The sequence below is a fragment of the Sporanaerobacter sp. genome (assembly GCF_047830725.1).
Classification (GTDB): domain Bacteria; phylum Bacillota; class Clostridia; order Tissierellales; family Sporanaerobacteraceae; genus Sporanaerobacter.
The window spans coordinates 865070-980412 of record NZ_CP181252.1 but is presented as its reverse complement, the minus strand read 5'-3'; the positions used below and the strand labels follow the sequence as shown (position 1 = coordinate 980412).

The window sequence follows — 115343 nt, the reverse complement described above, 5'->3', positions numbered from 1 at the left end:
AAATAACATTGGTATAAAAATAGGGATAAAACCTATTGCAAATGCTGCAATAGCTATATATATATTTAGTTTGAAAATTGAATAGGTTCCTAGAACAAATAGAGATATATATTGAAAACCATTTAAAATGTTTATAAAATAATCTTGTTCAATTAAATTTGTATCATTATTTATAATTGAAATATAGTCGGCACTGTTTTGAGCATTGAAAGAAGCTATATCTTTAGAAAGTATATTATCAAATATATCTTTTTTTAGTGAAGACATAGAGTTTTTAATGAACAATCCTCTAAAAATTCTAACTAAATATGAAACTATAGCTTCAGAGGTCATAAGACCTATTCCAATATATAGAACTTTTTTAAATCCCAATCCATTTCCAGTGACGCTTAAATCTACAATATTTCCAAGAACAAAAGCAAAACTTATTTCTATTATAGAAAAAAGTACTGCAACTAATAAGTTTAGAAATAAAAGACTTTTTGATTTGAAAAGATATTTTTTCATATCGATTCCCCCTCAAAAAAATTATAAACCAAAATCTTTTTCAATAAACCTGATCATTTCTCTCAAAGTATCTTTGTTTAGAGAAAAATAGGTTTTGTTTTCTCGTCTATCCACATTTATGAGATTGGCACAAATAAGATTATTTGAATGATAGTTTATAGTAGCAGAAGTAATACCTAGATTATCAGCTATTTCTTGACCATATTTTTCTCCTTCAGAAAGTAACTTTAAGAATTGATATCTACTTTGATCTCCTAAGTTTTTAAGAACAAGAATATTTCTATCTAAGGCATTATCTCTATATTTATTGAAAAGAACTTTATCAATACTTTTTCCCAATACAATATAACTTTCTTTTTTACTTTGTATAACAGTTTGAGATATACTATATTCATTAAATAGGGATGGAACAAGATATATAGTTTTTATTGTATCTGTATCCACATATTTATATATAGGAATTTCCATGTCAATCCCCTTTTCATCTATTTCTTTTTCAAGATAACAGGAAAACTCATCTATTTCTTTTTGATACTTTTGGAAAATAAGTTCAAAATTAGCTTTGTAATTTTCAATTAAACTTATAAAATCTTCTTTATAAATATCAATATTTTTTATATAGTATAGTACATTCCATTTGTCTTCATTGGAAAAATCCTGCTTATTTAAAAAATTTATAAATTTATTTTCATCTTCTATTAATTCATCTATTTTTTTAGGGTCTTTTACTTCTTTCCAAGGCTCTCCAAAGCATTCCATTTGGAAAATCAATTCTTTTTTTATTTCTTTTTCTTCTAGGGTTTTCATATATTTCATATAGCTATCTATGCTTTTGCATTGCCACATTTTATGTAAGGACACAAAGGGGCTAAAAAGTGAAGGATTTGGTTTAAAAAAACATTTATACTTTTCGATATTGGGTTCTATTGCTTGCCTTACATCTTCTATTTTGTTTTTGAATTTTTTGTCTTCTACCATATAATATTTTTCTAGTTCTTTTAGGTAATAATCATAATTAAGAGTAATAAATAAACTTGAAAATAAATCATAGACTTTTCCTACATCTTTGTTTAAATAAACTTCCACAACACCACTCCTTTCATATTCATCTAAATACATACTAGATATTCATCTAATATTAATGTAAAAAAATAAACTTGTTATCTTAATGTTATCTAAACTAATTTTAGATAAACATCTAATATCATTATATACTATCATTTTAAAAATGCAAATGTATTTTGCATAGGACATGTTATTTTTTTAATATGATGAATTAGCATGAGGAGGGATAGGATGAACAAAGACACTTTTAAAATCGCTTCTATCTATATAGGAACAGTCATAGGTGCAGGATTTGCATCAGGGAGAGAAATAATAGACTTTTTTGCAGTATATGGAGTTAAGGGTATTTTGGGAATGATAATAAGTGGTTTTTTATTTTCTTTTATAGGAGCATTTATTCTTTCAAAGGTATATGAGCACAATATAAATAGTTCTGGTGAAATGATAAATTTTGTATTTGGGGACAAATTAGGTTTTGTTGTAGAAACTATAATATTATTTTCATTGTTCATTGGATTTTGTATAATGCTAGCAGGAAGTGGGGCTATATTTGAAGAACAATTTGGAATATCTAAAAATATAGGTATAAGCACAATGGCTATTTTGTGTTTTATAATTTTTTTATCAGGTATAAAGGGATTTTCTATTATCAATTCTATATTGGTACCTATATTAATTTTAGGAATTGTTTTTTTAGGTTCTAATGTTATACTGAAAGAAGGACTTATGTTTAGCAATTTTGAAGGATTAGATGTAACAAATAAAGGCAATTTTATTACATCTTCATTTTTATATGTGTCTTTTAATAGTTTGCTTTTAATAGTGGTACTATCATCGCTTTTGCCTATAATTCCAAATAAAAATGTAGCTGTAAGCTCAGGAATTCTAGGAGGAATTGTTTTGGGAATATTGGGTTGTAACATTTTGATACCATTGTTAATTCTCTATACACAAATATATGATTTTGCCATACCAATGCTTAAAATTTGTGAATATGAAAGTAGCAAATATGTACATATATTTAGTTTTGTATTATGGATTGCTATGTTTACTACTGCTATTGCCAATGGATATAGTTTTATAGAAAATGTTACAAAGAAAAAGGATAAAAAATTTATTTCATTTTTATTTTGTCTCATAAGTATACCTCTGGCTAATTTAGGTTTTTCAGAGCTTGTAACTACTATGTATCCTATTTTTGGGTATATGGGTGGGGTAATATTAATTTTCATATTGTATAGCTTTCACTGAATAAATAGTATTCATAGGAGATGAGATAATGCCTTATATAGAGGTTATGAATAAGAAAATGTACTATCAAGAACATGGACAAGGAGAAACTGTAGTATTTTTAAATGGTTTAATGATGAGTACTGCCAATTGGTCTCCATTTATAAAGGTTCTTTCAAGTGAATATAGAATTATTTTGTTAGATTTTTTAGATCAGGGACGATCAGCTGAAATTTATAGTCAATATACACAAGAAATGCATGTAGATGTACTGAAAGAATTTTTGGAAAAGCTTAATTGCGATAAGGTACATATTTTTGGTGTTTCTTATGGGGGAGAAGTTGCTCAATTATTTACTTTAAAGTATGGGGAAATGGTTAAATCCCTTATATTATCTAATACTACAAGTTATACAGATAAATATATGCAAGAAATTGAAAGGTCTTGGGATTATGCTGCTTCAACTAAGGATGCATCAATATTTTTTAGTGTTGTAATGCCGAGAATTTATTCTGCTAAATTTTATGAAGAAAACTATGAGTGGTTGAAAAAAAATAGAGAAAGTTTTGAAAAGCTATTTGATGAAGAATGGTATGAGAGATTTAGAAGAGCAGTTAAAAGTTCTCATGATTTAAATATTACCGATAGAATTCATGAAATAAAAGTGCCTACATTAATTATAAGTGGTGAATTGGATACTATTACTCCTTTAAAGTATCAAGAAGTGATTTATAATGAAATTTCAAATTCTAAATGGGTGGTCATAAAGGATGCAGGCCATGCTTTAATGTATGAAAAACCCTATGAATTTATTTCAGTGATTATGGGATTTATAAAAATCATAGGGTTTGATATAAAAACAATTTAAATTAGCGGAATATATTTTGTATCCTCATTTTTTTCATCTTTTAAGTTTAGAATAGATCTATCTATTATATCTATGCCTTTTTTTATTTGTTCTTTAGATACAGAACCAAAGCTAAGTCGAATATAATTAGTACAATCACTTTTTTCAGCTATAAAAAATATTTTTCCGGGTACTATTATTACATTGTTTTTCATACATTCATTGTATAGTTCAATACTATCTATACTTTCTGGCAATTTTAACCAAAGACTTAATCCACCTCTTGGTTCTACAAATGATATACCATGAGAGTTTAATTTTTTTATTTTATCTAACAACAATTCATATTTTTCACTGTAATCTAATTTTATCTTTTTTATATGTTCTTTCCAGTAGCCTTTTCTTAAATACAAGTCAAAGGCTCTTTGAATAAAACCAGAAGAAGTAATATCTGTAGTGTGTTTTGCCTTAACAATATCTTTTAAAAGCTTTTTAGGAGCAGTTAGAAAACCTATGCGAAGACCGGGCATGAGTATTTTTGAAAAACTTTTTATATATATTACTTGATCATATTTGTCAATTGATTTAAGAGGTAATCTATTGCCTTCATAGCTTAAATCTGACAAAAAATCATCCTCTATAATATATAAATTGTTTTCATAAGCCAAATCTATAAGTTCTAATTTTTTTTCCTCACTATATGAATAAGTAGTAGGACTTTGATAGCAAGGCATAGTATATAAAAATTTAGGATGATAAGTTTTTATACTTTTTTTCAACTCTTCTAGGTTTATGCCATCTTTTTCCATAGTAATAGCTATAATATTAGCTCCTCTGGATTTAAAAGCTGCTACAGCTCCTGAATAAGTGGGGTTTTCAAGGAGCACATAATCCCCTGGTTGAATCAAAGTTTTAGCAATCAAATCTATTCCTTGCTGTCCACCAGATATTATCTGAATTTGAGAAGAATTTACATCTATAGAATAGTTTTCACATAAAAAATGGCTTATAGATTCTCTCAATGGAGCATATCCATTTATTTCAGGATATACGAAGGCATTTCCCTTATCTCTATCTAGCACTTCTATAAGTACGTTTTTGAAATCTTCTACAGGAAATAGTTCTGGGGTAGGTGATACACTGGCAAAGTTTATGCTATCTTCAGTCATAGAAAGAATACCACTTGTCATAAGCTCCATATTTTCATCTTCGAAATAGCCAAAATTCAAGTCTTCAGTATTTCCTTTCACATAAGTTCCGCTGCCTTTTTTTGAATATACATATCCCTCTTGTTCTAAAAGTTTATAAGCACTGACAATAGTTACATTATTGACATCTAATTTTTTTGCTAAACTCCTTATTGAAGGGAGCTTTTCTCCCTTTTGGATACTTTCATTTTCTATTAGGACTTTTAGTTCATTGTATAGTTGTATATATAATGGTGTATTTATGTCTCTATTTAAATGTAGTATTATATTATTGTTCATACTATGTCCTCCAAGTATTCATATTTAAAATGTATCGATACATTTATTATATCATATAACAAAAAATATGCAAACTAATACATGTTTTTAAAAGGAATTTTAGAAAAGATGAAGAATTAAATAAATGAGGAGGCTAGAAAAAATGGAGAATAAGGGCTTTAAAATATTCATACTAGTATTTACACTTTTGATAGTTGCATTTTTTTCTTCTAAGTACAAAGATAAAATTATGCCTAGAGAGACTATGAAAACTTTAGAAATTGTCCAACAAATTCCTACTTCTGAAGGCGAAAAAGTAAGAGTTTATGATGATGTCATTGTTAAATACAAGGATGATTTTATTAGTACATTAAATATTGACGGTACTAGCAAATGGGAAAAAAAATTAAATTTTGAAAGACCTTTGGTTTTTCCAGGAGAAAAAGCTATATATTTTTGTCAAGGAACTACTGGGGAATTATATTTTTTAGATTTTGATGGAAATAGTACAAAAAAAGTAGAATTAGGTATTGATGTTGAAAAGATCATAGAAAAAGAAGGTATTTTATATGCAATATGTAAAGATAAAGATAAAGAAGTTTTAAAATTAATAGATAATGGTGGAAATATATTGGCAACTATTACTTCAGGAGAAAAGATACTTAATTTTGATTTTAACATGGATAAATCAAAGGTAGTCATATCATCATTGATAGCTCGTGATGGAAATATTCAGTCAAATTTATCTTTTTACAATATAAAGGGAGATATATTGTCAAATGTAGGGTTTAATGATGAAATAGTTACTTTTCTTAAATTTATAGATAAAGATATTGTTGTGGCCATGACGGATAAGGCCATTTACAAAATAAACAGTCAAACAGTAGTCTGGAATCAAAATATAGAAGCTCTAAAGGATATATATGTAGATAATAGTGAAAAAGAGAAGGTATATGCTCTTGTAGGGAAGAGCCTAAAAATTTTTGATAGCAATGGGGAAATTCAAGAAGATATAGTTTTAGATGGTGAGTATAAAAAAATGTACTCATATAATGGGATTCTTATATTGGTAGGAGATAAAAATGTACTAGGATTTAAAAAAGGTAAGGAAATTTTGAATTATGCCATTGAAGAAGGAGAGAAAGTGATTATAGATAATTCAAAAATACTACTTATTACAGATGGAAAAACTTATTTGATGAAGACAATCGAAAAACAATAGAAAATGGTGGAGAATATGAATTGGATAGATTTTTTAATTGTACTTATGTTGGTGGATAATATTGTAAAAGGCGTTAGTCGAGGTCTAGTAAAATCTATATTTGGATTGATAAAAATTTTGCTGTCAATTTATTTTACAAAAATGTATTACGATATTGTATATGGATACATACTTAATACTGAGGTAGTGTACAATGGATTTAAAGCTGTAATTTTAGGAATTCTTAAAGCTGTATTTTATAGAAAAATTAAGAATGATGTAAATTTTTTGCCCCGAATACTAGCTAGTGGAATAATAAATGTTTTAATTAATATTTTTTCTATTTTGATTACTTATTTTGTATTTAGATGGCTTTTAGGACTTTTAGAAGAACTATTGTCATTTTTGTTTAAAGCACCGATATTGAAACAATTAAATGGAATAGGGGGATTTTTGTTTGGAGCAATAAAGGGAATACTCGTAATATATATAGTGATTGCACTTTTTTCACCTATTAAAATTATATTCCCTCAAGGTTTTATTTCAAAGGCAATGGAGAATTCATTGCTATTTACTTATTTTAACAATGCTAGTTTAAAATTCAACTTATTTAAAATAGAAAATTTTATTTAAAGGAATATTTGTAAGAAGTGAGGAAGGTGAAAATTAAATAAAAATAAGTCCCGCTATTAGCGGGACTTATTCGATTATTATTTCAACTACTTCTCCATCTTCTCCTTTAATATCGACAAGTTTTCCTTCTGCTCCGTTTTTTATTGCTTCGTATATGTCTTTAAAATCTGATTCGTCAAGTCCGGTTTCTTTTAGCTCGGGTGAAAATTTATAAGCTAGTTTCATTCCTAAGTTTACGAAAGAAATAGGTAAAGTTATGTTTACATCAGAATCTTCATCTGGATCATGGACTTTTATTTTTAGCCATTTTGCATTGCTTTTATTTGTACTTTGAGTTGTTTCTGTTTCTAGAGCATTTAGAAGATTTACTCCTTCTTCTATAGTGATTTTGCCTTCTTCAACCATTTTAAGAATTTGCATTTTTTCTTCTCTAAAATCATTTTTCATAGAATCCCCCCTAGTTAACTTTTATAGAGCCATTTGAAGTTGAGGCTATAAATTTGAAATGTGGTTCTTCTTCTTTGTACTCAATGCTATGAGCTATTATCTTTCTAGTTCCCAATTTGTTTTGCTGATTTACTTTGTATACAAGATTTGGTATTTCTAAATTTATATTTCCAAGGGATGTTTCAAAGTCAAAATAAAGTATATTGTTGAATTCATTGAAATGAGTATTTATTGAAGCATTGGAAGTGGTAAGTTCCAATTTTTCCATATCTTTTGCAGAAAATTCATCACATATTATTTTCCCATTAGATGTCACTAATTTTATATTTTTTCCTATTGGATTTTTAACCTCAATACTTGCATTAGAAGTAATTCCTTCTATAGAATGGGATTCGACATCTCTTAAGTATATTCTGCCGTTTTTAGTGTATACAAATATTTTTTCGCTTTTTATTTTATCTAAACTCACACTGGAGTTTGTGCTATTTGCCATTATTATAGGAGAATTTATATTTTCTAGTGAGATTCTGCCATTTTTAGTTACTAGTTTTACATTTTCTCCATTTAGACCACTTACAGCTATAGAGGCATTTGTAGTATCACAAATTAAATTGTCTACATTTATATCTTCTATTTCAATTTTGTCATTAGATGTATTTAAAATGATTTTTTCGTATTCTCTATTAGGGACTAAAACTTCTAATTTTATTCCTATGTTGTTTGTATATGCTGGTTTAAATACTATATTGTTATCTTCCTCGTAGAAGTCATAGAAAGTATCATTTTTATCCATTGTTCCTTTTTTGTAACTAGAAGCTACTTTGACTAAAATGCTTTCTTTATCCCAAGGTTTTAATGAAATATTTCCATTTATACTCTTTATGTCAATATTAGGTTTTTCTATGTGAGAGATGTCTTTTTCTAGAGTGGTATTTATAGTTTCATAGTTTCCTAAAAAATTAATGGATGGACTTTTTTCTTTTATTCCACCAAATAAATTAGATATTTTGTTGCTTACATCGTTTCCAAATTGTTCTATTTTTTTGCCTTGTTCTTTAATTACTTTTCCCATTTTATCTATATCTACTTTTTTATCATCTGTTTTATCATCTTTAGAAACAAAGTCTTCGTCGTCATTGTCATCTAGAGCTTCTAATAGTTTTAGAGCTTCTTGGCTTGAAATTTTTCCTTCTTCAAGCATAGTTAAAATCATCATTCTTTCTTCTTTCAATTTTAAACCCTCCTATTCTTCACCTTTTAAAAGATTTATAGCTTCTTCGGAAGTGATTTCTCCATTGCTAAGCCTTTCCAAAATCTCTTTTTTGTTTATACTTGGGACATTGTATTTAGGGCTGTATCCTAATGCTTCAATGACACTTTCTAGTTTGTTTCTCACCGTAGGATAGGATATTCCAAGTTCTTTTTCTATTTCTTTTATATTTCCTCTGTTTTTTATAAATACTTCTACAAAGTTTTTTTGTTCGTCTGAAAGTTTGCAAAATTTACACAATGAAAAATGCCCTTCTATACTAGTTCCACAGCTATTGCAACTCAATTTAGTTACTTCCATTTCATTTCCACATATAGGACATTTTCCTATTACTTCATTGTTCATTATATCACCTACCTAATTATTTATATAAAATTTAGAACTTTCTATTCTTTATGTATAATATTAGCCTAGAAAAAAATAAAAGTCAATAGTATTCTTAAAATATTTAATTTAAAAATTAAATATTTTAATATACAAGTTAAAAATATTAAAAAATACTCTTGTTGGATTTTAGTATGCAACTATAGATATAATATATAAAAGAAAAAATAATTATAGATTATATCTATAGTTTGATTTAAAATGACAAATAACTAGTATAATATATTTAGTTTAACAATTAGGGAGGAATTGAAATGAAAAAAGAAGTAGATGCTAGAGGACAAGCTTGTCCAAGACCAGTTATCATGACTAAAAAGGCTCTTGATGAGATAAGCGAGGGTATTGTGACTACTATTGTAGATAATGAAGTGGCTAAAGAAAATGTTTCAAAATTAGCTAAAAGTTTAGGATATGAGTATAGTGTAGACAAAAATGGTGAAAATGAGTATTATATTCATATAAATAAGGGACAAGTAATGGAAGAAACAAATGTGTGCGTGCCAGATACTTTTAAGGATATGACTATTGCTTTTAGTTCTAACACTATGGGTGGTGGCTCTGAAGAATTGGGTAAGATTCTTATGAAGAGTTTCATATATACACTTACAGAGTCTACACCATATCCTTCTACTTTGGTGTTTTATAATGGAGGAGTTCATTTGACTTGTGAAGGTTCTCCAGTATTGGATGATTTAAAGAAATTGGAAGAGGAAGGAATAGAAATACTTTCTTGTGGTACTTGTCTTGATTTCTATAAAATAAAAGATAAATTGAGTGTAGGGAGCGTAACCAATATGTATAGTATTTTGGAGAAATTAAAAAATCCTACAAAGACTGTGATTATAGGATAGGAGTATGTTATAATGGAATATAAGGAATATGGAGTTGTGACTTTTGAATCTACTCATCATGCTATAAGAGGAGAAAAGATATTGGAAAATGCTAATCTAAAATTTAAGACTATACCTACACCTAGAGAGATAACTTCTAGCTGTGGGCTTTCCATACGTTTTGATTTAGATGATATAGATAAAGTAAAAAGCACTATATTAGAAAATGAATTGGCTATAAAAGGTTTATATAGAATGTCTAAAATAGATTCAAAAAATCATATAGAAAAGATTAATTGATAGGAGAGAATGGTATGCAAGGGGTTTTGCAATTTTTACAAGATGTATTTATAAAAGAAAATAAAGAGTTGAATGTATTGGGGAAGATAGCCAAAATAGCAATTATATTCTTACTTGCAAGATTAGGAATTCGAATAGTAAATGCTATAATCAATAATTCCTTGGAAAAAAGAAAAAAATTTAAGTTTGAAATTGATGAAAAGAAAGCAAATACCCTTGCAACCATATTAAAAAATGTCAATAAATATGTATTTTATTTTATAGCATTGGTGCCTTCTTTAGAACTATTTGGGATAAAAGCTACTTCTATATTAGCTACGGCTGGTATAGGAGGATTAGCTATAGGAATTGGAGCTCAAGGGATTGTGAAGGATGTATTGACTGGGTTTTTTATTTTATTTGAAGATCAATTCTCTATAGGGGACTATGTAAAGATAGGTGAATATGAGGGAATTGTAGAAGAAATGGGACTTAGAGTTACAAAAATTCGAGGTTTTTCTGGAGAGCTTTATATAATTCCTAACAATAAGATAGATGTAGTTATAAACAGGGTGAGAGGCTCTATGAGAGCTTTAGTTGAAGTGAGTATTTCTTATGAAGAAGATATAGATAAAGCTCTAAAGGTATTGGAAGATATTTCATTAGATCTAAAAAATACTGAAAAGGCTATATTGGAAGGGCCTACAGTACTTGGAGTATCAAAACTTGGAGAATATGATATAGTATTGACAGTTGTTGCAAAAACTGAACCTATGGAGCAGTGGAGAATAGAAAGAACAATTAGGAAAAAGGTTGTAGAAGCTTTTCGTGAGGAAAATATAGATATACCTTATCCTAAAAGAATAGTTTTGAATGAAAATAGCTAAGGGAGAGATAAGCATGGCTATAAAATACAATATAGGGGATATAGTAGCTTTGAAAAAAGTTCATCCATGTGGAGAAAATAAATGGGAAATATTGAGAACAGGGGTGGATTTTAAACTTAAGTGTACAGGTTGTGGAAGGCAAATATGGATTCCACGAATTGATTTTGAAAAAAGAGTTAGAAAAATATTGGTAGATGGGAAATGGGAAAGTGTCAATAAAGGATAAATATAATTTAATATACATTAGACAAATCTAATAAAAAATAGTAAAATAGTCATAAGGTCTAGTCATAACCTTTAAGGAAAACGTTTTAAAAAAAATAGGGGGTGCTTTTTATGAGTTTAAATTATGCAAAACGTATGGACAATATTAAAGCCTCTGAAATTCGTGAATTGTTGAAACTTACTGAAAAGCCAGAGGTGATTTCTTTTGCTGGAGGGCTTCCAGCTCCAGAGTTATTTCCAGTAGATGAAATGAAGAAAATATCTGTGGAAGTATTAGAAGAAGAAGGAACTAAGGCATTACAATATGGACCAACAGAAGGCTATAAGCCACTTAGAGAACAAATCACTAAGAGAATGGCAAAAGTTGGAGTAGAAGCAAAAGTAGACAATATATTAGTTATCAGTGGTTCTCAACAAGGTTTAGATTTTTCTGGGAAAATATTTTTAAATCCAGGTGACATAGTATTGTGTGAAAGTCCTAGTTACTTAGGAGCAATAAATGCATTTAGAGCTTATGAACCTAAATTTATCGAAGTTCCTACAGATGAACATGGAATGATCATGGAAGATTTAGAAGAAATACTTAAAAACAACGACAACGTTAAATTTGTATATGTAATACCAGATTTCCAAAACCCATCAGGAAGAACTTGGTCGGAAGATAGAAGAAAGAAAATTGTGGAATTGGCAAATCAATATAATATAGCTATAATAGAAGATAATCCTTATGGAGAGCTTAGATATGAAGGTGAATTTTTACCTGCAATTAAGCATTATGATACAGAAGGAAGAGTTATATTCTTGGGTACTTTTTCTAAAATATTCTGTCCAGGATTGAGACTAGGATGGGTGTGTGCAGAAGAAACAGTGCTTAATAAATATATTCTTGCAAAGCAAGGTGCAGATTTACAAGCAAGTACTATATCACAAATGCAGGTTGCAAGATTTATGGAAGAATATGATATAGAAGCTCATATTGAAAAACTTAGAAAACTTTATAAAAAGAGAAAAGATTTAATGATAAATACTATGAAAGAAGAATTTCCAGCTGAAGTTAAATTTACAAATCCAGAAGGTGGACTTTTCACTTGGGTTATACTTCCTGAGCATATAAATGCAAGAGAATTAGCTGTAAAGGCTCTTGAAGAAAATGTAGCGTTTGTACCTGGAGGATCTTTCTTCCCAAATGGTGGCAATGAAAATACCTTTAGATTAAATTATTCAAATATGAGTGAAGAAAAAATAGTAGAAGGAATAAAGAGACTTGCAAAAGCTATAAAAAATATGATGTAAATTTTTAAATCCCCTATAAAATTTTATAGGGGATTTTTGAATTGTCCTTGAAAAATAGCTTAAGTAGTGATATAATTCATAAAGTATGTTTATCCTTGCTCTAAAAAATAGAGCCGTTAGTCCATAAGGAGGTGAAAATATGAGAAAATATGAAGCAGTGTTTATTTTTGTACCAGAACTTGAAGAAGAAAAGAGAAATGCTCTCCTTGACAGATTGAAAGGAATAATTGAAGCAGATGGTACTATAACAAATGTTGATGAGTGGGGGAATAGAAAACTTGCATATGAAATCAATGATTACACTGAAGGTTATTATGTAATTCTAAACTTCGAATCAACACCAGAAGCTGTTAAGGAAATGGACAGAATATCTAAAATCTCAGACAGTATTATGAGACATATGATTATCAGAGAAGATGAATAAAGCAAAGGGCGGTGTTATGTGTGAATAATGTTATCTTGATTGGTAGACTTACTAGAGACCCGGAGCTTAGGTTTCTTCCTGTAAATGGAACCCCTGTATCTACTTTTAGTATTGCTGTAGATAAACAATTGCCTAAAGAAAAAAAACAAGAAATGGAAGCAAAAGGACAACCAACAGCAGATTTTATAAATATCGTTGTTTGGGGGAAACAAGCTGAAAATTGTGCAAATTATTTGGCTAAGGGAAGGCTTGTAGCCATTCAAGGGAGACTTCAGTCAAGGTCTTACGAGGCAAAAGATGGTACTAGAAGGTATGTGACAGAAGTAGTTGCAGAAAGGGTTCAATTTTTAGAATGGGGAGACAACAAAAATTCTGATTTTAATGATGACAATTCTGATTTTCCTGGCATTGAAGGCTTTCACAATGTAGATGATGATGATATTCCATTCTAGAAGGAGGGAAAGTAGATGGTACAAAAAAGATATAAATCAAGAAAAAGAGTTTGTAGTTTTTGTGCAGACAAAGCTGAAGATATAGATTACAAAGATATAAATAAACTTAAAAAATATATCACAGAAAGAGGCAAAATATTGCCAAGAAGAATTACAGGAAACTGTGCAAAACACCAAAGACAACTTACAAGAGCTATAAAGAGAGCAAGACAAATAGCATTGTTGCCATATAGTGCAGACTAAAAAAGAGAGGAATTTCCTCAATGTCATTAAGTTAAGAAATTTAACCAAGATTTTAGAAGCAGAGTATGTTTAAATACATACTCTGTTCTTTTTTATTATACATATTTAAAAAAGGGTATATAATAATATTATAGAGAGGGGGAGATATAATGGATAAAAAAATGACCACAGAATTTGTTACTAGAACTGCTATCCTTTTAGCCGTAGCTTTAGTTCTACAGATGACTTTAAGAGGGGTAGGACAGCCACTGGTAGGACCATTGATTAATTTTGTACTTATCATGAGTGTATATTTGGTAAGCGTAGGTTCTGGAATTATAGTAGGATGTTTGACACCACTTTTAGCTTTTGCTTTTGGGATAACACCATTTTTTCCAATAGTTCCTTTTATAATGGTTGGGAATGTACTCTATGTAGCTTTCTTTAACTTTTTTAGAAATAAAATTAAAAAAGCTGGAGATATTTATGCAATAATATTTGCTAGTTTTATAAAATATGTATTTTTGACTGTTTCAGCTAGATATATTGTGGTACTATTTGCAAAAGTGCCTCCAAAGATAATAGCAGCTTTTTCACTTCCACAACTTTATACTGCACTGGTTGGAGGGGCTTTGGCGATTATAGTGAAAAGATTTCTTCCAAAATCTATGTTTCTTCACTCCTAACACCTTCTTTTGAAGGTGTTTTTTGGTTTGACATACTATTCAATAGCTTGTATTATTTTAATAAGACTTATTTTTAAAAGGGTTTTTTAGTTTTTTGGAGAAATAATATAGAGGGTGAGGAAATATGAGAGATGGAAAAGATATAGATATCATGAAAAATGTAAAAGTAGTGGAATGGCTCAAATGTGAATTGCTTTCTTCTGTTGCCAGTCTTTTTCAATTGTTGCAAAGTGGAATAAAAAATGCTAAGGACGATATGTTGGATTTAATATCTAATATTATATTGCTTGCCTATTTGTTGGGTAAACGATTGGGACTTAGCTATGAAAGTATTGACTTAAAGGTAGAAGATAAAATAAAGTTAGGACTAATAGAAGAACATCAAGTAGAAAAATGGTATGGGGATTTAAGTGAGCTACATGAATATTATAATACAAATAGAAGATAGGAGTGAAAAGCTTGAATTTTAAAAATGAAAAGACAAAGGCTTTCTTGGAATCGCTTTTGATGATTCTATTAGGTACAATATATATACTAATAGGTATAAACTTTGTCCCTGTAATAAGTATAGTTTTTCCAGCTTTTTTTATAATATTAGGAGTTAGACATGGAATAGAATACAATATAGTCAGTATTTTGATATCTACTCTTGTTGTAGGGTTGGTTGTAGATAAATATACTGCGTTTTTTATATTTATTGCTTTTGTGCCTTTAAGTGTTGTAATCAATTATGTAATAAAAAAGAGGGGGAAATCTCAAGAACTGATTTTATATTCAACCATTACCTCTCTTGCATCTTATGTTATAGCTATAGTGCTAGTTAAGAAACTTTTTAATATAAGTTTTATAGATCAAATTGAAAAATCTTTTTCTTTGGTTTTAAAAACTCAATTAGATATGTTAAAAGAAACAGGACTTTCTAATTATGAAGTATATCAGACCAAGAATATTCTAGAAAGTGCTTATGAGTATATGGTTTTAATCATACCTTCTGCTGTGATGATTTTTTCATTGCTGACAGCATATTTGAATTCAATATTATCAATATTTATTTTGAGAAAGTTGGGATATGGTATAGTATTTGTACCTAGATTTTCTTATTTTAAATTGCCAAACAATTTTATTTTAGGAATTGTAGTTATTTATCTTGGAGTATTTTTGTTAAAACAGTTGAAAGTTTTTTATTATGAAACAATATTTATCAATGTAAGTGCTTTGATATCTTTTGCTTTTTTCTTACAGGGTTTAGCTGTTTTGATTTTCTTGATAAATAAAAGTAGATTAAAGCAAGTTGGTAAAGTGATTTTTATAGTACTTTTGATATTTAGTTTTCCTTTAAGTGCAATTATTTCTATGGTTGGTTTTTTAGATATCATATTTAATTTCAGGGGAATTAAAAAGGAAATATAAATCCTTTGGGAGGATAAAAATGAAAGAAAATAAATATTCTAGATTAGTTGCACCAAATGATAAAATATATCTGTGGATAATAGCTATATTTGTAATTGTATTATTTTTTTATAATACAATAATAGGTTTTGTTGGTGTACTTGTATTGATATATCTCATTTATTATTATTGGAAAAATATTCATGCAAAAAAACAGGAGTGGACTAGATATATTGAAGGTCTAGCAGAAGAATTTGATTCTGTGACTAAAGAAGCTATTTTCAATATGCCTATACCTTTAACTATGATAGGTAAGAATGGAAATATTAGATGGTATAATACAAGGTTTTTAAGCATGATGGAAGAGAAAGATATTTTAGACAAGAACATAGCCGATCTTGTACCAGGAATGAAGGTAGAGGAAATATTTAAAGGAAATACTGGGCTTGTTGAAATAAATTTCAAAGAAAATTATTTCAAAATCTATTACAATATAGTTGATTCTAAAAAGACTATAAATTCAAATGATACAATTGCTATGCTTTATTGGATTGATAATACTAGTTTTTCTTTATTAAAAGAAAGGTACAATGATGAAAAACTTATAGTTTGTGTGGCTCAAGTGGATAACTATGATGAAGTGAAGGCAAATACTGATGAGGTAAATAGACCTATTGTATTTGCAGAAATAGATAAGAGAATTAACTCTTACGTTTCAAGTATGAATGGATTTGTGAGAAAATATGAAAATGATAAATATATGATAATTTTTGAAAATGCTCATTTAGAGCATTTGGAAGACAAAAAATTTGATATTTTAGATAAAATACGTGAAATAGATTTAGGAAATAAAATTCCTATTACTTTGAGTATGGGAGTAGGTGTAAATGGGAAAAATCCTAATCAGACTTATGAATATGCAAAAGCTGCTATAGATATTGCATTAGGCAGAGGAGGAGATCAAGCAGTTGTTAAAAAAATTGATAAATTGAGTTTTTATGGTGGCAAGACTAAAGCTGTTGAAAAGAGAAACAAGGTTAAATCTAGAGTTATATCTCATGCTTTAAGGCAACTTATAGACCAATCTGAAGTTGTATTTATAATGGGACATCAAAATGCTGATATGGATTCTTTTGGTGCAAGTGTTGGAATATTAAGGGCTGTTAAAAATAGAAACAAAAAAGGATATATAGTACTTAAAGATTCTAATCCATCTATAAAAAATATTTATGATAGAATGAAAAAAGAGCAAGCAGAAATTTTGGATTCAATTTTGACTCCTGAGGAGGCTATGAATAAAGCCAATAAATTTGATTTACTTGTTGTTGTTGACAATCATAAGCCAAGTTTTATGGAAGCTCCAGAATTGCTAAAGGCAATAGATAAAGTGGTTCTTATAGATCACCATAGAAGAGGAGCAGAATTTATAGAAGATCCAGTTCTTACTTATTTGGAACCATATGCATCATCAACTTGCGAATTGGTTACAGAAATACTATACTATATGTCAGATAAGATGGAACTTACAAATTTTGAAGCGGATGCCCTTCTTGCAGGTATAAGTGTGGATACGAAAAATTTCACTTTTCAAACAGGAGTACGTACCTTTGAAGCAGCTTCTTTTTTGAAAAGAGCTGGAGCAGATACTACTTCTGTGAGACAACTTTTTAGAGATGACTACAAAACTTTTTTGTTAAAGGCAGAAGTAGTTAAAAATGCAAAAGTTGTATATGACAAAATAGCTGTATCAAGACTTTCAAAGGAAACACAGGATTCTGTTCTTATTGCAGCTCAAGCTGCCAATGAGCTTCTAAATATAAATGGAGTTTCAGCTTCTTTTGTGTTGGCTTTAACTAACGGGAAAATTCATATAAGTGGTAGATCTTTAGGCGATATTTCTGTTCAATTGATATTGGAAAAATTGGGTGGAGGAGGACATTTAACTAGTGCTGGTGTACAGCTTGAGAATATGAGTATTGATGAAGCTGAAGAAATGCTTAAAAAAGCTATAGATGAATATTTAAAGGAAGGTGAGGATAAATGAAAGTGATATTGTTAGATGATGTAAAAGGATTAGGGAAAAAGGGTGATTTAGTCAATGCTAAAGATGGATATGCTAGAAATTTTTTGTTTCCAAAGAACCTTGCTATAGAGGCTACAGAAGGAAATTTGAAAGTGCTTAAAGAAAAGAAGAAATCAGAAGCTATTAAGAAGGAAGAAGAATACAAAAAGGCTTTAGAACTTAAGAAAAAATTGGATGAAAGTACTGTTGAAATCAAAGGAAAGGCTGGAGATGGAGGAAGATTATTTGGTTCTATAACTTCAAAAGATATAGCAGAAGCTCTCCAAAAACAATATAAAGTTAAGATTGACAAGAGAAAAATTGTTCTTGACGAAAATATAAAAACTATTGGGACAACTATTGTGGATGTAAAAATTTATCCAGAGGTAGTGGCTAAACTCAGAGTGAAAGTAGTAGAAGAAAACTAGAGAGGTGATTGAGATAGATATTCAAACTTTAGGGAGAATACCTCCCCATAGTCTTGAAGCGGAGCAGTCTGTGTTGGGAGCTATGATTATTGACAAAGAAGCTATAAACACAGCTGTTGAAACTATTAGACCGGAAGATTTTTATAAGGAAGCAAATAAGGAAATTTATGAGACTATTTTGGAATTATACAATAGAAATGAGCCAGTAGACCTTATTACTTTGTCTGAAGAATTGAAAAAAAGGGGAACTTTAGAAAATGTGGGGGGAATTAATTATTTAACAAGCCTTTCAGGAAGTGTTGCTACTACAGCCAATGTAAAATATTATTGCGATATAGTAGAAGAAAAATCTATTTTAAGAAGACTCATAAAATCTTGTGATGAAATAATAACTAAAAGTTTTGAAGATGCCGAAGAAGTTAATAGTATTATTGAAAGGGCAGAAAAAAGTATATTTGATATAACTCAAGGAAGAAACAATGAAGGGTTTTCACCAATAAAGGAAGTTTTATTAGATAGTTTTTCTAGAATTGAAGAAATGTCTATGAATGAAGGCGGACTTACGGGTCTTACTACGGGTTTTTTAGATATTGATGAAAAACTTTCAGGGCTTCAAAAATCAGATTTGATACTATTGGCAGCAAGACCATCTATGGGAAAGACAGCTTTGGGATTAAATATTGCATTGAATAGTGCAATAAAGGGGAACGGTCATGTTGCAATATTTAGTCTTGAGATGTCAAAAGAACAATTGGTTCAGAGGATGCTCAGCAGTGTTTCTCATGTAAATTTGCAGAAGATAATTAGTGGAAGACTTGATGAAGATGAATGGGTAAAAATAGTTCAAGCTATGGGTCCTCTTTCAAGTACAAATATATTTATTGATGATACTCCAGGTATTTCTATTATGGAAATGAAGGCAAAGTGTAGAAAGTTAAAGATAGAAAAAGGTTTAGATTTAGTGGTTGTAGATTATTTGCAACTTATGCAATCTGATTCACCAAGTGAAAGTAGACAGCAGGAAATATCCTCAATTTCGAGGGGATTGAAAGCTTTGGCAAAGGAAATGGAATGTCCTGTATTAGCTCTTTCTCAACTTTCTCGTGCTCCAGAATTGAGATCTGATCACAGACCAATTCTTTCTGACTTGAGGGAGTCTGGAGCTATAGAACAAGATGCAGATATAGTAATGTTTTTATATAGAGATGAATACTACAATGAAGATACGGATAAAAAGAATATAGGAGAAGTAATCATTGCAAAACACAGAAATGGTCCTACTGGTACGGTAGAATTGTTGTGGATGGGACAATTCACTAAGTTTGTCAATTTAGAAAAATATAGAGAGTAATTTAAAACTTATGCAAATTGGGTATTTATAATATGGCAAAAAAAAACGGGAGGGATTGTCATGGATAATAAAAAGGTTTTACCAGTAAGTGAATCAGTTAAGTGGATAGGCATACTTGATCCAGGTTTGATAACTTTTGATGTAGTCATGGAGACGAAATATGGCACTACTTATAATTCTTATTTTATAGATGCAGAAAAAAAGGCAATAGTAGAGACAGCAAAAGAAAATTTTAAAGATGAATATATTGAAAAAATAAAAAGTGTAGCAAATCCTGATGAAATAGAATATATCATTGTAGACCATACTGAACCAGATCATGTGGGGAGTTTGAGACATTTACTTAAAATAGCAACTAATGCAACAGTTGTAGGAAGTAAATCAGCTATAAATTTTTTAAAACATATGATAGATGAAGAATTTGAATATATGATAGTTAATGATGGAGATACTTTGGATTTAGGAAATAAAACATTGAAATTTATTTCTGCACCTTTTCTACATTGGCCAGATAGTATGTATACTTATCTTGAAGAGGAGAAAATATTATTTACTTGTGATTCTTTTGGATGTCATTTTTGTGATGAAAGAATGTATGATGATCTTGTAGACAATTTTGATGATGCTTTTGACTATTATTTTCAAGTTATATTAGAGCCTTTTAGTGGCTATATGATAAAAGCTATTGAAAAAATTAGTCAACTTGATATAAACACTATATGTCCAGGACATGGGCCAATACTTAGATCCAATTGGAAAAAGTATGTAGATCGTTCTTTGAATTTGGCTAAAAAGGCAGATGATAGACCAACTAAACATAGTGTATTTATTCCTTATGTATCTGCTTATGGCAATACAAGAAAGATTGCAGAGAAAATTGCTGAAGGAATAAAATTGGCCGGGGATATTGATGTGGAAGTAATGGATGTGGAAATGGCAGATTTAGGAGAAGTGGCAGAAAAAATAGAGAAGAGTACAGGTATAATCATTGGTTCTACTACTATAAATCAAAACATACTTCTCCCAATATATTCATTATTTGCTGTAATCAATCCCATAACTAATAGAGGAAAACTTTCAGGGGCTTTTGGTTCCTATGGTTGGAGTGGAGAAGGAGTAAAGATAATACAAGACAATTTGAAAAATCTTAAATTGAAATTGTATGATGAAGAAGGATTAAAGGTAAATTTTGTACCTTATGATAAAGCTTTTGAAAGAGCCATAGAATATGGCAGAGGATTTGGCGAAAAATTGTTGGGAAAGAGTAAATAAATGCTTCGAGGTTTTTCCTCGAAGTATTGTTTCTATAAAGGTGGGGTATGTGTATGGAGCTAGAAAGGGGCATTAAAGGAAATAGAGTCACAATATTGCCACTTAGGCTAGAAGATGTATATCTCATGATGAATTGGGGGAAACATGAAAATCCCCTTTTAGAAGACTATAATTTTCCATATGTTGATGAAGAAGAAATTGTAGAATGGTATGAATCAAAGACCTTTGGGAAAAGTAAAAAGTACTTTTCTGTATATAATGAATATGGAAAACTCATTGGATATTTGGGAATAAAACATATAAAAAGGTTAAAAAGAGAAGCTACATTGGGCATAGTGTTTGACCCGAATTATGTAAATAAAGGTTATGGAACTGAAGCAATAAAAGCTTTTTTAAAATATTTTTTTAATGTTTTAAATATGAAAGTTTTATATTTAGAAGTAGCTAGTTTCAACAAAAGAGCTATAAGGTGCTATGAAAAATGTGGATTTGAAAATATAGCTAAATATTTACACAGATACCCCGATCAATCTATAGATGAAAATGATCCTTATTTTGTTGAAGAAAAAGATTCTTTTGTTTTTAAACATGGAAGGATATATAATTATATTTACAAGATGAAAATAGATAAGGAAAAATTCACTAAAATGGAGGCAGAAATTGAAAAATGAGATATTGAATATAAAATTAGGACAATTATTATCTAGCCTTTCTCTAGCATTAGATATAGCAGAAAATAGATATTTTGGCCATTCTAGAAGGACAGCTTATATTGCATATACTATTGCGAAAGAGATGAATTTTAGTGAAGAAGAAATTGTAAATACCTATTATGCATCTCTTATACACGATATTGGAATGGCAGGACAAATGTCTAGATATAGTGTAATAGAAATTCATTTTGATGATGTTTTGAAAAAAGATCATTGTAGTCTAGGAGGAAAAGTGGTTAGTAAACTGCCGCTATCTTCAGATATTATAGACTATATACTATATCATCATGAAGAATGGGATGGAAGTGGAGTATATGGGTTAAGTGGCGATGATATACCATTGCCAGCTCAAATTATTCACTTGGCAGATTTTTTTGAGTTGTTTTTTTTGAGAAGACATGAAGAAATGGAACAAAAAATAGAATTGGAATTAGTTAAAGAATGGATAAATACTTATAAAAATAAAATGTTTAATGAAGAGATATGTGTTGCTTTTCTCTCTATTATAGAAAAGGATAAAGTTTTGGTTTGATTTAAAATTTGAAAATATTAGAGAAGCATTGAATATTATTGAGCCAGATAAAAATACTACTGTAGATATTTATGATTTGAAAAGAATTTCTCAGGCCTTTTCAATACTCATTGACAGTAAAAGCCCTTTTACATATGAACATTCACAAGGAATTGCAAAAATAACCAATAAATTTTCCACTTATTTAGGATATAATCCATTGATGGTCGAAAAATTAGAGATAGCTGCCAATCTTCATGATATAGGTAAACTTAATGTTCCAAATAGTATTCTTGAAAAGCCAGGAAAACTTTCAGAAGAAGAATTTCAAATCATCAAAGCTCATCCATATTATACAAAGTTGATACTTAAACAAGTTGAGGGAATTGAAGATATTGCTGAATGGGCTGGCAATCATCATGAAAAATTAAATGGGAAAGGGTATCCTGAAAAACTAGACTATAGGAGTATAACTAAAGAAGATCAAGTGATTGTACTTGCTGATATATATCAAGCATTGACTGAAGATAGGCCCTATAGAAAGGGTATGAAGCCTAAAAGTGCCATAGATATAATGATGGGTATGGCAAAAAAGAATTATATAGACTATAATCTATTGCTAGAGTTCAAACAAATAGTTGTTTAGAAAATTTAAGTTTTATAAAGGCAGGTGAAAACTATGAGCTTTGTATTGGAAACTACAGAGATTGATTTAGGTGATACTCCTATTGAAAATATATTTATAAATGATTTCATGCCTATGGCAGATGGTACTTATGTAAAAGTTTATCTTCTTGGGTTTAAATTTGCCCATGATAAAGATTCAAATATTGAGGTAAATAATGAAACTATTGCCAGACATTTAAACATTCCTCTATCTGATGTATTACATGCATGGGATTTTTGGGAAGACAAAGGAATAATAGAAAAAATTCCAAAAGAAGATGGAGATGAATATGATTATGAAGTCAAATTTTTAAGTCTTAAACAGCTATGCATAAATAACAATTATAAAAAAATTTCTCTTGTCATGCACGAGGAAGCAGCATCCAAAGGCTATGTCTGCTCAGAGGAAGATCTCATAGAAGCCAATAGAATTGCAACTATAAATAAAATGTTCAATTCAATTGATTACACTATGAGAAGACAATTAGTTCCAAATGAGAAGAAAAAAGTTCTTGAATGGATGAATAATTACAATATGGACCCTGATATGATAGTTAAAGCATTTTTTTATGCAGTAGAGAAAAAGGGCATAAGAAGGATAAATTATGTAGAAGGAATAATTAGAAATTGGTATGATTCTGGAATAACCAATGTGGAAGCATTGCAACAAGAAATGAAGAAAAATGATGAAAAGTATTATAGATATATGAGAATAATGGAATACCTAGGTTATGGAAAGAAATCTCCTACAGAAAGTCAAATGAAAGTTATAGATAAATGGTTTGAAGAGTATGGCTTTTCCTTAGACATAGTTCTTAAAGCTTGTGAGAATAGCAACAAAACTTCCAATCCAAGTATCAACTATATAGATGGAATATTGTCTTCTTGGTATACTAAAGACATAAAAAATGTAGAAGAAATTGAAGAAAAAGATAAAAAACCTGAAAGAGTTTATCCTAATGAAAAAAGAGAATATACCAAAGTTACAAGTAATCCAGTGAAAACTAGATTTCACAATTTTGAGCAGAGATCGTCAAAATATACTTCTGATGAATTGGAGGAAATTGCAAGAAAAAAAAGAGAAAAATACTACTTTAAGGCTAAAGGAGAATAGCTATGAATAAGGAAGTTTTAAAGTCAATATTAAGTGAATATGAAAAAAGAAGAGACAAGGCCCTTTATGATCAAAAAATGAGACAAGAAGAGGTCTATTTAAAAGTGCCTGAAATAAAGGAAATAGATATGGAAATATCTAAAACTGGAATTCTTATTTCCAAAGCTATTTTGGAAAATCCTGAAAGCTATGAAAAAAAGGTAGAAGAAATAAAAAAGAGAATGGAGAAGTTGAAAATGAAAAAGGCTATTCTCTTGACAGAAAATAATATACCTATGGAATATTTAAATGTAAACTATGAATGTAATAGATGCAAAGATACAGGTTATCTTGAAAATGGAGAAAAATGTAGTTGCTTAAAGCAAGCCCTAGTAAATAGAGCTTATAAAATGTCTAATATTGAGAGTATACTTAAAAAAGAAAACTTTAGGACTTTTGATATAAGTATTTTTCCTGATGTACCCTTTGAGGATGAAAAGTTAACACCTAGGGAAAATATGAAATATATTTCTGACATTTCCGTAGGTTTTATAAACAATTTTGATGAGAAAAATGGGGAAAATTTGCTATTTTATGGTTCAACAGGTCTTGGCAAAACTTTTTTATGCAATTGTATTGCAGAAGCTCTACTAGAAAACAATAAAATAGTTGTGTATCAGACGGCTTTTACTATATTAGAGATAATAGAAGATCATAGGTTTAGGAGAAATACTAAGGAATTTGATGATATGGATTATGAATTGTTGTTTAAAACAGATCTTCTCATTGTAGATGATTTGGGAACAGAAGTTGCCAATACTTTTACCAATGCAGAAATATTTAATATAATAAATACTAGACTTATAGAAGGTAAAAAAACTATTATTTCAACAAATCTTACTCCAAAAGAAATATCTGATATATATACAGATAGGGTATTTTCGAGAATACTTGAAAAGTTCATACCGCTTAAATTTTATGGACCTGATTTGAGATGGGAAAGGGGAAAATAATATGGATTCAGAAGAAAGAAGAAAAGAAGTATTTAATGTACTTAAAAGTTCTAAAGAGCCAGTTAAGGGAACAGAGTTAGCTAAAAAAATGGGAGTTAGTAGACAAGTAATAGTTCAGGACATAGCTATATTGAGGGCAAGTGGCTTAGATATTGTAGCAACACCTCAGGGATATATTATATTTGGCAATGAAGAAGAAAGAAAAGTAGTAAGGACTATAGTATGTAAACATTCAGGGTACAGTGAAATTGAAGATGAATTATATACTATTGTAGATGCAGGAGGTAAAGTGTTGGATGTAATTGTCGAACACCCTTTGTACGGAGAAATAAAAAGTCCACTCATGATTAGTTCAAGGCTTGATGTGGATGAATTTGTGAAAAATTTAAAGGCCACTAAAGCAGAGCCCTTATCTTCCCTAACTGATGGAGTTCACATACATTCCATAGAAATAGAGGATGAAAAAATTTTTGAAAAAATAATAGAAGAATTAAAAAATAAAAAATACTTGATTAGTGAATGATAAAGTGGTATATTTATGTACATACAGGTGACAAGACAACTGTAAATACATTCAAGGAGTGCTTAAAATGGAAACTAAAGAGATGAAGGGAAGCAATGTTAAAGAATATTTCATAAAAGTTTTCAATGGAATGGCCTTAGGTCTATTTTCTTCTTTAATTATCGGACTTATTATTAAACAAATAGGAACTCTTTTTAAAATTCAAGTTATAGTTGAATTTGGTCAATTTGCTCAATATATGATGGGACCAGCTATAGGAGCTGGTGTTGCTTATAGTTTAGGAGCATCTCCATTGGGTATTTTTGCATCCATAGTGACAGGAGCTATTGGTGCAGGAACTATATATTTTGATGGTGGAAATACGATGATTAAAATTGGTGAGCCAGTAGGAGCTTTTGTTGCTTCTCTACTTGGTGCAGAATTCTCTAAACTTGTGCAAGGAAAGACAAAAGTAGACATAGTATTGGTTCCACTTGGAACAATAATAGTAGGCGGTTTAGTAGGACATTATATTGCACCTGCAGTTAGTGGACTTATGGCACTTATAGGGAATATGATAAATTTGGCTACAGAATTAAAACCAATACCTATGGGAATACTAGTATCTGTTCTTATGGGAATTGCACTTACACTTCCTATAAGTAGTGCTGCAATAGCTATATCATTAGGACTTAGTGGACTAGCTGCAGGAGCTAGTACTGTAGGATGTGCTGCTCACATGATAGGTTTTGCTGTAGCTTCTTATAGAGACAATGGCTTTGGTGGATTTATAGCTCAAGGGATAGGTACTTCTATGTTACAGATTCCTAATACCATTAGAAATCCAAAGATTTGGATTCCAGCAGTAGCTACTTCAGCAATACTTGGACCTATTTCTACTACTATATTTAAAATGGAAGGAAATCCTGTTGGGGCAGGTATGGGAACTAGCGGACTGGTTGGACAGTTTGCAACTATAGATACTATGGGTTCTAGTCCAAGAGTATTTATATATATTTTATTGTTGCATTTTATATTACCTGGAATTATTTCTTTTATCATTTCTGAATGGATGAGGAAAAAAGGATATATAAAAGAAGGAGACATGAAAATATAGTACTTGAATTTTAAAGTTTTTTATGGTATAATATCTTTTAAATTTTAATAGTTTTTGCATTGATGGGAAATAGTAAATAAATTTAGCCTCTTAAGAGAGCCAATGGTTGGTGAGAATTGGTGAGGAGATTTATTGAATCCATCCCAGAGCAAATTGCTGTTGAGTGAGCTTTTTAGCTAACTAGGGTGGCAACGCGGGATACAAACTCTCGTCCCTATATATTGGGATTGAGAGTTTTTTATTTTTAAAAATATGAATAGGAGGGTTGAAAATGTTAGATATCAAAAAGATAAGGAACAATCCTGATTGGGTAAAAGAGCAAATTGGCAAAAGAAGTGGAGAATATGATATTGATAAGGTTCTCGAACTAGATGAAAAGAGAAGGAACCTGCTTGTACAGGTTGAAGAGATGAAAGCAAAGCAAAATCAAGTATCTAAAGACATTCCTAAAATGAAAAAAGAGGGAAAGGATACCTCTGATTTAGTTTTGGAAATGAGAAATTTATCTGACAAAATAAAAGATATGGATGCAGAAGTAAAGGAAATAGATAAGGAACTTAGGGATGCTATTTTGAGAATTCCAAACATACCAAATGAAAAAGTAATTGTAGGTAAAAGTGATGAAGAAAATGTAGAATTGAGAAAATGGGGTGAACCTACTTCTTTTTCTTTTGAACCTAAGGCACATTGGGATTTGGGTGTAGATTTAGGTATATTTGACTTTGAAAGAGCTGCAAAAATTACAGGAGCAAGATTTAGCATATTTAAAAACAAAGGAGCTTTACTTGAAAGGGCACTTATAAACTTTATGCTAGATTTACACACCATAGATCAAGATTATGTAGAAATCGCACCACCTTTTATGGTGAACAGAGACAGTATGACAGGAACTGGGCAATTACCTAAATTTGAAGAAGATGCCTTTTCTATACCAAGCAAAGACTATTTTTTAGTGCCTACAGCAGAAGTGCCAGTGACAAATCTTCATAGAGATGAAATACTTGAAGAAGAAATGCTTCCTATATTTTATACAGCCTATACACCATGCTTTAGACAAGAAGCAGGTTCTGCTGGCAGGGATACAAGAGGGCTTATAAGAAATCATCAATTTGACAAAGTAGAACTAGTTAAATTTGTTAAACCTGAGAATTCTTATGATGAACTTGAAAAGTTGACAAGTGATGCTGAAGAAGTTTTAAAAAGATTAGGAATTCCTTATAGAGTAGTCATGCTATGTACAGGAGATTTAGGTTTTTCGTCTGCTATGACTTATGATATTGAAGTTTGGATGCCAAGCTACAATAGATATGTAGAAATTTCTTCTTGCAGCAATTTTGAAGATTTTCAAGCTAGAAGGGCCAATATTAGATATAGAAGAAAGGACAATGGGAAACTTGAATATGTTCATACATTAAATGGTTCTGGGTTGGCAGTTGGAAGAACTTGTGCAGCATTAGTTGAAAATTATCAACAGGAAGATGGCTCTATACTTATTCCAGATGCACTTAAACCTTATATGAAAGGATTAGAAAAAATAAGTAAATAGATTTGATGAATATGAGTTAGGTATAATATTTATTATTCCTGACTCATAATAAGTTTTTGAAGGGTTTTTTTTAGTTTTGGAGAATAGTCATATTTATCAGGGGGGTAGATATTTTGGGAAAAAGAAAATTTGTTTTTATTTTATTTCTATTAGCCATTTCTTTGGCTTTATCTAGTTGTGGGATTGGTACTACTAAAAATCATCCTACATTGCTTACAGAAGATTACAATGGGCTTAAAATAGATAGTTTAAATAAATACACAATAGAAGTAGAATTAAATACTGAAGAAAAAACTTATTCAGGAAAGCAGTGGATTAATTATGTAAATAATACTGGAGTAGAATTATCAGAAATATTTATTCATTTGTACCCAAATGCTTTTAAAACAAAAGCAACAGCTCCATTTTTTGCTGAGTCTATTAAAATGACTTATCCAGATGGCTTTAAGCCTGGATTTATTGATATAGAAAATTTAAAAGTAGATAAAAGAAAAGTGGATTATGACATAGGCAGTGAGGGAGATACTGTTTTACATATAGAACTAAAATCTCCCCTAAAGCCAGGGGAAAAAACAGAGATATATTTAGAATATGAAGTACAGCTTCCGCCAGCTCAAGACAGATTTGGGTATGGGGAAAATACATTTAATTTAGGAAATTGGTATCCTATAGTATGCGTATATGATGAAGATGGCTGGAATACAGATCCATATTATATATTGGGGGACCCTTTTTATAGTGATACTAGTAATTATAAAGTGAGAATTATAGCTCCTAAAGATATTATAATTGCATCAAGTGGGAATATATTGAAAGAGAAAGTTAAGGCAGATAAGAAAATTTGGGATATTGAAGGGAAACTTATAAGGGACTTTGCTTGGGTGGCTAGTGATAAATTCAAAGTTTTAGAAGGAGAAGTGGAGGGTACTCAAATAAAAGCCTATTTTTTAGAAGACTATCCAAGTACAAATGAATTTGCATACAATACCATAGAAAATTCAATCAAAACTTTTAATAGAATATTTGGTAAATATCCGTATGGACAGTATAGTGTAGTAGCTACCAATTTTTCTGGAGGTATGGAATATCCAGGGATAGTGTTTATAGGTAAACAATTCTATAATAATTATTCGAGGAATGATTTGGAAAATGTAATAGTGCATGAAACAGCTCATCAATGGTGGTATGGCGTTGTAGGTAATGATGAAATAGATGAAGCTTGGCTAGATGAATCTTTGGCTACTTATTCTGAAACTGTATATATAAGTGAAATATATGGAGAAGAAATGGCTGAAAATTTTTATGAACAAACTGTAGAGGATGCTTATACTTATGGAAAAGAGTTATATGATTTTGATGAAGTCATGTTAAAACCTTTGAGTAAATTCCAAAGTTGGGCAGACTACGGATCTTTAGTTTATTCAAAAGGGGCTATGTTTTTAAATGAAATAAAAGATGATTTTGGAAAAGAAATTTTGTATGATATATTAAATAAGTATTATCATGAATATAGATTTTTAAATGCAAAATCAGCGGATTTCATAAGAGTTTGTGAGGAAGTTACAAATACAAGTTTTGAGGATAAAGCAAAAGAATGGTTTTATGGGAATAAATAAAGTGGAGGATTTTCCTCCACTTTATCGATTACTATTTTTTACAACCCCAATTACAGCTACTAAATAGGATAATTAGTAGAAGGAAGAAGAATAGCAAACTTGTATCATCATAGCAACCCCAACGATTTGTATCTGCCATAACAAAACCTCCTTATTAAGCTTTTAATTTTGCCTAATACATTATATAAATCTTGATTTAAATTTGTTACAAAAAAGTGTGTTTTTTCGGCATATGTTTCCTTACGATGTTAAAATTGCCAATGCCAATAAAGAACGGGTAGAAGGATATCTTGAGTTGACTTTTTGCTGGAAATCATTTAAAATATATAGTTGTCTAATATGTGCATCCGTAGCTCAGTAGGATAGAGCAGCGCCCTCCTAAGGCGTGTGTCGGGGGTTCGATTCCTCTCGGGTGCACCATTTTTTAAATTTGGTGAATGTTATGGATGAAGTATATATGAGCATTGCATTAGAAGAAGCATATAAAGCTTATAGCACCTTGGAAGTACCGGTAGGTGCTATTGTTGTTCATGATGGGAAAGTTATAGCAACAGGATACAATATGAGAGAGGCCCTAAAAGATCCTACTGCCCATGCTGAAATGATTGCCATAAAAAAGGCCAGTGAATATTTAGGTGGTTGGAGACTTATAAACTGTACTATGTATGTGACCATAGAGCCTTGTCCCATGTGTGTAGGAGCAATACTTAATTCTAGGATAGAAAGATTAGTTATAGGTGCAAGGGACTATAAAATGGGATGCTGTGGTACAGTAGTGGATTTAGTCAATCAGCCAAGCTTCAACCATAGTGTAGATGTGACTTTTGGTGTATTGGAAGATGAATGTTCAAGTATTATGAAAAAATTTTTTAAGAATTTAAGACAAAAATAAATTTTGGAGAGATGTCCGAGAGGTTGAAGGTGGTGGTCTCGAAAACCATTGCACAGTTTATGCTGTGCCGAGGGTTCGAATCCCTCTCTCTCCGCCAAATAAAGTCTAGCATATGCTAGACTTTTTATATTGTTGCGGTACACAAATTTTATTTTCTATTGATAAATTTAATATTCTTTAAATAATTATAAAATTTATTTATAATTATTTATTTCATATTAGCTATAATGTATAATCAATGCATTAAAATTTAAAAGTAAAGAAGGGAGTAAGATATGAACCAAAAATTTAAATCATTATCTTTATTAGTCGCAGTATTGATACTTACAATGGTTTTCTTATCTGCTTGTTCAAAACAAGATACTAAATCAGAAGTAACAGAACAAACAGAAGAAATATTAGAAACAATTACTACTGAAAAGTTAAAAGAAAAATTAAATGACGATTCATGGATAATAGTTGATACCCGTATTAATGATGCCTATAATGGTTGGAAGTTAGATGGAGTAAAGCGTGGAGGGCACATAGCTGGAGCAGTTGATTTTTCAGCTAATTGGCTGAAGGTAAAAGTTGAAGATAAAGAAAAAATTTTAGATGAAGCTCTAAAAACTAAAAATATTACTGCTGACAAAAACATAGTACTATATGATGCAAATGGAAAAGATGCACTAGAAGTAAAAGATTATTTAAGCAAAAAGGGATATAAAAGCTTATATGTCTATGATGTAAGACAATGGGCTGAGGATGAAAGCTTACCTATGGAACAATATAAAAACTATCATATGATAGTACCTGCTAGTATAGTTAAAGATATTGTTGATGGTAAAAAACCTGAAACATTTGAAGATGCAACAAACATAAAAATAGTAGAAGCGAGCTGGGGAGAAGAAAAAACTTCTTATGCTAATGGTCACATTCCTACAAGTGTTCATATAAATACAGATACGATAGAACCACCACCAGAATGGATGTTAGCAAGTGATGCAGAATTGACTCAATTTGCTTTAGATTACGGTTTTACTAAAGATGATACAATAATAGTTACTGGAGAAGCTCCAATGGCTTCATATCGTGTAGCAATGGTATTAAGATATATGGGTGTTAAAGATGTAAGAGTATTAAATGGTGGTTTAAATGCTTGGAAGGCAGCTGGATATGAAGTTGAAACTGTTAGCAACAAACCTGTTCCAGGGACTGATTTTGGGGCAAAGATACCTGCTAATCCAGACTTAATTGATACAATACAAGAAGTAAAAATTGGATTAAGCAAACCTGATGAATTTACTTTAGTAGATAATCGTACATGGGAAGAGCATATAGGTGAAAGTTCAGGATATAGTTATCATGATAAGAAAGGTCGTATACCTGGCTCTGTCTTTGGCTATGCTGGAATTGGAGATTCAAATTCATTACAATATTATCGCAATATAGATGATACTATGCGTAATGCAGATGAGATACAAAAATTATGGGAAAGTTGTGGCATCGATACAAATAAGCATCTATCATTTATGTGTGGTAGTGGATGGCGTGCTGCAGAAATATTAACATATGCTAACGTCATGGGATATGATAATGTTTCTGTTTATAGTGATGGATGGATTGGTTGGAGTAACAATCCAGATAATCCTATTGAGACTGGAGATCCTAGGAAATAAGGTATGCTATGAAAAACAAAATAATAAAATCTATCTATATATTTATTGCCTTTATTCAAGTGGTTTTAATAACAGCTGTTTTTATAATAGACAACTTAACTAGTAAAAAAGCTGGTGTAAATCATCATATTTACTATAGAAGACATCAATTTGAGCAAAATATATATTCTATTAATAACTTATTGTGGCAAAACATTTTAGCAGTTGTATTGGGGATAATTTTTCTTATTTTTTTAATATTTGCTATAAAGTATAGGAAAAGTTTGTTTGTAAAAATTCAGTTATCTATAACAGTAGTGCTTAGTTTTTTGCTTAGTGGTATTATTAGCAGCCAATTTTTTATAGATAAGTTGGCATATCCATATTTTATTATGGTTTTTCAACTAATTTTAATTATACAAATTTTGTTTATAATAGTTATGGGGTTTGTTAAAATATATTAGGTATAGTAAAAAAGTGTGTATTCTTTAAAATGATATACACACTTTTTTAGTTTCTTAAAGTTTTGTTTTAGTTTCTTATAGATAAAATTTATATATAAAAATGTACTATAAAGTATTTCAATTTAAATATGTGTTTTAACTATGATATAATTTCCATGGTTTGTTAGAGATATGCTTTTAAAAAATAAAAAATAGGAGGGTATATTAGATGAAAATGAAAAGATTTAGTTTAGTATTAGTTGTATTAACAGTTTTTGCATTATTATTAACTGGTTGTACTAAAAATGAAGATAAAAAAGAGGGAAGTGCTGAATTTAATTATCGTACAGCTGAAGAAGTAAAGGCAAATATTGAAAACAATGATGATATCATATTGCTAGATATTCAACCTAAAGATGCTTGGAATGAACACCATATTCAAGGTGCAATACCAACACATGCTTACCCAGTTGAAACAGAAGAAGACAAAGCAAAATTTGATGGAGTTATGTCAGATTTAGAATCTTCAGAAGCTCCAATTATTATAGTATGTCCAGGTGGTAAAAAAGGAGCAGAAAGAACTTATAAATATTTATTAGAAAAAGGTATTAAAGAAGATCGTCTATTTATATTAGAAAATGGTCAAAACGGATGGCCTTATGATGAGTTATTAGAAAAATAATTGCCTTTAAAGAAAGGTTGCTGATGTTTTGAAAAATATAAAAAAGTCTACTTGGGTAAAAATAGGTGTTATAGTGGGATTGATTTGTGTATATCTATTTGTTACTCCAGTTAGAACTAGCATTGAGAAAATAGTATCTCTATTTGGCAAATTGGATGTAGAGGCAATAAAGGAGTATATATTATCTTTTGGTATATGGGCACCTATAATATCATTTCTACTGATGGTATTTCAATCAGTAGCAGCACCACTTCCAGCTTTTCTCATAACGTTTGCTAATGCTTCACTATTTGGATGGGTAAAAGGTGCACTCCTATCTTGGTCAAGTGCTATGGCTGGAGCAACATTATGCTTTTATATAGCAAGGATATATGGTAGAAATACAGCAGAAAAGCTAACTAGTAAATTTGCTTTAGAAGAAATAGATAAGTTTTTTGATAAATATGGTGATTATGCTATTTTAATAGCAAGATTGCTACCCTTTATATCTTTTGACATAGTTAGCTATGCGGCAGGTCTTACAGCTATGGGATTTTGGTCGTTTTTTTGGGCTACAGGATTAGGACAACTACCAGCAACATTGGTTTATTCCTATGTTGGCGGAATGCTTACAGGAGGAACAAAGAAATTTGTATTTGGGCTATTGATTTTATTTTCTTTAAGTATATTGATATACTTGATGAAGAGAATTTGGAATGATCGAAATTCTAAAAAAATAGCTAATAATGCCGAGAAGATAGAAAAGAATTGATCTAACTATCATGATAAAGGGATTGTTTCAGAATATGAAGCAATCCTTTTATACAACTAAAGGGTGAAGATATGGTGAAGATAGATATAAATAATAAAAATTTACAAAAGATCCAAGAAGAAAAAAATAAATGTATAAACTGCAAGCTATGTATGAAAGGTTGTCCAATGCTTAGTGAATTTTGTAATTCACCAAAGGATTTATTAGAACATTTATTGTCAGAGAAAAAAGCAGACCATAAGTTGCCTTATTCTTGTTTGCTATGTGGATATTGTACAGCTGTTTGTCCAAAAGGTGTTGATTTAAAGGAAATCTTTTTTAACTTAAGAGAGAATATAGTATCTAAAACAAAGGGAAAGCTTCCTAGGGATTTAGGCTATACCTCAGTTAAATTTCATCAGATAAATAGCTTTTCAAGATTTTTTCGTACAGATATAATAGGTCTTGGGAAAGACTCAGATATTATATATTTCCCAGGTTGTAGCATTATGGCCTATAGCCCGGAAATTGTATTTAAAGCTTATAAATATCTTAGAGAGCTGATACCAGGTATTGGTATATACTTAAATTGTTGTGGAAATCCAACTTTTTCTATGGGTTATGTAGAAGAGTTTAACCAATATTACGATATTCTTAGGGAAGAATTCAAGAAAAATGGTATTAAAAGAGTGGTGACTACATGTCAAAATTGTTTTATCACTATAAAAGAAAATAGCAAGGACATTCAAGTAATTCCTATATGGGAAATAATTTCTAAAAGGGGTGTTCCTAAAAAGGTAAAAGGCAAAGGTAAAGACGTTGATATAGTGTTTTCCATACATGATCCTTGCCCTACCAGACATGAGATTAAAACACACGATGCAATAAGAGATATATTAGATCAAATAGGTATTAATTATACTGAAATGAAATTTAATAGAGAAAACACCCTTTGTTGTGGTTCGGGAGGAATGGCTTCTTTAACCAATAATAAAATAGCAACAGCCCAAAAGATGAGGAGGGCTAATGAAACTAAGGAAGAGTATATAGTTACTTATTGTGAAGAATGTGTAGGGTCTATGAAAAAAAGTGGTAAAAGTTCTGTTCACATATTGGATTTGTTGTTTAATGAAGATATATACAATACTTTCAATCAAGTAGAAATAAATACTGCTAAAAAATGGATTAATAGATATAAAGGAAAAAAGATGTTTAATAATCAGAAATAATAGCAGGAAGGATAAATATATGGAAAAGTCTAAAAAAGACATATTTAAATACATAGCTGTCCTATGTATAGTAGTTGGGTTAGCTATTGTTATAAACAAACATAATATATTAAAGAAATATGGTCCTAATGAAATAAAAGATTATATACAATCCTTTGGCGTATGGGCACCTTTAATTTATATTGGTATATTATCAATATTACCTTTATTGTTGTTTCCTGACTCAGTATTAGTAATAGCAGGAGGAATGATATTTGGATTATTTAAAGGTATTATTTTAACATCAATTGGTTCTTTAATTGGAGCAACTATTGCATTTTATTTAGCTAGAGCATTAGGTCAACAGGCTATTAAAAAGATAATTAAAAAAGATTTAGTGATATTTAAAGATAATTCGAAAATGAATGGGTTCTTTTTAATACTTATGCTAAGACTAATTCCATTGTTTCCATTTAAAGTTGTTAGCTATAGTGCAGGACTTTCTGATGTTAAATATAAGGATTTTTGTATGGCAACTATTATAGGCTCTTTACCTGGTATTTTAGTATACACAAATTTAGGTGATAAAACTACAGTATTTGGATCTAAGGATTTTTATATGGCAATAGGGCTATTAGTTGTTTTATTTGTTATTTCTTTTATATTGAAGAAAATACTTAAATCTAAAAAGGAGAATTATGATGAATAAAATATTATTTAAAAAGACCTTAATTCTTTTATTAATGATTGTATTAACTTTAAATTTAGTTGGTTGTAATTCAAAAACAAAAAATGATGAAGATGTATTAAAAAAAGATTGGGATGAAATTTTAGAATCTGCTAGAGGGACTACTGTCAATTTTTATGGTTGGGGTGGTAGCCAGCAGATTAATGCTTGGATTGATGGATACCTTTCTGATAAACTTAAAGAAGAATATGATATTACTATTAACAGAGTAGGCATGGATATAGATGAAATATTAAACAATTTATTAAACGAGAAACAATTAAATGTTCTAGATGGAAATATAGATGTAGTTTGGATAAATGGAGAAAACTTTTTTACTGCTAAGCAAAATGATTTGTTATTTGGGCCTTTTACTGACAAGCTACCGAATTTTAACAAGTATATAGACAAGGATTCAGTTGAAGTTAAATATGATTTTGGTTATCCTGTAGAAGGATATGAGTCACCTTATGGAAAGGCTCAATTTGTATTGGTATATGATAGTGATAAGGTAGATAAAGTTCCTAGAGACCATAAAGAATTGCTAGAATGGGCTAAAAATAATCCTGGGAAATTTACTTATCCAGCATTACCTGATTTTACAGGAAGTGTTTTTGTTAGAAATATTATATGTGATATTGTAGGTTATGAACAGTTTATGGACATGAAAGCAGATGAAGAAACTGTAAGAAAAGCTATTGAGCCAGCTATAGAATATTTGAAAGAACTAAAGCCTTATTTATGGAAAGAAGGAAAGACTTATCCTGCAGAATCGGCATTATTAGACAATATGTATTCTGATGGGGAAGTACTTATGACTATGACATATAACCCCAATTCCCCATCAGGAAAAATAGTTACGGGGGAGTATCCAGAATCAACAAGAACCTTTGTGTTTGATAAAGGGACTATAGGAAACACACATTTCTTAGCGATTGTTTATGATATTCTAAAAGTACCCCAAATTCTAATTGAAAATTCCTCTAGAAGAAATATATAATAACCCTATGATAATTCATAGGGAGGCTAGGGGATGATAAGTTTAATGGATAAACAAAAAATAATAATAGATGGATTTTTAGGAGGAAAATCTCAATGGGCAATCCACAGAGAGACTGGAATTGATAGAAAAACAATTAGAAAATATATCAGAGAATATGAAGAAAAAAGAGCTATGCTATTGGAGGGAGAAGGAGATAAAATAATTTTAACTGAAGAAATTGTAGAACCACCAAAATACGATGCGAGTAATAGAACTAAAGTTAAATTAACAAATGAAATAATGGATAAAATAGATTTTTATCTAGAGGAAAATGAAAAGAAGATACAAGAAGGAAAAAGCAAACAGCAAAAGAAAAGAATAGATATTCATGAATGCCTTAAAGAAGAAGGCTATGATATAAGTTATTCAACCGTATGCAACTATATAAAAAACAAATTGAATAAGAAAAAGGAAGCATATATAAGGCAAGAATATGATCCAGGAGATGTAAGTGAGTTTGACTGGGGATATGTTAAACTAGAAATAGGTGGAAAATCTAAAGTAATACAGATGGCTGTAATGACAACAGCAAGAGGAAACTACAGATTTGCATATCTCTATCAAAATCAAAAAATGGAAAGCTTTCTAGATTCTCATGTTAGATTTTTTAACCATGTAGGAGGGGTTCATAAGGAAATAGTATATGACAATATGAAAGTTGCAGTAGCAAGATTTGTAAGTAAAACAGAAAAGGAACCTACAGAAGATCTTTTAAAATTATCTATGTATTATGGTTTTAAATATAGATTTTGTAATGCCAGACGTGGAAATGAAAAAGGCCATGTAGAAAGATCTGTAGAATACGTAAGGAGGAAAGTATTTAGCAAAAAGGATTCATTTGAAACATTAGAAGATGCTAATAAATATTTAGAAGAAGAACTTAGAAAATTAAATTCTAAACCACAAAAGTACAATGAAAATAAAAGTGCAAAGGAATTTTTAGAAGAGGAATTACCTCACTTAATAAAACTTGTACCATCATATGATATTTCGAGAGTAGTAGAGTTAAGGGTAAATAAGTATTCTGTAATAAACATAGAGGAAAACAAATATTCAGTTCCGGATTCTTTGGTTGGAAAATTTGTAACAGCAAAGATTTATCCAAACAATATACTAGTATATCACGAAAACAAATTAGTAACTGAACATATAAGGAGTTTTGGTGCCAATACATGGAATATAAAAATAGAACACTATTTAAATACATTAAAAAAGAAGCCTGGAGCAATTCATAGAAGCACAGCCATGCGACAAATGAATTCCAAGCTTCAAGATATATACACTAAATATTATACCGAAAATCCAAGAGATTTCATAGACCTAATTGAATTAATTTCAAAAGAGGGCTTAGAAAAAATAGAAGAATCAATAAAAGAATTGGAAAAGATAAATCCTTTAAATATAGATACAGAAAAAATAAAGCTTTTATGTAATAGACAAAAAGAAACCATAGATGAAAACAAATATAAAAACACAGAAATAGAAGAGCATTCAAAGTTAATCCTTAATCATTATGGAGATTTACTAAAAAATTCATCAGGAGATTTTGATAAGGAGGCTTTGATAATATGAAAAAAGATATAGTTAAAACTCATATAAAAACCATAGCAAAGGAGTTGAAATTACCATATATAACTAGAAATATAGAGGATGAAATAAAGGAAGCAAATATAAAGAATTTAACATATGAAGCTTTTCTTTTATCCTTATTAGAAAATGAATATGACTTAAGAAAAGCAAATGGAATAAAAAGTAGAATTAGGCAAGCAAGATTTCCATATAAAAAGTATATAGAAGACCTAAGCCTAGAGGATTTACCTCAAGATGCAAGAGATAAGATAAAAGTATTTTCATCATTAGATTTTATAGAAACAGGACAAAATATAATACTTGCAGGAAACCCTGGTACAGGAAAAACACATATAGCTATAGGCCTTGGAATTAAAGCCTGTAACAAAGGATATAAGGTTCTTTTTACCACAATACCTTTGCTGGTAAATGAACTAAAAGAATCTAGATCTGAAAAAACGCTAAGGGCTTTTGAAAAGAAATTTGAAAAATATGACCTTATTATAGCAGATGAATTAGGATATATTTCTTTCGATAAAGAAGCCTCTGAACTCCTATTCACTTACCTATCCTTAAGGGCAGGTAGAAAATCTACAATAATAACTACAAATTTATCTTTTGAAAGGTGGGATGAAATATTTAAAGATCCAGTAATGACAGCGGCAATGATAGACAGGCTTACCCATAAATCATATATTGTAAATATGAATGGTAATTCTTATAGATTAAAAGAGACACAGCTTTGGTTAGAAAAGCAATAATTTTTTTACCTTAACTAGAGGAATTTTGGATTAAAATATAGGGGAATATTCACTTGACAAATACAGCGATTCCATTTAATTCACAGAACAAAGCTGGAGCTATGGCTGTAATAGACTATATTTTAAATGTTGAAGTTCAAGCTTCAAAATATGAACCAGAAAACTGGGGAGATCTACCAGTTCTAGATAATAGCAAATTGAGCCCAGAGGAAAAAGAGATTTTAGCTTCAGTGAATTTAGGAATAGCAACTCTTCCTCAAGATATTTTACTTGAGAAAAGAATACCAGAGATGCCAGCGGATTTAGTACCTATAATAGAAAAAATTTGGATGGAGACTATACCAGGTGAGAGTGATTAGTATTGAAATATAAAATGAAACCTTATATTTTACTGTTACCAATAATGATAGTTATACTAGGAATATTTGCTTCAGGGCTAATAATGGCATTTATTCAAAGCTTAGGACATTTTGAAGCTGTAGGACTTCATGAGTATACTCTTAGATATTACAAGGAAGTACTTAATAGCAAAGATTTTTTATCATCTTTAGGTTTTAGTCTTTATACTTCCTTGGTATCATCCATTATAGCTATAGTTTTAGGAGTATTATTGTCCTATTCTATATTTAAAACTAAGAATAATAACAGATTAGTAGAATCTATATATAAATTGCCAATCATTGTACCACATATAGTCGCAGTGCTTCTTGTGTACAATATTCTAGCACAAAGTGGAATACTCTCTAGAATGTTATATTCAATAGGTTTAATAAAAGAACCAACTCAATTTCCATCCCTTCTTCATGAGAGGAATGGCTTGGGAATAATAATAGCCTATGCATGGAAGGAAATACCTTTTGTAGCTATGGTCACTTATACCATTTTGAGCAATTTAAGTCATAACCTTTCTGAAGTAGCCCTAAATCTTGGGGCTACTAAAAGACAGGTGTTTTTTCATGTTATTCTTCCAATAATAATGCCAACTATATTTTCGTCATTTATTATTATTTTTGCGTTTTCATTTGGTGCATATGAAGTTCCTTTTCTTTTAGGTCCCACATATCCAAAAGCTTTACCTGTTAAAGCATTTATAGAATATAATAATCCTGATTTAACAAATAGACCATATGCTATGGTTATAAATATGATATTAACTTTTGTATCAATATTTTTAGTTTGGATTTATCAGAAAACCTTTGAATTAATTTCAAAATATAAAGGATGATATTATGAGTAATAATAAGAATTTATTATATAGAATTATAACTTGTGTTTTTTTAATATTTTTGGTATTACCTCTTATAGTCATATTAATCTGGAGTTTTACAAAAAAATGGCCTTGGCCATATTTACTACCAAAGGAATATGGTCTTAGAGGATGGAAGTATTTCTTTAATCCTAATAGTAAATCGCTAAAAACGCTTTTATACAGTGTTTGGCTTTCTACTGTTGTGACCATTATTACATTGATAATAAGCATTCCAGCAGGGAAGGCATTGGGAGTTTATGATTTCAAAGGTAAGAAATTAATTGAAATATTGATATTTGCACCTGTAATGGTGCCTACAGTTGCAGTTGCTATGGGAATACACCTTTCTTTTTTAAAGATGGGTATTGCAAATACTTTTTTTGGAGTTGTACTGATTCATCTCGTATTCCTTGTATTCCATATGGTGTTAAGATACTCTCAAGTGTTTTTGAAATAATAGGAGAAACTATGGAAATGCAAGCTAAGGTATTGGGAGCTAGTCCATTTCAAACCTTTAGATATATAACACTTCCACTAATAGCACCGGGAATAATTTCTGCAAGTAGTATGATTTTTATTGTATCTTTTAGTCAATATTTTCTTACCTTTTTAATTGGTGGTGGAAGAGTAGTGACTTTTTCTATGATGATGTTCCCATTTATTCAAAGTGGAGATAGGATGATGGGCTCAGTTTTTAGTATTGTATTTATCTTGACTACTCTTATATGTTTGATGATAATGGAAAAAGCTATAAGGCATTATTACAAAAATGGCAATTTCTTTTATAGTTAAAGGAGAATTAATATGATTGAATTACAAAATATATCTAAGAGTTTTAATGGCAAAAAAGTGTTGGCTGATATCAATCTTGAAGTTTTTAAAGGAGAATTAATATCACTATTAGGTCCATCAGGTTGTGGTAAGACTACTACTTTAAAGATTATTGCTGGATTGTTAAAACCAGATACAGGAGATATATTATTTAATGGGAAATCAGTATTGACGGTTCCAGTAGAGAAAAGGGGAGCAGTAATAGTATTTCAAGACTATTTTTTATTTCCACATTTAAATGTAGAAGAAAATGTAGGCTTTGGTCTAAAAATGGCAAAGGTAGATAAAGAAATAAGAAAGAAACAAGTAAAGAAGATGTTAGAGCTAGTTCAATTAGAAGAATGTAATAAAAAAATGCCCCATGAACTTTCAGGGGGACAAAAGCAGAGGGTTGCACTAGCTAGAGCGTTGGCAATTGAGCCTAAGGTACTTCTTCTTGATGAACCATTCTCTAATCTAGATGTGAGACTTAGAGAAGATATGCGAGATTTTATACTTGCTATACAAAAGCAACTTAATATTACTACAATATTGGTTACTCATGATAAAGAAGAAGCATTAATGACTTCAGACAAAATGGCGATTATGTTAGATGGAGAAATAAAGCAATTTGGAACTCCATTAGAATTATATCAAAGGCCTTGCTCTAAGAAAGTGGCTAATTTTTTAGGAGAAAAAAATTATATTGATGGTAGCATTATAGATGGATATTTTGTTAGTGGAATTTGTAAATTTAAAACAAATCTTAATAATAATAAAGGAATTAGTTTAATGATTAGACCTGAAGATATAAAGTTATATTCTCCAGGTGAAACTGATATTAAGGGTATAATAAAAGTAAAAAAATATGCGGGAGATAGGATATATTACACTGTAAAAGTACAAGATTTAGAAATTAAATTAATAGCTGATCCTAATATGAATTTTCAAATAGGTGATGAAGTTTCTATTTCAATAGATTATGAAAAAGGAATATTTTTTTAGAGGTAGGAGGTATAAAAATGTTAGACACACATGGAAGAAAGTATGTGGATCCATTAATAAAAGGTGTTGCAAATATTTTCATAAGACTACATTTTACTGCAAATACTATTACTAAAATAGCTTTTTTGGTAGGAATATTCTCGGGTATATTAGCCTATTTTGAAAAAGAAATTTTCGCTGTTATTGTACTATGGATATCAGGACTTTTAGATGCGGTAGATGGTGAAGTTGCTAGATATCAGAAAACTACAACAGCCTGGGGAACATTAATGGATATTACCTTTGATAGAATAGTAGAGTTGTCAGTTATAATAGCTCTGGGATTAAGGTTTCCAGATTCAAGGATGGAATTGTTGTTTTTATCTTCAACAATAATAATTTCAATGACTGTGTTCTTAACTGTAGGTGCATTGTCTGAGAAAAAGGGAATGAAATCTTTTTATTATCAAGCAGGGGTCATGGAGAGAACAGAAGGATTTATATTATTTTCTTTAATGATATTATTTAATAAGTACTTAAGCATCATTACTTTTATATATGCATCATTAGTGCTATTTACTGCTTTTCAAAGACTATTTGAAGCGAAAAAACTTCTAGATAAATGAGAAAAATTTATTCAGACAATTTAGCTGAGTAAAAGGGTGATTTAGAAGACTAGTCAATGAATTAACAAAAAAACTGATATTTAGGAGCTGAGAAAAATATAAAAAAATACATAATAGCTATTTTGTGAGATTAGTTTCATGAGGAAATTGAAAGATGCTAGAAAAACTTCGTTAATTTTTAGATAATTCAGAAAATTCCTTGACATTTGGACAGAAAACTATTATATTGAGACTTAACAATATATATAGGGGGAGGCTTAAGGATGAGTGGTGAACATGTAAAAAGTATTAATCGAAGTTTGGGAGAACGAGAAAGCTTTAAAAGTAGTTTTGGGCTTTTGGCAGCAGCAATAGGTTCGGCAGTAGGATTGGGTAATATATGGAGATTTCCTTATATTACAGGGAAGTACGGCGGGGGTGCATTTATTTTAGTTTATCTAATTTGTGTAGCAGCAATAGGTATCCCAATAATGTTGGCTGAATTTTTAGTTGGAAGACAAAGCAAAAAAGATGCTATAAATTCTTTTAAAGAATTGGCTCCAGGTTCTAAATGGTATATTAGTGGTGTATTGGGTGTATTGTCTGCATTTATGATTCTTGCATTTTATGGAGTTATAGCTGGATGGACATTGGAGTATATTGTAAAATCTTTTGGCAATCAGTTTGCAGGTGCTGGAGCGGAAGAAATTGGGAAAATGTTTTCTTCTTTTGTTTCCAGTCCTATTCGACCTATCATATGGCAAATCATTTTTATGGCTATAACTGGTATAGTGGTGGCTACGGGAGTAGAAAAAGGAATAGAAAAATATTCTAAGCTATTGGTTCCTCTATTGTTAGTCATAGTTATTATATTGGATATAAGAGCAATTACTCTTCCAGGAGGGAAAGCTGGACTTGACTTTTTATTTAAACCTGACTTTTCAAAAATTACAGGAGAAGCTATACTTGCTGCTTTAGGGCATTCATTTTTTTCTTTAAGTTTAGGAATGGGTATTATGATCACATATGGTTCATATATTAGCAAAGGAGAAAAAATTGGTAAAATAAGCTTAAATGTTGCTATAGCTGATACTTTAATTGCATTGCTTGCAGGTGTAGCAATATTTCCAGTAGTTTTTGCATTTGGAATAGCACCAAATAGTGGACCTGGATTAGTATTTATGACATTGCCAAATGTGTTTGGTCAAATGCCAGGAGGATATATTTTCTCAATATTATTTTTCTTGTTGCTAGGGTTAGCAGCACTTACAAGTACCATATCTTTGTTAGAAGTTGTTGTATCTTATGCAATAGAGAAATTTAATATGGATAGAAAGAAAGCTGTAGCTATTTGTACACTGCTTATAACTATATTGGGAGTATTTGCCTCTCTCTCTAACGGGCCATTGTCAGGGGAAGTATTCTTCGGCAAAAACTTCTTTGACTTTTTAGATTATTTAACAGCTAATTATTTCTTGACTATTGCAGCGTTCATAACTAGTTTGTTTGTAGGATGGAAATTAGATAAGAACATCATTAAAAATCAATTGACCAATGAAGGTAGCATAAATGCAGGATATATGGGAATTTTCTATTTTATATTAAAATTTATTGCACCTATTGCTATAATTATAGTATTTTTAGCTGGAATAGGATTGATATAAGGCCTTAAATTAGGCCTTATATTTTTTCTTGAACTTATGTATAAATAAAGTCATCACATAATCTAAAGCTAAAAAGACAGGTTGAAGTAATATAAATATCTGCATTAGAGGCATTTGTATATTTGTAGGAGTAGAAATAAAGAGCCCATATATTTTATATGAGATAAATAATGCTAAATTAAAATATAGAAGCTTTAAAATTATTTCAAAGGGAATTTTGCCCATTTTTTCTATATAGTTTTTTATGATTCCATAGGGGCCAAAAAAGAGGATATAAGACAGAGTTATTTCTCGGAAACCTACAAGTAAAAGGGATAATACTAAAGTAGAAATATATATGTATATACCATACTTAGTCCCTATAAGAAGTATTCCTATTGGTATCATAAGAGAAGCAAAAAAGAGCATGGCTAATTTGTTATAGGCAAGAACAGTCCCTAAATATATAAAAATGACCCCTAAAGCAGTCAATATTCCTCCGTATGCAACAGCTTTGCTCTTGTTTAGCAACATGGAATAAAATCGCCTCCCATAGATTCACATAGACAATCTAAACAATATAGGGTTGTGCAAATTTGGCAGAGATCATGATCTTTATCTTTTCCATAAGGTTCTCTATAATTGTCATTTCTTCTATTTAGTGAATTGAAAGCTTGATTATATTCCCTATTTCCAGGGTCCATAGAATGAGCCTTTTGAAAACAATCATAAGCTCCATCATACCAACCTTTTCTTTGGTTTATGATTCCCATTAAGAAGAACCACTCTGCCGATCTATTATTTATTGAATTTAATTTTCTTTCAGCTTCAGAAAAATTGCCTTGCTGAATATCAATTCTTACATTGTATAGAAGTTCTTCTTCAGAAAGATATTTTCCATTATTTTTCATGAGATATTCATAGGCTTCATTTATTTCTCTCATTTTTTCTTCTGCCAAATTTCTAAGAGGGTTATCTATATATTTATCTGGGTGATATTCACTGGCGAGTTTTCTATAAGCTTTTTTTATTTCTTCTTGAGATGCATTTCTATTTACACCAAGTACTTCATAAGGATCTTTCATTTGGTAGATTCCTCCTTTTTAAATACAAAATCCATTTTTTCTAGCAATCCGTAGTTGAATATATTGTATAGAATTTCATCATTTTTTTCTATAGGCAGTGAATTTAATATTTCTGAACATTCTCTTGCATAAGAAGTTAAAATAAAGTTTATTCTACTTTTAACAGATTCCCTAAATTCATTATAAGGCAAATTGTCTTTATTTAAAACTGCATTTATACCATTAAATTTATTGTGATTTAAATCTTTTTCTAAATCATCAAAGGCATCCATTATATAAATCCATTTTCCTAAATTATATCCTAAATAGTATAGATTTTCTTGATATTTTTCATCATTATAGTAATCAAGTATGCTATGAGCCGTAAGTTCTCCAAAGGGATGACTGAGTTCATCTAAATTTTCTACATTTCCTGATTTTTCTAAAGAATATAGTTTTTCTAGTTTTTTCACTATATGATCTTTTGTTTTAATATATTGTGTGGGAATTTTTTTTAAATATCCTTTTAATAAGATTGAAAAAATTTTACTCTTAAAAGAATTGTCATCATCTATATCATCTAGTAGTTTATGATAAGCCAGTATTACATTTATAAATGATGCATATTCTAATGGAGAATTGTTGACAATAAAATTTCTTTTTTTAAATGGATGAAGAATACAATTGCTATGTATATATTCATTTTTATGGCTATCAAGTGCATCTAAAAATATGGCTAAAAAGGTCATGTCATAGTTTATTGTAATTCTTGGCATATTTCCAAAGTTATATTTTATAGCTCTACATAATCCACAATAATACGCTTTTACTTTTTCATAATCTTTAATTTTTAGTTCCATTTTACATGGTATTACATATCCAAACATTTTTTTCTCCATAATGATATTTTAAATTTAATATATCATAAAGGTATTGTTCTTTCAATGAAATTGAATTTTATCTGGTATAAACTGTTTGACTAGACTACATAAGAATAATATAATAAATGTTGACAATCCGTTGTAGTACCTACTATAGTGAATGATTAATACTACCAATAATGGAGGGATAAAATGGAACTTTTTAAAGAAACCTTAAAAGCTATAGCACCACCAGATGAAAAGGCAAAAAAAATTGCCAGTGAAAGATTGGATAATTTAGCAAAACCTATAGGCAGTCTTGGAATATTGGAAGATATAGTTATAAAGATGGCTGGCATTACAGGAAAGCCTCACAATAGTATTGAAAAAAGAAATATAGTCATTATGTGTGCAGACAATGGAGTAGTAGAAGAAGGAGTAAGTGCTCCTCCACAAGTATTTACAAAAATTCTTACTGAAAATTTGACAAAGGGGCTTACAGGAGTATCTGTTCTTTCTAAATTTGCAAATTCAGATGTGACGATAGTAGATATTGGAGTTAATGGAGAATTTAATAATCCCAAAATACTTAACAAAAAAATTAATTACGGCACTAAGAATATGACAAAAGGCCCTAGTATGACCCGTGAAGAAGCTATAAAAGCTATAGAAGTGGGAATAGAAGTTGCGGATAGGCTCTATAGTGAAGGAGTAGACATTCTTGGTACAGGAGAAATGGGTATAGGGAATACTACTACTAGCAGTGCAGTATTGAGTGTTTTTTCAGGTCTTGAGCCAGAGATTACTTGTGGAAAGGGAGCAGGGCTTACAGAAGAGCAATATGAAAACAAGATAAATTGCGTAAAAAAGGCTATTGAGATAAATAAACCAAATAGAGAAGATCCAATTGATGTTATATCAAAAGTAGGAGGATTTGATATAGCTGGGATGTGTGGTTGCTTTCTTTCAGCAGCGAAAAATAGAAAACCAATAGTTATAGATGGTTTTATTTCTTCAGCAGCAGCTCTTTGTGCTGTGAGATTGAATCCATTAGTTAAAGAATACGTATTCCCATCGCATCTTTCAAAAGAACCAGGAGCTATTTATATGGCAAAGGAAATAGGAGTTAAGCCTATGCTTGATTTAGAAATGAGACTTGGTGAAGGTTCAGGATGTCCTCTCGCTTTTCAAGTGATAGATTCAGCACTATATGTGATGGACCATATGGCTACATTTGATGAAGCTACTCTTGATGGGGATAAACTAATAGATATCAGGTGATGAAATGATTGTTTTAGTGACAGGTGGAGCAAGAAGTGGGAAAAGTTTTTTTGCTGAAAAAATATATGAAGGGAAAAAGGATGTAGTATATATTGCTACATCTAAAATAACCGATGGAGAAATGGAGGACAGAATAGAACTCCATAGAAAATCTAGACCAAGTATTTGGAGAACTTTTGAAGGAAACTATGATTTAGATAGTGCATTGGGAGAGGAAAAACATTATTTATTAGATTGTATAACGGTTCTTACGTCAAATATTATGTACGATATGACAAAAGGTGAAGAGAGAATATCCATAGAACTTCAGAAAACCGTAGAAGATGCTATTTACAATGAATTGAAAAAACTTATAGATAAAATAAATAAAAGAGGAAATAGTCTTGTCATGGTGACTAATGAAGTTGGTGATTCCTTAGTTCCAGAAAATCATATAGGTAGAGTATTTAGAGATATTCAAGGAAGAGTAAATCAGAGAATAGCTCAACTTTCTGACGAAGTATATTTGGTATGTTGCGGTATACCGGTGAAGATAAAATGATAAAAGGACTCATACTTTCTATTCAATTTCTTTCAAGAATACCTATAAATATACCTATAGATTTTAATGAGAAAAACTTATCCAAGAGCACGTTTTTTTTCCCATTCACTGGAATGATTATTGGAGGGCTGGCCGGACTTATATATTATCTATCTTCTTATGTAAATACTGATATAGCATCTTTTTTAGCTATAACATCCATTGTAATATTTACAGGAGGTCTCCATCTAGATGGATTGGGAGATACCTTTGACGGTTTTTTTTCTGCTAGAGACAAAGATAGAATACTTGAGATAATGAAAGACAGTAGAGCTGGTACATATGGTGTAGTAGCTATAGTATTAGATATACTTTTAAAATACATACTTTTATCCAATATAAGTGAAAATGTTCCTCTCATACTTGCTCTTTCTTGTGGGAATGGAAGACTTATAGCAGCTATTCTTATGTCTTTTACCAAGATAGCTAGACCTGGTGGGATAGGAGATATGTTTGCTAGAAGTAAACCTAAAAAATATGCCTTGACGGGAGCAATAATATATAGTTTAGTTATTTTTTTCATAAATCCACTGTATCTGATACCTTTGAGTTTTTCATTGTTTGGAGCTTTTTTGATAACTTTGAAGACCTACAAAACTATTGGAGGTTTTACAGGAGATGTATATGGAGCTAGTATAGAAATTACAGAAATAATTTCATTGCTAGCTTTTATGGGGACGACGCTATGGATATAATATTTATTCGTCATGGAGAAACAAAAGAGAATAAAAGGGGTGTATATGGAAGTTTTGATACTACATTGTCTCAAATAGGGATAGAACAGATACTCAAGGCAAAAGAACTGGTACAAGATATTTCTTTTGAAAGGGTATATATAAGTCCATTAAAAAGAACAATGGAAACTGCTGAATTGCTAGGGCTAAAAGGTGATTTTGATAGAAGGATACAGGAAATAAATTTTGGCATATTTGAAGGAAAAACCTATGAGGAAATAAAAAGAGATTATCCTGAAGAAACCTATACTTGGACAAATGACTATATATATTATAGAATACCAAATGGGGAAAGCTTGATGGATCTTTACAGCAGGACAGCAAATTTTTTAGAAGATATTGTGTCAAAAGATAAAAATGCATTAGTTATAACTCATGAAGGAGTTATAAGATGTGCTCTATGTTGGGTATTTGACAATGTAGAATATTTTTATAGATTTAAATTAGATAATGGCAGTCTTACAACCATATCTATTTGGGAAGGCTATAAATATATAAAGAATGTGAATAAATAGAACTTATGTAAAACTGGAACAATCCAGTTTTACATAAGTTTTTTGTTTACACTGTATTAGTGGTATAATATTATTAATTAAATAGCAAATCAGTTTATTTGAAAGGAGTTTTATTATGGAGGATGTAAGAGTTAGATTTGCACCAAGTCCTACAGGATATTTGCATATAGGAGGTGCAAGAACAGCTCTATTCAATTATTATTTTGCAAAGAAAAATAATGGCAAATTTATTTTGAGAATAGAAGATACAGATACAGAGAGGCTTAAGGAAGATTCAGTATCTCAAATAATATCTAGTATGAAATGGCTCGGTATGGATTGGGATGAAGGACCAGAAGTTGGAGGAGATTATGGGCCATATTTTCAATCGGAGAGAAGAGAACTGTATACTAAAGAGATAATGAGGCTTGTAGAAGAAGGAAAAGCATACTATTGCTTTTGTACTGAAGAAGATATTCAAAAAGAGAGAGAAGAACAAAAAAAGAAAAAACTTCCATTCAGATATTCAGGAAAATGTAGCCATCTTTCAAAGGAAGAAGTAGAGAAAAACTTAAAAGAAGGAAAGCCTTATGTCATAAGGATAAAGATTCCAAAGGAAGGAACCACTGAAGTAGAAGATTTAATTAGAGGAAAGGTTTCAGTTGACAATACTCAATTAGATGACTATATAATCATGAAATCAAATGGAATGCCTACATACAATCTCGCTTGTGTAGTAGATGATCATATGATGAAGATAAATTATGTCATAAGGGCAGAAGAACATTTATCCAACACTCCAAAACAAATTCATATATATAGAGCTTTAGGATATGAAATACCACAGTTTGCTCATATTTCTATGATCCTTGCCCCAGATAGAAGTAAATTAAGTAAAAGGCATGGGGCTACAAGTGTAGAGGAGTTTAGAGAAAGAGGATATCTAAAAGAAGCAATAGTCAATTATTTAACTCTATTGGGCTGGTCTCCTGGGGAAGATGAAGAAATATTTTCTGTAGAGGATACACTGGCAAAATTTTCTCTTGACAAAGTTTCAAAAACTGCGGCTATATATGATGTAGATAAGCTTACTTGGATGAACGGCCAATATTTAAGAGAACTGGATTTAGATTATATTGTGAGAGAATCTATTCCCTATTTTATAGAAAGAGGACTAATAGAAGAAGCTGAAATAGAAGAAAAATATGACTATATAAAGAGAGTAGTCGAAGCAGTTAGGGAAAAGGTAAAATTGCTTCCTGAAATAGCAGAAGCTAGTACTTATTTTTTCAAGGATATAGAAGAATATGATGAAAAAGGCGTAAAAAAGAGATTTAAAAAAGAAGGAGTAGTAGAACTTCTAAAAAAAGGCAAGGAGACTCTTGAAAATGCTCCAGCTTTTGATGTGGAAACAGTGGAAAAAGAGTATAGAGATTTAATTGACAGACTTGGAATAAAGGGTGGAGATATTATACACCCTACTAGACTTGCATTGTCAGGTAAAACTGTAGGGCCTGGGCTATTTGATATCATCTCTATATTGGGGAGGAAAGAATGTATAAAAAGAATAGATAAGGCAATAGAATATATAGAGAATATGAATGAATAAAACTCCCTTAAGGGAGTTTTATTCATTTGAAATATTTTCATCCTTGTTATTTGCATAAAGTCTAATGATTCGACTATCATTATAGGCAGTTTTAATAATTAATGTATTCACATCAATTTGAAGTTTATCAACTTTTTCATTTAGTGAATCCAATTTGTCATTTACAACTTCTCGATTGTCATATAATCCCCTTATTTTGTCTACTAGAGTGGTTTCCATGCTGACGATAGCTTTTCGATTTTCCTTTATTTCATTTTCCAATCCTTTTTGTCTGTTTTCTAAACTTTCTTGTCTAGTCTCAAGTCTTTCTTGTCTAGTCTCAAGTCTTTCTTGCCTAGCTTCAAGTCTCTCTTGTCCAGCTTTCAAGTCTTTTATGTCACTTTGCATATTTTCCAAAAGGTGTAATATTTTTTCTTCATTGTTCATACAAAACACCCCTTATAAAATTTCTATCAAATAAATTATATACTATTGGAAAAATAAAAGAAACAGTATTTTACAAAAAATCATGGTTGATATATTTTAAAATAAGTTGTATAATATACTTTGTCGGATGTCGATCCGGGATTGTGTAATGGTAGCACATGTGACTCTGGATCACATTGTCTAGGTTCGAGTCCTAGTCCCGGAGCCATTAAAAATATATATGGCCCCATGGTCAAGCGGTTAAGACGCTGCCCTCTCACGGCAGAATCAGGAGTTCGATTCTCCTTGGGGCTACCACAAAAAAACACCTAAATAGGTGTTTTTAATTTTGCATCAAAAATATACTAAAACAGTATAATTTTGTTCAGAGACAATAGAAAGACTTCTCAAATATTATTGGGAAATCAAAATAGGAATGAAAAATGAAAGTGAATAAGTAAAAGAAAATGCTTAAAAAGTAAATATATGAAGAAAACGTGAGAAAAAATAAGAAATATTTAAATAAATTTGGCTATTGTGAATTATTGCATAAAATCACGCTTTATCAATACTTGAATATATAAAATGTAGATGATAAAGTATAAATAGAAGGTCAAGGAAAGTCAAAGTCAAATAAATAATAAATATTAGGAGGCGATATTATGTTTGGCTTGACACCTTACAGAAAAGGAAGAAGAGATTTAGATGTGATAAGAGACCCTTGGGATTTTGACAAAATGTTTGATTCTATGCTAGAAAGTTTTTATTCAGACTCAGGTTTTCCAAAGTATTTCCCAATGGACAACAGTGGAATTAGAGTAGACATATCAGAGAATGATAAAGAGTATATATTGGAAGCAGAACTTCCAGGAGTAAGCAAAGAAGATATAAAATTAGAACTTAAAGATGATGTTTTGACAATTTCAGCAGAAAAGAAAGAAGAAGTAGAAGAGAAAAAGGAAAACTACATTAGAAGAGAAAGACGTTTTGGCAGTATGTCTAGAAGTTTTTATGTAGATGATGTAGATGCAGATAATGTAAAAGCAAAATTTGAAGATGGAATTCTTATTGTGAAATTGCCTAAAGTTGAGCCTAGTTCACCTAAAAACAATCAAATCCCAATTGAATAAAAAGATAGAAGGTAGGAACTTCCTACCTTCTATCTTTTTATTTACAACTATGTTAAATATTTTTCATATTTTTTCAATTCTTAAGTTATATTTGTTATAATAGAATAAGAAGTATAGTATATAGATAGGGGGAAAGTATATGAAAAAGCTTTTAACAGGCAATGAAGCTATTGCAAGAGGTGCCTATGAAGCAGGATGTCTAGTAGCTTGTGCTTATCCAGGGACTCCTAGTACTGAAATATTAGAAAACGTTTCCACATACAAAGAAATTTATTCAGAATGGTCTACAAATGAAAAAGTAGCATTGGAAGTTGCAAGTGGTGCTTCAATAGCTGGAGCGAGAGCAATGGTGACTATGAAACATGTAGGATTGAATGTGGCTGCAGATCCACTATTTACAATGGCTTATGAAGGGGTAAATGGAGGTCTTGTTGTAGTGACGGCAGATGAACCAGGAATGCATAGTTCTCAAAATGAACAAGACAATAGATTGTATGCTCCTCATGCAAAAGTGGCTATGTTAGAGCCATCTGATAGTCAAGAATGTAAAGATTTCATGAAATATGCTTTTGAAATAAGTGAAACTTTTGATACACCAGTATTGTTGAGAGTGACTACTAGAGTATGTCATAGCAAGGGTTTAGTCGAACTTGGCGAAAGGCAAGAAGTAGGGGTTAAAGAATATGTAAAAGATATAAAGAAATATATTATGGTACCTGCAAACTCTAAAGTAAAACATATGGAGATAGAAACAGAAAGACTTCCAAGATTGCGACAGTATTCAAACAATACTCCTCTAAATAGAATTGAATGGGGAGATAAAAAAATTGGAATTATAACAAGTGGAATTTCTTATTTACATGCAAAAGAGGTATTTGGAGACAATGCTTCATATTTAAAGATAGGTTTTACTTATCCACTTCCAGAGGAAATGATAGTTAAATTTGCAAAAGCTGTAGATAAAGTATATGTGATAGAAGAAAATGAACCATATATTGAAAATACTGTGAAAGCACTTGGAATAGAATGTATAGGAAAAGATTTCATTCCAATATGTTGGGAATTGAGCCCAGATATTATTAGAAAGGCATTAGTTAAAGAAGAAAAAAGAGAAACTTATCATGCAGATGTACAAGTTCCTTCTAGGCCACCTGCTCTTTGTGCTGGATGTCCTCATAGAGGAATATTCTATGCTGTAAGCAAACTTAAAGACATAGTAGTTACAAGTGATATAGGCTGCTATACTCTTGGCATGGCACCACCACTAAATGTTGGAGATACAGTTATCTGTATGGGTGCAGGAATAAGTGCAGGATTGGGATTTGAGAAGGCCTTTAAGATAGCAGGAAGAGATAAAAAGGTATTTGGATTTGTTGGAGACTCAACTTTCTTCCATTCAGGAATGACTGGCCTTGTAAATGCAGTTTATAACAAGACAAATATGGTAATGGTCATACTTGATAATAGAATTACAGCTATGACTGGACATCAAGAAAATCCAGGAACAGGAAAGACTTTGATGGGAGAGGCTACTCAAATAGTCGATATTGAATCTATAGTTAAAGCTGTGGGCATAAAAGATGAAAACATAAGAGTAGTAGATCCTTACAATTTGGAGCAAACAAATGCTGCTGTAAAAGATGCTTATGAAGCTACAGAACCTTTTGTCATCATTACAAAACAACCTTGTGCACTTATCAAGGAAGTTCAAAGAAGAAGAAAAGATATGTATTGTGAAGTAAATCAGGAAAAATGTAGAAAGTGTAAGACTTGTCTAAAAATTGGTTGTCCAGCTATATCTGTGAAGGACAATGTAGTAAGTATAGACAAATCCCTTTGCAATGGATGTACTATTTGTAAGCAAGTTTGTCCATTTGATGCTATAGAAAGGGTAGGTGAATAATATGGTTAAGAACTTATTGTTGGTAGGAGTTGGTGGACAAGGAACTATATTGGTATCGAAAATTCTTTCTCAAGGCCTAATAGCTGAAGGTTATGATGTAAAAATGTCAGAAATTCATGGAATGGCTCAAAGAGGAGGAAGTGTAACTACTCAAATAAGATTTGGCGAAAAAGTATATTCACCATCTATTGGAGAAGGTGAAGCAGATGTTATGATAGCCTTTGAAAAGATAGAAGCAGCAAGATATTTAAATCAACTGAAAAAAGGTGGGAAACTTATAGTTAATGATGTAGAAATGTATCCACTGCCAGTACTTGCTGGAAAAGAAAAATATCCAGATGGCGTCATAGAAGCATTGGAAAAAGAAGTTGAAAATATAAAGGTTATAAATGCAAGAAAAGTAGCAGAAGATTTAGGAGAAGTAAAAGCTCAAAACATTGTAATGTTGGGTTGCCTTGTAAAGGCGTTAGAACTTGAAAATATAGATTGGATAAAACTTATCAAAGAGAATTTACCTGAAAGAGTTCATGAAGTAAATATTGAAGCATTTAAAAGTGGAATGCAGCTTTAGTTAGAAAACACCCTCGAAAGAGGGTGTTTTTTTAAAAAAATAAGAAATTGCAATTTAGTTTGATAATTAAAGATTTATTGCAATAATATATGTTTTATTTCAAAGAATAAGATTAAATGGTATAAAAACCTTTATAAAGGCTAATTAATACATAAAATGTAATTTTACAACAAATATATTAAGAGTATAATCAAGTAGTCATGGGGTGATAAAAATGGAAGATATCATAAATAAAATAATTGATATTGATAAAGAAGCTATAGAAATTAGAAATAAAACTGAAGAGATAAAAAGGGAAAATGAAAAGCAACTCAAGCAAGCAATGAATGATATAGAAACAGAGATAATAGAAAAAGCTAAAAAAGATGGCAAGGAAATATATAATAAATTGGCAATGAAAGGAGAAGAAGAGGCTAAAAAAATTACAGATAGGGGAGAGGCTGTATATAGAAGGATTGAAAAAATTTATGAAGATGAAAAAGAGAAAATAGAAGATGAGCTTTTTATACAAATATTTGATATTAAGAAGTAAGGGGTTGAAAGCATGGGAAATGAAAGAAGATTTGCAGCAATAAATACTAAAATAAGAGTGCTAAATGGGAATCTTCTTACAGATGAAGATTTTATAAATCTGTTTAAATGTAAATCCATAGAAGAATTGGCTTCTTACTTAAGAGAAAATACAAACTATGAAGTGATTTTAAAGGAAGTAAATATAAATAATATTCATAGAAGAGAATTGGAACAGTTGATAAAAGCATATGTTTTATTTCAATATGAAAAATTGCTCCATTATTTTAATGGGGAGTATAAAAAATTATTTAGATCAATTTTTATGCGATATGAAATAGAAGACTTGAAACTTTATCTTAGAGTGCTTTCTAAAGGTGAAGATATTGAAAAATTAGTAAATCACACTGTATATCCTGCCAAATTTAGAGTTTTAAATTATGAAAAGTTATCTAGTTCAAAGGATATTGAAGAGTTTGTGGAAAATTTAAGTGGGACCATATATTATGAAATATTAAAACCTTATTTAAGAAAAGAAGACAGAAGACTTTTGTTTTATATGGAGATGAATTTAGATAGATTTTATTTTCAAACTATAAAGAAGCAAGGATTAAAACTGGATAAATTGGATTCAAAAATTTTTGAAGATTTTCTTGGTAAAAATATTGATTTGCTTAATTTAGAATGGATATATAGGGGAATTAAATACTATAAATTGCTTCCAGAAGAACTAATAAATTATACTATTGAAGGTGGCTATAAATACAATTTTAAAGATATAAGAGAATTTTGCTATTTAGAAGAAGATAAGTTTATAGAAAAAGTACTTAATTCAAAATATAATTTTTTGTTTGATACTCAGCAAGATGTAGACTTATTTATGGAGAGAAGAATTGAAAGATACATCTATTTTCAGTTTATAGAACTCTATAGAAAGGGGAAAATGGATATTACAGTTGCTATGGCTTATATTCATCTATTAGAGTATGAGATGAGGGATTTATATTCAACCATAGAAGCTATAAGATATGGGCTCGATTTAAATGAGGGAAAAAAATATCTTGTAAGGAAAATTGAAGGAAGTGATGTCTAATGGCAGTGGAAAAGATGTCTATGATGAGTATTGTAGGGGATATAGATGAAGTTGACAATGTAGTGAAGGATTTGATCTTGTCGGGGAAAGTGAGTCTTGTCAATGCTCTAAAACAAATAGAAGAAAATAGCTTTATGTTCAATGTAGATGATAGGAATGTAGAAAAAGTTATAGAACTAAATTCTATTACGACTTTTGAAAACAAAAAATATTGTAAAGATTGTATGGATAAGATAGAAGAATTTAAGGATATATATGGAGGAAATATAAAATTAAACCCACTTTGCTTGAATGAAAAATATGATTTAGATGAAGCTATTGAATCTATAAATATAGTATATGATAAATTGATGAAGCCTTATAGGGAAATAAATTCTCTAAAACAAGAATTAAATCAGATAGATGAATTTTATAGGAATTTTGTGTATATAAAAGATGTAGATGTAAATATAGATGACTTAAGAAGACTTGAATATTTTAAGTATGTCTTTGGAGTCCTTTCTAAAGAAGATAGAATTAAACTTAGGAAAAATTATGAAAATATATTGGCAATAGTATTTCATACAGGAAGTAGTGAAAATGGAGAAGTTTATTTAATTATATATCCTGATAGTGTAAAAGAGGAAACTGAAAGGATTTTAAAATCTTTAAATTTCAAAGAAATATATGTTCCTGAATATTTTTCTGGTACACCAGAAGAAATATTAAAAAATATTGAAGCAAAGAGAAGAGAAATTGCAAAGAAAATCAGTGAACTAGAAGAATCTTTAAATAAATTAAAAGATGCTTATTTAGAAGAAGTTGAAGATTTTTTGGCAAAATTTTATATGAGTGAAAAAATAGATGAAGCAAAAGAACAAATGGCTTGTTCTAACCATTTTTTCTATCTTTCTGCTTGGGTTCCAGAGGTAAATAGGGCTGAAATAGAGAATATTTTATCTAAGTATGAGGGATTGCTTGTTGTTTTTAATGATGAAAATGAAATGTTAAATAGAAAAATTCCAACGAAATTGAAAAACAACAAAATATTTAAGCCATTTGAGACTTTGGTGAGAATGTATGGAATACCATCTTACAACGAATTAGATCCAACTCCATTTTTAAGTATTACTTATATGTTTTTATTTGGGGCTATGTTTGGAGATTTAGGGCAAGGGATGATTTTATTTATTGGTGGCCTTTTGCTTTTAAGAAAGCAAGAAAATAAAGTATTTGGGCAGATACTTACTAGGCTTGGCCTGAGTTCAATGATTTTTGGAGTATTTTATGGTGCATTTTTTGGATTTGAAGATGTAATTCCTGCTCTTTTAATCAGACCCTTTGAAAATATAAATACAATTTTGATAAGTGCAGTAGTCATAGGAGTATTTCTAATATTTATAAGTTATATATATAGTATTTTAAATAGCATAAAGAGAAAAGATTTAAAAGAAGGATTGTTTGGTAAAAATGGAGTCGCAGGTTTTGGATTTTATATATTGCTGCTGTTGCTTTTAGGAGGAAAACTTTTGGGGAAAACTATTATTCCTATGGGAATTGGAGAAATATTTGCTGTGATATTTATAGCTCTTATGATTTTTAAAGAACCTCTTTCTAATCTTCTTTTAAAGAAAAGGCCTCTTTATGAAGAAGATGTTTCAAGCTATTATATTGAAAGCAGCTTTTCTATATTGGAAACACTTTTAAGTATGCTTAGTGGTACAGTTTCTTTTATAAGAGTTGGAGCTTTTGCTCTCACTCACGTAGGGTTATTTATAGCTTTTCAGACTATAGGTAAAATGATAGGTACACAACTAGGAAATGTAATAGTTTTACTTATAGGAAATATAATCATAATTGGTCTTGAAGGGCTAATAGTTTTTATTCAAGGATTGCGACTTGAATATTATGAATTGTTTAGTAGGTATTATGAAGGAGAAGGTATTGAATTTAAACCAATAAAATTTTAATGAGGAGGTAAAAAAATGAATTTTATAATGGTATCAACTATAATTTTAGTTTTAATGACTATTGGAACAGGAGTATATTTTCTATATAAAGGTAGGGAAACAAATAAGAAAAAGCTTAAAAAAGTACTAAAGTTTAATTTATATGCTTTTATACCATTGCTTGTGTCAGCTATTATTTTGCTAGTTCCAAATTTTTCACAGGCAGAAACAGCTAGTGTTCAATCAGCTTCAGGATTGGGATTTATAGCAGCTGCTCTTTCAACGGGATTGGCAACTATTGGAGCAGGATATGCAGTAGGTGTAGTAGGCTCATCAGCATTGGGAGCAGTATCAGAAGAACCTCAAATATTAGGTAAAACTCTTATATTTGTTGGATTGGCTGAAGGTATTGCAATATATGGTCTTATAGTTTCAATACTTATATTGGGGAGATTGTAAGCATGAAGTCTTTTTTGATAAGTGATAATAAGGACACTCTAGTAGGGATGAGATTAGCTGGAATAAATGGAGTTTTAGCAAAGGAAAGAGAAGATATATTGGCAGAATTAGAAAAAGCAATGAAAAATGAAGCTATAGGAATAATACTTTTAACAGAAAATGTATTTGATGAAGTGAGAGAAGAAGTGTTTAAGATAAAATTAAGAGAAAATATTCCGCTTATAGTGACTATTCCAGATAGACATGGCATGAGAGAAAAGGACTTTATCACTAAATATATAAGAGAATCTATAGGTATTAAAATTTGAGGTGATGAATTTTGATTACAGTAGAAGATAAGTTAAATATATTTTATAAAATAGTTTTAGAAAAAGAAAAAGAGAATTTTTCTAAGACTTTAAGCCAGCTACAAGAAAAAAACAAAATCATTTTAGATGAGTACAGGGAAAAAACTTTATCTAAAAGAGATGAAATCATTAAAAAAGAAACCAAAAATGGTGAAATGATAAAAAATGAGAAGATATCACAAGCTCTAATAGAAGAAAGAAATAAAATCCTTAAGAAAAAAGAAGAATTGCTTAAAGAACTACTTTTGAGCATAGAAGAAAAGGGCAAAGAGTTTTCTAAATCAAAAGAATATGAAAAGTATTTTCTTGAAGAATTGGGAAAAACTTTTTGCGAAATGAGTGAAAAAGATATAATTTTGTATTTAAAACAAGAGGATAGTCAAAAATATAGACAATCAATTTTAGCTTTAGCTAATAGATTTGAAAAAGAAATTGTGTTTGAAGAAGCTGATAAAGATATAATTGGCGGTTTCTTGATTTCTGATAAGGATAGGACTTATTTAATAGACCAAAGCTTTAAAGCAAAGATAGAGGAAAATAAATATTTAATTGGGCAAAAATTGTATGAGAAATTGGAAAAAGCAGGTGATATCCTTGACTGATATAATGGGAAAGGTAAGTATGATAAATGGTCCTGTCATATTGGGGGAAGAAATGTCAGGATTTAAGATGAGAGAAATGGTTTTAGTTGGGGAAAAAAAACTTATAGGTGAAGTGATTTCAATAGAAGAAGATAAAGGTATAATACAGGTTTATGAAGAAACTGAGGGACTAAAAAAAGGAGAAAATATCTATTCTACAGGAAAGCCTTTGAGCTTGAAATTAGGTCCTGGAATTCTTCAAAATATATTTGATGGAATAGAAAGACCACTAAAGAAGATGAATGAAGAATTTGGGAATTTTATACCAGAAGGAGTAGGCCTTATTTCTCTTGATGAGGAAAAATTGTGGCCCACAAATATTTTAGTTGATATAGGAGATTTTGTGAAAGAAGGAGAAGTTTTTGCTACAGTAGAAGAAACATCTCTTATTACTCACAAATTAATGGTTCCCATTGGAATTAGCGGAAAAATTGTAGAAGTTAAAAAAAGTGGAACTTATTCAATAGAAGAAGAATTGGCAGTGGTTGAAGATAAAAATGGCAGAAGATATCCACTTCGAATGTATCAAGAATGGCCTGTTAGAACCCCTAGACCAGTAAAGGAAAGACTCCCTATAGATAGATTGCTTGTCACTGGTCAAAGAGTATTGGATATATTTTTTCCTATAGCTAAAGGTGGAACTGCTGCTATTCCAGGAGGATTTGGTACAGGAAAGACTATGACTCAACATCAATTGGCAAAATGGTCTGATGCAGATATCATAGTTTATATTGGATGTGGAGAAAGAGGAAATGAGATGACAGAAGTTCTTGAGGATTTTCCTAAACTTATAGATCCTAAAAGCAATAAACCTATTATGGAAAGAACTGTACTTATAGCAAATACTTCAAATATGCCTGTAGCTGCAAGGGAAGCTAGTATTTATACAGGTATAACTATAGCTGAATATTTTAGGGATATGGGCTATCATGTAGCTATAATGGCTGATTCCACATCTAGATGGGCTGAAGCATTGAGAGAAATATCAGGGAGACTTGAGGAGATGCCAGCAGAAGAAGGCTATCCTGCTTATCTTCCTACAAGACTTGCTGAATTTTATGAAAGAGCAGGTTATGTGACTACATTGGATGGGAAAGAGGGTTCTGTAACTATTATAGGGGCAGTATCTCCAGCAGGAGGAGATTTTTCAGAGCCAGTTACGGAAAACACTAAAAGATTTGTAAATGTATTTTTAGCTCTTGATAGAGAGTTGGCTTATTCAAGGCACTATCCTGCTATAAATTGGCTTACAAGTTATAGTGGATATGTAGAAATGCTTAGGGATTTTTATGAAAGGGAATTAGAAGAAGATGTAATTGCTTTGCGTGGTAAGATGTTGAAATTATTGTATGAAGAAGATAAATTGAAAGATTTAGTTTTGCTTGTAGGAGAAGATGTACTTCCAGATGAACAAAGACTTATACTTGAAATTGCCAAAGTAATAAAGATTGGATTTTTACAACAAAATGCTTTTCACAAAGAGGACACTTTTGTTCCGCTAAAAAAGCAATTTGAGATGCTAAAAACCATATTTAAACTTTATGAAAGAGGTTTTATATGTATTAAAAAAGGTATTCCTATTTCTCAAGTCAAGGAAAATGAACTCTTTGAAGATGTCATAAAGATGAAATATACTATTCCAAATGACAATTTAGAGGGTATAAAAGTTTTAAATGAAAAGATAGATAATTATTATGATGTATTAGAGGAAAAATACTCTAAATAGAGAGGTAGATATATATGAGAAAAGAGTATTTACAGCTAGATAAAATAGAGGGAGCAATAGTTGAGCTTTCAAACATTCATGATGCTCGTTATGGGGAAATAGTAGAAGTAGAAGATGAAAGAGGAGATAAGAAATTAGGAAGAGTTATAAAAATTGAAAATGAAAGAGTTATAATTCAAGTTTTTGGTTCTACTGTAGGGATGTCTACTCATGGCACTAAGGTTCGTTTTCAAGGGAAACCTTTTGAAATACCTTTGTCTAAAGATATTTTAGGTAGAACTTTTAATGGAGTTGGAAAGCCTATTGATGGTGGAGGAGAAATATATTCAAAGGAGACTTTCAACATAAATGGGAGGCCAATAAATCCTGTAGCAAGGGAATATCCAAGAGATTATATACAAACAGGGATTTCGTCTATAGATGGTCTTATAACATTGATACGAGGACAAAAATTGCCTATATTTTCAGCAAGTGGGCTTCCACACAATGAATTGGCAGCACAAATTGTAAGATATGCAAAAATAAAATCTAAAGATGGGGAAAAGACAAATTTTTGTATAGTATTTGCTGCTATGGGTGTTAAACATGATGAGGCTCATTTTTTTAGAGATACATTTGAAAAATCTCATGTTTTAGATAGAGTTGTCATGTATGTAAACTATGCGGATGATCCCATAATGGAAAGAATTATTTCACCTAGATGTGCACTGACTGCTGCTGAATATTTAGCATTTGAAAAAAACATGCATGTATTAGTCATAATGACGGATATTACAAGCTATGGAGAAGCTTTAAGGGAAATTTCATCTTTAAGAGAAGAAGTTCCAAGTAGAAGGGGATATCCTGGATATCTATATTCAGATTTGGCTAGTTTATATGAAAGAGCTGGGATGTTAAAAAACAAAGAAGGATCTATAACTCTCATACCAATTCTTACTATGCCAAATGATGATATTACTCATCCTATACCAGATTTGACAGGATATATAACAGAAGGGCAAATAGTTCTTTCAAGAGAATTGTATCAAAAAAATATTTATCCACCTATAAATGTACTACCTTCACTTTCAAGACTTATGAAAGATGGAATAGGAGAAGGATTTACAAGAAAAGATCATCCAGATGTGGCAAATCAACTTTTTTCATCTTATTCAAAAGTTCAAGAAGTAAGGGCTCTTGCACAAATAATAGGAGAAGATGACTTGTCAGATAATGACAAAAAATACCTAGAGTTTGGAAGGCAATTTGAAGAAGTATTTATAACTCAAGGATTTAATGAAAATAGAGATATATTAGATACTTTAAATTTAGGATGGGAAATCCTTAAAATACTTCCTAAAGAAGAATTGGATAGATTAGATTCGAAATTGATAGAAGAGTATCTAGGGAAATAGGTGATTTTATGGCTGTATATAAAATGACTCCAACAAAAGCTAATTTGATGAAAGCTAAAAGTTCTCTTGAATTTTCTAAAAAAGGGTATGATCTTTTGGACAAAAAGAGGACTGTTCTTATAAGAGAAATGATGGCTTTAATTGATGAAGCTAATAAAATAGAAGAAGAAATAAATGAAGGTTTCAAAGAGGCATATGAAAAACTTAAATATGCTAATATAACTATGGGCTCAGAAAACATTGAAGAAATAGCTATGTCATTGGGGAAAGAAGAGGAATTTGAGATTTTATTTAAAAGTGTTATGGGGGTTGAAATACCTTATATAAAATATGAAGAGAGGCCATTTTCTGCGGAGTATGGATTTTTTAGAACAAATCCAACATTTGATATGGCAGTACTAAATTTTATAAAAATAAGATATTTAGTTTATAAATTGGCGGAAATAGAAAACTCTATTTATAAATTAGCTATGGAAATAAAAAAGACTCAAAAAAGAGCCAATGCTTTGGAGAAAATTCAAATTCCTAAATATACAAGAGAGATAAAATCCATACAAGAAGTATTGGAAGAAAAAGAACGGGAAGATTTCTTTAGACTAAAAAGAGTAAAGGGCAAAAAATAAGGCTAGCAAATTGTAGCCTTATTTTTGTTAATTTTTTTGTATTTAGAATATTAAGATAATTTAATAAATATATAAAGGTAAAAATTTTCTTTTGTCGAATTAATATATATTATTGTATTTAGAGGTGATTGCATGGACACGAGTATTTTTGTAGATTTTAAAGAAAAGATAATAGAAAATGTTTCAAAAGTAATAGTAGGGAAAAGTGATGTCATTGAACTTTTGATAGTCTCTTTTATATCGGGAGGTCATGTACTATTGGAAGATATTCCTGGAGTGGGAAAGACCATGCTTGTCAAGTCTTTTTCAAGGACATTGGGATTACCTTTCAAGAGAATTCAATTTACTCCAGATTTGCTTCCATCAGATCTTACAGGGATAAATTTTTACAATCAAAAGATAAATGAATTTGAATACAGAGAAGGTCCATTGTTTGCAAATATAGTATTGGCGGATGAGATAAACAGAGCAACTCCAAGAACTCAGTCAAGTTTGCTAGAGGCCATGGAGGAAAAGCAAATAACAGTAGATGGCGAAACTAGAAGATTAAATATTCCTTTTATGGTATTGGCTACTCAAAATCCAGTAGAATCTTATGGAACTTTTCCACTTCCAGAAGCTCAATTGGACAGATTTTTTATGAGAATAAATATGGGATATCCTACTAGAGAAGAAGAAAAGAAGATTATACATAAAAATACTTCCTTTAATATTGTAGATAGTCTTTCCAAAGTAATTCAAGAAGAAGAGCTAGAATATGTTTTAGAAAATTATAGCAAAGTAACTATTTCAGAAGATGTCTTAAATTATATCATGGATATAGTAGAGGCTACTAGAAATGATATAAAAATTCAGCTTGGTGTAAGCCCAAGGGGAACAATAGCACTATACAAAGCTTGTCAATCCTATGCAGCAATAAATGGTAGGGACTATATAATTCCAGAAGATATAAAGAAAATGGCACCTCACGTATTCAATCATAGAATACTTGTAAAAGGCATAAGTAAAATGGAAGATGGAGAAAAAGTGATAAAGGATATACTTGAAAAGATAAATGTTCCTACAGAGGAGATTTAGCTATGATCTGGTTTTATATTATATTGGTAGTCTTGACTTTTTCATTAAATAAATTAACTATAAAATATGGATTTAACAAAATTAATTATAAAAGAGAAATATCCAAGAAAAATGTAGAAATAGATGAAGAGTTTTATATAACTACAATATTAGAAAATAACAAGAGACTTCCAGTTACGTTTTTACAAGTAAATGAAAGGTTTCCCGATAGTTTCCACTTTAAATTTAAGACCAATTCTACAGAAACACCTGGATATGTAGTTCATACAGTAGACTTTTTTCTTATGCCTTATCAAAGAGTAAAAAAGACTTATACCATGCTATCAAAACAGCGTGGTGTATATATGTTTAGAAATGTCTCTTTATCTTTAGGGGATTTTATAGGTTTTGAAAGTATAGACAAAGAAATTGAATATCTGCAGGAATTGGTTGTCCTTCCAAAACCTCTTTATTTGGAGGACTCTTTGGTTCCCTATGGGAACTATATGGGAGATGTTTCTGTTAGAAGATGGATAATTGATGACCCATTGATGACTCTAGGAATTAGGGAATACACTGGAAGAGAACCTCAAAAACATATTCACTGGAATTCATCCATTAGATATGGAAAACTCATGGTTAAAAATTTTGATTTTACTACAGATAATAGTTTAGTGTTTATTTTAAATATAGAATCGCATAAACCTTTCTGGTCTTTTATAGATAAAGAAAGCATAGAAGAGTGCATATCACTATCTAGAGGGATACTTGAAGAAATCGAAGAGGCAAAAATACCTTATGGATTTACTACAAATTCTCAAATATATGGTTTTTATAATGGAGAAAATATAACATATCCAGGAGTAGGCTCAAGCCATTTGGAATATTTGTTGGAAATGCTAGGTAGGGTTTCTTACAGCATAACAGTACCCTTAGAAGAACTCATTGAAAATATCATGAATAGAAGTGAAAAGTACACTACTTATGTAATTGTTACCCCGAGAGTATTTAAATCATATATAGAGCCAATAGAAAACTTCAGTAGACAAGTAAATAGTTTGATTTTAATTTCTTTAGAAGAAGAAAATTTAGATTGTTTAAGTGAATCTATTATCAAATATGTGAGGAGAAAATAGATGGTAGGATTTAAAATTTTAGAAATCATGATGAATTTTTCCTTTGTATTTGCCATAACTACATACTTTTTGCCTTATAGTACTCTTGTAGGAAATTCTAATGGCCTTTTTAACTATATGCTTATATATATATGGACTGTATTTGTAACTTATATAGGATGCAAGTTAAAAGAACAGAAGAAATTCTATTTTTCAGTCATTCTTCTTATGTTGCCAATTCTTATATTTTATAAAAATGCCAATTTCACAATGCTTACATCTATTGCCATGGGTTTTTATCTATATAAATATAAAGATTTATCTTCATCTTCTTCTGTAAAATTAAGTTTTAAGAAAGGAATTGGAATTTTCACTGCCGTAATTGCATTATCTTTGGTGACAATGACTTATTCTTTTATAAATAGAGTATCAGGTTTTTTCATGATTATATATTTTATGACTGGAGTCATACTGATTAGAAGTTTAAGATATTTAGAGCATAACAAGGATATGGAAAAAATAAATGGACAAAACATAAAATATTCAGTTTTTATAGTAGCATTTTCCCTTATATTGAGTACAGAGAAAGTTTTAAATGCAATATTACATGGTTTGAAAGTCACATATGATTTTTTAATAGATATGATATTTAAATTGTTTTATTGGGTTTTTATTGGTGCAGGATATATAGCTATGTTCTTGATAAAGATATTTCAAAAGTTTTTAAGGAATGGCAAATTTGAAATGCAAGAACAAAAACCTCCTGAGGAAACCTTAGAAGAGTTTATGAAAACAAATCAAGGTGAAATTTCTCCTGTATTTTTAGCAATAATAGACTGGGTATTCAAAATACTATTTATGGCTTTGATATTGTATATAATATGGAGAGTATTTAAAAGGAATATGTCTAAAAATATTATAGAAGAAGAATATATAGAGGAAAAGGAATATATTGGAGAAAAGAAGAAAAACAAGAAGAGAATTAGGATATTTAGACCTAAAAATGAAAAAGAAGCCATAAGGTATTATTATAGAAAATTTTTAAACAAATGCTTAAAAGATGATATAGCTATAGAAAGTCATGATACTACTATGGAAATAAACAAAAAAGCTGAAGCCCATTATGCTCATGAATCCCTTGAAAGTTTGAGAAACACTTATATAGACGTGAGATATGGAGAAGTAGAAGTAAACAAAGATATAGTAAAAGAATTTAAAGAAAACTACAAGAAAATATGAAAAGCACCGCTTTGCGGTGCTTTATTTATGTTCTTCCAACAAATTGTGTTTGATTGTCCACAAAGGCTTGGACAAATCCACAAAATATTCATGAGGACTTTCTAAACGAGTAACTTCTTCCCACAAAGTATTTATTTGTTCATTGCAATAATTTTTTATTTCATTTATATTTGGGCTTGTATATACAGGTTCTCCTTTGTCAAATATCTGAACTAATAGTTTTCTTGCATAAAAGTTTGTAACTGTTTTTTTCTTCCATGTGTACAGAGGATGAAATATTTCATAGGGTTTGGAATTGTCAATTTCTTCATCGTGTAGAGTAACTACATCGGCAATGGCTTTGCCAGTTTTTTTGTCATACAATCTTTGAACTTGTTTGAATCCTGGCACAGTTATTTTTTCTACATTTTCACTTACTTTTATTTTTGGTACAATTTGACCATTTTCTTCAATGGCGGCCAATTTATATACTCCACCAAATACTGGTTCGGATTTAGCTGTGATGAGCCTTTCACCTACTCCAAAGGAGTCTATTTTTGCTCCTTGGTTTAGTAAATCCCTTATGACATATTCATCAAGAGCATTGCTGGCTACAATGGAACAATCCTCAAAGCCTGCTTCATCTAGCATTTTTCTAGCTTCTTTTGACAGATAAGCTATATCTCCGCTATCTATACGAACTCCCTTTGGTCTAAATCCTTTTGGAATGAGCTCTTCATTGAAAGCCTTTATGGCATTTGGAATTCCTGATTTTAATACATTGTATGTGTCTACTAACAATACACAATTGTCAGGATAAAGTCTTGCATAAGCTTTAAAAGCATCTAGTTCAGAAGGAAATACTTGAATCCAACTATGTGCCATAGTTCCCAAGGCCGGTACATCAAAATCTCTATCTACAATAGTACAAGCTGTACCTACGCAACCTCCGATATAAGCTGCTCTGGCTCCCAAAATAGCACCTTCATATCCTTGAGCTCTACGAGAACCAAATTCCATTACAGCTCTTCCATTGGCGGCTCTAACTATTCTATTAGATTTTGTTGCAATAAGACTTTGGTGATTAATAGTCAATAGCACCATGGTTTCTATTATTTGTGCTTGAATAATTGGCCCTCTCACTGTAACTATAGGTTCTTGAGGGAAAATAGGAGTTCCTTCAGGAATAGCCCATACATCACATTCAAACTTAAAATTTTTCAAATACTCAAGGAAATCTTCACTAAATATGTTTTTGCTTCTAAAGTACTCAATATCATCTTCATCAAATCTTAAGTTTTTTAAGTATTCAATTAGTTGTTCTACTCCAGCCATTATTGCAAAACCGCCATCATCTGGGATGTCTCTGAAAAACATGTCAAAATAAGCAATCCTGTCTTTCATTCCACATTCAAGGTAACCGTTTGCCATAGTGAATTCATAGAAATCAGCTAGCATGGACAAGTTTTTTTTATCTTTCCAATCAATATTGGTCATTGCTAATTCTCCTTTTATAATTATAATGTTACATTCATTATATTTCTAATTGTGAAAAATTTCAATACAATTGATATATATAAACAGGTGACCCCAATATTGTCTTATTGAAGCCACCTGTTATTTAGAATAGAACCTATAGAAATTATCCCAACCATTTGAAAAACCAAAAGCTATACTTTCCAAACTTCTTATCAACTCTCCCTTTTACAATTTATTTTTAGTCTACAACCATTTGAAAATGCACATAATGCTTAAAACTTAAATACTACCAACTATACCAACTACATAAACAAATTCTGGATTTGAATGAACAAACAATGGTTGGTATAAATCTACTAGTTCTATTTACTTTAATTATATACTATGCTAAAGTAAATGTAAAGACTTTTTTCGAAATTTTTCAAATATTTTTAAATTTTATTTTTAAAATAAAAGAGAATAGCTAAATAGCTATTCTCTACGATAAAATCAATTGGAGGAAAGTAGTTTTTCTCCTTTTGGTGTTATAACCATGGTATTGAGTGAAGAACTGCTACAGTTGAAGCTACAAAACTTACAATTTCCACTACAATGGCTTGGTTTTTCTTCTTCAAGATAACCCATTCTTTTTAATTGTTCTAAAGCATTTCCTACCATGTCTTCACTTACGTTTAATTTGTCAGCTAAAGATTTTTTAGAAAATATAGGCTGACGTTTTATTTCTCTTAATGTTTCAACCAACATAATATCAGCTCCTTTTTAGCTAAATCCCAATAGTGTTCCTATTTGGTAAACAAGAACTGCTCCTATCCATCCCACTAGAAAAGTATATAGGGCAGCAAAGAGAGCCCACTTGCTTGAATTGGTTTCTTTTCTTATAGTAGCTATAGTAGCTGCACAAGGTGTGTACAATAAGGTCATGACCATAAATGAAATAGCGGACAGAGGAGTAAAAGCATTTTGTACTGCGGATATAAGAGCTGCTCCTTCTCCTACACCTGTATATACCATGCCTAGAGTAGCTATGACAGCTTCTTTGGCCGCTAATCCTGCAAACAATCCTACAGCTGCTTGCCAAGTTCCAAATCCAGCGGGTTTAAATATAGGCGCTATAAAAAGACCTATTTGTCCTAATATACTATTTTTGCTATAAGGTTCAACTCCAAGAGGTAGAACTGCTAGAATCCAAAGTATTGTCACTACAGCAAATATAGTAGTTCCAGCTCTTTTTAGAAATCCTGATACATTGTCCCACATATTTCTTAATACATTTCTAAAAGAAGGCAATCTATAAGGGGGAAGTTCCATGATAAAATAGGATGTTTCACCTTTAAATAGAGTTTTGCTAAAAATTTTGCCCATCAACAATGCCACAAGAATTCCCAAAAAATAAAGCAAAAACAAAACTAGTCCACCTTTGTCAGGGAAAAAGGCAGCAATAAATACTAAATAAACGGGAATTCTAGCACCACAAGACATAAAAGGATTTATGAGAGTGGCAATCATCCTATCTTTTTTACTGTCTAAAGTTCTTGTAGCCATGATCCCAGGTACATTGCAGCCAAAACCTACTATCATGGAAATAAAAGTTTTACCTTGAAGGCCCAGTGCTCTCATGATATTGTCCATTACATAAGCAGCTCTAGCCATATATCCACTATCTTCCAATATACCCATAAGCATATATAAGACTACTATCAATGGTATGAATTCTAAAACGGCTCCAACTCCGCCTATAATTCCTTCTGAAACAAAAGAAACAAGCCACTTAGGAGAATTGGTTTTAACAAGGGAGTTTTTTATGATTTCGCCCAAAGCACCCATGGCCTCAGACATAAGTCCTCCAAGCAAATCTTCTCCCACAGCAAAAGTTAATTGAAATACTAATAGCATAATCAATGCGAAAATAGGAATACCTAGCCATTTATTTGTAACTATTTTATCTATCTTATCCGTTTTGGTTTCTACATCTTCTTTAGGCCTTTTCACAGCTTTTTTAACTACATTGTTGACAAATTCATATCTTTTATCTACAATTTTCAACTCATAATCATCTATATTATCTTTTATTCTATCAATAGTATCTTTAAATTCAGTAGAGGAATTTAAAGATTCATCATTACTTAATAGCTCATATATATATTTATCTCCTTCTAAAAGTTTTATAGCAATCCATTGGGAAGGATATTCAAAATTTTTGTTATTTAAAAGTCTTTCTAAATTTTTTATTTCTCTGTCAATATCTTCTCCATAGCTTATTTTAACATTAGGTTTTATATCTTTATCAATCAATTCAATGGACATTTTAATCAATTCATCAATACCTTTTCTTTTAGATGCAATGGTTGGAACAATAGGCACACCTAGTTCTTTTGAAAGAGCTTCAATATCGAAATTGATATTTCTTTCTTGTGCTTCATCTATCATATTTAATGCCACAACTACTTTAGCTTTCATTTCCAATAGTTGAGTAGTTAAATACAAATTTCTTTCAATATTTGTTGCATCCACTACATTTATGACCACATCTGGATTTCCTTTAAGAATAAAATCCCTTGCAACTATTTCATCTTCTGAAAAAGCTCCAAGGCTATAAGTTCCAGGTAAATCTACTACATTGTATGTTTTCCCGTTAAATTTAAATTTTCCTTCTTTTTTTTCCACAGTAACACCGGGCCAATTGCCTACATGCTGATTTGAGCCTGTAAGAGCATTAAAGACCGTGGTTTTACCACTATTTGGATTACCTACCAAAGCTAAAGTATTCACAAAAGTCCCTCCTTAAATCAAATAGCAATCATTATTTTTTCCGCCAATCCACGACCTACAGCAATTTTATTTCCAAATAAGGAAACTATTACAGGTCCAGTATCATTTTTTACAACTTTAACTTCAGTTCCTGTATTTAAGCCCATTTCATATAGGCGTTTAGTGGCACAATTTCCTGCAACAATTTCTTTTATTACGCCTCTGTCGCCAGGTTTTAAATGAGTTAAAGCTTTAGTTTTCATGTCCATTCCTCCCCTATGTTGCAAGATATATTAGAAATATTCAAATATATCGAAACTGATAATCATTATCAATATCATGATAGTATATTATGACACAAAAAGCAATAGCTTTGGTGAAAAACTTTTTATACATTTAGAACAAGGTAAATAGATACTAGTTTGTAATTGGTTTGTAACTGCTTTGTAACCAAGTATTACTAATATGATGATATTATATATTCAAGAGGACAGGGAAAAATATTTAAGGAGTGGTGAATATGAATAAAAAAATTACAACATTATTTTTAACAGGTGTATTGGCTGTTTCTTCTTTGAGCATTGTCTATGCAGCACCAAAGAAAGCAGGTCAAGGAAAGGGGCTTGTTCTTTCTAAAGGACAATATGTTATAGAACAAAAACAAGCGGATGTAAATGGAGATAAAATAAAAGACACTGTATTTTTAATAGGAGAAAAAGATAAAAAAGAAGACATATACAATAAAAATATAATGGTTAAAGTAGTAGATGGAAAGAAAAATCAAGTAAAGGATATAAAATTTAAAGATTTTGGTGGATATGAAGGTGAATTGTTTTTAGGAGATTTTACAGGAGATAAGGTTTCAGATATAATGGTTACTGCATCAACAGGAGGTAGTGGTGGTATAGTAAATACTAGAATAGCAACTATAAAAGATAACAAGGTTAAAGAAATATTTAAAGAAGAAGATAATCAAGGTTTGAATTTTACTGGGAAATTTGTTGATGGATTTAAAGCAGAACTTAAAGATCCTAAAAACAACAAGGAAATAATTTTAGATGTAAGTGCTTTTAAAGATATGTATGTAGAAGGAAAAATATATGATAAAGATGGAAAACTTCTAGAAAAAGTTGAACCATGGACAGATCCATTTTCTATGATTGATGCTGTAGATATGGATGGAGATGGAGTATATGAGTTGAAGGGATATCAAAAAATATCTGGTTCATGTCATGCAAATACTATATCAAGAATAAACACAATTTGGAAATATGAAAATGAAAAGTGGAATATAAAAGAAGCTGATTATTCAACTTTCTTAAAATAAGAATAAACCCCTTTACGAAAAATTGTCTATCATTTAGATAGACAATTTTTTATTTATTATAAAATTTTTTTATAACAAATATTATTAGTACTATTGTCAATATAGCAAAGAATACAGGCATCCATATAAGAATAGCATTTATTATAACAAATTTCATAGATAAAATCCCCCCTTTGTCCATTATATCCTAACAACTAGATGAATTTAAAGTTATCTTTACAAAAATAAGAACAAGTGTTATTATAAATATAACCCACCAGTAGGGGGTGGGGTACATTGGAGGTGAAATTAGATTGGGGAAAATAGTTCTTCGTATAGATGGAATGAGCTGTGCTGCTTGTTCTCAAAGGGTAGAAAGGGCTTTAAAGAAAGTGGAAGGTGTTGTGAATGCCAGTGTAAATTTGACTACCAACAAGGCAACAGTTTTTACTGCATCTGATGATTTAAGAGCAGAAGAACTCATAAAAGCTGTAGAAAAAGCGGGATATCATGCAGAAGTGGAAGTAAATAGAAATCCTTACAAGGAAAAAGAAATAAGAGAAAAAGAGATAAAAACTTTAAAGACTCTTTTTATTTTTTCAGCTATTTTAAGTATTCCACTATTTTCAGCTATGTTTTTTCATATGGCAGGAGTTCATACTATACTTTCCAATGGTTATTTTCAATTGGTTTTAGCTACAATAGTGCAGTTCACAGCTGGCCTTAAATTTTACAAAGGAGCTTTCAACTCTATAAGAGGTGGAGGAGCCAATATGGATGTGCTTGTTGCTATGGGTACTAGTGCGGCCTATTTCTATAGTGTATATAATTTGCTTTCAGGAGTAGAAGAATATTATTTTGAATCTTCCGCTATGATCATTACATTGATACTTCTAGGGAAAACTTTTGAGGCAGTGGCTAAAGGGAAAACCTCTGAAGCCATAAAGAAATTGATGAAATTGCAACCAAAAGTAGCAAGAGTACTAAAGGATGGCGTAGAAGTTGATATTCCTATAGAAGATGTAGAAGTTGGAGATATTGTTGTAGTAAGACCTGGTGAAAAAATTCCTGTAGATGGAATAATAGTTGAAGGAAGTTCTTCTATAGATGAATCAATGCTTACAGGAGAAAGTATTCCAGTAGATAAAGGTGTAGGAGATGAAGTTATAGGTGCTACTATAAATAAATATGGTACATTTAAATTTGAAGCTAAAAAAGTAGGAAATGATACAGCTCTTGCTCAAATAATAAAACTAGTAGAAGATGCTCAAGGTTCTAAAGCTCCAGTCCAAAGACTTGCAGACAGGATTTCAAGTATATTTGTACCAACGGTACTTTTTATAGCATTGGGGACATTTCTTATATGGTATTTTGTCAGAGGAGATTTTAGTCATGCTCTCCTAAGTGCCGTGGCGGTATTAGTTATAGCGTGTCCATGTGCATTGGGATTAGCTACACCTACAGCTATTATGGTGGGGACAGGAAAGGGAGCAGAAAAGGGAATTCTCATAAAAGGGGGAGAATATCTAGAAAGAACTCAAGAATTAGATACTATAGTTTTCGATAAAACTGGCACTTTGACTAAAGGAGAACCAGAAGTTACAGATATAATCTCTTTTGGTGAAAATAAAGAAGACATTCTTAAATTGGCAGCTATTTCTGAGAAAAATTCTGAGCACCCTTTAGGTCAAGCAATAGTTAATAGAGCTAAAGAAAAAAATTTGATATTAAAAGAAGCAGAGAATTTTCTTGCTATACCAGGAAAGGGAATTCATGCAATCATAGAAGGGAAAGATATATATTTAGGAAACAAAAAACTTATGGAGGAAAACTCTATAAATATAGCTATTCAAGAAAATGAACTTCTAAGACTAGAAGATGAAGGCAAAACTGCAATGCTATTAGCTGTAGATGGAAAGATAGAGGGAATCATAGCTGTGGCAGATAAATTAAAGGATAATTCAAAAAAGGCAATTAGTGAGCTAAAGGATATGGGACTGTCTATATATATGATTACTGGAGACAATGAAAGAACAGCAAGAGCTATAGCAAGTGAAGTTGGAATTGAAAATGTATTTGCAGAAGTTCTCCCTGAAAACAAGGCAGAGGTAGTAGAAAGTATAAAAAGTACAGGAAAGAAAGTTGGAATGGTTGGAGATGGCATAAATGATGCACCAGCTCTTGTGGCAGCTGACATAGGATTTGCCATAGGAACAGGAACTGATGTGGCTATAGAAGCTGCGGATATAACTCTTATGAGTGGAGATTTAATGGGCATAGTTACAGCTATAAAATTAAGTAAAAGAACTATGAGAACTATAAAGCAAAATTTGTTTTGGGCTTTCTTTTACAATTCTATAGGTATTCCTTTTGCGGCTCTAGGATTTTTAAATCCTATGATAGCAGGAGCTGCTATGGCCTTTAGCTCTGTATCTGTAGTTAGCAACTCTTTAAGACTTAAAAATTTCAAAGAATAAAATGAAAGGAAGGATTGATAGTATGAAAAAAACTATAATGATTGAAGGAATGTCATGCAATCACTGTACAAAAGCAGTAGAAAATGCATTGAAAGGATTAAATGAAGTTTCAAAAGTAGAAGTAAGTTTAGAAGAGAAAAAAGCTGTGGTTGAAGGTGAAAAATTGATTGATGATAAATTAAGAGAGGCAATAGAAGAAGAAGGTTACAAAGTGGTAGAAATAAAATAGAAGTGGTGATTTTTTATGATGAATGAAGAAAAGAAAAAGGCCATGATACTTTTAAAAACTGCTAGAGGACAGATAGATGGCATAATTAAAATGATAGAAGATGATAGATACTGTGTAGATATTTCTACACAAATATTGTCTGTCATAGGTATACTTCAAAAGGCTAATTTAAATATATTAGATCAACACCTTAAACACTGTGTGAGAACTGCTATACTTGAAGGCGAAACTCAAGGAGACGAAAAAATTGACGAGATAATTAATATAATAGATAAATATATAAAATAAGAGCAAAATAAATAGGAAGGGTATTTATAAATACTTTTCCTATTTTTTCATATAGGTATTGATTTTTGTTCAAAAAGAATTTATAATATTATTGAAGGTCAAAGAAAGTCAAAGTTTAATTTGAGTTAAAGTTGGAGTTTAACTTAAAGTTAATATAAAGTATTATTAAGTATCACTCCAGTATAAAGGAGGATGTGAAAATGGAGTATAAAGATTATTATGAAATATTGGGTGTTGATAAAAATGCAACTCAGGATGAGATCAAAAGTGCATATAGAAAACTTGCAAAGAAATATCATCCAGATTTAAATAGTGGAAATGAAAGTGCACAGGAAAAGTTTAAGGAAATAAATGAAGCTTATGAAGTTCTTGGGGATGAGGAAAAGAGAAAAAAATATGATGCTTTTGGGAATAGTTACAATTTTAGAAATGGACAAAATTTTGATCCTTCCCAGTTTGGCTTTGATGATTTTGGGAAAGGATTTACCTATACCTATACTACCAGTGGAGATTTTGGAGGATTTAGTGACTTCTTCAATATGTTTTTTGGTGGAGGAGATTTTGAGAATCAATCATTTAAAGGTAATGGCTTTGATATAGGAGATCTCTTTGGCAGAGGAAGAAAAAGGGAAACTTATGAAAAGCCATCTAGAAAGATTGAAAGTGAAATAAATATTACATTGGATGAAGCTTACAATGGAACTACAAAAGAAGTGTCAATTAGAACAGGGAATGAAATAAAAAGAGTATCTGTGAAAATTCCAAAAGGAATTCTTCCTGGGAAAAAAATAAAAATCAAGGGAAGTAGTATAGGAATTGCAGGAGATTTATATATAAAGGTAAATATACTAGATAATCCTAAATATAAACTAGAGGGACTAAATTTATTTACAAAGGTAAAATTGCTTCCTTGGGAAGCAGTCTTTGGAACTGAGGTTTTGGTTGAGACACCTTCAGGTAAAATAAAAGTAAAAGTGCCTAAAGGCATAGAAGGTGGCCAAAAGATAAGAGTACCTAGAAAAGGATATAGAGATATGAAAGGAAATGAAGGGGATTTGTATATAGAAATAGTTATAGTCAATCCTCCTCATTTGAGTAGAGAAGAGAAAAAACTTTATGAAAAATTAAAGGATATTTCAAAATACAATCCTAGAGAATAGGGGGGAAAAATATGAATATTGAAAAGTTTACTCAAAAAAGTCAAGAAGCTATACAAAGATCTCAAGAATTAGCTATAAAATATGAAAATCCACAAGTAGATGATTTACATTTGTTTTTAGCTCTCATGGAGGATGATGAAGGACTTATTCCAAAACTCATAAACTTGATGGGAGAAAAGAGTGAATTAGTTAGAAATGATGTGGAAAGGGAAGTAGAAAGGCTTCCTAAACAATTGGGAGGAGGTTCTCTTTACAATAGCAGAACATATACAAAGATACTTTTAAAAGCTGAAGATGAAGCTAAAAAAATGAATGATGAATATATAGGAGTTGAACATTTATTTATAGCATTGTTAAAAGAAAGGGGAATATCTTCTGAAAGAATACTACAAAAACATAATATAAATCTTGAAAGATTTATGGATGTTTTAAGAAAGGTGAGAGGAAATCAAAATATAAATTCTGACAATCCAGAAGGCACCTACAATGTACTAAAAAAATATGGACGAGATTTAGTGGATGAGGCAAGAAGTGGAAAGCTTGATCCAGTTATAGGAAGAGATGAGGAGATACGAAATGTCATAAGAATTCTTTCTAGAAGAACTAAAAACAATCCAGTTCTTATAGGAGAACCAGGAGTTGGTAAAACAGCTATAGTAGAAGGTCTTGCTCAGAGAATAGTTAATGGAGATGTTCCAGAAGGACTAAAGGATAAGACAATATTTTCACTAGATATGGGAGCATTGATAGCCGGAGCAAAGTTTAGAGGTGAATTTGAAGAAAGACTTAAAGCAGTTTTAAAGGAAATAGAGAAATCCGATGGACGTATAATCATGTTTATAGATGAAATTCACAATATAGTAGGAGCAGGAAAGGCAGAAGGAGCTATGGATGCTTCAAATCTATTGAAGCCAATGCTTGCAAGAGGAGAGCTTCACTGTATAGGAGCTACTACATTGGATGAGTATAGACAGTATATTGAGAAAGATCCAGCACTAGAGAGAAGATTTCAAAAAGTATTAGTTAGCGAACCAGATGTAGAAGATACTATTGCTATACTCAGGGGATTAAAGGAAAAATATGAAATTCATCATGGTATTCGTATTTCAGATAGTGCTGTTATAGCTTGTGCTACTCTTTCAGATAGATATATAAGCGATAGATTTTTGCCAGATAAAGCTATAGATTTAATGGATGAAGCTTCTGCTATGATGAGGACAGAAATAGATAGTATGCCTGTAGAACTAGATGAAATAAGGCGAAAAATCATGCAACTTGAAATTGAAAGGGAAGCCCTAAAGAAAGAAACTGATGAAGCATCTGCAAAAAGACTTGAAAAGTTAGAAAAAGAATTGTCAGAATTAAGAGAAAGATATGAGCTAAAAAAGGCTAAATGGGAAGAGGAAAAGAAGAATATAAGAAGAGTAAAAGAAATAAAAGAAGAGATAGATTTTACTAAACATGAAATAGAAGAAGCAGAAAGAAGATATGATTTGGAAAAATTGTCACAGCTTAAATATGGAAAGCTTCCAGAACTCATGAAAAAACTAGAAGAAGCAAAGGCTCTAAATGAAGGCCAAGACAGAATGCTCAAGGAAGAAGTCACAGAAGAAGAAATAGCTGAAGTAGTATCAAAATGGACAGGTATACCAGTGACTAAGCTTGTAGAAAGTGAAAGGGAAAAACTTCTTCATTTAGATGAAATACTTCACAAGAGAGTTATAGGTCAAGATGAAGCGGTTCAAAGTGTAGTGGATGCAGTCATCAGAGCAAGGGCTGGACTTAAATCTCTAAATAGACCTGTTGGTTCTTTTATATTTCTAGGACCTACAGGAGTTGGGAAAACTGAATTGGCTAAAACTTTGACAGAAGCCTTATTTGATGATGAAAGAAATATGATACGAATAGATATGTCTGAATATATGGAGAAATTTTCAGTATCTAGACTTATTGGAGCACCACCAGGATATGTAGGATATGATGAAGGAGGACAGCTTACAGAAGCTGTAAGAAGAAAGCCTTATTCTGTAATATTATTTGATGAAATAGAAAAGGCTCATCCAGATGTATTTAATATTTTACTTCAAGTACTAGATGATGGAAGACTTACAGATAACCAGGGAAGAACTGTAGATTTTAAAAACACAGTTATTATTATGACATCTAACTTAGGATCTTCTTATCTACTAGATGGTGTAGAAGAAGATGGCACTATAAGCGAAGCTGCAAGAGAAAGAGTCATGGAAGAAATGAGAAGAACTTTTAAGCCAGAATTTTTGAATCGTATAGATGAAATAGTCATGTTTAAACCACTTAAGAAAGAAGAGGTATTCCGCATTATAGATTTACAAATTGAGGATATCAAATCCAAACTTGAAGATAGGGAAATATCTATAGTTCTTACAGATAAAGCTAAAGAATTTGTTTTAGACAGAGCTTATTCAATTCAATATGGAGCAAGACCAGTAAAGAGATTCCTTCAAAGAGAGATAGAAACTCAACTTGGGAAGCTACTCATAAGTGGAAAAGTTAAAGACAAAGACAATGTAGTGATAGATGTAGAAAATGGAAGTTTAAGTTTCAAAGTGGAATAAAGACAAAATAAAAGTCCCTAGTTTTTAAAACTAGGGACTTTTATTTACAATTTTCCTGATTGCAATATAGATATGAGGAGCCAAAATCCTGCTACTGCAGCTCCCAAATATCCAGTTATGCCTATGATAGATATGCCATGAATTTTGGGCCCTATATTGGCATTTAAAACTATTGAAGAGCTAACAACTAGTCCTACTACTACCATACCAAATATCAATCTATTGACCATTTTGTTTAACTCATTTATGCTTTCTTCTGTTTTTTTAAATTCCAATTGGAGCTTTATTTTTCCATTTAATGCTTGATTGATTAAATCTAGCAATTTGACAGATAATTTCATATTTGCTCTAATTGATATATATAGTTTTTCTAGTACATCCATTATATTTAAATTTTTAATAGTTTCATTGGCAAGACGATTTTTCATATATGGCAGAGCCACATCCATAATATTTATTTCTGTATCCAATTTAGCTATGACACCTTGAATAGTCAATAGACCTTTTAGCAACAAGGTTATATCTTTGGGCATGTGTATATTGTTGTTTTTGCATACTTTAAATACTTCTTCCATTATTTGAGGTATGTCAAAGTCATATAGAGATTCTTCGATGTACTGATCATACATTATTTCAATATCTCTATACAATTGCCTATCATTTACATCTCCTCTTTTTTGCCCAATTTTTAAAACTGCTCTAGTCATTTGATTTACATCTCTATCGACTACTGCTTCTAGCAATTCATTGAACTTTTTTCTCATATTGTTGTCTAGTTGCCCCATAAGTCCAAAATCAATATAGGCAATTTTATTTTCATGAATAAGAATATTTCCAGGATGAGGATCCGCATGGAAAAAGCCATCTTCAAATATTTGTTTAAAATAATTGTAAATTAGTTTAGTAGCTATGTCTTTTAAATCATAACCTTCTTCTTGCAAAGTAGTCATATTGTCAATTTTTATTCCATCTATATAGTCCATTACAATTACTTTATCAGTACAATATTTGCTGTATACTTTTGGGCACAATATGAAATTTATATTTTCATTGTTTTCACAAAACTTTTCAATATTTTTCATTTCATTTTCGAAATCTAATTCTTTTTCAGTGGCATTTGAAAGTTCTTCCACTACTTCTCTAGCATCCATGGCACTTCCAGTAGGAGTAAGGTTGATAAATGGAGCTAGTTTTTTAAGTATAGCTATATCTGCCATCATCTTTTCTTCTACAAGTGGTCTTTGAACTTTGACTACAACTTTTTCTCCGGTTTTTAGCATAGCAAAATGAACTTGGGCTAATGAAGCAGAGGCTATAGGTTCTTCTTCAAAATATAAAAAGATTTCTTCTAGTGGTTTTCCCAATTCATTTTCTACAACATTTTTTACAATATTGTATTCTTCAGGTTTTACATCGTCTTGCAATTTTTGAAGTTCCAAAATATATTCATTGGGAAAGATATCCGGTCTTGTAGAGAGTATTTGACCAATTTTGATGAAAGTAGGTCCCAATTCTTCCAAAGTAAGACGAAATTCTCTTGGGTCACTTACACCTTTTTTGAGTCCATGCTTTATGGACACAGAAGCTATTTCTTTAAATCTTTTTTTAGTATAATTTGTATCCATATTGTTTAAAAAATACCTTGATATTGTATATCAAGGTATTTTTCCTCCTATGCTAATTATTTTTTTTCTAAATTATCAATTCTAGTTTTTAATTCATCAATATCAGCTTTTGTAGGTAAGTTTAATTCTTGCAAAACACTCTTTAGAGTTTCAGCATCTACATTTTGAGATTTTTTTTCAGATTCTTGAGATTTTACTACTCTTTTTAGTTCTTCATTTAACTCTTTCCCTTGATTTACAGTTAGTTCTCCTTTTTTAACTAGAGTATCAATCATTTCATTAGCTTTTTCATAAGTAAGAGCCATACTACCTATTCCTGCCAATAGCAAAGTTTTTAAATTTATATCCATTGTTTTCCCCCCAATTTCAATTAGAATTTAATTTAATCATAGCATACAATACAGTTTCGTCAACATTTTAAGTAAGAATATCTAAAAGCAAACCTTTTATACTGTCTAGTTTCTTTAAGATTTTTAGTCTGTTTCCTTCTATATCTAGAAAATCTTTAGTTAGTTCGTCTAGTTCACTATCTACTTGTTTCACTATAGAATATACCCTGTGGCGACCTCTTCTATCCAAAGAATTTTCTTTATAGAATACATGAGAATTGTTAACGGAAACATTTAAAAATTCTTTTACAAGTTTTTTGTATTCAACTAAATCTTCAATAAATAGTCTATCTTGAATTTTTGTAGTTTGAGTTTCTATTTTGTCAAATAGAATTTTTAATTCTTCTCTTATTTGTTCTTGCTGAATATTTTCTAATTTTTCTTTAAATGTAGTATTTACAACATTTTTATTGTTGTTTTCTATTTTTTCTACTCTAGAGATATTATTGTTCGTATTTATAGAATCTATTCTAACCAAAGAGATCACTCTCCTTCATTTTCTATTATATATTATCGGCAGGAAATTAGAAATAAAAAGTGCAATATTTAAAGAAAATTTACTATTGGACGATAAAAGTAATAGAAAAAAGATAAGGATGGTATATATGAATTCAATAGGAATTGTAGGAAAAGAAAAATTAATAGATGCTTATTGCTTAAAGCCTACATTATTTTTTGATGTAGAAGGAAAATTGATAGAATGCCAAGGGAAAAATGTAAAAATAGAGTCTCAAGTTGGAGGTAAAGTAGTTAACTATACATTGAAGTTAAAGGAAGAATTAAAAGAGGAAATTGGCGAAGATGTAAAAATAGACAAAGAAAATATAGTATCCTTAAAGATTGAAGAAAAAAAAGAAGTAGAAGAAAAGGAGATTAGGAAGACTGAAGATTTTCTTGTCAAATTAGGGATAGAGCCTACAGCTGAAAATATAGAAATATGTCAAATTCTTTTGGAAAATGGTCTTCCCATTACATTGGACAATATCAAATCTTTTCAAATGAGCAAGGAATATTTAAATGAAATAATAGAGAAATTGGACTATGACTCTATTACAAAACTTATGAAAAAAGATATAGATTTAGGGGAAGCTACACTGCAAAAGGTGTATGAGTCCATAGATGAAATTGAACTTATGGATGAATTTTCTATTGTTAAATTTTTAGGATTAAAAAGAGATTTAAGCTATGAAGAGGCAGAAAAAATTTCTGTAGAAATTTACGGAAGAAAAATGGGAAAAGATATTTATGATAGTATCATAGCTCTTCATAGAGAAAAAATTGAAATAAACAAAGAAAATATAGAAAAGGTAAGAGAAATTGTCCAAAAACTTCATGATTTGAAAAATGTAGAAGATACAACTTTTATAAAAACTGTAAAAAATCATCTAACTGTCAATATAGAAAATTTGTACAAGATGAAGTATTCCTATGATTCATCAAAACTGAAAGAAAATTTAGTATCGGGTATATATGATGAATATTCAATAAAGGCAGAAACTACTCGTGAAGACATACTTTATATACTTGAAAATTTAGAACTTAAGGCTTCAGAAGAAAATATATCCTTGGTGGAAAAATTCATACTAAATGATATGGATATAAACAAGAAAAATATTTCAGAAATACTTAATATGAAAGAGGCTTTATCCCAGTTGAGAAGCCTTTTAGATGAAGAGAGTATTGCTAAACTTCTATCTCATGATATAGACCCATTGAAAGAAGATATAAGAGAAATTGTGGATATTCTAAAAAAAGACGATTTATCTCAAAGAATAGATAAAAAAGACGAAAAAGTAGCTAAAATACTTGAAAAGATAGATTCATTGGGAAAAGTAAGAGATGAAGACTTGATATATCTTTTGAAAAAGAAAGAAGATTTTAAAATTGAGAAATTAAAAGACATATCCACAGAAACAATCAACAAAAACAGTGGAAATCCCAACAAAATTGTGGATAAAATCATAAGAATATCAAATGTTATCAACAGTTTGGGCGAATTAAATCAAAACACCATAGCATTGGCTTCAAAAAAGTATTCAAGTATTAGTTTGAATAGCTTATACGAAAGTGAAATACAATTAAATAAAAACTATATTCCAGTAGAGCCTGTAGAAAAATCAATGGAAAGTTTCATAAGACAAGAATATATGAAGGCAAGAGAAAACTTATCTATAAATATAATCAAGGAAAGTATATCAGATGGGGTAGAAGTAGAATATATGCCACTTACAGAACTTAATGAATATATAGATAAAAAGCTAAATAAGCATGAAGAAATCGAAAAGACATTGAAAGAAATAAAAGCATTGAGGGGAAAAGAATATGACTTGATTTCTTTGGCAATGAAAAATGGTATGGATATGTCTTTAAGACAATTAACAGAACTCAACTATTTTAGGGAAAACAGAATGGGATTGGGAAATGGTATTGAAAAACTCAAGAGTGAAAGAGAGCATATAAACAATGAAGAACTGAGACAAGCCATAAGTCAAGTTGAAGAAAAGGCAAAGGAAGTTTCTAGAGATATTAAAAATGGAGATGCAAAGATAAAAGGTGAATATAAAGAATTCATAAGGGGTCTAGAAAATTTAGCAAACTCCTTTGAATCAGGTGAAGACAGAGAAAAAAGAGAGAAGTACAGGGAAATTGAGGAAAGCTTGAAACTTCAAAAAGCCTTATCTAAAGAAGATTTAATTTTACAGTTTCCAATACTTATGGATGATAGCTTTGAGAATTTGCAAGTCATCATTCCAAATTTAAATAGAGGAATAAATAAAGAAAATATGAATTTTATCTTAAACTTAAATACTTCTAATCTAGGGAATGTGAAATTTAATTTAGAAGTAAAAGGAAAGGATATATTGGTTAAATTTATAGCTCATGAAGAAGGCACTTCTAAGCTTTTAGAAAATAAGTCTATACTGGAGGAAGCTTTTGATAGTATTGGATACAATTTAAAAGAACTTTCTTTCAAAGTGGAAGAAATAAATAAAAATGATAAATTGCTTAAAACTGTGGATACAGCAATATAGGAGAAAAATATGAAATTGAGGATTGTTCCTAAAAATCAAATAAAAAAAGCCTATGAAGTGAAGGGTGAAGAAAATAAAATAGATATAAAAGATGAAATGAATTTAGACAATATAGATAAAATTCCAGAAGAGTTGTTTTTAATCATAAGTAAAACAATAAAATTTATTGAAAAGATAAATGAGGAGGGTAAAAATGAGGATAAATAACAATATACCAGCATTAAACACTCATAGAATATTAAATATGAACACAAATTCTATTGAAAAGGCATTAGAAAGGCTATCATCAGGAAAGAGAATCAACAGGGCCTCAGATGATGCAGCAGGGATGGCCATAAGTGAAAAGATGAGGGCACAAGTGCAAGGTCTAAGACAGGCAAGTAGGAACTCTCTAGATGGAATAAGCCTTATTCAAACAGCAGAAGGAGCATTAAATGAAGTACATGCCATGCTTCAAAGAATGAGGGAACTTTGCGTACAAGGAGCCAATGGTGTGTATAAAGAGGAGGACCTAGAAACTATAGGAGCTGAAATAGTACAATTGACAGAGCAAATAGACAAAATAGCTAATGATACAGAATTTAATGGAATACCACTTTTGAAGGGAGACTTATTAGATGGTAGTCAAAAAGTGGCGAATACTGAAACTTCAAATAGGTGCAAACGAAGGACAAAAGGTGACAATTGATATGAAAGAAATAAATGCTACAGCGGCAGGATTGGAGATTGTTGGTGATGAAAATAGGGGAAATTGGTTGAAACTAGCGGTAGTGATGATAATATTAGTTTCAATTATCAAAAGATTTGACTCAAACAAAGTTCAATAATGCAATAGGAACATATAATAATGCCATAGAAAAAGTTTCTGAAATGCGTTCCAAACTTGGTGCGTATCAAAATCGATTAGAGCATACTATAAAGAACACAGACAATACTGCTGAAAACTTGACAGCGTCCATGTCTAGAATAGAAGATGCAGATATGGCTATAGAAATGAGTGAATTTACTAGACTGAATATATTGCAACAGGCAGGAACCGCTATGCTTGCTCAAGCAAATCAACTTCCTCAGGGAGTATTGCAATTACTTAGATAATGGAGATGGTAAATATGCTAGATAAAAAAAATATAGAAAAGAGAATATCCTCTGCCAATGATATAGAATTGGTTGCGATACTCTATGAAGCTCTTATTGACAATTTCAATGACAGCATACTTTCTATAGATGAAAAAAAATATGATGAACTAAAGGACATAAATAAAAATTCAAGAGATATTTTGGCAGAACTTCTTGCAACTCTTGAAGGAAATTCAGAAATAGCTATAAATTTAAGACAAATATACATTTATGTAAATAAGCTTATTACAGAAGGCGAAAATAGAAAAGATAAAAATTCCTTTGAAATGGCAACAAAGATAATTCGTCCTCTCTATGAAGGATTTAGTGAAATAGGAAAAAATATAGAACCAAAGGTAGTTACAGGACTTACTTATGGCAAATCAAATCTTGATGAGTATCAGATGAAGGGAAACAAAACTTTTAAAGGATAACATAAAAGCTATGGAGTATATTCCATAGCTTTTTCACGCAAATATGTAAGCCGTGCACCTGGCGTTGGCATTGTCATTCCAAGCGTTACCTAAACAGTTAACTCAGATTAGGCTTCCCCACGGCACACGAAAGTGTTCACTTACCGCTGCTTCCTCCCGGACCTGACGGGGTTCATGAATTTCCGTTGCGTAGGACCCAATCGTCACCGCCACTTATTTAGGGCAGACCTTACAATGACAAGCCGAAACCAGGAATTCAACCCTGCTACAGCGGCTTGCAGGTTACAGGGCACCGCTACCTCCCCATCTAGCACGGCAAAATTTCCTATGGCGGAGAGGGTGGGATTCGAACCCACGAGACGAGGAATCGTCTACACGATTTCCAGTCGTGCGCCTTCGGCCAGACTCAGCCACCTCTCCAAAACAGTATAAATATAAAATTTCTATTCACACTACAGATTTATATTATACAGAAATTTTTGTAGTATGTCAATACAAAATGAAAAACCAAGATTTTCACGAAAAAATAATTATGAGTATATTTGACAAGATATATTTGGTATAATATATTTAACTAGATAGGAAAGGTGGAAAAATAATGTATCAGGCCTTATATAGGCGTTTCCGTCCAAAGACATTTGATCAGGTACTAGGACAGGAACATATCACTACAACTTTAAAAAATCAAATAATTAATCAAAATATTGGCCATGCTTATATTTTTTCCGGTACAAGGGGAACAGGAAAAACTTCTACAGCTAAAATATTTGCAAGAGCTGTAAATTGTATCAATTCTATTGATGGAAATCCATGCAATACTTGTGAAATCTGTAGTGGAATTCTTGATGAAAGTATCATGGATGTTATAGAAATGGATGCGGCGAGTAACAATAGTGTTGAGGATATAAGGGAACTTAGGGAAAAAGTAAAGTATCCACCATCAAAAGCAAAGTATAAAGTATATATTATAGATGAGGTTCATATGCTTTCAGATAGTGCATTTAATGCCCTTTTAAAGACATTGGAAGAACCTCCCAAACATTTAATATTTATATTAGCTACTACTGAAGTAGAAAAACTTCCTCAGACAATTCTTTCACGTTGTCAAAGATTTGACTTTAAAAGAATTACAACAAAGGATATAGTTAAGAATTTAAATAATATATGTGATGAAATAGGAGTTGAAGTTGAGGAAAGTGTATTAAATCTTATTGCAAGAAATTCTGATGGAGCCATGAGAGATGCTTTAAGCTTACTTGATCAGTGTATTTCCTTTGGAGAAGGAATTCTTACTTATGAGGATGCACTGAAAACACTTGGAATAGCAAATGAAGATTTATTGTTTAACTTAGTAGATAGTATTGAAGAAAAGAATTTGGAAAAGGCTCTTCACATAGTAGATGACATTATTCAAAATGGGAAAGATATAAATCAGTTTATAAAGGATTTAATATATCATTTCAGAAATCTCATGATAGCTAAAACTTCAACAGATCCATTGGATATAATAGATTTAGAAAAGGAAACAGTGGCAAGGTATAAAGATCAGTCAGAAAATATATCTTTACAATTTATATTGAAGGCCCTTCAAATTTTAAATGAAGGACAAAATCAATCTAAATGGTCTAGTCAACCTAGAATTATACTTGAAATGGTGGTTGTAAAGCTTATAGAATTGAGAGATGAGTTGACATTAGAACAGAGAATAGAAAGATTGGAAAAGATTATTGAAAGTGGGAATATTAAAATTTCTCAAAAAAAAGAGTCTATAGAAAAGGTTAAAAGTGAAACACCTAGCAGAAAAGAAGTGTCTGTTCAAAATGAAAAAAAAGAAGTAGAAGAGGAAAAACCGATTATTGATGATGGAAAAGAGCTGAATATAGCTGATATAAAAAGAGAATGGGAAAATGTACTAAAAGTTATAAAGAAAAAGAGAATTTCTACTCAAGCTCTTTTGCTAGAAGGAAGTCCAATGGATTATAAAAACAATATTTTGACTATAGGATTTAAAGAAGGTTATGGACTTCATAGAGAGGCTCTAGGGAAAAAGGACAATAAAGAATTTGTAGAAAAATCTATTTCTAATTATTTTAACAAAAATATAAGAGTTGAATTTGTCATGGCAGAGGAAGATGAAGAAGAAAAAGAAAAAAATGAAGAGCAGGAACTTATAGATTCTGCAATAAAATTTTTTGGAAAAGATTTAGTTAAAATAAAAAAATAACAGGAGGTATTAGAATATGGCTAAAGGTGGATTTCCAGGAATGGGTAATATGGGTGGTATGATGAAACAAGTGCAAAAGATGCAGAAACAAATGCAGGAACTTCAAGAACAATTAGAAGAAAAAGAAGTAGAAGCTAGTGCTGGTGGTGGGGCTGTAGTGGCTGTTGCCAATGGGAAAAAGCAGATAGTTTCTATTACTATAGATAAAGATGTAGTGGATCCAGATGATGTGGAAATGCTACAAGATTTAGTATTGGCAGCTGTCAATGAAGCTTTGAGAAATGCAGAAAATTATGTTTCAGAAGAGATGGCAAAAATAACTGGAGGAATGAATATTCCAGGTCTTTTCTAGGAAGGATTGATTTAAATGGATTATTATGCATTACCTATAGCAAATTTAATAGAAGAACTTTCAAAGCTTCCAGGTGTAGGAAGAAAGACAGCACAGAGACTAGCTTTTTATATTTTGGAAATGGAGCCATTGGAAGCAGAAAAGCTTGCCTATTCAATTACAAGTGCTAAAGAAAAGATAAAGTATTGTAGTATTTGCTGCAATTTGACCGATGAAGATCCTTGCTATATTTGTAGAAACAAGAAAAGAGATACTTCAACTATATGTGTAGTACAAGGTCCTAAGGATGTAGTGGCTATGGAGAAAACCAAAGAATACACAGGACTTTATCATGTTCTTCATGGAGCTATATCTCCAATGGACAATATAGGTCCAGATCAAATAAGGATAAAAGAACTCTTAAAGAGAATTCAGAATGGAGAAGTAAAAGAAGTCATACTTGCTACAAATCCTACAGTAGAAGGAGAAGCAACAGCTATGTATATTTCAAAGTTATTAAAACCTATGGGTATCAAGACTACAAGAATTGCTCATGGAATTCCTGTAGGTGGAGATTTGGAATATTATGATGAAGTGACTCTTTCAAAAGCTATGGAAAATAGAAGAGAGATATAATAAAACTACAAAGATGTCTACATCAAATAAACTCCTATCATTTTGCAAATTATCGATAGGAAGAAAATAAAGTTCTTGCAGGAAACATGGTTTATTAGGGATAAGAAATCTCGGGTAAGCCATGTTTTTTATTAGAGATTTGCAGGGGATAGAGTAAAGGATACAAGGTTCAAGGGTAGTGGAGTCAATGGAGTATTTTGTTGAGAGCATAAATCATATGGTATTTTTTAAATCTTTGTTTTCGGTTGTTGTAGGATTATTGGCAGTTGGCATATTATTCTTTAGTCAAAGACAGGCGAAATAAATACGTTCTTTAGTTTGTTAAGACGTATCAGTAGAATTAAGTTGAATAACGGGCCAGCAAAGCTAGCCCCTACGATATTCTGATATCAATGGGTAGGGGCGACCTTTGGTCGCCCGATTAATGACATATTATCTATAAAACGTATATTAAGAGATACTATATACATTTGCAGGAGGTGATAGTTTGGCAAAGCATGATTTTGGAATAATAGATTTTTTTGAAGAAAATAAGTGGTATAGTGAATATGAACCTGAAAAATACAATTGTATTTCAGTTGATGATGATTTATTAGAAGAGATGATTATAAAATATAATGAAGAACTAATGGCAATTAAGACATACTTTCAGGTTACAACTCAGCCAGGAAATGGATTGGATTGTTGCGGAGTAACTCTCATCCCGCCAGAATCTCTTAAACAATTTAGAGATATTATCATAAAGGCAAACAGCTATTATCAATCGGAGGAACTTCAATTGCTTATTGAAAAGGTATCGAGTGCGATTAGTGAAAATAAATACTTAATTCACTATGGAATATAGTGTTTTATATATAAGCATATGAATATGCAGGGGTGCTTTTATGTGGTCAAGAGAGAGTATTAAAGCTTATGCAAGAGATTTTTTAAGGAAACACTATTGGAAGGCTTTTCTGGTATGTTTCATTGTATCTCTAACAGGTAGAACTAGTACCAGCAATCAATTGGAAGTAGCTGATAAGTATAGTCAATATCCAATGCTCGATGATATAGTGAATAAAGTGGGAGTTGAATTCAAAAATCCTGTACTTAATTTTTACAATTAGAAAATAGAGTAAAATATTTAGCATTTCTTTAAAATTTAGCTTTCGGTTCCGAGTAAAATCTTTTTCTGGATTATTAACAAACATCCATGAGTATTCATTCATTTGGTTTAACACAGTATCTAAATTTTTCTTTAGAGATTTCATAAAATACATAAAAAAGAACAGAGCATGTATTTAAACATACTCTGCTTCTAAAATCTTGGTTAAATTTCTTAACTTAATGACATTTCAGAGTTCCTGTGGTTTTTTAATGCGTTAAATTTAGTCTACAGGGTATTCATCTACTAACTCTCCTAGTGCAAAAAATCTTTTTCCTGTCTTAGAAGAGTGATAACAAGTCATAAGTGAGATTATGGGTTTGCTTCTCTCATTGGCTTTATTATCTGACAGCATATCCATAGCAGTATCAGGTACAACTGTGGTGTCATAAATTTCATATTCATAAATCATCTTTCCATCGGAAACATATACTTTATTACCTATTTCTATATTCATGAGATTTCCAAATAGCAAATTCTTATTTTTCATATAATGTCCTGCTAAGGTATAATTCCCATGTCCAAAGGATTGTTCAGCTTTCATGGTGGCAGCACCAGCCATTAGATTGGACTGAGATAGTCCTTTCATTATAGGAAGATTTATGTTTAAATCTGGGATATATAATGTTCCAATGACAAAGTCACTATTTAAATTTCGAGGTTCCTTTAGTATGGATTTTATGTCTATATCTTTAACTGATGAAAAATCAAATTTTACTTCTAAATTAGTATTTTCATTATTTTCTTTTAGGATTTCTGGACTAATATTAGCCTCCAATATAGAATTGCTATAGTATTTAATGATTTGGTCTTTGATAAAAGGACTCAATAGAAAGACTGTTCCAATTAAAATTAACAATATGGATATTATTTTTTTCATATTTATAAATCACCTCCAGCTTTTCACCAAGTATATTGGTTTAAGCCTATTCCATTGATTTTAGTATATGATTTTATGATATAATATTCAATATACATTCACCTTAAAACCATCTTTTCTTTAGAGGGGGTTTAAATTTGAAATCCAAGGGTTTTAATGCATATAGCAAGTACATGATATTGAAACATGCCTTAAAAGAAAACAATGTTTCCAAGACATGCGAGATGTTTGGAATTTCAAGGACAACCTTTTACAATTGGCATAGGGCTTATAAAAAATATGGAATGGCTGGTCTTGAAAATAGGGAACCTAAAAAACCTCAAATGCCCAACAAAGTCAGTAAGGCCCTTGAGCAGGAAATACTTTCCTATGTGGTCAAATATCCAGCTGATGGTCCTAAGAGAATCTATTATGAACTAAGGGCTGAAGGATTTGATATAGGAGAAACGGGTATTTACAATGTCTTAAAGCGAAACAATTTGACAAAGAGAGCCCAAAGGGAAGAATATTCTATGAACAAAGAACTCTATAAAAACAATAGAAAAGAAAAAAAGGATAAACTTAATTTTTTAAATGGAGAGGAAGTCTATCCAGGGTATTTGGTGATACAGAAAATTGATTTTATCGGAACTTTTGATGGAATAGGGAAAATATATCAGTATAGTCTCTATGATACTTCTTCAAAATGGGGGGCGGTAAAGCTATATAATAAAAAGCAAGATATTGATGTTTGGAATTATTTTGAGTTAAAGTTTGTGTATTTGCTTGAAACTTTTAATTTAAGTATTGAAAATTTAGTTACTGAAAAGGAAAAAGCTTTTTTGTCTTATTTCGTAAAAGGGGACAAGTACAAGGAAATAATAGAAAATTTTAATATCAATCACATATTTATTTCTCCTGATGACAGCACTATATTAGATGATATGAGAGAGTTCAATGAGTTTTTAGTCACAGAGTTTTACAACAAAATTAACTCAAATAGTGAAATCAATTCTTTTGAAGAAATTGAACGGGAAATTGATAAATTTGTAAGACAGTACAATTTTCATAGTATAAATTCCAGTGGCTACAATGTAGGCAAGACGCCTGTTGAAGCTATTCTTGAAAGAGCTTTACAGAACAATGCAGATTTAGATACATTGCCACTTTGGCTTTCAGCATTGATAAATTCTTCAAAGCGTGGTGATAAAGATGAATAAATCGGATTGTAAAGTTGCAGTTGTTGGAGGGGGGCTTTCTGGCCTTGTCATAGCAGAAGGACTCCAAAGAAGAGGATATGAAAATGTAACTGTTTTTGAAAAGAGTGAACGACTTGGTGGGAAATTACATACAATTTGGTACAAGGGAAAATCCTACGAATTGGGAGCAATTTTTGGACTGCCTTCGCAATTAAATCTTAGGGCATTGATGAAGAGGCTAAATATTAAAGCCGATGGGCCGAAGTTGTCTAGAAGTAATTACAATGTAAATGGACAAAAAATAATGCCCATACCCAAGGAGAATTTGGGGGATTTTGTAGAGGAACTAGATAGATTGCCTAGAGTATTGTCAATGTACAATTCACTTAAAAATGCTAGCAATGAAAATACTGAGTATTCTCTTATGCTCCCTTTTTCAGAGTGGTGCGATATGCATGAGTTTCAAATATTGAAAACCATTTATGTACAATACTTTACAATCTTTGGACTTGGGAATATTGAGGAAGTTCCAGCTCTTTATGTACTTAGAATCATGAATTATGACCATTTAATGTCTTTTATGGATTTGCCCAAATTTTATACATGGAATAATGGAGTTTCTTCTTTGGCGGAGGCTTTGGGAAGTCAAATTAAAGATATTCGCCTAGGGCAAAGAGTAGTAGACATTTCGCTATCTTCCAATGAAACACTATGGGTGAAAACTCAATATGAGTTGCTTGAATTTGATAGGGTCATCTTAACTGCTCCTTTGGAGCAATTTTTAGATCTTCATTTTTGGGATTCTGATATGAAAAAATGTTTAAAAAGTATAAAATATCAATCATTTAATGTATATGCTTTTATTGTGGACAAGGTTCCCAAAGGTTGTGGATGTATATTGGAAAACTTGTCTCCAAATAGGCAAGGCCATATCACTATATGGGATTCAAGATGGGATGAATATCATGGCGAAGGAATGGTTATTTTATATGCTTACGATCCTGCGAAGAATTCAGAAAAGTCCAGTTTAGATATTATCAAAGATGATTTGCTAAATTTGGGCATAAAGAATTTAAGGCTCTACCAGGCAAAGCATTGGAGACATTGCCCTTATGTGGATACAATATCGCTAAAAAATGGATTTTATGACAAGATGGAGAAGATGCAGGGAAAGAATAATGTATATTTAGCTGGTGAAATCATGAGTACACTTTCAATGGAAAATTGTATCAGATATTCTCAAGATTTATTGGAACGATTTTTTTAAAAAGTTTTTATTGTAAGTCTTTTTTGCTTTGGAGTGAAAGTTACACACATTGTTTATAAATTGTCAAAGTATAGGGGTTTATTTAGCATATAACTGTAAACTAAACTTGAAACATAATGTTGGAAAACGTTTAAATTCCAACATTATTATTTTTTGACAGCTATTTTTGTTTTTAATACAATTAAAATATTAGAAAAATAAGAATTTTTGGAGATATTTTTGGTATTTTAAGGTCAAAAAAATTATGGAGAGGTGGAATATTGTATGAAAACCTTTAAAGTTCTAGAAATCAAGGAAAGTGTATTTGAAAACAACAATCGACAAGCAGATTTACTTAGGGAGGAACTTAAAAAGGACAAGATTTTTTTATTGAATCTCATGAGTTCACCAGGTTCAGGTAAAACGACTACGGTTTTAAGAACTATTGAAGCATTGAAATCAGAGATGAGTATAGGTGTCATGGAGGCAGATATTGATTCTGATGTAGATGCTCATGCAGTGGCTAAAACTGGTGCAAAAGTCATACAGTTACATACAGGGGGTATGTGTCATTTAGATGCGGATATGACTAGACAAGGATTATTGGGGCTTGAAGCAGAAGGACTTGATTTTGTTATTTTGGAGAATGTAGGCAATCTAGTATGTCCAGCGGAGTTTGATACTGGTGCATCTAAAAATGCCATGATTTTAAGTGTGCCAGAGGGAGATGATAAGCCTTTAAAATATCCTTTGATGTTTTCAATTGTCGATGTATTGCTGATTAACAAAATTGATACATTGGAGTATTTTGATTTTGATTTAGAAGCAGTTAAGAAACGTGCAAAACATTTAAATCCAAATATTAAAATCATTCCTATTTCTGCAAAAACAGGAGAGGGAATTGAAGAATGGGCGAACTGGGTTCGCACTGAAGTGAAAAATTGGAAGGAACAATAATATAATCGTGGGGGGAAAATAAATGGGCAATCCAAAAGTATTAGAACTTGCCAATCATATTGGTGGAAAAAAATCAGGTTCTAAATCAGCCTATACCTATTCAGATCCTGAATATCTAATTTTAGAACCTATTGTTACAGATGAAATGGCAGAAGTAGGACTTTGTCTGGAATTTAGAAATCCTAAAAGTGCAGAAGAAGTAGCTCCACTGTGTGGTAGATCTTTAAAAGATACAAAGAGGATATTGTGGGAATTGGCAGTTGCTGGTGTTTGCTTTGTTGGTAAAAAAGAAGGTATTGATAAGTATTGGCTTGAGATTTGGGTTCCAGGGGTTATGGAAATGATAGTTAACAACAGGGAAAATGTCAAAAAGTATCCACAACTTGCTGAAGCTTTTGACGCATACGGAAAGGTTAGAGGTCCTCAAACAGCTGGTGTTTTTCCTATAGGGACAGGCCTTATGCGTGTCATACCAATTGAGATGGCTATTGATGGTGAAACTAGAAGGGCCTCTTATGAGGAAGTTTCAAAATATCTCAATGAAAATGAAATTTTTTCAGTTTCAGATTGTGCTTGTCGTACAGTTAGAGAGGCTATGGGAGAAGGGTGTGGACATTTAAAGGAAGACATGTGTATTCAAATGGGTCATGCTGCAGAGTTTTATATTCGTACAGGCAGGGGCAGACAGATTACTCGAGAAGAAGCTTTTGAAATCATAAAGAGAGCGGAAGAAAATGGTCTTATGCATCAAATACCAAATACAGATGGACCAGGGAAAACTCATGCAATTTGCAATTGTTGTGGATGTAGTTGCTTATCCCTAAGGACTGCAGAAATGTTTTTAAATAATGATATGGTGCGTTCTAATTATGTTTCTCATGTTGATAAGGATAAATGTGTTGCTTGTGGAGAATGTGTTCAGGTTTGCCCTGTAAATGCCTTGAAACTGGGACAAAAATTATGTGCCGAAGCTCAAGTTGTTGAGAAAAGAGAGGATTTGCCATCCAATACAAAATGGGGTCCAGACAAATGGAATCCAGATTATCGTACAAATAGGAAAAATGTTTTAGATACAGGAACAAGTCCTTGCAAGACTCAGTGTCCAGCTCACATTTCTGTTCAAGGTTATATTAAATTGGCTTCTCAAGGAAGATACAAAGAAGCTTTAGAACTTATCAAAAAAGAAAATCCATTTCCTGCAGTATGTGGACGTATATGTCCTAGGAGTTGTGAATCTGCATGTACTAGAGGAAATGTTGATGATCCTGTTGCAATAGACGAAATCAAAAAATTTATTGCTGAACAGGATTTAAATGCAGAGTACCGATATGTGCCAAAATTGAGACATGAATATGGAAATAAAATTGCTATTGTAGGAGCTGGACCATCAGGGCTTTCCTGTGCATATTATCTAGCTATTGATGGATACAAGGTAACAGTATTTGAAAAACAAAATGTTCTTGGAGGTATGTTGACTCTTGGAATTCCATCCTATAGATTGGGAAAAGATGTGGTAAATGCAGAAATAGATATCTTAAAAGAACTGGGGGTAGAGTTTAAGACCGGTGTTGAAGTGGGTAAAGATATAAGTCTTGATGATTTGAGGAAACAAGGATATGAAGCATTTTATATTGCAATTGGAGCTCAATCAGGCAGAAAACTTGGTATTGAAGGCGAAGAGGCAGAAGGTGTTTTCACGGGCGTTGATTTCTTGCGAAATGTAAATTTAGGCAATGAAGTGAAACTTGGAGGAAATGTTGTTGTAATCGGTGGTGGTAATGTTGCTATTGATGTTGCAAGAACAGCTACAAGAGTTGGAGCTTCAAAGGTTGATATGTTCTGTCTTGAAAGTAGAAAAGAGATGCCAGCTCTTGATGAAGAAATTGAAGAAGCAATGTCAGAAGATATTGGAATTAACAATTCCTGGGGACCTAAACGCATTGTTACAAAAAATGGTCGTGTTGTAGGTGTAGAATTTAAAAAATGCATTTCAGTTTTTGACGAAAATAAGAGATTTAATCCTAAATTTGATGAAAATGAAACTAAAATTGTTAAGGCAGATACAGTGCTGCTTTCAATAGGTCAAGCAATTGATTGGGGAGGGCTACTAGAAGGTTTGAAAATGGAATTAAATCCCAACAAGACGGTTAAAGTAGATCAAGCTACTCTTCAGACGGGAGAAGCAGATGTGTTTGCAGGTGGAGATGTAGTGACTGGACCTAAATTTGCCATAGATGCTATTGCATTGGGCAAAGAAGGAGCAATTTCAATTCACAGATATGTTCACCCAGGACAAGATTTGCTTATAGGTCGTGACAGAAGAGAATATCGTGCATTTGATAAGTCAGTTTTAGATTTTGACGAATATGACCGACTTCCAAGACAGAGAACAGATTATGTAGATGGAGCTAAAGCAAAAACATCTTTCGAGGATTTGCGTGCTACATTTACAGAAGAACAAGTTAAGAAGGAAACAGAACGTTGTCTTGGTTGTGGTGCTACAGTTGTAGATGAATATATGTGCGTAGGTTGTGGTGCATGTACAACTAGATGCAAATTTGACGCTATATCTCTTGTGAGAAGATACGATGTTCAAAATGTGCCTTTTGAAAAGCTTAAACCAGTGATTGTTAAAAACATGATTGCTCGTAAAGGTAGAATGGTGACTCATAGTATTAAAAAGACACTTACTGGCTCAAATAAAAAATAGAGGTGAGCTTATTTGCATGAATTGGGAGTTATAATTCAAATAGTAAAAATAGTTGAAGATTTTGCAAATGAAAATGAGGTTACAAATATTGAAAAATTAGTACTTCAAATTGGAGAATTGTCTTCTGTGATACCTAAATATGTAGAGGACTGTTATCCAGCTGCAGTGGATGGTACTCTTTTGCAGGATACAGAACTAGAAATTGAGATATTGCCAGGCAATTGCATATGTAAAAATTGCAACAAAGTATTTAATTTGCTTACATCCAACAAACAATGTCCAAAATGTGGAAGCAAGGATTGGGAGCTTCTTGGTGGTAGGGAACTAATGATCAAAGAGATTGTCGCCTATTAAAATAGAAAAATATAAAAATATAAAAATTTAATTCTTAAAAGTCAAGGTTTAATATTAAATCTTGACTTTTTTAAATAAAAATTTATGCATTAAAAGATTTGTGTTATTATAAAATCTATAGGAAATATTTGTGGAGTAAAAAAAATTTTGTGAAATGAAAGGACTGATAATATTGGAATTTCGAAAAGCTGTTGAATCAGATATTGATAATATAATGAATATCATTAAACAGGCACAAAAGCATTTCAAAGAACAGGGAATTGATCAGTGGCAAAACAATTATCCTAATACAGAAACCATACTTATGGATATAAAAAATGAAAATGGATATGTTTTGTTGGAGGATGATACCATAATTGGAACTGTATCTATCTCTTTTGATGGAGAAAAGACTTATGAGCATATTTATAATGGCAAATGGATCAGCAACAATGAATATGCAGTTGTTCACAGGATGGCAATTGATCCAAAATATAAAAGGCAGGGACTTGCAACTGCAATCATGGGAAAAGTAGAGGAAATGTGTTTAGATAAGGGTGTACACAGTATCAAAGTGGATACTCATGAAGAAAATTTGGCTATGCAGAAATTACTTAAGAAAAACAAATTTGAGTACTGTGGAATAATTTACTTAGAGGATGGAAGCAAAAGAATAGCTTTTGAAAAAATTTTATAGAATAAGAGATGTGGAAGAACTATCCCCTTGAGCTGTATACAAATTGTAATAAAACCCTCTTTTATCCATGAGTTGTTTGTGATTACCTTTTTCTATAATTTGTCCTTTGTCTATCACCATTATTGTATCTGCATCTCTAATTGTACTAAGACGATGAGCTATTATGAAAGTAGTACGATTTTTCATAAGTTTAGCCATGGCTTCTTGAATTTTTAATTCTGTTCTTGTATCCACACTAGAAGTAGCTTCATCAAGTATAAGTATTTTTGGATTAGCCAAAACAGCTCTAGAAATAGCTAATAGCTGTCTTTGTCCTTGACTTAAATTTGTACCTCCCTCATAAAGCATAGTATCATAACCATTAGGCAATCTATCTATAAATTCATCTGCATTAGACATTTTGGCAGCTATTTTTATTTCTTCGTCAGTAGCATCTAGCTTTCCATATCTTATATTTTCCTTTACAGTTCCTGAAAATAAATAGGTATCTTGTAAAACCATCCCAAATATTTTTCTCAAGCTATCCTTTTGATAGTTTCTAATATTTATTCCATCAATTAATATTTCACCTTTTTTTATTTCATAAAATCCTGTCAATAAGTTCACTATTGTAGTTTTCCCAGCACCAGTAGGCCCTACCAAAGCAATGTTTTCTCCAGCCTCTACTTTAAAAGACACATTTTTAAGGACATTTTCTCCTTTTTCATATTCGAAACTAACATTTTTAAATTCCACTTGCCCTTTAATTTGTTCTGCAACAATTGAATCTTTAGAGTCTTTTCTTTCCTCCTCTTCATCCAATATTTCAAATACTCTTTCAGCTCCTGCTATACCTGATTGCAATGTATTGAAAGTACTTGCCAATTCATTTAATGGTCTAGTAAATTGTTTAGAATATGATATAAAGCTTGCTATTATGCCTACAGAAATTTTTCCTTTTACGGCCAATACTCCTCCCAATATAGCTACAACTGTAAAACCCAAATTACCTATAACATTCATGATAGGCATGATAAATCCTGACCAAATTTGTGCTTTAATTCCTATATCCCTTAATTTATTGTTTTGAGATATAAATTCATCTATTACTTTGTTTTGTTTGTTAAAAGCTTTTACTACACTGATTCCACCTATGGTTTCTTCAATATGTCCATTTAACATACCTAAAGCTTGTTGTTGTTCTTTAAATAATATTTTTGTCTTGTTGGCAACAGTTTTTGTAAGGAAATATACCATAGGAACTGTTACAAGACTAGCTATAGTCATCAATTTACTTAAATATAGCATCATAGCTAAAGAGCCAACTATATTTACTATAGAAGACATAAGCTGTATGATAGATTGAGATATAGTAGTACTTATATCATCTATATCATTAGTCAATCTGCTCATAAGCTCTCCATGGGTAGTAGTATCAAAAAATATAATAGGTAAAGTTTGAAGTTTATTAAATAAACTTTCTCTTATATCATATACTATTCTTTGAGAAATTCCTGCAACCATATATTCTTGCAAAAAAGTCAATATGCTATTTAATATATATATAAATAGCAATACCATAGCTATAGTATTTAATTTGTCAAATTTTACAGAATGTACTCCAGGAAATATTGCATCTATGGCTTTCCCAATTAAAAATGGAACTGATAGATTTAATACTCCAGATATCAGTATCAATAAAAATATTATGAAAAGCTTAAATTTCTCAGCTTTAAAAAATCCCCACAATCTATTTAAAGTGTATTTTATATTCTTGGGTTTTTCGACAGGCATTACTGAATTTCTGCCTCCTGAAAATTTCCCAGTTCTTCTTGTACTATATTTAGGATCCAATATCTGTTGCCTCCTTACCAATTTGAGAGTGATATATATCTATATAAGTTTTTGAGTTTTTCATAAGCTCATTATGAGTTCCTATGCTAACTATTTTGCCTTTATCCATCACAAGAATTTTATCTGCATCCATTACAGAAGTTATCCTTTGAGCTATCATTATGGTAGTGGTATTTTTAAGATGTTCTTTTAATTCCTTTTTTATTTGTTTTTCTGTAATCATATCTAAGGCAGAAGTACTATCATCTAAAATTAAGAGTTTAGGCTCTTTTATGATAGCTCTAGCTATAGCAATCCTTTGCTTTTGCCCTCCCGATAAATTCACTCCTCCTTGGCCTAAATATGTATCATAGCCTTCATTAAAAGACATTATAAAATCATGAGCTTTTGCAATTTTAGCTGCTTGTTCTACATTTTCATCCGTAGCATTTTCATTTCCCCATTTAATATTTTCTTTTATACTACCTGTAAATAGTAAAGTTCTTTGAGGAACCATAGCTATTTTTTCTCTCAATTCTTTAGGGTCCATATCCTTGATATCAATTCCATCTATTTTTACAATTCCTTTAATAGGGTCGTAAAATCTAGGTATTAAGTTGATTAAAGTAGTTTTGCCTGAACCTGTAGATCCTATAATAGCTAAAGTTTCTCCAGGATTTATCGAGAAACTTACATCTTCTAATACATATCTACTATTTTTGTTGTATTTAAAATATACATTTTTAAATTCTAAATTTCCATTCATATCTATAAAAGAAACTGGTTTATCTTTTATAGGCATAGTATTTTCTATATTAAATATTTCTCCTATTCTTTCTTCAGAAGCTCTAGCCCTAACATACATATTAAATATTCTAATGACCATCACAAGAGAAAATAAAAGTTGAGTTATATAGTTTATAAGAGCTATTATTTTGCCAACTTCTAAATTGCCACTATTAACTCTTATGCCTCCAATCCATAGGATCAAAACAATTCCTAAATTAACTATCAATGATACTGCAGGATTAAACAAAGCTAACCTTCTCATTCCTTTTGTTGTTACATTTTTCAAATTTTCATTTACTTTTTTAAACCTATTTTCTTCATATTTAAATCTATTGAAAGCTTTGACTACTCTTATACCTGCTAAATATTCTCTTATAGTACCATTGACATTGTCTAGTGCTTTTTGCATATTTACAAATATAGGGTAGGAAACTTTAAGATTTATAAGTATGACTATTCCTATTATAGGAACAAGCCCCAGAAGTATAAGTCCCATCTTGAAATCTAATATAAATCCCATTATTATAGAGCCTATGCCAAGTATAGGGGCTTTTACAAATACTCTCATTAAGCCATGAGCAAAATTTTGAATTTGATTTACATCATTTGTCAGACGAGTAATCAATGTGGCATCTTGAAATTCGTTTATATCTTCAATAGATAAGTTTTGTATTTTTATGTATAAGTCTTGCCTTAAATCTGCTCCAAAACTTTGGGAAACTTTGGAAGACTTTATATTTCTGACAACGGCAAAAATTGCTCCTAATGCCGTTACTACAAGCATCAATCCTCCTAGTTTTAATACATAATTCACATCCTTGTTTTTTACACCAATATCGACTACTTTAGACATAATAGTAGGTTGAATTAAATCTACCATTGCTTCAAGTATCAAAAATGTAAGAGCTATCAAAAATTGACCTCTATATTTTTGCGTATACTTTTTTAAATAATTTGTATTCATAAATTTTTTCACCATGTTTCTTGTTTTATTATACTTTTTATTATATCATATCTTTTTATTTTTAGATTATAGTTGGAAACAGAAATTTAAAAATATTATAAATTTCAAGAAAAGCTTCTATCAAAGTATTAAACTTTGAGGAAGCTTTTCTTGTTTTGCTTTTATACTATATTATTTTTTTCATCTACAAAAACAATAGTAGGACTAAAGTTTTCAGCCTCATTTTCATCAATTATGCAATAAGACATGATGATAATTTTATCTTTTGGCTGGACAAGCCTTGCAGCAGCACCATTTAAGCAAATATCCCCTTTCCCAAAAGGGCCCTTGATTACATAGGTTTCAAATCGTTCTCCATTATTTATATTGACTATTTGAACTTTTTCATTTTCAAATATATTTGCTTTTTTCATTATTTTTTCATCTATAGTTATACTACCTACATAATCTAGATTTGCATCAGTTACAGTTGCTCTGTGAATTTTTGATTTCAACATAGTTATTTGCATATTTACCTCCTACAATTCCACAACTATATTATCTATAAGGCGAGTATTTCCAGTCTTTACTGCAATGGCAATGAGTACCTTACCTTTTATTTCTGAAACTGGATTTAATGTTTTTGCATCTACAAATTCAATATAATCAATAGTATTGTTTTTTCCTGATAGTATTGTTTTTTCCATTTCATCTTTTATTTTAGATATATTTTTTTCACCATTTTCAATTAAGTTTTTTGCTAATTTTAATGACTTGTTTAAGAACAATGCATCATTTCTTTCTTCTGAACTTAAGTAGGTATTTCTTGAACTAATGGCCAATCCATCAGTTTCTCTAACTATAGGACAAGCTATTATTTCTACATCCATATTTAAATCTTCTACCATTTTTTTCACTATTACTAGTTGTTGAGCATCTTTTTGTCCAAAGTAGGCCCTATCAGGTTTAACGATATTAAACAATTTAGTTAAAACAGTTGCAACTCCTCTAAAGTGAGTTGGCCTAGATTTTCCACAGAGTCCTTTTCCCAATTCTTCTACTTGTACAAAGGTAAGAAAAGAATCAGGATACATCTCATCAACTTGAGGCAAGAATACTATATCGCAACCATTTTCTTCGCATTTTTGAAGGTCTTTTTCTTCATCTCTAGGATATTTTTCGAAATCTTCATTAGGGCCAAATTGTGTTGGATTGACAAAGATGCTTGTCACAACTATATCATTTTCTTCTCTAGCTTTTTTTATAAGACTTATATGACCTTCATGAAGATATCCCATTGTAGGTACAAAACCTATAGAAATATTTTCTTTTTTTACCTTTTTCATTTCTTCTATTGAATTTATCACTTTCATCTTTGTCGCCCCCTACTTATTTAATTCATCTAATATTTTTTCATCTATTTTAAAACTGTGTTTTTCTTCTGGGAAAGAACCTTTTTTTACATCAGTTATATAATTATTAATTGCTTCATTTATATCTTTTTTTAGATTTTTATATTGTTTAACAAATTTAGGTGTGAAGTCAGAGTACATCCCCAACATATCATTTACAACTAATATTTGACCATCACAGTATTTGCCTGCACCTATTCCAATAGTAGGTATTGATACTGTTTCTGTGATTAGCTTTGCAATTTTTTCAGGAATGCATTCTAAAACTATTGCAAAGGCACCTGCTTCTTCTAAATACTTAGCATCATCAATTAGTTTTTGAATTTGATTTATAGTTTTTCCTTGTACTTTAAATCCTCCAAACATATTTATAGATTGAGGGGTTAAGCCGATATGGCCCATCACAGGTATTTGTGCTTTTATTATTGCTTCTACTTTATCTAGTATTTCATATCCACCTTCCAATTTAACGGCATGAGCATTTCCTTCTTTAATCAATCGGCCGGCATTTTTTATACTTTCTTCTATACTTATGTGGTAGGATAGAAAGGGCATATCTGCAACGATTAAAGCGTTTTTAGCACCTCTACTCACTGCTTTTGTATGATGAATCATATCATCTATAGTTACAGCCAAAGTGTTTTCATATCCCAATGTTACCATTCCTAAAGAGTCTCCAACCAATATACCATCTATTCCTGCTTCATCAACTAATTTTGCCATAGAATAGTCATATGAAGTCACCATTGATAATTTTTCATTATTATTTTTGGCATCTTTAAATGTCGCTACAGTTTTTTTCATTGCAATCACCTCTTAATATTTTATTTAACTTATAGATAGTATCATCTGATAAGTTTTTCCTACTCTTTGCAATTTCTAATGCTATTATCCCCAAATTTTCATATATTTCCCTGTATTCATCAAGACCATATAGGTGTTTTTCAACAGTTTGTATATCTCCTCGTACTATTGGACCTGTCAAAGCACTATCAATTCCACTTTCTCTTATATTATTTAATGTGCTTTCCATTAGAGGATATATCCCATCTACACATTGGCTCTTATTTAGTCCACATTTAATGAGCAAATTTTCTGCAATTTTGGCTAAAGAAACTATATAGTTAGAAACAAATACTGCAGCTATATGATATAGTGGTTTATTTTCTTCTTCAATTTCAAAATAATGTATATTAGCTTTTTGAAGAAGTGGTTCTATTTTTTCAATATTTTCACCTTCTATTGAGAAAATGGTGTTTTCTAAATTTGATGAATTTTTCCCTGCGAAAGAATACAATGGGTGAAGAGAATAGCAATATGCACTTTTATCTTTACAACCTGTAAATACACTAGAAGATAGACAACCACTCATATGAAATATGAATTTGCCTTCTAAATCATATTTAAGCATTTTATTCCATATACCGCTGATTGCATCATCTGGTGTTGTTATAAAGATATAATCAGATTTTTTAATTAGTTCGTCAAAATCAAGAGGTGAGCTTCTAGTTAGATTTGCGGCATAAAAAGATGAAGATCTACTTGAGCTATAATAGCCAACAATAGGTAAACCTTGCTGTTTGAGGTAGTGTCCGAAGGAACAGCCAACCTTTCCGGCACCTATAAAACCTATATTCATTTTTTTCACTCCTCGTATTATAGTCCCATTCCAAAAGGATATGAGCCATATAAATAGTAACATAAAAAGATAAATTAAATCAATAAAAAAGATTTCATGAAGGAAAATCACTTGTTTTATAGAATATAGAAACAAAAGAATATTGGGAGGCGAAAAAGATGAAGGCTTTGCTAGTTGTTGATATGCTAAATGATTTTATTTACGAAAATGGAGTATTGTATACAGGAAAGGCAGGGGAGGAAATAGTTGATTTTATTAGAGAAAAAATAGTAAGTTTTAGAGAGGAAAAAGATTCAGTGATTTTTATCTGTGACAATCACGAAATTGATGACAAAGAATTTGATATGTTTCCACCTCATTGTCTAGCTAATACTGAAGGGAGCAAAATTATAAAGGAGCTTGAAGTAAAGAAAGAAGATAAAATAATAAAAAAGAGAAGATATAGTGCATTTTTTGGAACGGATTTAGATCTTTATTTAAGGGAAAAAGGAATAGATGAATTGTATGTAGTTGGAGTTTGTACAAATATATGCATATTATATACTTGTGCAGATGCTCGAAATTTAGGATATAAGGTCAATATATATAAAGATGGAGTTGCTAGTTTTGATTTAGATGCTCACAATTTTGCATTGAGAGAAGCAGAAAAAACATTGGGATGTAAAATATTGACATGTACAAAAGGAGTGTGTTAATTGATTAGGGAAGAGATGACACCAAAAGAGAGAATGGAGGCTTTTTCTAAAGGTGAGGAAATTGATCGAGTGATTTGTATCCCGGATATGGGGGTCACAATGGTACCTTTTATTGGGGCAAAGGCTAGTGATTATTATCATTCGGCAGAGCTTATGGCGGAATTAGAAATAGCTTTGTTTAGGAGACTTCGCCATGATAGTGTGGGAATATCTACTAGTCTTAGAGGGGTTGCTGAGGCTATGGGTTCTAAGGTGGGCTATCCTGATTACGGCATCTCTTATTTGATAGAGCCTGTTGTAAAATCTGTAGATGAAATAGAATCACTTAAACTTCCTGATCCAAAAAAGGATGGGATTTTACCAATTTTAATTGAAGCTATAAGGTTAACTAGGGATGCACTTGAAGATGAAGTAGATGTCAGTGCTTCTATGTCTGGTCCATTTAGTGTAGCAGCTTCTGTAGTGGGAACAGAAAATTTGATGAGATGGATGATTAAATATCCCAAAAAGATTCATACTCTAATGGATATAGTGGCAGAAGCTAACAATAGGTATATAGAGGAAGTGGCTAAACTAGGTGTATCTATTGGCTTTGCTGATCCGGTATCATCCACTAGTCTTATAAGCCCTAAACAATTTAGAGAGTTTTCTCTACCTGCACTTCAAAAGAATGTAGATAAGATAAAAGAGAAAACAGGCAGTGCTCCTAGCATACATATATGTGGAAAGAGTAAGGAGATTTGGGAGGATGTTGTCAATACCGGAATTTCCAATTTCAGTATAGACAATGTAGAGGATTTGGAAGAGGCTAAGGAGATAATGGGAGATAGAGTAGTGATAACAGGCAATGTGCCTCCAGTTGATGTAATGCATTTAGGAACTAAAGAAGATATTTTCAAATCAGTTAAAGAATGCATTCGAAAAGGTCATGATTCTAAAAAAGGCTATATTTTAAGTACAGGTTGTCAAATCCCAATGCATACGCCAATAGAGAATATAGAAATGTTCATGGAAGCAGGTAAACTCTACGGAACATATCCAATAAGTTTATAATATACTTGAGACGGACTAAATCTAAAGGAGATAATAAATTATGAAAAAGTCTATAAAATTATACAATTTGATATTCCCAATATGGTTTTTATTATTTTTTCCGCCAGTAGTATTTATAACACTTGTTGGCAATTATATTATTGATTCGTTGGTAATATTAATTTGTTTTTCTGCGTTCAAATTAGTAAATTTAGGATTTGATCTAAAATCCTATTACAAGCAAAGTATAATGAAAGTTTGGGGATTTGGGTTTTTAGCAGATATTATTGGAGCTTTAATATTATTTGTATTGGGAATATTGGGAAATAGTTTAGGTTTGTCTTATGAATTGATATCAGCTATTTGCTATGATCCTTTTAGTGAGGTGCTAGCAGTTATAACAATATTAGCATCAGTAGTAGTATCAGCTATATTTATATTTTTATTTAATTACAAATACTCTTTTAAAAATGTAATTGAAGATCAGGCTTTAAGATTTAAAATAGCACTTACTCTTGCAATTGTTACAGCACCTTGGACATTCTTGTTGCCAACAAAATGGTTTTTTTAAGGAGAGATAATATGGATTTATTTAGTATTCAAAAATCAGCACAAGAAGTTGCAGAGGCTATTTCTGCTGTTCTAAACGTAGATGTAACTATTGTAGATGCAAATTTAAATAGAGTAGCAGCCACAGGGGAGTATAAAAAATTAATAGGCAAAAAAATCCCTAAAAATTGCTCTTTTGAATCAATTGCAAAGAAGAAGAAACCAGAGTTTATAGACAATCCAAATATAAGCCAAAAATGTATTGGATGTAGTTTGAGAGGTAGCTGTGCAGAAATGGCAACTATTGGTTATCCTATAATGGACAGTGGAGAACTACTTGGTTTAATAGGACTTATAGCTTTCAATATGGAACAAAAGAAGACACTACAAAAGGATTACGATTCACTTATAGTATTTTTAAATAAATTGGGCGATCTATTAGCTGGAAATCTAAAATATACAAAGACTATAACTGAACTTACCATACAAACTCAAGAAACCAAGATGATAATAGATGGATTAGGCAATGGAATTATATGTACTGACAATAAAGGTAAAATAAAATTTGTCAATTCCAAGGCTGAAGATTATCTAAAGATAAATGCTGGTACTCTAGTCAATAAATCTATATTTGAGATAATTCCAGATTTAAAATTAGATTTAAAAAAACCAAGTCCTGTTGAAGTCAAATTGACTGTGAACAACAAAAGAAAAAGCTTCATCATAAAGACAATCCCAGTCATGATAGAAGATAGAAATGTAAGTAATATAATTGAAATTCACAAGACCTCACATATGATAAGAAATGCATACAAGCTCATAGAAGGGCAAAATAATATTACATTTGAGCATATAATAGGCAATAGTCCCAAAATAATGGAAGTAAAAGATATAGCTAAAAAAGTTGCACCAAGTAAGTCTAGTGTACTACTTAGGGGGGAAAGTGGAACTGGAAAAGAATTGTTTGCAAGAGCAATTCACAATTCAAGCGATAGAGCAAATTGTCCTTTTGTGGCTATAAATTGTGCTTCAATACCGGATAATCTATTAGAAAGTGAACTATTTGGATATGAAGGAGGAGCATTTACAGGAGCTAGAAAAGAAGGACAAATGGGGAAATTTGAATTGGCCAACGGAGGCACTTTGTTTTTAGACGAAATAGGAGATTTACCTATACATTTGCAACCTAAACTCTTGAGGGTTCTTCAGGAAGAAGCTTTTATGAGAGTTGGAGGAAAAGAATTGATTCCTGTTGATTTTAGACTTGTAGCTGCCACTAACAGAGATTTAGAAGAGATGGTATTGAATGGAGAATTTAGAGAAGATTTATATTATAGATTGAATGTGATACCTATTCATATACCTCCTTTGAGAGAAAGAATAGAAGATATAGAAATATTGAGTGAATATGAACTTGAAAAATATTGCGATAAATTAGGCATAAATTCAAAATATTTTTCCAAAGAAGTAAAAGAAACTTTCAATAAATACAATTGGCCTGGAAATGTAAGAGAATTAGAAAATGCAGTTGAATATTTAGTAAATGTAGTTAAAGGTGAAGAAATAAATTTTGAAAACTTACCTTATACTATTAAGAAGTATTTTTTAGACAATAAAGATAAGACAAATAAAAGCGGCAAATTAAAAGATATAATAGATGATTATGAAAAGGAAATTTTAAAATCTTATTTAAAAACTTATGGAGATACTACTGAAGATAAGGAAAAGATTGCTTCAATATTGGGAATAAATTTATCTACACTATATAGGAAATTGTCTAAATATAATTTGCAATAATGCAAATTCATTTGCAAAAATGAGAAAAATATAAAACTTTTCGAAATGGGTTTCAAAAAAGGCTTCCTTGATTGTTAAAATGCTTTCAACGGAAGCCTTTTTTTATAAAAAATTTGCATTTATAAGAAATTTTTTTGCTGTAAAAAGGTGAAGAAGAGTTAAATGCCCATTTATACCTTGGTATATTTCTTGCATTATTATATGACAAATAATTTATTTAAGAAGGTGTTAAAGTGGAAAACAGGTATATGAAAGATTTGATAAATATGGTCAAACAAGATGCAGTTCCTGCATTGGGATGTACTGAGCCTGTAGCTGTCGCCTATGCAGCAGCAGCTTCAAGAGATTATATAACGGGAACTATAGATAATATATATATAAAGGTGAGCAAAAATATATATAAAAATGGTAAGTCTGTCATAATTCCAAATACAGATGAATGGGGACTGGATTTAGCTGGAGCATTGGGAATTTTAGGTGGAGATAAGAAAGATGGTCTCATGGTTTTAAGAAAAATAGATGAAGGGACTATTGAAATAGCTCATGAAATGTTAAAAAAAGAAAAGGTAAAGGTAGATTATGTAGAAAATGTTCCAGATGTATTTGTAAATGTTCTAGTCAATACTTCCAAAGAAGAAATAGAAGTAGTATTAAAGAATTGTCATACCCATATTGAAACAATCAGGGTTAATGGGAAAACTGTATTTGAAGATAAAACTGATATTGAAGACAAGGCATCATCAGAATTTTTGAAGGAATTGAGTTTTGTTGAGATTAGACAAATATGTGAAACTATACCTTTAGATGAGCTTGAGTTTATTGAAGATGGAATTGAAATGAATAGAAATGCTGCTGAAAAAGGATTGGGATATGAGAATGGAATGAAAATAGGTAAGACCCTTAAAAAACTCCAAGATGAGGGGAAAATATGTAGGGATGCTCCAACTCAAGCAAGAATTTTGACAGCTGCTTCTGCTGATATGAGAATGGGTGGGGGAGATTGCCCTATAATGACTAGTGGGGGCAGTGGAAATCAAGGACTTGGAGTAGTACTTCCTATTTCAGTAGTGGCAGAAGAAAAAGGATTTGAAAAGGAAAGAGAAATAAGAGCTGTGTTTTTGGCCCATGTAATAAATAAATATGTAAAAGTATATACGGGAAAATTGTCAGCTATGTGTGGCTGTGCTATTGCAGCTGGAATTGGTGCTAGTGCAGGGATTACTTGGCTTTTAGGTGGAGATGATGCCCAAATTCAAGGTGCATGTCAAAATATGTTATCTAATTTAACTGGAATGATATGTGATGGAGCCAAAGAAACTTGTGCATTAAAATTATCCACTTCTGCAGGAGAAGCTGTTATAGCGGCTTATTTAGCTATGGAGAATATTGTTGTACGTTCAAATACTGGAATCATTGGCTCTACCATAGAGGATACCATAAAAAATTTAGGTATCTTATGTAGAGATGGACTAGCTGCTACAGATTCAGTCATTATAGATATAATGAGGTGATGCGACAGCGGGGACGGTTCTCACTGTCGCAAAAGAGAAGATAAATAAGTCAGGAGGCTGTTCATGATAAATGAACATGAACAGCCTCCTGACTTATTTTATTTTTAATCCTTAGCATTGATTGGTGAATTAATAGATTATATCTATTAATTTTTTAATAATATAGATAAACTCAATTTAACATATTATAAACCGGATGTTATACTATTGAAGGTTTTAAAAATAAAAATTATTAGATAGGTACAAGGAGGTATTGGAGTGAAAAGTTATATTGGGAAACGTATTGCTACTGGAATTTTGACTATAATATTTTCCTTTTGCATAACTTTTTTTATTATTAGATATGCTCCTGGTAATCCTATGAAGGTTCTTGCGGGAACAGATAACCCCAATCCAGAGCTTATAGAACATCTAACAATTAAGTATGGGTTGGACAAGCCGATTCCAGTTCAATTTGTTAATTATGTAAAAAACATATTGAAAGGGGACCTTGGCCATTCATATATGAGCAATGAGCCTGTAACAAAGTTAATTAAGGAAAAGGTATTTCCTACAATTTTGCTTACTCTCACATCCTCAATATTGGCAGTTGTAGTTGGAACTTTTCTTGGAGTTTATGCTGCAAGAAAGGTAGGTACAATATTTGATAGAGTCATGTGTGGCCTTTCTTATTTTATAGATGCTACTCCTGGATTTTGGTTAGGATTGATTTTTATCCTCATATTTTCATCTACTCTTAAGATTTTGCCAACATCTGGGATGTATGATTTAAGGATAGAAAATCAGGGATTTGCACATGTTTTGGATGTTATAAAGCATATGATATTGCCTGTGTCTACCCTTACTATAATTCAGATTCCATTATATTTTAGAATATCAAGATCTTCAGTTTTGCAGACTATGTCAGAGGATTTTATTATGACTTTAAGGGCTACGGGAATGAGGGAAAGTCAAATATTTAACAAATATGTGTTAAGAAATGCCATAATTCCAACTATCACAATGTTTAGTTTATCTTTAGCATTTACAATTAGTGGAGTGGCACTTATTGAAATTGTCTTTGCATGGCCTGGTATGGGAAGACTTATAATGGATGCCATAATGAAAAGAGACTATCCATTGTTAACAGGAATATATTTAACAATATCCATATCTATTTGTATAGTTATGATAATTACTGATATTGTGTATGCATTAGTAGATCCAAGGATTAGACTTGAATAAGGAGTTGTTTATATATGATAGAGAGTTTCCAACAGATACTTAAAACAATTAATTCTATTAAGGAACTTAAAGTTGGAATAATTCTTCTTATGATATTGATTGGGATAGCAATTTTTGCACCGCTAATTGCTACTCATGATCCATATGTTTTAAATGACGAGATGATTGCAAAACCTTCATCTAAATACATATTTGGAACGGATGGTCTTGGGAGAGATGTCTTTAGTATGGTTGTTTATGGTTCTAGGACATCTCTCAAAATAGGAATAATAGCTGCAGCCATATCTTCGGTTATAGGAACACTAATAGGTGGAGTTGCAGGTTATATTGGAGGAAAAGTAGATAAAGTAATTTCAGAGATAATAAACATGTTTTTGATGTTGCCAACCTTCTTTTTAATACTAATAGTTGTTGCAATTTATGGTAGTAGTTTAACAAATATAATTATTGTCATAGGAATAACTAGTTGGACAGGTACAGCAAGACTTATGCGTGCTCAGGCAATATCTTTAAGGGAGAGGACATTTATAAAAAGTGCAAAGACGATAGGGGAAAGTGAAATGGGAATATTATTTAGACATATCATCCCTAATGGCATTTTTCCCATAATAGCAGATTCTACTATGTCTGTTTCCTCAGCTATATTGTCTGAAGCAGGTCTATCCTTTATAGGATTGGGGGATCCAAATGTTGTAAGTTGGGGGCAGATAATTGCACATGGAAAAGGATATCTTCTTCGTGGTTGGTGGATATGTACATTTTCAGGACTTGCAATTGTATTTACAGTAATCTCCTTTTATCTTATTGGAGAGGGAATGAATCATATACTAAGCCCTAAATTAAACAAAATAAAATAGGGAGAAGATAAAATGTCAATACTTGAAATAAAAAACTTGAATGTTGAATATAGAGTTGAGGGAAAGAATATTAAAGCAGTAAAAGATGTTTCACTAGATATAGGGGTTCAGGATTCTATTGGAATAGTAGGTGAATCTGGTTCAGGAAAATCAACTCTTGCCATGGCAATTCTCCAACTCCTTCCATCAAAGATTACTAAAGTTACAGGTGAGATTATATTTGATGGAGTTGATTTATTAAAAATTAGTGAAGACGAGTTGAGAAAAATAAGATGGAAAGATATTGCCGTTGTTTTTCAAAAATCTATGAATTCTTTAAGTCCAGTACATAAAGTAGGATTTCAAATGAGTGATATATACAAGGTACATAAGCCAAAAGCAACTGATAGAGAGGTAAAGGAAAGAATATTAGAATTATTTGATTTAGTAAATCTTTCAGAGAGAGTATATGATTTATATCCACATGAGTTGTCTGGTGGAATGATGCAAAGAGTTAGCATAGCACTAAGCTTAATTTATTTTCCTAGATTACTTATATTAGATGAAGCTACAACAGCTCTTGATGTGGTAACTCAAGGACAAATACTTAATGAAATAATGAACCTTGAAGAAAAATTACATTTAACGAGGATAATGATTACACATGATGTGTCGGTAGTATCCTCAACTTGTAAGAAAGTTGCTGTAATGTATGCAGGTTGTCTTCTTGAATCTGGATATGTTAGAGATGTCCTTACAAAACCAAAACATCCTTATACTGAAGGACTTTTAAATTCTTATCCATCTCTTAAAGGAGAAAGAAAGAACTTAAGGGGAATTCCAGGGACTCTTCCTGATCTTAGTATTTCACATAGGGGTTGTATATTTGCCGATAGATGTAAAAAAGCCACTGAAATATGTTTTAAAAAGGAACCTAAGATGCTAGAGTTTGACAACAACTGGAATGTAGCATGTCATTTGGTTGGAGGTGTAGATTGTGACTAATCTTATGAGGGTAGACAATTTAACTAAATGGTATGTTGAAAAAAAGAAAAAACAGACTATAAAAGCTGTTGATGGAGTTAGTTTCACTCTTGAAAAAGGAAAAATTTTAGGCATAATAGGTGAGTCAGGATGTGGTAAATCTACCCTTGGAAGATTATTAGTGGCACTTGAAAATCCAACAGATGGTAGTATTGAATTTGAAGGTGAAATAATTAATCATATAGTGAAAAAAGAGCCTCTGAGATTCAGAAGAAATTGTCAAATGATTTTTCAAAACCCTTTTGATACTTTTGACCCTAGAAATGACATTCAAAAAATATTAACTAATGCTTTGAAGATACATAATATAGGGAATTCTAAAGAGGAAAGGGTAGATATTTGCATAAAGGCTATGGAAGATGCAGGAATAAAGCCAGCAAAGGATTATCTCAATAGATATCCTCATGAACTTTCTGGAGGACAACTTCAAAGAATATCCATAATTAGATCTATGCTTTTAAAGCCTAAGCTAATTATTGCTGATGAACCTGTATCGATGCTAGATGTGTCTGTTCGTGCAGATATTTTAAATTTACTTTTGAATATGACAAAAGAGAAAGATACATCAATGATTTTTATAAGTCATGATATTGCAACTACTAGGTATATATCGGATATGATTGCAGTAATGTATTTGGGAAGAATAGTTGAAATGGGAATGACAGATGATATTATACAAAATCCTAAGCATCCATATACAAAGGTGCTGATTTCAAATTGTGCTTCTATAGATCCATTTGAAAAAATCAATGTGATTAAAATAAAAGGAGAGCCTCCTACGCCTATAGAGACTGGGCCAGGTTGTTATTTTGCTCCAAGATGTTACAAAGCATGTGAAGCATGTAAAGAATCATATCCTCCTATGATTGAGGTAGAGGATGGACATTACGCAAGTTGCTTTTATTTAGGGTAGTAAATAGAGGAAATTTAGAATCCTCTAGATATAATAAATAATACAAATGGAGGGAAATCAAATGAAAAGGAAATTGTCAATGTTTCTTGTTATAGTCTTATGTTTGGGACTATTTACAGGGTGTAGTAACAAAAATGAAGGCCAAGAAGTTGATAAAACTTCAGAAGTTTCAAATGAACCTAAAGTAGGAGGAACATTAATTACAAGTCTTTCTCGTGAACCACAAACTTACAATCCTTGTGCTCAAGCTGATGATGGAGCATATAAGGTAATCCAAAATGTTTTCAATAAGCTTGTAAAGATTAATGGTGATGATAAGGTAATCCCAGATATTGCTAAGGATTGGGAGTATTCAGAAGATGGAAAAACTTTGACATTTCATCTTCAAGAAAATGTTAAATGGCATGATGGTGAAAAATTTAGTTCAGAAGATGTAAAATGGACTTTTGACACGATATTGGAGGAAAAGGGATTTGCTTCATCATCTCTTTCAGATATAGAAGAAATTGTATGTCCTGATGAAAACACAGTACAATTCAAACTAAAAGCACCAAATGCTGGTTTACTTGGTTATCTTGCATGGT

At 30.9% G+C, this 115343-nt stretch carries 122 protein-coding genes, 5 tRNA genes, 1 other RNA gene and 1 other annotated feature (2 of these 129 running past the window's edge); of the genes, 102 read left to right on the top strand and 26 right to left on the bottom strand.

Going from position 1 to position 115343, the window contains the following annotated elements; genetic code table 11:
- Nucleotides 1-507, bottom strand: the beginning of a protein-coding gene (locus ACFWUA_RS04815; RefSeq protein WP_416199023.1) for an ABC transporter ATP-binding protein. The gene continues 1185 nt to the left of window position 1, outside the view; 507 of the gene's 1692 nt are visible here — the first part of the coding sequence; the start codon lies at nucleotides 505-507; its stop codon lies off the left edge, out of view.
- Nucleotides 508-528: 21 nt separating this feature from the next.
- Nucleotides 529-1593, bottom strand: a complete 1065-nt coding sequence (locus ACFWUA_RS04810; protein WP_416199022.1) for an ArsR/SmtB family transcription factor — start codon at nucleotides 1591-1593, stop codon at nucleotides 529-531.
- A 210-nt stretch (nucleotides 1594-1803) separates the two neighbouring features.
- Between ACFWUA_RS04810 and ACFWUA_RS04805 the strand changes: the two genes are divergently transcribed.
- Nucleotides 1804-2823 carry a hypothetical protein gene (locus ACFWUA_RS04805; protein WP_416199021.1) on the top strand — a complete coding sequence of 340 codons (1020 nt, stop codon included), beginning with the start codon at nucleotides 1804-1806 and terminating at the stop codon, nucleotides 2821-2823.
- A gap of 28 nt (nucleotides 2824-2851) precedes the next feature.
- Complete coding sequence (locus tag ACFWUA_RS04800) at nucleotides 2852-3670, top strand: alpha/beta fold hydrolase (RefSeq protein ID WP_416199020.1); 819 nt, start codon at nucleotides 2852-2854, stop codon at nucleotides 3668-3670.
- Here ACFWUA_RS04800 and ACFWUA_RS04795 read toward each other — a convergent pair.
- On the bottom strand, nucleotides 3667-5136 hold the full coding sequence (locus tag ACFWUA_RS04795) for a PLP-dependent aminotransferase family protein (protein ID WP_416199019.1): 1470 nt from the start codon (nucleotides 5134-5136) through the stop codon (nucleotides 3667-3669). The genes ACFWUA_RS04800 and ACFWUA_RS04795 overlap by 4 nt on opposite strands.
- 142 nt (nucleotides 5137-5278) lie before the next feature.
- Here ACFWUA_RS04795 and ACFWUA_RS04790 point away from each other — a divergent pair, with 142 nt between their 5' ends.
- Together ACFWUA_RS04790 and ACFWUA_RS04785 are read left to right on the top strand one after the other, a co-directional pair.
- A complete protein-coding gene (locus tag ACFWUA_RS04790; protein WP_416199018.1) occupies nucleotides 5279-6337 on the top strand; it encodes a DUF5711 family protein in 1059 nt (352 codons plus the stop codon).
- A 15-nt stretch (nucleotides 6338-6352) separates the two neighbouring features.
- A complete protein-coding gene (locus ACFWUA_RS04785; protein WP_416199017.1) occupies nucleotides 6353-6949 on the top strand; it encodes a CvpA family protein in 597 nt (198 codons plus the stop codon).
- 66 nt (nucleotides 6950-7015) lie between these two features.
- Here ACFWUA_RS04785 and ACFWUA_RS04780 read toward each other — a convergent pair whose 3' ends face one another.
- From ACFWUA_RS04780 to ACFWUA_RS04770, 3 genes are read right to left on the bottom strand one after another with little or no spacing between them, the layout of a single operon-like run.
- A complete protein-coding gene (locus tag ACFWUA_RS04780; protein WP_416199016.1) occupies nucleotides 7016-7396 on the bottom strand; it encodes an SHOCT-like domain-containing protein in 381 nt (126 codons plus the stop codon).
- Between the two features lie 10 nt (nucleotides 7397-7406).
- Nucleotides 7407-8627 carry a DUF4097 family beta strand repeat-containing protein gene (locus ACFWUA_RS04775; protein ID WP_416199015.1) on the bottom strand — a complete coding sequence of 407 codons (1221 nt, stop codon included), beginning with the start codon at nucleotides 8625-8627 and terminating at the stop codon, nucleotides 7407-7409.
- A 12-nt stretch (nucleotides 8628-8639) separates the two neighbouring features.
- On the bottom strand, nucleotides 8640-9011 hold the full coding sequence (locus ACFWUA_RS04770; protein ID WP_416199014.1) for a DUF2089 domain-containing protein: 372 nt from the start codon (nucleotides 9009-9011) through the stop codon (nucleotides 8640-8642).
- Between the two features lie 293 nt (nucleotides 9012-9304).
- On the opposite strand from ACFWUA_RS04770, the gene yedF reads away from it, so the two are divergent.
- The 43 genes from yedF (at nucleotide 9305) to ACFWUA_RS04555 (ending at nucleotide 44630) form a co-directional block, all read left to right on the top strand.
- Nucleotides 9305-9901: a sulfurtransferase-like selenium metabolism protein YedF gene (gene yedF, locus ACFWUA_RS04765; RefSeq protein ID WP_416199013.1), complete on the top strand. Its 597-nt coding sequence runs from the start codon at nucleotides 9305-9307 to the stop codon at nucleotides 9899-9901.
- A 12-nt stretch (nucleotides 9902-9913) separates the two neighbouring features.
- The gene (locus ACFWUA_RS04760; RefSeq protein ID WP_416199012.1) at nucleotides 9914-10180 is read left to right on the top strand and encodes a DUF3343 domain-containing protein; all 267 of its coding nucleotides are present in this window, start codon (nucleotides 9914-9916) and stop codon (nucleotides 10178-10180) included.
- A gap of 14 nt (nucleotides 10181-10194) precedes the next feature.
- Nucleotides 10195-11046 (top strand): mechanosensitive ion channel family protein, encoded by an 852-nt coding sequence (locus ACFWUA_RS04755; protein WP_416199011.1) that lies wholly within the window; start codon nucleotides 10195-10197, stop codon nucleotides 11044-11046.
- A gap of 13 nt (nucleotides 11047-11059) precedes the next feature.
- Nucleotides 11060-11272, top strand: coding sequence for a DUF951 domain-containing protein (locus ACFWUA_RS04750; protein ID WP_416199010.1), 213 nt, complete (start codon nucleotides 11060-11062; stop codon nucleotides 11270-11272).
- 110 nt (nucleotides 11273-11382) lie between these two features.
- The gene (locus ACFWUA_RS04745) at nucleotides 11383-12564 is read left to right on the top strand and encodes a PLP-dependent aminotransferase family protein (protein WP_416199009.1); all 1182 of its coding nucleotides are present in this window, start codon (nucleotides 11383-11385) and stop codon (nucleotides 12562-12564) included.
- Nucleotides 12565-12703: 139 nt separating this feature from the next.
- On the top strand, nucleotides 12704-12988 hold the full coding sequence (gene rpsF, locus ACFWUA_RS04740) for a 30S ribosomal protein S6 (RefSeq protein WP_416199008.1): 285 nt from the start codon (nucleotides 12704-12706) through the stop codon (nucleotides 12986-12988).
- A gap of 20 nt (nucleotides 12989-13008) precedes the next feature.
- Complete coding sequence (locus ACFWUA_RS04735) at nucleotides 13009-13440, top strand: single-stranded DNA-binding protein (protein ID WP_416199007.1); 432 nt, start codon at nucleotides 13009-13011, stop codon at nucleotides 13438-13440.
- Nucleotides 13441-13455: 15 nt separating this feature from the next.
- A complete protein-coding gene (gene rpsR, locus ACFWUA_RS04730) occupies nucleotides 13456-13683 on the top strand; it encodes a 30S ribosomal protein S18 (RefSeq protein ID WP_416199006.1) in 228 nt (75 codons plus the stop codon).
- A 149-nt stretch (nucleotides 13684-13832) separates the two neighbouring features.
- Nucleotides 13833-14348 carry an ECF transporter S component gene (locus ACFWUA_RS04725; RefSeq protein WP_416199005.1) on the top strand — a complete coding sequence of 172 codons (516 nt, stop codon included), beginning with the start codon at nucleotides 13833-13835 and terminating at the stop codon, nucleotides 14346-14348.
- Between the two features lie 124 nt (nucleotides 14349-14472).
- Nucleotides 14473-14796 carry a MazG-like family protein gene (locus ACFWUA_RS04720; protein WP_416199004.1) on the top strand — a complete coding sequence of 108 codons (324 nt, stop codon included), beginning with the start codon at nucleotides 14473-14475 and terminating at the stop codon, nucleotides 14794-14796.
- Between the two features lie 11 nt (nucleotides 14797-14807).
- Nucleotides 14808-15758 (top strand): YybS family protein, encoded by a 951-nt coding sequence (locus tag ACFWUA_RS04715; RefSeq protein WP_416199003.1) that lies wholly within the window; start codon nucleotides 14808-14810, stop codon nucleotides 15756-15758.
- A 19-nt stretch (nucleotides 15759-15777) separates the two neighbouring features.
- Nucleotides 15778-17781: a DHH family phosphoesterase gene (locus ACFWUA_RS04710; protein WP_416199002.1), complete on the top strand. Its 2004-nt coding sequence runs from the start codon at nucleotides 15778-15780 to the stop codon at nucleotides 17779-17781.
- Nucleotides 17778-18227: a 50S ribosomal protein L9 gene (gene rplI, locus ACFWUA_RS04705; protein ID WP_416199001.1), complete on the top strand. Its 450-nt coding sequence runs from the start codon at nucleotides 17778-17780 to the stop codon at nucleotides 18225-18227. Before ACFWUA_RS04710 ends, rplI begins: the two co-directional genes overlap by 4 nt.
- Nucleotides 18228-18246: 19 nt before the next feature.
- Nucleotides 18247-19578, top strand: coding sequence for a replicative DNA helicase (dnaB, locus tag ACFWUA_RS04700; protein WP_416199173.1), 1332 nt, complete (start codon nucleotides 18247-18249; stop codon nucleotides 19576-19578).
- 60 nt (nucleotides 19579-19638) lie between these two features.
- A complete protein-coding gene (locus ACFWUA_RS04695) occupies nucleotides 19639-20850 on the top strand; it encodes an FprA family A-type flavoprotein (protein WP_416199000.1) in 1212 nt (403 codons plus the stop codon).
- Nucleotides 20851-20903: 53 nt separating this feature from the next.
- Nucleotides 20904-21521 carry a GNAT family N-acetyltransferase gene (locus ACFWUA_RS04690; RefSeq protein WP_416198999.1) on the top strand — a complete coding sequence of 206 codons (618 nt, stop codon included), beginning with the start codon at nucleotides 20904-20906 and terminating at the stop codon, nucleotides 21519-21521.
- Nucleotides 21511-22095: an HD-GYP domain-containing protein gene (locus ACFWUA_RS04685; protein ID WP_416198998.1), complete on the top strand. Its 585-nt coding sequence runs from the start codon at nucleotides 21511-21513 to the stop codon at nucleotides 22093-22095. The genes ACFWUA_RS04690 and ACFWUA_RS04685 overlap by 11 nt, the downstream gene beginning before the upstream one ends.
- A gap of 28 nt (nucleotides 22096-22123) precedes the next feature.
- Nucleotides 22124-22720, top strand: a complete 597-nt coding sequence (locus ACFWUA_RS04680; protein ID WP_416198997.1) for an HD-GYP domain-containing protein — start codon at nucleotides 22124-22126, stop codon at nucleotides 22718-22720.
- Nucleotides 22721-22753: 33 nt separating this feature from the next.
- Nucleotides 22754-23854: a DnaD domain protein gene (locus ACFWUA_RS04675; RefSeq protein WP_416198996.1), complete on the top strand. Its 1101-nt coding sequence runs from the start codon at nucleotides 22754-22756 to the stop codon at nucleotides 23852-23854.
- Between the two features lie 2 nt (nucleotides 23855-23856).
- Nucleotides 23857-24846 (top strand): ATP-binding protein, encoded by a 990-nt coding sequence (locus ACFWUA_RS04670; RefSeq protein ID WP_416198995.1) that lies wholly within the window; start codon nucleotides 23857-23859, stop codon nucleotides 24844-24846.
- Nucleotide 24847: 1 nt separating this feature from the next.
- Entirely contained in the window at nucleotides 24848-25369 is a 522-nt protein-coding gene (locus tag ACFWUA_RS04665; RefSeq protein ID WP_416198994.1) for a transcription repressor NadR, read from the top strand.
- 67 nt (nucleotides 25370-25436) lie between these two features.
- Nucleotides 25437-26465: a PTS transporter subunit IIC gene (locus ACFWUA_RS04660; protein WP_416198993.1), complete on the top strand. Its 1029-nt coding sequence runs from the start codon at nucleotides 25437-25439 to the stop codon at nucleotides 26463-26465.
- Nucleotides 26466-26515: 50 nt separating this feature from the next.
- Nucleotides 26516-26684, top strand: a binding site (T-box leader).
- Nucleotides 26685-26736: 52 nt separating this feature from the next.
- A complete protein-coding gene (gene serS / locus ACFWUA_RS04655) occupies nucleotides 26737-28011 on the top strand; it encodes a serine--tRNA ligase (protein ID WP_416198992.1) in 1275 nt (424 codons plus the stop codon).
- A gap of 113 nt (nucleotides 28012-28124) precedes the next feature.
- Nucleotides 28125-29627, top strand: a complete 1503-nt coding sequence (locus ACFWUA_RS04650) for a M1 family metallopeptidase (protein ID WP_416198991.1) — start codon at nucleotides 28125-28127, stop codon at nucleotides 29625-29627.
- A 343-nt stretch (nucleotides 29628-29970) separates the two neighbouring features.
- Nucleotides 29971-30047 (top strand) — tRNA-Arg (locus tag ACFWUA_RS04645).
- Between the two features lie 22 nt (nucleotides 30048-30069).
- Nucleotides 30070-30519: a tRNA adenosine(34) deaminase TadA gene (gene tadA / locus ACFWUA_RS04640; protein WP_416198990.1), complete on the top strand. Its 450-nt coding sequence runs from the start codon at nucleotides 30070-30072 to the stop codon at nucleotides 30517-30519.
- Between the two features lie 5 nt (nucleotides 30520-30524).
- Nucleotides 30525-30616 (top strand) — tRNA-Ser (locus tag ACFWUA_RS04635).
- 178 nt (nucleotides 30617-30794) lie between these two features.
- Nucleotides 30795-32177, top strand: coding sequence for a rhodanese-like domain-containing protein (locus ACFWUA_RS04630; protein WP_416198989.1), 1383 nt, complete (start codon nucleotides 30795-30797; stop codon nucleotides 32175-32177).
- 8 nt (nucleotides 32178-32185) lie between these two features.
- Entirely contained in the window at nucleotides 32186-32620 is a 435-nt protein-coding gene (locus ACFWUA_RS04625; protein ID WP_416198988.1) for a hypothetical protein, read from the top strand.
- A 208-nt stretch (nucleotides 32621-32828) separates the two neighbouring features.
- Nucleotides 32829-33281 carry a rhodanese-like domain-containing protein gene (locus ACFWUA_RS04620; protein WP_416198987.1) on the top strand — a complete coding sequence of 151 codons (453 nt, stop codon included), beginning with the start codon at nucleotides 32829-32831 and terminating at the stop codon, nucleotides 33279-33281.
- Between the two features lie 28 nt (nucleotides 33282-33309).
- Entirely contained in the window at nucleotides 33310-34032 is a 723-nt protein-coding gene (locus tag ACFWUA_RS04615; RefSeq protein WP_416198986.1) for a TVP38/TMEM64 family protein, read from the top strand.
- Nucleotides 34033-34103: 71 nt separating this feature from the next.
- Entirely contained in the window at nucleotides 34104-35240 is a 1137-nt protein-coding gene (locus tag ACFWUA_RS04610) for a (Fe-S)-binding protein (RefSeq protein ID WP_416198985.1), read from the top strand.
- 19 nt (nucleotides 35241-35259) lie between these two features.
- On the top strand, nucleotides 35260-35928 hold the full coding sequence (locus ACFWUA_RS04605) for a TVP38/TMEM64 family protein (protein WP_416198984.1): 669 nt from the start codon (nucleotides 35260-35262) through the stop codon (nucleotides 35926-35928).
- Nucleotides 35921-36946, top strand: a complete 1026-nt coding sequence (locus tag ACFWUA_RS04600; protein WP_416198983.1) for an ABC transporter substrate-binding protein — start codon at nucleotides 35921-35923, stop codon at nucleotides 36944-36946. The genes ACFWUA_RS04605 and ACFWUA_RS04600 overlap by 8 nt, the downstream gene beginning before the upstream one ends.
- 33 nt (nucleotides 36947-36979) lie before the next feature.
- Nucleotides 36980-38560 (top strand): IS21 family transposase, encoded by a 1581-nt coding sequence (istA, locus tag ACFWUA_RS04595; protein ID WP_416198982.1) that lies wholly within the window; start codon nucleotides 36980-36982, stop codon nucleotides 38558-38560.
- Entirely contained in the window at nucleotides 38557-39318 is a 762-nt protein-coding gene (istB, locus tag ACFWUA_RS04590; protein ID WP_238021928.1) for an IS21-like element helper ATPase IstB, read from the top strand. Before istA ends, istB begins: the two co-directional genes overlap by 4 nt.
- A gap of 53 nt (nucleotides 39319-39371) precedes the next feature.
- Nucleotides 39372-39677 (top strand): hypothetical protein, encoded by a 306-nt coding sequence (locus tag ACFWUA_RS04585; RefSeq protein WP_416198981.1) that lies wholly within the window; start codon nucleotides 39372-39374, stop codon nucleotides 39675-39677.
- A gap of 2 nt (nucleotides 39678-39679) precedes the next feature.
- Complete coding sequence (locus ACFWUA_RS04580) at nucleotides 39680-40543, top strand: ABC transporter permease (RefSeq protein ID WP_416198980.1); 864 nt, start codon at nucleotides 39680-39682, stop codon at nucleotides 40541-40543.
- A 4-nt stretch (nucleotides 40544-40547) separates the two neighbouring features.
- Nucleotides 40548-41024 (top strand): ABC transporter permease, encoded by a 477-nt coding sequence (locus ACFWUA_RS04575; RefSeq protein ID WP_416198979.1) that lies wholly within the window; start codon nucleotides 40548-40550, stop codon nucleotides 41022-41024.
- Nucleotides 41025-41035: 11 nt separating this feature from the next.
- On the top strand, nucleotides 41036-41359 hold the full coding sequence (locus ACFWUA_RS04570; protein WP_416198978.1) for an ABC transporter permease: 324 nt from the start codon (nucleotides 41036-41038) through the stop codon (nucleotides 41357-41359).
- A 12-nt stretch (nucleotides 41360-41371) separates the two neighbouring features.
- The gene (locus ACFWUA_RS04565; protein ID WP_416198977.1) at nucleotides 41372-42382 is read left to right on the top strand and encodes an ABC transporter ATP-binding protein; all 1011 of its coding nucleotides are present in this window, start codon (nucleotides 41372-41374) and stop codon (nucleotides 42380-42382) included.
- A 17-nt stretch (nucleotides 42383-42399) separates the two neighbouring features.
- Nucleotides 42400-42987: a CDP-alcohol phosphatidyltransferase family protein gene (locus ACFWUA_RS04560; RefSeq protein WP_416198976.1), complete on the top strand. Its 588-nt coding sequence runs from the start codon at nucleotides 42400-42402 to the stop codon at nucleotides 42985-42987.
- Between the two features lie 263 nt (nucleotides 42988-43250).
- Nucleotides 43251-44630, top strand: coding sequence for a sodium-dependent transporter (locus ACFWUA_RS04555; protein WP_416198975.1), 1380 nt, complete (start codon nucleotides 43251-43253; stop codon nucleotides 44628-44630).
- 9 nt (nucleotides 44631-44639) lie between these two features.
- Here the strand turns inward: ACFWUA_RS04555 and ACFWUA_RS04550 are convergent, their stop codons facing one another.
- The 3 genes from ACFWUA_RS04550 to ACFWUA_RS04540 are packed head-to-tail and all read right to left on the bottom strand — an operon-like array spanning nucleotide 44640 to nucleotide 46560.
- Nucleotides 44640-45143, bottom strand: a complete 504-nt coding sequence (locus tag ACFWUA_RS04550) for a hypothetical protein (RefSeq protein WP_416198974.1) — start codon at nucleotides 45141-45143, stop codon at nucleotides 44640-44642.
- Complete coding sequence (locus tag ACFWUA_RS04545) at nucleotides 45134-45694, bottom strand: J domain-containing protein (protein WP_416198973.1); 561 nt, start codon at nucleotides 45692-45694, stop codon at nucleotides 45134-45136. Before ACFWUA_RS04545 ends, ACFWUA_RS04550 begins: the two co-directional genes overlap by 10 nt.
- Nucleotides 45691-46560, bottom strand: a complete 870-nt coding sequence (locus ACFWUA_RS04540) for a DUF5685 family protein (RefSeq protein WP_416198972.1) — start codon at nucleotides 46558-46560, stop codon at nucleotides 45691-45693. Before ACFWUA_RS04540 ends, ACFWUA_RS04545 begins: the two co-directional genes overlap by 4 nt.
- A gap of 186 nt (nucleotides 46561-46746) precedes the next feature.
- Between ACFWUA_RS04540 and cobT the strand changes: the two genes are divergently transcribed.
- The 5 genes from cobT (at nucleotide 46747) to gltX (ending at nucleotide 51231) form a co-directional block, all read left to right on the top strand.
- Nucleotides 46747-47814: a nicotinate-nucleotide--dimethylbenzimidazole phosphoribosyltransferase gene (cobT, locus tag ACFWUA_RS04535; protein ID WP_416198971.1), complete on the top strand. Its 1068-nt coding sequence runs from the start codon at nucleotides 46747-46749 to the stop codon at nucleotides 47812-47814.
- A 4-nt stretch (nucleotides 47815-47818) separates the two neighbouring features.
- Nucleotides 47819-48355 carry a bifunctional adenosylcobinamide kinase/adenosylcobinamide-phosphate guanylyltransferase gene (cobU, locus tag ACFWUA_RS04530; protein ID WP_416198970.1) on the top strand — a complete coding sequence of 179 codons (537 nt, stop codon included), beginning with the start codon at nucleotides 47819-47821 and terminating at the stop codon, nucleotides 48353-48355.
- Nucleotides 48352-49089 (top strand): adenosylcobinamide-GDP ribazoletransferase, encoded by a 738-nt coding sequence (cobS, locus tag ACFWUA_RS04525; RefSeq protein WP_416198969.1) that lies wholly within the window; start codon nucleotides 48352-48354, stop codon nucleotides 49087-49089. Before cobU ends, cobS begins: the two co-directional genes overlap by 4 nt.
- A complete protein-coding gene (locus ACFWUA_RS04520) occupies nucleotides 49080-49643 on the top strand; it encodes a histidine phosphatase family protein (protein WP_416198968.1) in 564 nt (187 codons plus the stop codon). Before cobS ends, ACFWUA_RS04520 begins: the two co-directional genes overlap by 10 nt.
- Nucleotides 49644-49758: 115 nt before the next feature.
- Entirely contained in the window at nucleotides 49759-51231 is a 1473-nt protein-coding gene (gltX, locus tag ACFWUA_RS04515) for a glutamate--tRNA ligase (RefSeq protein WP_416198967.1), read from the top strand.
- An 18-nt stretch (nucleotides 51232-51249) separates the two neighbouring features.
- On the opposite strand, the gene ACFWUA_RS04510 is transcribed toward gltX, so the two are convergent.
- Nucleotides 51250-51657 carry a hypothetical protein gene (locus ACFWUA_RS04510; RefSeq protein WP_416198966.1) on the bottom strand — a complete coding sequence of 136 codons (408 nt, stop codon included), beginning with the start codon at nucleotides 51655-51657 and terminating at the stop codon, nucleotides 51250-51252.
- 134 nt (nucleotides 51658-51791) lie between these two features.
- On the opposite strand from ACFWUA_RS04510, the gene ACFWUA_RS04505 reads away from it, so the two are divergent.
- From ACFWUA_RS04505 to ACFWUA_RS04425, 17 genes are all read left to right on the top strand, one after another.
- A tRNA-Gln gene (locus ACFWUA_RS04505) sits at nucleotides 51792-51865 on the top strand.
- Between the two features lie 14 nt (nucleotides 51866-51879).
- Nucleotides 51880-51954: transfer RNA gene (locus ACFWUA_RS04500), tRNA-Glu, on the top strand.
- Between the two features lie 344 nt (nucleotides 51955-52298).
- Nucleotides 52299-52766, top strand: a complete 468-nt coding sequence (locus tag ACFWUA_RS04495) for an Hsp20/alpha crystallin family protein (protein WP_416198965.1) — start codon at nucleotides 52299-52301, stop codon at nucleotides 52764-52766.
- Nucleotides 52767-52905: 139 nt separating this feature from the next.
- The gene (iorA, locus tag ACFWUA_RS04490; RefSeq protein WP_416198964.1) at nucleotides 52906-54669 is read left to right on the top strand and encodes an indolepyruvate ferredoxin oxidoreductase subunit alpha; all 1764 of its coding nucleotides are present in this window, start codon (nucleotides 52906-52908) and stop codon (nucleotides 54667-54669) included.
- A 1-nt stretch (nucleotide 54670) separates the two neighbouring features.
- Complete coding sequence (locus ACFWUA_RS04485) at nucleotides 54671-55240, top strand: indolepyruvate oxidoreductase subunit beta (protein WP_416198963.1); 570 nt, start codon at nucleotides 54671-54673, stop codon at nucleotides 55238-55240.
- Between the two features lie 214 nt (nucleotides 55241-55454).
- The gene (locus tag ACFWUA_RS04480) at nucleotides 55455-55772 is read left to right on the top strand and encodes a hypothetical protein (RefSeq protein WP_416198962.1); all 318 of its coding nucleotides are present in this window, start codon (nucleotides 55455-55457) and stop codon (nucleotides 55770-55772) included.
- Between the two features lie 12 nt (nucleotides 55773-55784).
- Nucleotides 55785-56843, top strand: a complete 1059-nt coding sequence (locus ACFWUA_RS04475; protein WP_416198961.1) for a V-type ATPase subunit — start codon at nucleotides 55785-55787, stop codon at nucleotides 56841-56843.
- Nucleotides 56843-58792: a V-type ATP synthase subunit I gene (locus ACFWUA_RS04470; RefSeq protein ID WP_416198960.1), complete on the top strand. Its 1950-nt coding sequence runs from the start codon at nucleotides 56843-56845 to the stop codon at nucleotides 58790-58792. The genes ACFWUA_RS04475 and ACFWUA_RS04470 overlap by 1 nt, the downstream gene beginning before the upstream one ends.
- Before the next feature lie 15 nt (nucleotides 58793-58807).
- On the top strand, nucleotides 58808-59230 hold the full coding sequence (locus tag ACFWUA_RS04465) for an ATP synthase subunit C (RefSeq protein ID WP_416198959.1): 423 nt from the start codon (nucleotides 58808-58810) through the stop codon (nucleotides 59228-59230).
- Nucleotides 59231-59232: 2 nt separating this feature from the next.
- The gene (locus tag ACFWUA_RS04460; protein WP_416198958.1) at nucleotides 59233-59538 is read left to right on the top strand and encodes a V-type ATP synthase subunit F; all 306 of its coding nucleotides are present in this window, start codon (nucleotides 59233-59235) and stop codon (nucleotides 59536-59538) included.
- 11 nt (nucleotides 59539-59549) lie between these two features.
- Nucleotides 59550-60179: a V-type ATP synthase subunit E gene (locus ACFWUA_RS04455; protein WP_416198957.1), complete on the top strand. Its 630-nt coding sequence runs from the start codon at nucleotides 59550-59552 to the stop codon at nucleotides 60177-60179.
- A gap of 4 nt (nucleotides 60180-60183) precedes the next feature.
- The gene (locus tag ACFWUA_RS04450) at nucleotides 60184-61944 is read left to right on the top strand and encodes a V-type ATP synthase subunit A (RefSeq protein WP_416199172.1); all 1761 of its coding nucleotides are present in this window, start codon (nucleotides 60184-60186) and stop codon (nucleotides 61942-61944) included.
- A 14-nt stretch (nucleotides 61945-61958) separates the two neighbouring features.
- Complete coding sequence (locus ACFWUA_RS04445) at nucleotides 61959-63338, top strand: V-type ATP synthase subunit B (protein WP_416198956.1); 1380 nt, start codon at nucleotides 61959-61961, stop codon at nucleotides 63336-63338.
- 8 nt (nucleotides 63339-63346) lie between these two features.
- The gene (locus tag ACFWUA_RS04440; RefSeq protein WP_416198955.1) at nucleotides 63347-63961 is read left to right on the top strand and encodes a V-type ATP synthase subunit D; all 615 of its coding nucleotides are present in this window, start codon (nucleotides 63347-63349) and stop codon (nucleotides 63959-63961) included.
- A gap of 132 nt (nucleotides 63962-64093) precedes the next feature.
- A complete protein-coding gene (locus ACFWUA_RS04435) occupies nucleotides 64094-65038 on the top strand; it encodes an AAA family ATPase (RefSeq protein ID WP_416198954.1) in 945 nt (314 codons plus the stop codon).
- A 2-nt stretch (nucleotides 65039-65040) separates the two neighbouring features.
- Nucleotides 65041-66153 (top strand): DUF58 domain-containing protein, encoded by a 1113-nt coding sequence (locus tag ACFWUA_RS04430; RefSeq protein ID WP_416198953.1) that lies wholly within the window; start codon nucleotides 65041-65043, stop codon nucleotides 66151-66153.
- Nucleotides 66154-67371, top strand: coding sequence for a hypothetical protein (locus ACFWUA_RS04425; RefSeq protein WP_416198952.1), 1218 nt, complete (start codon nucleotides 66154-66156; stop codon nucleotides 67369-67371). It abuts the gene before it with no gap.
- Nucleotides 67372-67392: 21 nt separating this feature from the next.
- Here the strand turns inward: ACFWUA_RS04425 and ACFWUA_RS04420 are convergent, their stop codons facing one another.
- The 4 genes from ACFWUA_RS04420 to ACFWUA_RS04405 form a co-directional block, all read right to left on the bottom strand.
- Nucleotides 67393-68847 carry a nicotinate phosphoribosyltransferase gene (locus ACFWUA_RS04420; RefSeq protein WP_416198951.1) on the bottom strand — a complete coding sequence of 485 codons (1455 nt, stop codon included), beginning with the start codon at nucleotides 68845-68847 and terminating at the stop codon, nucleotides 67393-67395.
- Nucleotides 68848-69318: 471 nt separating this feature from the next.
- A complete protein-coding gene (locus ACFWUA_RS04415) occupies nucleotides 69319-69573 on the bottom strand; it encodes a FeoC-like transcriptional regulator (RefSeq protein ID WP_416198950.1) in 255 nt (84 codons plus the stop codon).
- 15 nt (nucleotides 69574-69588) lie between these two features.
- A complete protein-coding gene (gene feoB, locus ACFWUA_RS04410) occupies nucleotides 69589-71598 on the bottom strand; it encodes a ferrous iron transport protein B (RefSeq protein WP_416198949.1) in 2010 nt (669 codons plus the stop codon).
- Between the two features lie 17 nt (nucleotides 71599-71615).
- On the bottom strand, nucleotides 71616-71840 hold the full coding sequence (locus ACFWUA_RS04405) for a FeoA family protein (RefSeq protein WP_416198948.1): 225 nt from the start codon (nucleotides 71838-71840) through the stop codon (nucleotides 71616-71618).
- A 257-nt stretch (nucleotides 71841-72097) separates the two neighbouring features.
- On the opposite strand from ACFWUA_RS04405, the gene ACFWUA_RS04400 reads away from it, so the two are divergent.
- From ACFWUA_RS04400 to clpB, 6 genes are all read left to right on the top strand, one after another.
- Nucleotides 72098-72904: a hypothetical protein gene (locus tag ACFWUA_RS04400; protein ID WP_416198947.1), complete on the top strand. Its 807-nt coding sequence runs from the start codon at nucleotides 72098-72100 to the stop codon at nucleotides 72902-72904.
- Between the two features lie 293 nt (nucleotides 72905-73197).
- On the top strand, nucleotides 73198-75360 hold the full coding sequence (locus ACFWUA_RS04395) for a heavy metal translocating P-type ATPase (RefSeq protein WP_416198946.1): 2163 nt from the start codon (nucleotides 73198-73200) through the stop codon (nucleotides 75358-75360).
- 22 nt (nucleotides 75361-75382) lie between these two features.
- Nucleotides 75383-75589 carry a heavy-metal-associated domain-containing protein gene (locus ACFWUA_RS04390; RefSeq protein WP_416198945.1) on the top strand — a complete coding sequence of 69 codons (207 nt, stop codon included), beginning with the start codon at nucleotides 75383-75385 and terminating at the stop codon, nucleotides 75587-75589.
- A gap of 18 nt (nucleotides 75590-75607) precedes the next feature.
- Nucleotides 75608-75877, top strand: coding sequence for a metal-sensing transcriptional repressor (locus ACFWUA_RS04385; RefSeq protein WP_416199171.1), 270 nt, complete (start codon nucleotides 75608-75610; stop codon nucleotides 75875-75877).
- A gap of 200 nt (nucleotides 75878-76077) precedes the next feature.
- Nucleotides 76078-77037, top strand: a complete 960-nt coding sequence (locus tag ACFWUA_RS04380; RefSeq protein ID WP_416198944.1) for a DnaJ C-terminal domain-containing protein — start codon at nucleotides 76078-76080, stop codon at nucleotides 77035-77037.
- Nucleotides 77038-77048: 11 nt separating this feature from the next.
- Nucleotides 77049-79631 carry an ATP-dependent chaperone ClpB gene (gene clpB, locus ACFWUA_RS04375; protein WP_416198943.1) on the top strand — a complete coding sequence of 861 codons (2583 nt, stop codon included), beginning with the start codon at nucleotides 77049-77051 and terminating at the stop codon, nucleotides 79629-79631.
- Nucleotides 79632-79675: 44 nt separating this feature from the next.
- On the opposite strand, the gene ACFWUA_RS04370 is transcribed toward clpB, so the two are convergent.
- The 3 genes from ACFWUA_RS04370 to ACFWUA_RS04360 all read right to left on the bottom strand — a co-directional run bounded on the left by ACFWUA_RS04370 (nucleotide 79676) and on the right by ACFWUA_RS04360 (nucleotide 82123).
- On the bottom strand, nucleotides 79676-81256 hold the full coding sequence (locus tag ACFWUA_RS04370; RefSeq protein ID WP_416198942.1) for an ABC1 kinase family protein: 1581 nt from the start codon (nucleotides 81254-81256) through the stop codon (nucleotides 79676-79678).
- A gap of 56 nt (nucleotides 81257-81312) precedes the next feature.
- Nucleotides 81313-81606: a phasin family protein gene (locus tag ACFWUA_RS04365; RefSeq protein WP_416198941.1), complete on the bottom strand. Its 294-nt coding sequence runs from the start codon at nucleotides 81604-81606 to the stop codon at nucleotides 81313-81315.
- Nucleotides 81607-81673: 67 nt separating this feature from the next.
- Complete coding sequence (locus tag ACFWUA_RS04360) at nucleotides 81674-82123, bottom strand: YaaR family protein (protein ID WP_416198940.1); 450 nt, start codon at nucleotides 82121-82123, stop codon at nucleotides 81674-81676.
- Between the two features lie 127 nt (nucleotides 82124-82250).
- Between ACFWUA_RS04360 and ACFWUA_RS04355 the strand changes: the two genes are divergently transcribed.
- The 6 genes from ACFWUA_RS04355 to ACFWUA_RS04330 are packed head-to-tail and all read left to right on the top strand — an operon-like array spanning nucleotide 82251 to nucleotide 86227.
- Complete coding sequence (locus tag ACFWUA_RS04355; RefSeq protein WP_416198939.1) at nucleotides 82251-84677, top strand: DUF6240 domain-containing protein; 2427 nt, start codon at nucleotides 82251-82253, stop codon at nucleotides 84675-84677.
- 9 nt (nucleotides 84678-84686) lie between these two features.
- Nucleotides 84687-84884: a hypothetical protein gene (locus tag ACFWUA_RS04350; protein ID WP_416198938.1), complete on the top strand. Its 198-nt coding sequence runs from the start codon at nucleotides 84687-84689 to the stop codon at nucleotides 84882-84884.
- On the top strand, nucleotides 84871-85365 hold the full coding sequence (locus ACFWUA_RS04345) for a flagellin (RefSeq protein ID WP_416198937.1): 495 nt from the start codon (nucleotides 84871-84873) through the stop codon (nucleotides 85363-85365). Before ACFWUA_RS04350 ends, ACFWUA_RS04345 begins: the two co-directional genes overlap by 14 nt.
- Nucleotides 85355-85504 (top strand): hypothetical protein, encoded by a 150-nt coding sequence (locus ACFWUA_RS04340; RefSeq protein ID WP_416198936.1) that lies wholly within the window; start codon nucleotides 85355-85357, stop codon nucleotides 85502-85504. The genes ACFWUA_RS04345 and ACFWUA_RS04340 overlap by 11 nt, the downstream gene beginning before the upstream one ends.
- The gene (locus ACFWUA_RS04335) at nucleotides 85482-85772 is read left to right on the top strand and encodes a flagellin (protein ID WP_416198935.1); all 291 of its coding nucleotides are present in this window, start codon (nucleotides 85482-85484) and stop codon (nucleotides 85770-85772) included. Before ACFWUA_RS04340 ends, ACFWUA_RS04335 begins: the two co-directional genes overlap by 23 nt.
- A 14-nt stretch (nucleotides 85773-85786) precedes the next feature.
- Entirely contained in the window at nucleotides 85787-86227 is a 441-nt protein-coding gene (locus tag ACFWUA_RS04330; RefSeq protein ID WP_416198934.1) for a flagellar protein FliS, read from the top strand.
- A 50-nt stretch (nucleotides 86228-86277) separates the two neighbouring features.
- Here ACFWUA_RS04330 and ffs read toward each other — a convergent pair.
- Nucleotides 86278-86543, bottom strand: an RNA gene (ffs, locus tag ACFWUA_RS04325) — signal recognition particle sRNA large type.
- A 12-nt stretch (nucleotides 86544-86555) separates the two neighbouring features.
- Nucleotides 86556-86647: transfer RNA gene (locus ACFWUA_RS04320), tRNA-Ser, on the bottom strand.
- 178 nt (nucleotides 86648-86825) lie between these two features.
- On the opposite strand from ACFWUA_RS04320, the gene dnaX reads away from it, so the two are divergent.
- From dnaX to ACFWUA_RS04295, 5 genes are all read left to right on the top strand, one after another.
- Nucleotides 86826-88451 (top strand): DNA polymerase III subunit gamma/tau, encoded by a 1626-nt coding sequence (gene dnaX, locus ACFWUA_RS04315; protein ID WP_416198933.1) that lies wholly within the window; start codon nucleotides 86826-86828, stop codon nucleotides 88449-88451.
- A 16-nt stretch (nucleotides 88452-88467) separates the two neighbouring features.
- On the top strand, nucleotides 88468-88803 hold the full coding sequence (locus ACFWUA_RS04310; RefSeq protein WP_416198932.1) for a YbaB/EbfC family nucleoid-associated protein: 336 nt from the start codon (nucleotides 88468-88470) through the stop codon (nucleotides 88801-88803).
- Nucleotides 88804-88818: 15 nt separating this feature from the next.
- Entirely contained in the window at nucleotides 88819-89418 is a 600-nt protein-coding gene (gene recR / locus ACFWUA_RS04305; protein WP_072743707.1) for a recombination mediator RecR, read from the top strand.
- Nucleotides 89419-89905: 487 nt separating this feature from the next.
- The gene (locus ACFWUA_RS04300; protein WP_416198931.1) at nucleotides 89906-90262 is read left to right on the top strand and encodes a hypothetical protein; all 357 of its coding nucleotides are present in this window, start codon (nucleotides 89906-89908) and stop codon (nucleotides 90260-90262) included.
- 40 nt (nucleotides 90263-90302) lie between these two features.
- The gene (locus ACFWUA_RS04295) at nucleotides 90303-90524 is read left to right on the top strand and encodes a hypothetical protein (RefSeq protein ID WP_416198930.1); all 222 of its coding nucleotides are present in this window, start codon (nucleotides 90303-90305) and stop codon (nucleotides 90522-90524) included.
- Nucleotides 90525-90785: 261 nt separating this feature from the next.
- On the opposite strand, the gene ACFWUA_RS04290 is transcribed toward ACFWUA_RS04295, so the two are convergent.
- On the bottom strand, nucleotides 90786-91442 hold the full coding sequence (locus ACFWUA_RS04290; RefSeq protein ID WP_416198929.1) for a class A sortase: 657 nt from the start codon (nucleotides 91440-91442) through the stop codon (nucleotides 90786-90788).
- A 137-nt stretch (nucleotides 91443-91579) separates the two neighbouring features.
- Here ACFWUA_RS04290 and ACFWUA_RS04285 point away from each other — a divergent pair, with 137 nt between their 5' ends.
- The 6 genes from ACFWUA_RS04285 (at nucleotide 91580) to ACFWUA_RS04260 (ending at nucleotide 98563) form a co-directional block, all read left to right on the top strand.
- Nucleotides 91580-92641, top strand: a complete 1062-nt coding sequence (locus ACFWUA_RS04285; protein WP_416198928.1) for a helix-turn-helix domain-containing protein — start codon at nucleotides 91580-91582, stop codon at nucleotides 92639-92641.
- A complete protein-coding gene (locus ACFWUA_RS04280) occupies nucleotides 92634-93887 on the top strand; it encodes an FAD-dependent oxidoreductase (protein WP_416198927.1) in 1254 nt (417 codons plus the stop codon). Before ACFWUA_RS04285 ends, ACFWUA_RS04280 begins: the two co-directional genes overlap by 8 nt.
- A gap of 264 nt (nucleotides 93888-94151) precedes the next feature.
- Nucleotides 94152-94823 carry a hydrogenase nickel incorporation protein HypB gene (hypB, locus tag ACFWUA_RS04275; protein WP_416198926.1) on the top strand — a complete coding sequence of 224 codons (672 nt, stop codon included), beginning with the start codon at nucleotides 94152-94154 and terminating at the stop codon, nucleotides 94821-94823.
- A gap of 22 nt (nucleotides 94824-94845) precedes the next feature.
- Nucleotides 94846-97533 (top strand): FAD-dependent oxidoreductase, encoded by a 2688-nt coding sequence (locus ACFWUA_RS04270; protein ID WP_416198925.1) that lies wholly within the window; start codon nucleotides 94846-94848, stop codon nucleotides 97531-97533.
- A gap of 12 nt (nucleotides 97534-97545) precedes the next feature.
- Nucleotides 97546-97887, top strand: a complete 342-nt coding sequence (locus ACFWUA_RS04265) for a hydrogenase maturation nickel metallochaperone HypA (RefSeq protein ID WP_416198924.1) — start codon at nucleotides 97546-97548, stop codon at nucleotides 97885-97887.
- 172 nt (nucleotides 97888-98059) lie between these two features.
- Nucleotides 98060-98563, top strand: a complete 504-nt coding sequence (locus ACFWUA_RS04260; RefSeq protein ID WP_416198923.1) for a GNAT family N-acetyltransferase — start codon at nucleotides 98060-98062, stop codon at nucleotides 98561-98563.
- Here ACFWUA_RS04260 and ACFWUA_RS04255 read toward each other — a convergent pair.
- The 6 genes from ACFWUA_RS04255 to ACFWUA_RS04230 all read right to left on the bottom strand — a co-directional run bounded on the left by ACFWUA_RS04255 (nucleotide 98558) and on the right by ACFWUA_RS04230 (nucleotide 105221).
- Nucleotides 98558-100396 carry an ABC transporter ATP-binding protein gene (locus tag ACFWUA_RS04255; RefSeq protein ID WP_416198922.1) on the bottom strand — a complete coding sequence of 613 codons (1839 nt, stop codon included), beginning with the start codon at nucleotides 100394-100396 and terminating at the stop codon, nucleotides 98558-98560. The two genes, ACFWUA_RS04260 and ACFWUA_RS04255, sit on opposite strands and share 6 nt — an antisense overlap.
- Nucleotides 100386-102128 carry an ABC transporter ATP-binding protein gene (locus ACFWUA_RS04250; RefSeq protein WP_416198921.1) on the bottom strand — a complete coding sequence of 581 codons (1743 nt, stop codon included), beginning with the start codon at nucleotides 102126-102128 and terminating at the stop codon, nucleotides 100386-100388. Before ACFWUA_RS04250 ends, ACFWUA_RS04255 begins: the two co-directional genes overlap by 11 nt.
- Before the next feature lie 161 nt (nucleotides 102129-102289).
- Nucleotides 102290-102637 (bottom strand): aspartate 1-decarboxylase, encoded by a 348-nt coding sequence (gene panD, locus ACFWUA_RS04245; RefSeq protein ID WP_416198920.1) that lies wholly within the window; start codon nucleotides 102635-102637, stop codon nucleotides 102290-102292.
- Between the two features lie 9 nt (nucleotides 102638-102646).
- Entirely contained in the window at nucleotides 102647-103480 is an 834-nt protein-coding gene (gene panC, locus ACFWUA_RS04240) for a pantoate--beta-alanine ligase (protein ID WP_416198919.1), read from the bottom strand.
- Between the two features lie 12 nt (nucleotides 103481-103492).
- Nucleotides 103493-104323, bottom strand: a complete 831-nt coding sequence (gene panB, locus ACFWUA_RS04235) for a 3-methyl-2-oxobutanoate hydroxymethyltransferase (protein ID WP_416198918.1) — start codon at nucleotides 104321-104323, stop codon at nucleotides 103493-103495.
- Complete coding sequence (locus tag ACFWUA_RS04230; protein ID WP_416198917.1) at nucleotides 104298-105221, bottom strand: Rossmann-like and DUF2520 domain-containing protein; 924 nt, start codon at nucleotides 105219-105221, stop codon at nucleotides 104298-104300. The genes panB and ACFWUA_RS04230 overlap by 26 nt, the downstream gene beginning before the upstream one ends.
- Nucleotides 105222-105316: 95 nt before the next feature.
- On the opposite strand from ACFWUA_RS04230, the gene ACFWUA_RS04225 reads away from it, so the two are divergent.
- The 10 genes from ACFWUA_RS04225 to ACFWUA_RS04180 all read left to right on the top strand — a co-directional run.
- The gene (locus ACFWUA_RS04225) at nucleotides 105317-105853 is read left to right on the top strand and encodes a cysteine hydrolase family protein (RefSeq protein WP_416198916.1); all 537 of its coding nucleotides are present in this window, start codon (nucleotides 105317-105319) and stop codon (nucleotides 105851-105853) included.
- The gene (locus tag ACFWUA_RS04220; protein ID WP_416198915.1) at nucleotides 105854-106906 is read left to right on the top strand and encodes a uroporphyrinogen decarboxylase family protein; all 1053 of its coding nucleotides are present in this window, start codon (nucleotides 105854-105856) and stop codon (nucleotides 106904-106906) included. It begins immediately after the preceding gene.
- 40 nt (nucleotides 106907-106946) lie between these two features.
- Nucleotides 106947-107456, top strand: coding sequence for a hypothetical protein (locus ACFWUA_RS04215; protein WP_416198914.1), 510 nt, complete (start codon nucleotides 106947-106949; stop codon nucleotides 107454-107456).
- Nucleotides 107457-107467: 11 nt separating this feature from the next.
- Nucleotides 107468-109231, top strand: a complete 1764-nt coding sequence (locus ACFWUA_RS04210) for a sigma-54 interaction domain-containing protein (RefSeq protein ID WP_416198913.1) — start codon at nucleotides 107468-107470, stop codon at nucleotides 109229-109231.
- A gap of 233 nt (nucleotides 109232-109464) precedes the next feature.
- Nucleotides 109465-110742, top strand: a complete 1278-nt coding sequence (locus ACFWUA_RS04205; protein WP_416198912.1) for a serine dehydratase subunit alpha family protein — start codon at nucleotides 109465-109467, stop codon at nucleotides 110740-110742.
- 258 nt (nucleotides 110743-111000) lie between these two features.
- Complete coding sequence (locus tag ACFWUA_RS04200; RefSeq protein WP_416198911.1) at nucleotides 111001-111966, top strand: ABC transporter permease; 966 nt, start codon at nucleotides 111001-111003, stop codon at nucleotides 111964-111966.
- Between the two features lie 14 nt (nucleotides 111967-111980).
- Nucleotides 111981-112823: an ABC transporter permease gene (locus tag ACFWUA_RS04195; protein ID WP_416198910.1), complete on the top strand. Its 843-nt coding sequence runs from the start codon at nucleotides 111981-111983 to the stop codon at nucleotides 112821-112823.
- Between the two features lie 12 nt (nucleotides 112824-112835).
- Nucleotides 112836-113807, top strand: coding sequence for an ABC transporter ATP-binding protein (locus ACFWUA_RS04190; RefSeq protein ID WP_416198909.1), 972 nt, complete (start codon nucleotides 112836-112838; stop codon nucleotides 113805-113807).
- Entirely contained in the window at nucleotides 113800-114759 is a 960-nt protein-coding gene (locus ACFWUA_RS04185; protein ID WP_416198908.1) for an oligopeptide/dipeptide ABC transporter ATP-binding protein, read from the top strand. The genes ACFWUA_RS04190 and ACFWUA_RS04185 overlap by 8 nt, the downstream gene beginning before the upstream one ends.
- A gap of 61 nt (nucleotides 114760-114820) precedes the next feature.
- Nucleotides 114821-115343, top strand: the 5' end (the start) of a protein-coding gene (locus tag ACFWUA_RS04180; RefSeq protein WP_416198907.1) for an ABC transporter substrate-binding protein. It continues 1061 nt past the right edge of the window; only the first 523 of its 1584 coding nucleotides appear in the window; it begins with the start codon at nucleotides 114821-114823; the stop codon falls past the right edge of the window.

What these genes read in the sequence shown, in the direction of transcription:
- ACFWUA_RS04760 (WP_416199012.1), top strand. Translation starts at nt 9,914, where the DNA reads ATGGAATATAAGGAATATGGAGTTGTGACTTTTGAATCTACTCATCAT.
- ACFWUA_RS04190 (WP_416198909.1), top strand. Translation starts at nt 112,836, where the DNA reads ATGTCAATACTTGAAATAAAAAACTTGAATGTTGAATATAGAGTTGAG.
- ACFWUA_RS04280 (WP_416198927.1), top strand. Translation starts at nt 92,634, where the DNA reads ATGAATAAATCGGATTGTAAAGTTGCAGTTGTTGGAGGGGGGCTTTCT.
- ACFWUA_RS04675 (WP_416198996.1), top strand. Translation starts at nt 22,754, where the DNA reads ATGAGCTTTGTATTGGAAACTACAGAGATTGATTTAGGTGATACTCCT.
- ACFWUA_RS04195 (WP_416198910.1), top strand. Translation starts at nt 111,981, where the DNA reads ATGATAGAGAGTTTCCAACAGATACTTAAAACAATTAATTCTATTAAG.
- ACFWUA_RS04230 (WP_416198917.1), bottom strand. Translation starts at nt 105,221, where the DNA reads ATGTTACTATTTATATGGCTCATATCCTTTTGGAATGGGACTATAATA.
- ACFWUA_RS04420 (WP_416198951.1), bottom strand. Translation starts at nt 68,847, where the DNA reads ATGACCAATATTGATTGGAAAGATAAAAAAAACTTGTCCATGCTAGCT.
- ACFWUA_RS04460 (WP_416198958.1), top strand. Translation starts at nt 59,233, where the DNA reads ATGAAGTCTTTTTTGATAAGTGATAATAAGGACACTCTAGTAGGGATG.
- ACFWUA_RS04215 (WP_416198914.1), top strand. Translation starts at nt 106,947, where the DNA reads ATGAAAAAGTCTATAAAATTATACAATTTGATATTCCCAATATGGTTT.
- rpsF (WP_416199008.1), top strand. Translation starts at nt 12,704, where the DNA reads ATGAGAAAATATGAAGCAGTGTTTATTTTTGTACCAGAACTTGAAGAA.
- cobT (WP_416198971.1), top strand. Translation starts at nt 46,747, where the DNA reads ATGGAACTTTTTAAAGAAACCTTAAAAGCTATAGCACCACCAGATGAA.
- ACFWUA_RS04620 (WP_416198987.1), top strand. Translation starts at nt 32,829, where the DNA reads ATGAAAATGAAAAGATTTAGTTTAGTATTAGTTGTATTAACAGTTTTT.
- ACFWUA_RS04445 (WP_416198956.1), top strand. Translation starts at nt 61,959, where the DNA reads ATGAGAAAAGAGTATTTACAGCTAGATAAAATAGAGGGAGCAATAGTT.
- ACFWUA_RS04540 (WP_416198972.1), bottom strand. Translation starts at nt 46,560, where the DNA reads ATGTTTGGATATGTAATACCATGTAAAATGGAACTAAAAATTAAAGAT.
- ACFWUA_RS04575 (WP_416198979.1), top strand. Translation starts at nt 40,548, where the DNA reads ATGAGTAATAATAAGAATTTATTATATAGAATTATAACTTGTGTTTTT.
- ACFWUA_RS04745 (WP_416199009.1), top strand. Translation starts at nt 11,383, where the DNA reads ATGAGTTTAAATTATGCAAAACGTATGGACAATATTAAAGCCTCTGAA.
- ACFWUA_RS04330 (WP_416198934.1), top strand. Translation starts at nt 85,787, where the DNA reads ATGCTAGATAAAAAAAATATAGAAAAGAGAATATCCTCTGCCAATGAT.
- ACFWUA_RS04355 (WP_416198939.1), top strand. Translation starts at nt 82,251, where the DNA reads ATGAATTCAATAGGAATTGTAGGAAAAGAAAAATTAATAGATGCTTAT.
- ACFWUA_RS04805 (WP_416199021.1), top strand. Translation starts at nt 1,804, where the DNA reads ATGAACAAAGACACTTTTAAAATCGCTTCTATCTATATAGGAACAGTC.
- ACFWUA_RS04755 (WP_416199011.1), top strand. Translation starts at nt 10,195, where the DNA reads ATGCAAGGGGTTTTGCAATTTTTACAAGATGTATTTATAAAAGAAAAT.
- ACFWUA_RS04560 (WP_416198976.1), top strand. Translation starts at nt 42,400, where the DNA reads ATGTTAGACACACATGGAAGAAAGTATGTGGATCCATTAATAAAAGGT.
- istA (WP_416198982.1), top strand. Translation starts at nt 36,980, where the DNA reads ATGATAAGTTTAATGGATAAACAAAAAATAATAATAGATGGATTTTTA.
- ACFWUA_RS04485 (WP_416198963.1), top strand. Translation starts at nt 54,671, where the DNA reads ATGGTTAAGAACTTATTGTTGGTAGGAGTTGGTGGACAAGGAACTATA.
- ACFWUA_RS04365 (WP_416198941.1), bottom strand. Translation starts at nt 81,606, where the DNA reads ATGGATATAAATTTAAAAACTTTGCTATTGGCAGGAATAGGTAGTATG.
- serS (WP_416198992.1), top strand. Translation starts at nt 26,737, where the DNA reads ATGTTAGATATCAAAAAGATAAGGAACAATCCTGATTGGGTAAAAGAG.
- ACFWUA_RS04780 (WP_416199016.1), bottom strand. Translation starts at nt 7,396, where the DNA reads ATGAAAAATGATTTTAGAGAAGAAAAAATGCAAATTCTTAAAATGGTT.
- ACFWUA_RS04415 (WP_416198950.1), bottom strand. Translation starts at nt 69,573, where the DNA reads ATGTTGGTTGAAACATTAAGAGAAATAAAACGTCAGCCTATATTTTCT.
- ACFWUA_RS04225 (WP_416198916.1), top strand. Translation starts at nt 105,317, where the DNA reads ATGAAGGCTTTGCTAGTTGTTGATATGCTAAATGATTTTATTTACGAA.
- hypB (WP_416198926.1), top strand. Translation starts at nt 94,152, where the DNA reads ATGAAAACCTTTAAAGTTCTAGAAATCAAGGAAAGTGTATTTGAAAAC.
- ACFWUA_RS04435 (WP_416198954.1), top strand. Translation starts at nt 64,094, where the DNA reads ATGGACACGAGTATTTTTGTAGATTTTAAAGAAAAGATAATAGAAAAT.
- ACFWUA_RS04345 (WP_416198937.1), top strand. Translation starts at nt 84,871, where the DNA reads ATGAGGATAAATAACAATATACCAGCATTAAACACTCATAGAATATTA.
- ACFWUA_RS04450 (WP_416199172.1), top strand. Translation starts at nt 60,184, where the DNA reads ATGGGAAAGGTAAGTATGATAAATGGTCCTGTCATATTGGGGGAAGAA.
- istB (WP_238021928.1), top strand. Translation starts at nt 38,557, where the DNA reads ATGAAAAAAGATATAGTTAAAACTCATATAAAAACCATAGCAAAGGAG.
- ACFWUA_RS04720 (WP_416199004.1), top strand. Translation starts at nt 14,473, where the DNA reads ATGAGAGATGGAAAAGATATAGATATCATGAAAAATGTAAAAGTAGTG.
- ACFWUA_RS04570 (WP_416198978.1), top strand. Translation starts at nt 41,036, where the DNA reads ATGGAAATGCAAGCTAAGGTATTGGGAGCTAGTCCATTTCAAACCTTT.
- ACFWUA_RS04250 (WP_416198921.1), bottom strand. Translation starts at nt 102,128, where the DNA reads ATGAATACAAATTATTTAAAAAAGTATACGCAAAAATATAGAGGTCAA.
- panB (WP_416198918.1), bottom strand. Translation starts at nt 104,323, where the DNA reads ATGAAAAAAACTGTAGCGACATTTAAAGATGCCAAAAATAATAATGAA.
- ACFWUA_RS04610 (WP_416198985.1), top strand. Translation starts at nt 34,104, where the DNA reads ATGGTGAAGATAGATATAAATAATAAAAATTTACAAAAGATCCAAGAA.
- ACFWUA_RS04800 (WP_416199020.1), top strand. Translation starts at nt 2,852, where the DNA reads ATGCCTTATATAGAGGTTATGAATAAGAAAATGTACTATCAAGAACAT.
- ACFWUA_RS04470 (WP_416198960.1), top strand. Translation starts at nt 56,843, where the DNA reads ATGGCAGTGGAAAAGATGTCTATGATGAGTATTGTAGGGGATATAGAT.
- ACFWUA_RS04385 (WP_416199171.1), top strand. Translation starts at nt 75,608, where the DNA reads ATGAATGAAGAAAAGAAAAAGGCCATGATACTTTTAAAAACTGCTAGA.
- ACFWUA_RS04690 (WP_416198999.1), top strand. Translation starts at nt 20,904, where the DNA reads ATGGAGCTAGAAAGGGGCATTAAAGGAAATAGAGTCACAATATTGCCA.
- ACFWUA_RS04510 (WP_416198966.1), bottom strand. Translation starts at nt 51,657, where the DNA reads ATGAACAATGAAGAAAAAATATTACACCTTTTGGAAAATATGCAAAGT.
- cobS (WP_416198969.1), top strand. Translation starts at nt 48,352, where the DNA reads ATGATAAAAGGACTCATACTTTCTATTCAATTTCTTTCAAGAATACCT.
- ACFWUA_RS04310 (WP_416198932.1), top strand. Translation starts at nt 88,468, where the DNA reads ATGGCTAAAGGTGGATTTCCAGGAATGGGTAATATGGGTGGTATGATG.
- ACFWUA_RS04290 (WP_416198929.1), bottom strand. Translation starts at nt 91,442, where the DNA reads ATGAAAAAAATAATATCCATATTGTTAATTTTAATTGGAACAGTCTTT.
- ACFWUA_RS04630 (WP_416198989.1), top strand. Translation starts at nt 30,795, where the DNA reads ATGAACCAAAAATTTAAATCATTATCTTTATTAGTCGCAGTATTGATA.
- ACFWUA_RS04545 (WP_416198973.1), bottom strand. Translation starts at nt 45,694, where the DNA reads ATGAAAGATCCTTATGAAGTACTTGGTGTAAATAGAAATGCATCTCAA.
- ACFWUA_RS04770 (WP_416199014.1), bottom strand. Translation starts at nt 9,011, where the DNA reads ATGAACAATGAAGTAATAGGAAAATGTCCTATATGTGGAAATGAAATG.
- gltX (WP_416198967.1), top strand. Translation starts at nt 49,759, where the DNA reads ATGGAGGATGTAAGAGTTAGATTTGCACCAAGTCCTACAGGATATTTG.
- ACFWUA_RS04210 (WP_416198913.1), top strand. Translation starts at nt 107,468, where the DNA reads ATGGATTTATTTAGTATTCAAAAATCAGCACAAGAAGTTGCAGAGGCT.
- ACFWUA_RS04665 (WP_416198994.1), top strand. Translation starts at nt 24,848, where the DNA reads ATGGATTCAGAAGAAAGAAGAAAAGAAGTATTTAATGTACTTAAAAGT.
- ACFWUA_RS04495 (WP_416198965.1), top strand. Translation starts at nt 52,299, where the DNA reads ATGTTTGGCTTGACACCTTACAGAAAAGGAAGAAGAGATTTAGATGTG.
- ACFWUA_RS04440 (WP_416198955.1), top strand. Translation starts at nt 63,347, where the DNA reads ATGGCTGTATATAAAATGACTCCAACAAAAGCTAATTTGATGAAAGCT.
- ACFWUA_RS04380 (WP_416198944.1), top strand. Translation starts at nt 76,078, where the DNA reads ATGGAGTATAAAGATTATTATGAAATATTGGGTGTTGATAAAAATGCA.
- ACFWUA_RS04605 (WP_416198984.1), top strand. Translation starts at nt 35,260, where the DNA reads ATGGAAAAGTCTAAAAAAGACATATTTAAATACATAGCTGTCCTATGT.
- rplI (WP_416199001.1), top strand. Translation starts at nt 17,778, where the DNA reads ATGAAAGTGATATTGTTAGATGATGTAAAAGGATTAGGGAAAAAGGGT.
- iorA (WP_416198964.1), top strand. Translation starts at nt 52,906, where the DNA reads ATGAAAAAGCTTTTAACAGGCAATGAAGCTATTGCAAGAGGTGCCTAT.
- ACFWUA_RS04270 (WP_416198925.1), top strand. Translation starts at nt 94,846, where the DNA reads ATGGGCAATCCAAAAGTATTAGAACTTGCCAATCATATTGGTGGAAAA.
- ACFWUA_RS04480 (WP_416198962.1), top strand. Translation starts at nt 55,455, where the DNA reads ATGGAAGATATCATAAATAAAATAATTGATATTGATAAAGAAGCTATA.
- ACFWUA_RS04390 (WP_416198945.1), top strand. Translation starts at nt 75,383, where the DNA reads ATGAAAAAAACTATAATGATTGAAGGAATGTCATGCAATCACTGTACA.
- cobU (WP_416198970.1), top strand. Translation starts at nt 47,819, where the DNA reads ATGATTGTTTTAGTGACAGGTGGAGCAAGAAGTGGGAAAAGTTTTTTT.
- ACFWUA_RS04725 (WP_416199005.1), top strand. Translation starts at nt 13,833, where the DNA reads ATGGATAAAAAAATGACCACAGAATTTGTTACTAGAACTGCTATCCTT.
- panD (WP_416198920.1), bottom strand. Translation starts at nt 102,637, where the DNA reads ATGCAAATAACTATGTTGAAATCAAAAATTCACAGAGCAACTGTAACT.
- ACFWUA_RS04565 (WP_416198977.1), top strand. Translation starts at nt 41,372, where the DNA reads ATGATTGAATTACAAAATATATCTAAGAGTTTTAATGGCAAAAAAGTG.
- dnaX (WP_416198933.1), top strand. Translation starts at nt 86,826, where the DNA reads ATGTATCAGGCCTTATATAGGCGTTTCCGTCCAAAGACATTTGATCAG.
- ACFWUA_RS04600 (WP_416198983.1), top strand. Translation starts at nt 35,921, where the DNA reads ATGAATAAAATATTATTTAAAAAGACCTTAATTCTTTTATTAATGATT.
- ACFWUA_RS04370 (WP_416198942.1), bottom strand. Translation starts at nt 81,256, where the DNA reads ATGGATACAAATTATACTAAAAAAAGATTTAAAGAAATAGCTTCTGTG.
- ACFWUA_RS04790 (WP_416199018.1), top strand. Translation starts at nt 5,279, where the DNA reads ATGGAGAATAAGGGCTTTAAAATATTCATACTAGTATTTACACTTTTG.
- ACFWUA_RS04550 (WP_416198974.1), bottom strand. Translation starts at nt 45,143, where the DNA reads ATGTTGCTAAACAAGAGCAAAGCTGTTGCATACGGAGGAATATTGACT.
- ACFWUA_RS04670 (WP_416198995.1), top strand. Translation starts at nt 23,857, where the DNA reads ATGAATAAGGAAGTTTTAAAGTCAATATTAAGTGAATATGAAAAAAGA.
- recR (WP_072743707.1), top strand. Translation starts at nt 88,819, where the DNA reads ATGGATTATTATGCATTACCTATAGCAAATTTAATAGAAGAACTTTCA.
- ACFWUA_RS04695 (WP_416199000.1), top strand. Translation starts at nt 19,639, where the DNA reads ATGGATAATAAAAAGGTTTTACCAGTAAGTGAATCAGTTAAGTGGATA.
- ACFWUA_RS04405 (WP_416198948.1), bottom strand. Translation starts at nt 71,840, where the DNA reads ATGAAAACTAAAGCTTTAACTCATTTAAAACCTGGCGACAGAGGCGTA.
- ACFWUA_RS04750 (WP_416199010.1), top strand. Translation starts at nt 11,060, where the DNA reads ATGGCTATAAAATACAATATAGGGGATATAGTAGCTTTGAAAAAAGTT.
- rpsR (WP_416199006.1), top strand. Translation starts at nt 13,456, where the DNA reads ATGGTACAAAAAAGATATAAATCAAGAAAAAGAGTTTGTAGTTTTTGT.
- ACFWUA_RS04425 (WP_416198952.1), top strand. Translation starts at nt 66,154, where the DNA reads ATGGTAGGATTTAAAATTTTAGAAATCATGATGAATTTTTCCTTTGTA.
- panC (WP_416198919.1), bottom strand. Translation starts at nt 103,480, where the DNA reads ATGAAAGTGATAAATTCAATAGAAGAAATGAAAAAGGTAAAAAAAGAA.
- ACFWUA_RS04710 (WP_416199002.1), top strand. Translation starts at nt 15,778, where the DNA reads ATGAAAGAAAATAAATATTCTAGATTAGTTGCACCAAATGATAAAATA.
- ACFWUA_RS04350 (WP_416198938.1), top strand. Translation starts at nt 84,687, where the DNA reads ATGAAATTGAGGATTGTTCCTAAAAATCAAATAAAAAAAGCCTATGAA.
- ACFWUA_RS04465 (WP_416198959.1), top strand. Translation starts at nt 58,808, where the DNA reads ATGAATTTTATAATGGTATCAACTATAATTTTAGTTTTAATGACTATT.
- tadA (WP_416198990.1), top strand. Translation starts at nt 30,070, where the DNA reads ATGGATGAAGTATATATGAGCATTGCATTAGAAGAAGCATATAAAGCT.
- ACFWUA_RS04475 (WP_416198961.1), top strand. Translation starts at nt 55,785, where the DNA reads ATGGGAAATGAAAGAAGATTTGCAGCAATAAATACTAAAATAAGAGTG.
- ACFWUA_RS04660 (WP_416198993.1), top strand. Translation starts at nt 25,437, where the DNA reads ATGGAAACTAAAGAGATGAAGGGAAGCAATGTTAAAGAATATTTCATA.
- ACFWUA_RS04795 (WP_416199019.1), bottom strand. Translation starts at nt 5,136, where the DNA reads ATGAACAATAATATAATACTACATTTAAATAGAGACATAAATACACCA.
- clpB (WP_416198943.1), top strand. Translation starts at nt 77,049, where the DNA reads ATGAATATTGAAAAGTTTACTCAAAAAAGTCAAGAAGCTATACAAAGA.
- ACFWUA_RS04295 (WP_416198930.1), top strand. Translation starts at nt 90,303, where the DNA reads ATGTGGTCAAGAGAGAGTATTAAAGCTTATGCAAGAGATTTTTTAAGG.
- ACFWUA_RS04555 (WP_416198975.1), top strand. Translation starts at nt 43,251, where the DNA reads ATGAGTGGTGAACATGTAAAAAGTATTAATCGAAGTTTGGGAGAACGA.
- ACFWUA_RS04520 (WP_416198968.1), top strand. Translation starts at nt 49,080, where the DNA reads ATGGATATAATATTTATTCGTCATGGAGAAACAAAAGAGAATAAAAGG.
- yedF (WP_416199013.1), top strand. Translation starts at nt 9,305, where the DNA reads ATGAAAAAAGAAGTAGATGCTAGAGGACAAGCTTGTCCAAGACCAGTT.
- ACFWUA_RS04625 (WP_416198988.1), top strand. Translation starts at nt 32,186, where the DNA reads ATGAAAAACAAAATAATAAAATCTATCTATATATTTATTGCCTTTATT.
- ACFWUA_RS04430 (WP_416198953.1), top strand. Translation starts at nt 65,041, where the DNA reads ATGATCTGGTTTTATATTATATTGGTAGTCTTGACTTTTTCATTAAAT.
- ACFWUA_RS04785 (WP_416199017.1), top strand. Translation starts at nt 6,353, where the DNA reads ATGAATTGGATAGATTTTTTAATTGTACTTATGTTGGTGGATAATATT.
- ACFWUA_RS04400 (WP_416198947.1), top strand. Translation starts at nt 72,098, where the DNA reads ATGAATAAAAAAATTACAACATTATTTTTAACAGGTGTATTGGCTGTT.